Here is a 111,692-nt window from a genome sequence, read left to right on the forward strand (position 1 = left end):
GCGACGCCGGAGAGCATGTGCTCCTCGCGGAAGCGCAGCATGGCGAGCTGGTACTCCGAGTCGAGGAGACCGGCCTCCTGGTCCCACTCGTCGCCGCCGGGCAGCAGGTCCTTGACGCGTTCGAAGAGCTTGTGGGCCGACGTCCGCTCGATCACGGTCTCGACGGCGAGGTTGGTGACGAAGCGGACCATGCCGAGCTGGTCCATGTCCTCGAACTCGCTCGCGTAGTCGGTCAGCAGCCCCTTGGCGACGAGCTGGAGCAGCACGTGGTTGTCGCCCTCGAACGTCGTGAAGATGTCGCTGTCGGCCTTCAGCGCGGCGAACCGGTTGACCGCGAGGTAGCCGGCCCCGCCACAGGCCTCCCGGCACTCCTGGATCGTGCGGGTCGCGTGCCACGTGCCGAGCGCCTTGGTCCCGGCCGCCCGCCCCTCGAGCTCACGGCGGGCGATCTCGCTCTCGCCCTCGGTCGACTCGGACGAGAGGACGTCGTGCAGCTGCGTGCGTACGACGTCCTGCGCGAAGTGCAGCGCGTACGTGCGGGCGATCAGCGGCAGCAGCCGCCGCTGGTGCATGCCGTAGTCGAGGAGCAGCTGCTCCTCGGTGTCCGAGGCGGCCTCGAACTGACGACGGCGTACGGCGTACTTCGTGGCGATCGCGAGCGCCACCTTGCTCGCGTTGATGCCGGCGCCGCCGACGCAGACCCGGCCCTGGACGAGCGTGCCGAGCATCGTGAAGAAGCGGCGGTTGGGGTTGTCGATCGAGCTCGAGTAGACGCCCTCCGGCGAGACGTCGGCGAACCGGTTGAGCAGCGCCTCGCGCGGGACCCGCACGCCGTCGAACCAGAGCCGACCGTTGTCGACGCCGTTGAGGCCCATCTTGCGGCCGTCGTCCTCGACCCGGACGCCGTCCAGCACCGTGGTGCCCTTGCGGATCGGGACCACGAAGGCGTGCACGCCCTCGGACGTGCCGCCGACCTCGAGCTGGGCGAAGACGACCGCGAGCTCGGCGTGCTTGGCCGCGTTGCCGATGTAGTCCTTGCGCGCCTGGTCGCCGTGCGTCGTGATCACGAACTCCTGGGTCGCGACGTCGTACGTCGCCACCGTGCCGAGCGCCTGCACGTTGGACCCGTGGCCGGTCTCGGTCATCGCGAAGCAGCCCATCAGCTTGCCGGTGACGAGGTCCTGCAGGTACGCGTCGTGGTGCGCCTTCGTGCCGAGCTGGAGGATCGCGCCGCCGAACAGCCCGAACTGCACCCCGACCTTGACCAGCACCGACAGGTCGCCGAAGGCGAGCGTCTCGAAGGCCGCGATGGAGGCGCCGATGTCGCCGCCGCCGCCGTACTCCTGGGGGAAGCCCATCCCGGTCTGCCCGGTCGCCGCCATCTCCACGACGATGTCGCGGACGCGCTCGCGGAAGTCGTCGATGCCGAGCTCGTCGGCCTCGTCCAGGACGGAGGCGTACTCCGCGAGGTTGGTGCGCACCAGGTTGCGGACCTCGGCGTACGTGCCGTCGAGGAGCCCGGTCAGTGCCGGTACGTCGACCTCGGGCTGGACGTAGCCGGGCGCGCTCACGGGGACGGCGGTGTCGGTGGCCATGTCCCGAGGACTACCCATCGGGGATCGGCTTCAAGCGGTGATCTGGACCTCTCCGGCCCGTCGATCAGGGCCGGGCGTAGAAGTTCGGCGCGGTCCAGGAGTACATCGACTCCTCGCGCACCGGTACGCCGGTCCGCGGAGCCTCGATGATCCGGCCACCGCCGATGTAGAGCGCCACGTGGTAGATCGAGCCCGGGTTGCTGCTGGAGCCCCAGAAGACCAGGTCCCCGGGCTGCAGCTGGCCGGGCGAGATCGGCGTGGACTGCTCGTACTGCGCCACCGAGTAGTGCGGCAGGTAGGTGCCACCGGCCTGCCAGGCGCCGGCGGTCAGGCCGGAGCAGTCCCAGGCGTTCGGGCCCGCGGCTCCCCAGCGGTAGGGCTCCCCGATCTGGGCGCGGGCGAAGGCGATCGCCGCCTGCGCGCCCGACTTCGGGGACGGCGCCGTCGGGGGCGGCGCGGGCGTCTCCGGCTCGGGGTCGGTCGTGGGCTCGTCGCTCGGCTCCTGGGTCGGCTGGCTCGTCGGCTCGCTCGTCGGCTCGCTCGTCGGCTGACTCGTCGGCTGGGCGGGCGCCGCGGGCTCCTGCTCCTGCTCCTGCTCCTGCACCGCGGCAGCGGCCGCGGCACGCGCGGCCCGGGCCTCCAGCGTCGACTGGCGCCGCTGGGCGAGGTCGACGCTGATGTGCTGGAGCTCGGCGAGCCGCGTGATCAACGTGGCCTTCTCCGCGGCGATCGCCTGCGCGTCGGAGGCAGCGGCGTCGGCGGCCCGCTGGGCGGACCGCTTCGCCTCGAGCGCGTCCCGCTCCGCCTTCTCGGCGTCCGTGCGGGCCCGCTCGGCCCGGTCGCGGGCCACGTCGGCGACCACGGCGGCCGCGCGGAACTCGTCGTAGTTGCCGTCGAGCGCGTCCTCGGCGTTGCCCATCGTAACGGTCCGCTCCTGGACGGAGGTGATCCCGTGGGAGTGGACGATGGCCGACAGCGCGGTGAGGCTGGGCTGGAGCTCGTACGACGTCACCAGGGAGTCGGTGTAGGCCCGGCGCTGCCGCTCGACGTCGGCCTCGGCCGCGGTGACGCCCTGCTGGGCCTTCGCGGCGGCCTCCCGGGCCTGGTCGGCGTGCCAGCGCGCACCGTTGAACGCCTCGGCCGCCTGCGCCGCCACGACCGCGGACTGCTGGAGCCGCTGGTTGGCGACGACGAGCCGGGCGCGCACCGAGGCGACGTCGTCGGCCTGGGCGCGAACCGCCGTACGGGCGTCGCGCACGTCGCTCTTGCTGGGGACGGTGTCGTCGTCAGCGGCCGCGACCCCGCCGGCCAGACCGGCGACCAGGAGGGCCATCACGGTGGTCGTCGCCATGCGCGCTCGCACCGGTCTGCCCCCTCGTCCGACCACCCCGAGCGGGCGGCACGCGAGTCACGCTAGACAACTTTCGTCCCATTGGGAACAACTTTCACAAGTTTATCTTGCGTTACCGGCGTGTCGCCTTGACGAACTACAAGGTTGTAATTCATCGCGTCCGGTCATAGCCACGGACGAGATGGCGGTCGCGGGCGCGCCAGAGCGACCATCCCGCCCGTGGCTATCCGGACGGACTCAGCTGTCGACCGGCACCTTCGAGGTGGTGGTGGTCGGGTGCGAGGCGAGGCCGTGACGGTCGAACTTCTGGCCGCTGGCGATGCCGCCGACGTAGAACGACACCAGCGCGATCGCGACGCCCGCGATGTCGTCGGCGACGTAGTGCCAGCCGAAGTAGATGGTCGCGACCACGATCAGCCCGAAGTTGATCCAGAACGCGACGCGAACGATGCGGCTCTGCACGGTGAACTGGACCATGAGGGCCCACAGCAGCGCGATCCCCGTGTGCAGGCTGGCGAAGCCGGCCACGGTCTGCGCTCGGCCGTCTCCCCAGCGGACGTACTGACGCGCGTTGACGAGCGAGTCGATGAGGTCACTTGTCCCGGTGTGCGCCAGTGACTGGTAGAGCGACACGTACTCGAGCCCAGGCCCGATCGTCGGCAGCGCGTAGTAGGAGATGGTCCCCAGCGTCCAGGCGATGCCCTGCGACGTCACGAACCACCAGCCGTAGGACAGGTTGCGCGACCAGACCACCCAGACCGTCACCATGATCGCGACCATCGGGATGAAGAGCAGGTAGAACGTCGACAGGAAGTGGGCCGTCACGGAGGTGCCGAGGATGTCGTGGAGCAGCGAGCTCGGGTAGTGGCCGAAGAACAGCATCCGGTCGAGCGCGTGCAGCTCGCGGTCGTAGGTCCGGTCGCTCACCAGCGGCAGGAACGACTTGAGGTTGCGGTAGCAGACGTAGATCACGTAGAAGCAGGCGATGCCGAGCAGCACCAGCGTGACCCGCTCCCGGGTCCAGTGGGTGCGCCACCGGTCCCGCACGATCTCGGGCCACCGGGTCGGCCGACCACGCGAGATCCAGAGAGCGCGCGGCACCAGGTCGAGGACGAGGGCACCGACGCAGAGGATCGGCAGCCGGACCCACGCAGGGCCGAGGAAGCTGCCGTCGGGGTCGATCAGCGGTCGGCCGACGGACCACGCGGTGATCGCCGCCCAGACGCCCATGACGGCGGCGTTGACCACGAGCAGGGTCCAGGCACGGCGATACACGCCCGCCAGTGTAGGGAGTGCGACCCGTCAGTGACGGGCTGGTGTCACGGCAAGCCGTGAGGCGTCGACCACCATCGTCACCCGGTCGCCTGCGGCCGGATGGGTGTCCAGGCGGGCCACCGCGTCCAGCTCGCCGATGCCGGCGACGTCGACGACCAGCCGGATCTGCTCGGGCGTGACCCGGGCCGACACCACCGTGCCGGACAGCGGTCCGGCGGGAGCGACCACCAGCGCGGAGCGGCGTACGGCGACCGCCTCGTCCGACGGCGGCAGCTCCGCGGCGCGCAGCAGCGCGGCCGCCGAGGCGCCCTCCAGGACCCGGGCGTAGCCCAGGAAGAGCGCGGTCTCCGCGTCGGCCGGCGCCCGCCAGACCGCGGAGATCTCCCCCTGCTGGACGACCCGGCCGGCGCGCATGACGGCCAGCCGGTCGGCCACCGTGAAGGCCTCCTCCTGGTCGTGCGTCACCATCAGCGCGGTCGTCCCGGCCTCGCGCAGGATGTCGCGCAGGTCGTGGGCGAGGCGCTCCCGCAGCCCGGCGTCGAGCGCCGACAGGGGCTCGTCGAGCAGCAGCAGCCGGGGCTGCACGGCGAGCGAGCGCGCCAGCGCGGCCCGCTGCCGCTCGCCACCGGAGAGGGTCGCCGGCAGGCGGTCCGCGTAGCCCTCGAGCCCGACCAGCGCCAGCAGCTCGCGCACCCGCGCGGCGGCGTTCGGCGTACGACGCAGACGCAGGGCGTAGCCGACGTTGCGTGCCACCGTCAGGTGCCCGAAGAGCTGGCCGTCTTGGAACATCAGCGCGAAGCCCCGCTTGTGGGTGGGGGTGCCCGCGAGGTCGGTGCCGTCCCAGGAGATCCGGCCCGCCGACACCGGTTCGAGGCCGGCGACCGCACGCAGCAGCGTGGACTTGCCCGAGCCGCTCGGACCGAGCACCGCGAGCACCTGACCGTCCTCGACGCGCAGCGTGGCGTCGATGACCGCAGGCACGCCGTCGTACGCGACCGAGACGTCCTCGACGGTGAGCATCAGAAGGCTCCCAGCGACGGCACGCGCAGCCGCTCGACCGCGAGCATCACCGCGGCCGTGGTGGCGGCGAGGACGACGGACGCGGCGAGGGCCATGCCGTAGTTCATCGCACCGGGGTGACCGATGAGGTGGAAGATCACGATCGGCATGGTCGGGTGCTCGTCCCGGGCCAGGAACGACGTGGCGCCGAACTCCCCCAGCGACACCGCGAACGCGAACCCGGCAGCCGCGACGAGCGGCTTCCAGAGCACCGGCAGGTCGACGGTCGCGAAGGCCCGGAGCGGTCCGGCGCCGAGCGACGCCGCGGCCTGCCGCTGCCGGTCGTCGACGCCGGCGAGGGCGGGCGCGAGGGTGCGTACGACGAGCGGGAGGGCGACCAGGGCCTGGGCGATCGGCACCAGGAGCACCGAGTCGCGCAGGTCGAGCGGCGGCCGGTCGAGGGTGATCAGGAAGCCGAAGCCGAGGGTCACCGCGGAGACCCCGAGCGGCAGCATGAAGAGGCCGTCGACCAGTCCGCGGGTCCGTCGTTCCGCCCTCGTGTGCGAGCGCCGGGTGACGATCACCGCGACCGCCAGCCCGAGCGACAGCGACATCCAGGTCGCGTCGACGGCTGTCCGCAGCGAGGTGACGAGCGCGTCCGTGACGGGCACCAGCAACGCGTCCCGCGACCCGACCGTCGTCAGGGCGCGGTAGTTGCCGGTCCCCCAGCCGTCACCGACCTGCAGCGAGCCGACGACCAGGGCGGCGATCGGCAGCCCGACCAGCACCCCGACCAGCGCCGTCACGAGCAGGCTCGGCCAGTCTCGGCGCGAGACCCGGGGCGGCCGGGCCGTCGTCCGGGCGAGGCTCGGGTCGGCGACCGCCCGCAGCCGGCTGGTCACGAACAGCAGCGCGGTGATCGCCACCAGCTGCACGACCGAGAGCGCCGCCGCGGCCTGGAGGTCGAGGAGGTTGGTGGTGAGCAGGTAGATCTCGGTCTCGACCGACGAGTAGCGCAGCCCGCCGAGCGTGAGCACCACCCCGAACGCCGTCGCGCAGAAGAGGAACACGACGCTCGCCGCCGACACGATCGCCGGCCGCAGAGCGGGCAGGGTCACCGTGCGGAAGACGTACGCCGGTCCGGCGCCGAGCGCGGCCGCGGCCTCCGCCGGACGCGGGTCGAGCGACTCCCAGGCCGCACCGACGGCGCGGATCACGACCGCCACGTTGAAGAACGCCAGGCCGGCGACGATCGCCGCCGCCGACCCGTCGAGCCCCAGGAAGCCGAGCGGGCCGGCCTCACCGATCAGCTCGCGGAACGCGACCCCCACGACCACCGTGGGCAGCACGAACGGCACGAGCAGCACCGCCCGCAGGACGCCGCGGCCGGGGAAGCGCCGGCGGTGCAGCAGGTGCGCGGCGGGTACGCCGAGCAGCACCGCCACCGCCGTGCCCGCCGACGCCGACCAGACCGTGAACCAGATGACCCGCAGCGTCCGCGGCCGCGTCAGGACCTCGGCGACCGCTCCCGGGTCGAAGTGGCCGTCGACCCAGAACCCCTCCGAGAGCATCCCGCTGACCGGCAGCACGAAGAACACGCCGAGCACGGCCAGCGGCACCGCCGCCAGGCCGACCAGCGTGAGGATCCGTCTCATCGTGAGGTGAGGTCGCTCCACTCCCGCAGCCAGTCGTCGCGGTGCGCGGCGATGTCGGCGGGGTCCACCTGCCAGGGGTCGGTCGGCTGCTTCGCGTACGACGCCCAGTCGGCCGGCAGCTGCACCGATGGGTCGACCGGGAAGACGTACATGCTGTCGGGCAGCGCGGCCTGCACCTCCGGGCTGAGCAGGAAGTCGACGAGAGCCCGGGCGCCGTCAGGGTTGTCGGCACCCTTCAGCACCCCGGCGTACTCCACCTGGCGGAAGCAGGTGTCGAGCAGCGCGCTGGTCGTCGACGTCCCGTCGTCGCCGACCGTGAACGCCGGCGAGGAGTCGTAGGACAGCACGATCGGCCGGTCGCCCTTGCCGCCGCCCTGGGTGAAGTCGACCTCGTAGGCGTCCGACCACCCGGCGTCGAGCTTGGTGCCGTTGTCCATCAGCTTGGTCCAGTAGTCCGGCCAGTCGTCGCCGTACTTCGCGATCGTCGCGAGCAGGAAGGCCATCCCCGGCGAGCTGGTCGCGGCACCGGGGGCGACGAAGAGGTCGCGGTAGGCCGGCTTCACCAGGTCGTCGAGGCCGGTCGGCGGGGCGACGTCGTGCTCGGCGAACCAGGTGTCGTCGACGTTCACGCACACGCTCGCCTTGTCGACCGGCGTCAGCGCCTGGTCGTCGTCACCGGCGACCAGGAGCTGGTCGGCCCCCGCCGGCAGCTTCGCGGCGTACGGCGCGAACACCCCCTCGTCCAGGGCTCGCGACGCGAACGTGTTGTCGACGCCGAAGGCCACGTCGCCCAGCGGGTTGTCCTTGGTCAGCACCAGCTTGTTGGTCAGCGCGCCGGCGTCGCCCGACGCACGGGTCTCGAGCTGGTAGCCGGTGTCCTTCTCGAACTTCTTCTGCAGCTCCTCGGGCAGCACGAACGACTCGTGCGTGACCAGCACGACCCGCTTCGAGACGTGCCCGGAGGCCGTCCCCTCGCCGGGACCGTCGTCGTCACCGCCGATCGCCGAGCAGGCCGAGGCGGCCAGCACGATCGCCAGGACGGGCGCGAACACACGCAGAGATCTCACGGTGACTCCCTATCGCCGGTACTAACCGGATCAGGTTCGTAGGGTCTGCGGCTTCTCCGCACTCTCAGCACGCGTGGCGTGCTCCCCTGTCTTGTGGGTCGACCTTAGCCCCTCACGCTCGGCCTCACCGGGTCAGGGCGACCACGGCATCCAAGCGGGCGAGCTTGGCGGGGTTGCGGACGACGTACAGCCCGGTGACCAGCCCGCCCTCGACCACGAACGACACGATCGTGTCGAGCTCGCCGTCGATGACGATCCGCAGCGCCGGGGCGCCGTTGACGACCACGACGTCCGCCTCGGCCGGGCCGCCGGACACCCCGTCGAGGAAGCGCACGACCTTGTCGGCCCCGAGGATCGGCCGCAGGGCCGCCTTCTTGACCCCGCCGCCGTCGGTGATCAGCACGACGTCGGGGGCGAGCACGTCGAGGAGGCTCTGGATGTCACCGGTCGACGCGGCCACCATGAACAGCTGCAGCACCCGGTCGCGCTCCCGCGGTGTGGCCTCGGCGCGCGGCCGGCGTTCGGCGACGTGCGCCCGTGCCCTGCTGGCGATCTGGCGTACGGCGGCCGGCGTCTTGTCGACCGCCGCGGCGATCTCGTCGTACCCGAAGTCGAAGACGTCGCGCAGCACGAACACCGCCCTCTCGGTGGGCGCCAGGGTCTCGAGCACCGTCAGCATCGCGACCGACACGGAGTCGGCGAGCTCGACGTCCTCGGCCACGTCGGGGGTGGTCAGCAGCGGCTCGGGCAGCCACGGCCCGACGTACGACTCACGGCGCCGGGCGTTGGTGCGCATCCGGTTCAGGGCCAGCCGGGTGGTGATCCGGACCAGGTAGGCACGCTCGTCCCGCACCCCGGTCCGGTCCACGTCGACCCAGCGCAGCCAGGTCTCCTGCAGCACGTCCTCGGCGTCCGCGGCCGAGCCGAGCATCTCGTAGGCCACCGTGAAGAGCAGGTTGCGGTGGGCGACGAAGACCTCGGTGGCGTCCGGGGCGCTCATGCCTGCTCCATGACTCCGGACGGTACGGCGAGCGGCAGCCCGCAGACATCCGAATATCCCTGGCTCTGCAGACCCGCGGCCGAGTTGAAGCGCGACCGCATGTTCTCCAGGGCCACCATCTGCGTCAGCTCGACGACCGCGGGGGCGCCGAGCTGCTCGAGCAGGTGCGCCGTCATCTCGTCGGTGACCGTCAGCGGGGTGGTGCTCATCGCCTCGGCGTACGCGAGGACGTCGCGCTCGAGCGGCGTGAAGACGTCGGACTCGCGCCACCGCGGCACCTCGCGCACCTTGGCGAGGTCGAGGCCGTCGTGGTGGGCCATGAAGTAGCCGAAGTCCAGGCACCAGCTGCAGCCGATGACGCCGGCGCTGGCGAGCTGGGCGTAGGACTTGAGCGTCGGGTCGAGGGCGTCCCACTTGGCGACCTTGCCCTCGAAGCCGAAGATCGCCTTCAGCACCTTCGGCTGGTGGAAGTAGACGTAGGCGTTGTCGGGGATGGCGCCGAAGGTACGGCGGGCGTAGGCCGCCATCACCTTGCCGTAGAGGCCGGTGATCGGAGCCTTCGGGATGCGGAACGTGCTGGGCATGTCTCCTCCATGTCGTCCGATGTCGTGCTGCGGTCGTGCGTGTCGGCATGGAGACACCGCCCGGTCGGGGTCTGTGACATCTCTACGCTGTCTTCCATGCCGAGCCGACGCCACCAGCTGCTCGCCTGGGCGGTCCCACGCATCCGGAAGGCCAGCGAGCTCGAGTCACCGGAGATCGAGCGGGCCCGCCTCGCGGAGTGGCAGGCGGCGGCTCCGCGCACGCTCCCGACCCAGCTGGTCCGCGGCTTCGAGAAGCGGTTCGGCGTCGTCACCGAGATGCTCACCGGCCCCGCCGGCGACTTCGCGTCGTACGTCGTCACGCCGCGCGGCACCGACCCGCGCCGTACCGTCCTCTACCTGCACGGCGGCGGCTACGTCTCGGGCATCGACCCCAACCACGTCCGCTACGCGACCCGGCTGGCGGTCGCGCTCGGCGCCCGGGTCGTGCTGCCCGACTACCCGCTGGCCCCTGACCACAGCTGGCGCGACTCGCACGCGGTCGTCGCCGACCTCGCGACGCGCTGGGCACAAGACTCCGCCGACCTCGTCATCGCCGGGGACTCCGCAGGCGGCGGCTACGCCCTGGCGCTGGCGCTGACCCTCCGCGACCGAGGCGGCCCGCAGGCGTCGCGCCTGGTCCTGCACTCGCCGTGGGTCGACCTGACGACGAGCACACCCGAGACCGCCGACTTCTCCGCGCGCGACCCCTGGCTCAAGCTGAGCAAGCTCGAGGCGTACGCCGGGTGGTGGGCCGGGTCGCCCGACGACCTCGGCCGACCCGAGGTGAGCCCGGCGCTCGGCGACCTGCGCGGCCTCCCGCCGACGCTGATGTTCTGCGGCACCCGCGACACCCTGGCGCCCGGCTGCCGGATGCTCGAGCGCCGCGCGGCAGAGGCCGACTGGGACCTCACCTACATCGAGGTCGCCGACCTGATCCACGTCTACCCGTTGCTGCCGTTCGTCCCCGAGGCGCAGGACGCGTGGGCCCGCACGACGGAGTTCCTCCGATGATCGCCAGCGCCCTCGGCTTCGACGAGATCGACACCCGCACGCTCTACGAGATCTGCCGGCTCCGGCAGCAGGTGTTCGTGGTCGAGCAGGAGTGCCCCTACCCCGACCTCGACGGCCGCGACCTCGAGCAGGAGACCCGCCACATCCTCATGCACGACCAGGGTCGGCTGGTCGGCTACGCACGGGTGCTCGACGACCAGGTGGACGGAGAGCCCGTGTGGCGGATCGGCCGCGTCGTCGTCGCGCCGGACAAGCGCGGCGGCAAGGTCGGCGAGGGCGTGATGATCCGGGCCCGGATGACCTGCCCCGACCGCGACATCGTCCTTGACGCACAGTCGCAGCTCGTGCGCTGGTACGCCGGCATGAGCTTCGCCGTCGACGGACCGGAGTTCATCGAGGACGGGATCCCGCACACCCCGATGCGGTTCAGCCGCTGACGCCTCAGAGGCGGGCGAGGGAGGCCCGGAGCGGGTCGAGGCCCATCGAGCCGAGGTCCAGCGCGGCGCGGTGGAAGGCGCGGAGGTCGAAGTCGGCACCGTGCCGCGCCTGCGCGTCCGCCCGGGCCTCGAGCCAGATCCGCTCACCGACCTTGTACGACGGCGCCTGACCCGGCCAGCCGAGGTAGCGCAGCACCTCGAAGCGCAGCATCGCGTCGTCCATGCGTGAGTGGATCCGCATGAACTCGAAGACCAGGTCGGGCGTCCACCGCTCCCCCGGCCGCCAGCCGAACGGGTTGTCCTCCGGGACCCGGAGCTCGAGGTGCAGCCCGATGTCGACGATCACCCGGGCGGCCCGGAAGCCCTGCATGTCGAGCATCCCGATCCGGTTGCCGGGGTCCTCCAGGTAGCCGAGCTCGTCCATCAGCCGCTCGCTGTAGAGCGCCCAGCCCTCGCCGTGCCCGCTCACCCAGCAGAGCAGGCGCTGCCAGCGGTTGAGCGCCTCCGCGCGGTAGACCGTCTGGCCGACCTGGAGGTGATGGCCGGGCACGCCCTCGTGGTAGACCGTCGTGACCTCGCGCCAGGTGGTCAGCTGGGCGCTGTCGTCCGGCAGCGACCACCACATCCGGCCCGGCCGCGAGAAGTCCTCGCTCGGACCGGTGTAGTAGACGCCGCCGTCGTTGGTCGGGGCGAGGCAGCACTCGATCCGGCGGATCGGCTCGGGGATGTCGAAGTGCACGTCGGCCAGGTCGGCGATGGTCCGGTCGGCGAGCTGCTGCATCCAGTCGCGGAACTCCTCGCGGCTCCCGAGCCGGCGCGCCGGGTCGGCGTCGAGCGCGGCCACGGCGTCCTGGATGCTGCCGGCCGGGACGATCCGGTCGCTGGTCGCGACCATGTCGTCGGTGAGCCGCTTGAGCTCCTCCCAGCCCCACCGGTAGGTCTCCTCGAGGTCCACGCTCGCGCCGAGGAACTCCCGCGAGGCGAGCGCGTAGCGCTCCGGCCCGACCGCCTCCTTCTCGAGCCCGCGCGGGGCCAGGTCCGTCTCGAGCCAGCGCCCGAGGTCGGCGTACGCCGCGCTCGCGGCCCGCGCCTCGGCCGCCTCCGGGAGCAGACCCGTGAAGAAGTCGCCGCTCGCCCCCTCCTGGCCGGTCCAGCGCCGGATCTGGCCGGCCACCTCGGCGTACTGCCGCCGGGCGACGACCCGGCCCCGCGACGCCTCCTCGGCGAGCGTCGCGCGGTAGCCCTCCAGTGCGGCCGGGACGCCGGCCAGGCGGGCACGGACGTCCTCGCGGCCCTCGTCGGTCTCGACCGACATCAGGTCGAACGACTCCCGGATCGCGTGCGCCCAGCTGCTGATGACCGACAGCTCCGACCGGTCGTGGCCGGCGTCGGCGTTCTCGACCGTGAGCCCGACCCGCTCGAGGAACGCGTCACGCGCCACCGCCTGGCGCTCGTCGGCCGGAGCGGCCGCGGTCATCGAGGCGACCGCGCGGCGGGCCAGGTCGGCCCGGGCCTCGAAGCCGGCCGGCGACAGGTCGGGCAGCTCGTGGTCGTGGCCGGCGATGCCGGCGGCCGTGGCCGTGATCGGGTCGAGCGCCGCCACGTCCTCGACGTACTGGTCGGCGATGGCGTCCACGGTGCTCGGCGAGTTCACCCGGCTCAGCCTAGAGAGCGCGCGCCGGCGATGCCGAACTCATTCCACCGTCGGAAGGGACGGGTGCTCGGTGGGGTAGATGCCGACCGCGAACCCGTAGGTGGTCTCGCCGGACCTCGGCAGCCGTTCGAACTCGTCGACGAGGTGGGCGATCCGCTCCCAGAACTCACCCGCCTGGTCCTCCGAGATGCGGGCGTGCCGGATGAAGCCCCAGAGCCTGCCCTGCTCGAACGCCGCCGCCGACTCCTGGGCCGCGACCGCGAAGTCGTTGAAGTCGGTCGGCATCTCCTCGCCGGCCGAGGGCTCGGCGGCGACGTAGAACATGCGCGCAGTGCGTCCGTAGAACCGCTCCTCGATCGCCCGCACCTTCCGCGTGCGCACCACACGGAGCAGATCGGCCCTGGCGAGCACGTCCACGTGGTGCGCCACGGTGCTCTTGGGCCGCCCCACCGCGGTCGCGAGCTCGGTGACGGTCGCCGCCCGCTCGTGCAGGAGCTGCAGGATCGTGGTGCGCAGCGGGTGGCCGACGGCCCTGACCTGGGCGGGGCGCGTCAGCGCCATCCGATCGGCCAGCTCGTAGTCCGGGGGGTTGTCGACCATGGCACAACAGACTAGCGTCGCCGAACGTTCCACAAACTTGGATCAATGGACACGGAAAGGTGACTGACATGGCCGAGGTGCTGCTCTACCACCACATCCAGGGCCTGACCGACGGGGTCCGGGCCTTCGCCGACGACCTGCGCCGGGCGGGCCACACCGTGCACGCGCCCGACCTGTTCGACGGGCACACGTTCGACAGCATCGAGGAGGGCTTCGGCTACGCCCGCGAGGCCGGGCTCGACGCGATCCGGGAGCAGGGCGCCGCCGCGGCGGACGGGCTCGGCCCGGGGCTGGTGTACGCCGGGTTCTCCTTCGGCGTGACCATCGCCCAGCGGCTCGCCCAGACCCGGCCCGGCGCGCGCGGTGCGCTGCTCGTCTACTCCTGCCTCCCGATCTCGGAGTTCGGCGCCGCCTGGCCCGAGGGGGTGCCGGTCCAGATCCACGGCAAGGCCGACGACGAGTTCTTCGACGAGGACCTGCCGGCGGCCCGCGAGCTGGCCGGGTCGACGGTGGACGCCGAGCTGTTCCTCTACCCCGGGGACCAGCACCTCTTCGCCGACTCGTCGCTCGACGCGTACGACCCGGAGGCGGCCGCCCTCCTCATGGAGCGGGTGCACACCTTCCTGGCCTCCGTGTGACCGAGCGCGGCCCTACCTCGCGGCGAAGAGCACGCCGTCCGGGGTGTCCTCGCGGGTGGCGCGGCCCTGCGCGACGAGCAGTTCGAGGTGGGCCTTGGTCTCCATGGCGGCCATGCCCTGGCTGAACTCGTCGAGCTCGTCGTACGCCCGCTCGTGGCGGGTCCAGCCGAGGTGGTGCGCGACGGTGAAGCCGGTGGACGGCCCGTCGGCGAGGGCGGCCAGGCTGAGGTCCAGGCGCCGCTCGTGGAAGGCCAGCAGCTCGTCGACGCGCTGGTGCGAGGACGGCGCGACCGGGCCGTGGGCGGGCAGGACCGTGAGGTCGGGCAGGGAGCGGACCTTGGTCAGCGAGGCCATGAAGTCGCCGAGCGGGTCCGGCGTCGGCGGGACCGTGAAGCCGATCGACGGCGTGATCGTGGGCAGCACGTGGTCGCCGGCGAAGAGCAGCCCCGAGGCCTTCTCGGCGTAGACGTAGTGGCCCGGCGTGTGCCCCGGGGTGTGGACGGCATCGATGGTCCGGTCGCCGACCGAGATCTCGTGGTCGCCCTCGAGCCAGGTGTCCGGGAAGAGCCACATCGACATGTCGGGGCCCTCGCCGTCGCCCGCCGCCCAGAGCTCGGCGAGCTCGTGCGCCCCGGCCGTGCGGAGCACGTCGATGAACGGGTTGCGGTTGAGGTCGGGGTCGTTGAGCAGCTCGAGGGCCGGCTTCTCGCCGAGGCCGAGCGCGACGTCCGCGCCGTACTCGTGGCCGAGGACGGTGGCCAGGGTGAAGTGGTCGCGGTGCACGTGCGTGACCAGGAAGCGCTTGATGTCGCCGAAGCCGTAGCCGACGTCGCGCAGGCACCGTTCGAGGAGGTCGCGGGCGACCTCGATCGACCAGCCGCCGTCGATCAGCGTGAGCCCGTCGTCGGTCTCGATGACGTAGACGTTGATGGCCTTGAGGCCGTCCATCGGCAGCGGGAGCGGGATCCGGTGGATGCCCTCGGTCACCTTCCAGGCGCCCTCCTTGCTCCAGTGCTCGCCGGAGTCGGGCGACACGGCGTACGCCGTGGGCGTGTTCGAGGTCGTCACGTGGCGGACCCTACGGGGCCACGTCGGGGAACCCGAGGTCGAGGGTCGGCTGCTGGATCCCGCCGTCGATCTCGATCAGCTTGCCCGTGACGTACTGCCCGGCCTTCGACGACAGGTAGAGCACGCCGGCCGCGATGTCCTCCGGCTCGCCGACCCGTCCGAGCGGCGTCTTGCCCTCGAGCTGGCCCATCAGCTCGGGCTGGCCCGCGACGAACTCGAGTGCGCTGGTGAGGATCGAGCCGACGTAGATGCCGTTGACCCGGATCCGCGGCGAGAGGTCCTGGGCGGCCATCTTGGTCCAGTGCGCGAGCGCGGCCTTGGCGGTGCCGTAGGCGACGAACCCGCGGTCCGCCGTACGCCCCATCATCGAGCTGATCGTGACGACGCTCTTCTGCTTCCCGTCGTCGTCCTTGAGCATGAGGGGTACGGCGGCGCGGGTCAGCGCGTGCGCGGTCGCGACGTTGAAGCTGAACGCCTCGTTGAGGAAGCGCGGGCTGGTCTTGAGGAACTCCTTGGGGAACGTGCCGCCGACGTTGTTGACGACCGTGTCGAGGCGGCCGAACTCGTCGTACGCCGTCTGCGCGAGGCCGGCGACCGCGTCGAGGTCGCTGAGGTCGGCGGGGACGACGAGGCAGCGCCGGCCGATGGCCCGGACCTGCTCGGCAACCACCTCGAGCTGCTCCGGCGTACGGGCGGAGATGAGCACGTCGGCGCCGGCCTCGGCGAGCGCGACGGCGGTGGCGGCGCCGAGGCCGCGGCCCGCGCCGGTGACGATGGCGACCTGGCCGGTGATCTCGAACCTGTCGAGGATGCTCATGCCTTGCTCACCAGGCCTCGGCCGGTGATGAGCGGCAGGTCGAGGGCGGTCACCAGGCCGCCGGGCGACGCGACGACGGCGGGGACGGCGTTGACGATCCGCTGGGCGGTCGTGATCATCCCCGAGACGTTGTGGTCGCCGTGCTCGCCGTGGTGGGTGAAGTCGAGCTGCATGAACGGCTCGCCGGTGACGATCACCCGGTAGCCACCGCCACCCTCGGCCGGTTGCGGCCACTCGGGCATCTGGTCGGGGTGGGTGCGGGTGACGTGCTCGAGGACGACCCGGTCGACGCCGTCGACCTGTCCCCGCAGCTCGAACCGGACCGCGCCGCGGGTGCCGGCCTTGACGTCGCCGGAGACCGAGTCGGTGTCGAACGGCGCCGGCTGCTGGTCGACGTGCTCGGTCAGCGGCTCGTCGAGGACGATGTCGAGGCCGGCGGCGATCTGGCGCACGACGCTGCCCCACGCCATGGTCAGGATGCCGGGCTCCCAGAGGAACGGCCGGTAGTCCATCGGGCGCCCGAAGCCGAACATGTCGCCCATGACGACGGGCTGGTAGTACGTCGAGTAGTCGGCGATCTCCATGACCCGCACCTCGTCGATGCGCTGGCTCAGGCTGGTGAGCGCGAGCGGGAGCACGTCGTTGGCGAAGCCGGGGTCGATGCCGTTGACGTGCAGGCTCGCGCCCGTACGCCGTCCCGACTCGGCGAGCTGCTCGAGCATCTCCGGCGGCAGGATCTTCTCGGGCCACTGGAGCAGGACCGGACCGCTCGACGTGACGTTGATGCCGGCCTCGATGAACCCGAACAGGTCGCCGATGCACTCGAAGACCCGGTCGTCGGCCATCGCCGTGTGCACGATGCAGTCGGGCTTCAGCGCGATCAGCGCGTCCCGGTCGGTGGTGGCGAGGACCCCGAGCTCGCGGCCGAGCTCGGCCAGCTCTCCGGCGTCCTTGCCGTCCTTGGCGGGGTTGGACACCCAGACCCCGACCAGCTCCAGCGCCGGGTGCGCGTCGATCCCGGCGATCGCGTGGCGGCCGATGGTGCCCGTGGACCAGACGACGACCTTCAGTGGCTCTCCCATGCGCGCCAACCTAGAACACGTTCTAGTTGCTTGGGAAGGGTGCGGGTTTCACCGGTCAGCCGCCAGAACCCGCACGACACGCCGTTGCTGCCCGGCGTGTCGTGCGGGATTCGGCGGTCAGCCGGGGAAACCCGCAGGCGTGATCACCGGACACCGCGTGCCCGAGTAGATGGTCGGCATGCACCTGTTGCAGTGGATGCAGACGCCCTCGGTGGCGCGGCCGGCGGCGAGCTTGTTGACCAGGTCGGGCTCGCGGAGGAGTGCCCGGCCCATGGCGACGAAGTCGAAGCCGTCCTCCATCGCCTGCTCCATGGTGTCGGTCCGGTTGATGCCGCCGAGCAGCATCAGCGGCAGCGACAGGGCGGCCCGGAAGCGCAGCGCCTTCTCCCGGAAGTACGCCTCCTCGAAGGGGTAGGTCTTGAGGAAGCCCTTGCCGACCGGCGTCTTCATCCCGAGGCGGACGACGAGGGGCATCGTCGCGGCGAACTCGGTCAGCGGCGCCTCGCCGCGGAAGAGGTACATCGGGTTCATCAGCGACGAGCCACCGCTGAGCTGCAGCGCGTCGAGGGTGCCGTCGGACTCGAGCAGCTGGGCGTACTCGAGCCCGGCGTCGGTTGTCACGCCCCCCTTGAAGCCGTCCGAGAGGGAGATCTTGGCGGTCACCGCCACCTCGTCACCGACCTCGTCGCGTACGGCGCGCGCCACCTGGCGTCCGAGCTTGGCGCGGTTCTCCAGCGAGCCGCCATACCCGTCCTTGCGGCGGTTGAGGCCCGGCGCCAGGAACGACGAGATCAGGTAGCTGTGCGCCATGTGCAGCTCGAGGACGTCGAAGCCGGCGTCGACGAGCGTGCGCGCGGTCGCGACGTACGCCTTGGTGACGCGGGTCAGGTCGGCCTCGGTGGCCGAGCGGATCATCTGCATCGAGAGCGGGCTCGGCATCCGCGAGGCACTGATCGCCTTGACGCCGTTGGAACGACCGTTGGCCACCGGGCCGGCGTGTCCGACCTGCCCCGCGATCGCCGCGCCGGTGTCGTGGATCGCCGCGGCCAGCCGGGCCAGGCCGTCGCGGGTGTCCGGGCCGACCACGATCTGCTCGTGGTGGGTCCGCCCCTCCGGCGCGACGGCGAGGTAGGCGACGGTGGTCAGCCCGACGCCGCCGCGCGCCACGGCCAGGTGGTAGTCGATCAGGGCGTCGGTCACGTGGCCGTGCGGCGCCCGGCCCTCGAACGTCGCGGCCTTCACCGTCCGGTTGCGGAGCTTGACCGGGCCGAGCTGGGTCGGGGCGAACACGTCGGGAGCCACGACGGGCAATCTAGAACACGTTCCAGTCGAGGACCAGACTCAGGCGGCGGCGAGCTGGAACAGCTCTGGCTCGCTGAGCCCGGCGAGCAGCCGCGCCTCGGTCTCGTCGTACGCCCTCTCGTCGCGCAGGATCCGCAGCAGCCCGGCGTACCCGTGACCGGCGGCCAGGGTCACGACCAGCGACTCGGCGCCGAACCGGTCCAGCCACGCCCACAGCGTCCGGGCGTCGATCTGGTGCCGCGCGACCCGGGCGAGCACGAAGTCGACCCGACGGTCGGGCAGCTCCTCGTCGAGCCGGATCCGGACGTCGCCGAGGGTGGCGAGCGCCGGGTGGCGCGACACGCGGCGCGCCCGGCGGGCGGCCTCGCGGGCGGGGGATGCGGGGCGGGTGGCCAGGTAGGCCAGGAGCACGGCGAGCGGGACTCCGAGAGCGATCAGGGTGTTCACGACGGTTCCTCAGGTGGGGGCGGGACCTCGTTGTCCCGATGGCCCCACGGTGCCGCGACCCGCTTGGGGCCGGCTGGGACCGGACTGGGAGCCGTCAGGCGGCGTGGGCGCGGCGCTTCTGGTGGCGCAGCCAGATCAGGCCGGCGATCGGCAGGACGGCCGGCACGAAGCCGTAGCCGATGCCGTAGTCGGACCACACCGAGGCGTCCGGGAACCAGTCGCGCTCGACCAGGCTGAGCGTCCCGACCGTCAGCACACCGGCGAGCTCGACCCAGAGCATCACGCTGGCGAACCCGGTCCGCCCGACCGACGCCTGGCGGATCGCGACCCAGCCGAGGGCGTAGGTCACGGCGGCCGCGAGGGAGAGCCAGTACGCGACCGGCGCCTCGTCGTACTGGGTGGTCAGCTGCACCAGCGCGCGGGCGCCGGCGGCGAGGGCGAAGAGCGCGTAGAAGGCGAGCAGCACCTTGTGCGGCCCGCTGCGCGGGGTGTCGGTCATGCCGTCATCTCCAGTCGTACGGCGACCACAGCGATCGCGAGTGCGGCGACCGCCACGACGCCGGACGACCAGGGCGCGCGGTCGTCCTTGACCGACTGCATCGCGATCGGCAGCACGCACACGGATGCGAGCAGGTAGCCGACGTACGTCGAGGTCGAGTCGGGGCCGTCGCCACTGAAGGCGCCGAGCCCGGCCAGGGCGCGGATCACGAGCAGCACCTCCAGCATCCACGTCATCTGGTCCAGCCAGCCCGGCCGCTCGCCGCGCCGGAACGCCACGACGAGGGCGAGGACGACGACCAGCACCGCGTACCCGACCACGATGAAGGTGATCTGGGTGGACACGCTCGGCATGGGAGCATCATCGACCATGCCGTACGCCGAGCTGGTCGCCACCCTCCGCGCTGCCGGCTGCGTCTTCGCGGAGGACGAGGCCCGGGTGCTGACCGAGGCAGCTCGCGACGACGCCTCGCTGGCCTGGATGCTGGCGCGCCGGGTCGCCGGCGAGCCCCTGGAGCTGGTCGTCGGCTTCGCCGACTTCTGCGGGCTCCGGATCGCGGTCGCGCCGGGGGTCTTCGTGCCGCGGCAACGCTCGTCCGCGCTGGTCCGCGCCGCTGCAGCGGGGCTGGCCGCCGGGGACGTCGTCGTCGACCTGTGCTGCGGGACCGGCGCCCTCGGTGCGGCCCTGGCCGCCGGCGTACCCGGCCTGGAGGTGTACGCCGCCGACGTCGACCCGGACGCGGTCGCCTGTGCGCGGCGCAACCTGCCGCCGGACCGGGTGTTCGAGGGCGACCTCTACGAGGCCCTGCCCGGCGACCTCCGTGGCCGGGTGGCCGCGCTGGTCGTCAACGCGCCGTACGTCCCGACCGACGACATCGCCCTGATGCCACCGGAGGCCCGCGACCACGAGCACCGGGTCGCCCTCGACGGAGGCGCCGACGGGCTCGACGTGCAGCGCGGCGTCGTCGCCGGTGCGGGCGCGTGGCTGGCGCCCGGCGGGCGGCTGCTCATCGAGTCGAGCCGCGCCCAGGCGCCGGTTACCGCCGCACTGATGGCCGCCGCCGGCCTCGCCACCGCGATCACGCTCGATGACGAGGTCGACGGCACGGTCGTCATCGGGACCAGGAGCTGACCGTCTCCGCGAGCGGCACGGTCGGGCGGCCGAGGAGCCGGGCGAGGTCGCCGGTGGTGACGCCGAGGAGGCCCTCGGCGGCGTTGCCGTCGAGCGCGACCACGAAGCCGGCGGTGCCCTCGTCGAGCCCGGCGTCGAGCAGCGCGGCCCGGTGCTCGTCGGGCGTCAGTCGCTGGTAGGTGACCTCGCGGCCGAGGACCTCGCCGAAGACGAAGGCGAGCTCGTCGAACGACCACGCGACGTCGCCGGACAGCTCGTAGACGGCGCCGTCGTGGCCCTCGGTGCTCAGCGCGACGGCGGCCGCGTCGGCGTAGTCGGCGCGGGGAGCGCTCGCGATCCGGCCGTCACCGGCGCTGCCGGCCACCACACCGGTCGCCTTGGCCTGCTCGAAGGTCGGGAGGTAGTTCTCGGTGTACCAGCCGTTGCGCAGGAATGTGAACGGCAGCCCGCTGGCGCGGATGACCTGCTCGGTCGCCGCGTGCTCGGGCGCCACGACGAGCGTGGTGTCGTCGGCGGCCGGGGCGCTCGTGTAGACGATGCGGCTGACGCCGGCCCGCTGGGCGAGCTCGACGACGGCGGTGTGCTGCGGCACCCGCCGGCCGACCTCGCTGCCGGAGACGAGCAGGAGGACGTCGCCGGCAGCCAGCCACGGCACGGACGCGGGGACGTCGTCGAAGTCGAGCCGCTCGACCCGGACGCCGCGCTGCGCGAGGTCGGCGAGCTTCTCCACCGAGCGGCCGGTGGCCACGATCTCCGAGGGCTCGACCCCGCGCTCGAGCAACGACTCGACGGTACGACGGCCCAGCGGGCCGGTGGCTCCGGTGACGACGAACGACATGACAACCTCACAGATCAGGGGTGGTGCGGACACAGGCTGCAACCGCCCGGTCGGGCGGCACCTTCCCGATCGCAGGTACCCACTTCAAAGTGGGGTACCCACCCACGGGTGGGTACGATGGCCGCATGACCGCCGCACGCGAGCTCCAGGCCGACACCGCCTGCCCGGCCACCCGGACCCTGGTCGAGCACGTCACCAGCAAGTGGGGCGTCCTCGTCCTGCTGGCGCTCGACGACCGCACCATGCGCTGGAGCGAGCTCAAGCGGGAGATCGACGGGGTCAGCGAGAAGATGCTGATCCAGACGCTGCAGACGCTCGAGGCCGACGGGCTGGTGCTGCGCACCGCGCATCCCGTCGTACCCCCGCACGTCGAGTACACCCTCACCGGGCCCGGCCACGAGGCAGCGGAGCTGCTCGCGCCGCTCGTCACCTGGGCCTTCCACCGCGCGCAGTCATGACCGGCGGCCTGTCCCTCACCTGGTGGGGACACGCCTCCGCCACCATTGCCCTGGACGACGTCCGCGTGGCCGTCGACCCGCTGCTCAGCGACCAGCTCTTCCACCTGCACCGCTACACCGCGCACCCCACCGCCGAGGCGACCGACGCCGACGTCGTGCTGGTCTCGCACCTGCACCACGACCACCTGCACCTGCCGTCGCTGCGCCGCTTCGGCCGCGACGTCCCGATCCTGGTGCCCCGGGGCGGGGAGTCCCTGCTCCGCGACCTCGGCCCCGACCGGGTGCTGCCGGTCGCACCCGGGGACGTGCTCGAGGTCGGCGGGGCGACGGTCCGCGTGCTCGCCGCGACGCACGACGGGGGCCGCGGGCCGCACACGCGGATCGCCGGCCCGCCGCTCGGCTTCCGCGTCGACGCGGCCGACCGGTCCGCCTGGTTCCCCGGCGACACCGAGCTGCGCGAGGACATGTACGACGTCGGCCGGGTCGACCTCGCCCTGGTCCCCGTCGGCGGCTGGGGGCCCACGCTGGAGGACGGGCACCTGGACCCCGTCGACGGCGCCGAGGCCGTACGCCGCGTCGGGGCCGGCCTCGCCGTACCCGTCCACTGGGGCACGTTCTGGCCGCTCGGCCTGCGCCGGCTGGCCCGCGCCAACCACCAGCGGCTCTTCGTCACGCCGGGCGAGCGGTTCCTGGCCGCCGTCGCTGACCTCACCCCCGAGATCCGCGCGCTGCTCGCCGTACCCGGGGAGCGCCTGCTCGTCAGTTGAGCTGCAGGCGGGCGGCGAGCGGCCGGTGGTCGCTGTGGAAGCCGGTCAGCACCTGCTGCCCGAGCGCGTCGATCCGCCCGACGGACAGGGCGTGACGGTCCACCCAGACGTAGTCGATGCTGCGCTTCTGGGAGGGGTACGTCGACCGCGGGGCGGCGCCGAGGAGCTGGTACGTCGAGCGGGCGACCCGACCCACGGTGCGGGCCGGTCCCCCCGCCGGGTGGTGCTTCAGGTCGGCTCTGGCGTCGAAGTTGAAGTCACCGGTGCCGACGACCCACCGGGTGCCGGCCGAGCGCCAGGCGTCCACGAGGTCGCCGAGCTGGGTCCGGGCCTGCTCGGCGTTGACCGTCGCCGTCCACCGGCCGGGCCGGTCCGGGTCCTCGATCATCGGCGGCAGGTGGGCGTCGAGGACGGTGAGGCGACCGCCGCTCGCGCGGTGCTCGAGGGTGACGACGGCGATCTGGCGGCTGCCGAACGGGTAGTCACCCGTGTCCACGCCGGAGATCGCGTCGACGAGCTCGGCCCGCACGAACTTGAACGTCGAGGTCCGCCACGAGACGGCGAGCTCGGAGAACCCACCCTTCTCGGGGAAGGTCGCGGTCGTCCAGCCGGGGAGCTCGTGCAGCATGCCGCCGACGTGCTGCGCCTCCTGCCAGCCGACGACGTCGAGGCCGGGCCGTCCGACCAGCCGGAGCACGTCGGCCGAGGCCCCGCTGGCCGACTGGGAGTGGAGCACGTTCATGCTCGCGACGCCGACCACGTCGATCGCCCGCTCCACCGGGGCCACGGTCCCGGCGGCCTGCCCGCCACGGGCCAGCTTGACCGGGCGCACGATCCGGGGCTCGACCGACCGGGGGGTCGTGGTGACGCCGGCGACCGGCGCCGCGGCGTGCGGCACCGCGGTCGACCGGGGAGCGTCGTCGGCGACCGCGGGGGCGACGAGGACCCCGAGCACGGTGGCGAGGAGGAGCAGCGGCGGCGGGCCCGACCACGTGAACCGTCGCCGAAGGTCGTGACGGCGCGCCGTACGAACCCGGATGACCACGCGGCTTCCCCTCCGGCTCGGTCCAACGAGAACACCACGCTAGCCCCATGAGCCCCTCGGGTCCCGGAGGCCACGCCCGTGTCGTGGGCCGCCGTCGAGGCCGGCACCGCGGGCCAGTACCGTCCCGGGTGTGACCACCGCGCATCCGTCGTACGACGAGCTCGCCGCCCTTCCCTCCTACGCGACCCGGGCCGTCCCGACGGCGTTCGAGGACATCAACGGCCACCTCAACATCCGGCACTACGTGGGCATCGCGAGCGAGGGCCTCGACGAGTCGCTCGCCGACGTGGGGATCCCGCAGAACTGGCCCACCGTCGCCGGCCAGGCGGTCTTCAGCGCCGAGCACCACATGACCTACCTGTCCGAGCTGCGCACGGGCGACAAGATCTCCGTGCGGGTCCGCCTGGTCGGCCGCTCCTCGCGCGCCGCCCACGTCGTCGTCTACCTGCTCGACGACTCGCACCAGAAGCTCAGCTACGTGATGGAAGAGATCTTCCTGCACATCGACATGGAGAGCCGCCGCACGGCCGACTGGCCCGACGACGTGGCCGGGGCGATCGACCGTCAGATCGCCGCCGACGCGAACCTCGCCTGGCAGCCCGTGCTCTCGGGCTCGATGGCCCTGCGCTAGGACCGTGGACCCGACCGACCTGCTCGGCACCTGGTCGCTGACGCGGACGGTCGCCGACCACCTCGCCGGCGAGCGCCGTGACGTGGTCGGCACCGCGGAGCTGACCCGGGAGGCCGGCGACCGCGTCCGGTGGACCGAGTCCGGCACGATGACCTGGCCGGGACACGCCGTGCCCGTGAGCCGCACGCTGTACGTCGTGCTCGAGGCCGACGGCTGGTTCGTGCGGTTCGAGGACGGGCGCCCCTTCCACCCGTGGGCCGTCGGCCGCCAGGTCGACCACCCGTGCGCGCCGGACCACTACCGCGGGCTGGTGGAGACGGTGGGCGAGCCGGTCACGTCGTGGACGGTCACCTGGGACGCGTCCGGGCCCGAGAAGGACTACCGGATGGTCACCCGGCACACGGACCGGGGCTGAGCCGGCACTCTCGGCTGTAACGCCGTGTTACTGGCTCTGCCCAGGGGGTTGCAGCACCCGGGGAACAGTCAGTAACCGGGCGTTACAACCCGCACGACGAGACGGCTAGTCGCGGCGGACGATCCCGTGCTGCATCGCCCAGATCGCGGCCTGGCTGCGGCTGTTGACGCCGACCTTGCGGTAGGCCGCGCGGATGTAGGTCTTCACGGAGTTGATGCTGATGTAGACCCGGTCGGCGATCTCCTGGTTGGTGAGCCCCTCGGCGATCAGGGCGAGCACCTGCACCTCGCGACCGGTGAGCCCGACGGCCTCGGCACCTGCGGCCGAGGGGTGCGCGGCCGCCTCCACCATCATCACGATCTGCTCGACGCCCACCTGGAGTGGCACCCAGGCCGCGCCCGTGCGCCGCAGCTGCGAGTCGGGCGTCTCGTCGGCCGGTCCGTCGTGCAGCACGACGTCGACCAGGCGGGAGGTCTCCTCGACCACGACCACGCGGTGCGCCTGCTGGGCGAGCATCCGGCGGAGCCCCTGCTCCACGAGCCGATCGGGGCTGGCGATGGCCACCCTCACGGGTCGTCCGGACATGGATCTGATCCTCCCGACGACCGGGCTCCCGGGGCCACCTGAACTCACCACCCGAAAGGGTGAAAGTTCACTCAGTGGTCACGCAGGGCGTGGATCAGCTCGTCCTTCGTCATCGTCGAGCGGCCCGAGATCTCGAGCTCGGCGGCGCGCTCGCGCAGGTCGCGGACCGTCCACTCGTCGTACGCCGGGGACCTGCCGCCCCGGCGTCCGACTGCGGAGCGTGAGGTGTTGGCAGCGGCGTTGGCGATCGCCGCGGACTTCTGCTTGCTGTTGCCCTCGTCGCGCAGCTTCTCGTAGAGCTCGTCGTCCTTGACGCTCGGTCCGGGCTTCTTCGATGCGGGCATCGGTCACCTCCGTGGGTCGTCGGTACGGCGTCGCCGGTACCCGACACTCGTCCGGACATGCGAGAACCCCTCCCCGCCGCTGGCGGGAGAGGGGCTCTCAGGGGAGGGACGACCGGGCGGGGGTGGCCCGGACGGCAGCGATCACGCGGCCCGGCTGAAGGTGCGGTCGGACGGTCCGGCGACGGACAGGACGACCGGGGTGCCGGTGCCGCGGAGGTCACGCACCGCCACGACGATGGCGGCGACCGCGACGGCGGAGGCGAGGGCGGCGATGGTGAGGACGGCGTACGCGAAGGCGACGTAGGTGGTGTCGATCATGGGGGTTCTCCTGACTGGTCGGGCCCGGGGGGTGGTGGGCCCGGATCGGTGTGCCGGAGTGCTCCCCGGCAGACCTACCGTGCCGCCGCCCTCTTGAGGCCGACTGGGACCTGACTGGGAACGCCGGACCAGGCAGCGGGCCGGGCGCCGACCGGTGCGCTCATCGGTCGATGGTGAAGCGGCCCGCGAAGGCGCGCAGCGGGAGGTCGGCACTGGTGACGATGCCGGGCGGGGCGTCGACGACCGCGCGGATCGAGTTCAGCGCCGGCATGCCGGTGACGGTCATCCCGATCGCCGCGAACGCCTCGACCGACGAGAAGTCGGTGCCGGGCTTCGGCAGGATCAGGTGCTTGCTGTAGATCACCGGGTCGCCCTGGATCTTGGTGATGTAGCAGCCCTGGATGTCCCAGTGCGGCTCGGTCTTGGGCGTCATCTGCCACTCGAGGTGCAGCTCGACGCGAGGGACGCCGGCCACCTTCCCGACGTACCGGAAGGCGCTGCCGCCCAGGGAGCCCTGCGGCAGCTGGAACCAGCCGAGGTCGACGTCCTCGGTGCAGGCGCCGAGCTCGTACTCGAAGTCGACGCTGTCGAGCTCGATGCCGAAGCAGTCGGCCATCAGGTGCACGCCGTCGCCGAAGACGCGGGTGCCGAGCTCGAGCAGCCGCGGGACCTCCGGGTCGTCGACCGGCATCCCGTAGCCGCAGTTGCGCCAGGTGTCGGCGGAGTGGTGGCACGAGACGTCGACGGACTCGATGCAGGTGACGTTCTCGATGTCGGTGACGTCGGCGGAGTGGACGACGGTGAGGATCTGGGCGAGACCGGGGTTCATGCCGGTGCCGTAGAAGGTCGAGCCACCACGCTCGCACGCGGCCGCGATCACCTCGGACTCCGTGCGCCCGGACGGCGTCGGGTGGTGGGCGTCGCGATGGTGGCCGGTGATGAAGTCGGCCGTCGTGACGATGTCGATGCCCGCCTCGAGCACCCGCTCGTAGAGGTCGACGTCGGGCCAGACGCCGTGGAAGGTCAGGCAGTCCGGCCGCGCCGCGAGGATCTCCTCGACGGTGCCGGTGGCGATCACGCCGATCCGGCCGATGCCGACGATCTCGCCGGCGTCCCGGCCGACCTTGTCCGCGGTGTAGCAGTGGAGGCCGACCAGCTCGAGGTCCGGATGGCGCTGCAGGCGCCGGACCATCTCGGTCCCGACGTTGCCGGTGGCCACCTGGAAGACGCGGATCCTGTCCATGTTCGCTCCTGCCGCTTTTCAACGAGGGTTCGGTGAAACTAGCATCACCGGCATGCGCTTCGCGGTGGTCTCTGCCTTCCTGCCCACGGAGGAGATCACCCCCGTCGCCATCGCGGCCGACGAGCTCGGGTACGCCGGCCTGACGATCGCCGACCACGTGGTCGACCTCGAGACCCTGGCGACGCCGTACCCCTACACCGACAGCGGCCAGCGGCGCTGGGACGAGACCTGCGCGTGGCCGGACCCGTGGGTGCTGGTCGGCGCGCTCGGCGCCGTGACCACCCGGATCCGGTTCTTCACCTCGATCTACGTCGCCGCCATGCGCAGCCCCTACCTGGTGGCGAAGTCCGTCGGCACCGCCTCCGTGCTGTCCGGCGGCCGCGTGGCGCTCGGCGTCGGCGTCGGCTGGTGCCGCGAGGAGTTCGACCTGCTGGAGCAGGACTTCACGACCCGCGGCGCCCGCACCGACGAGGCGCTGGAGCTGATGCGCGAGCTCTGGTCACCCGGCTGGACGTCGTACGACGGCACGCACTACCCGACCCCGCGGCTGGTGATGCGGCCCGAGCCCGCGGCGCCGGTGCCGATCCTGGTCGGCGGCCTGTCCGACGCGGCGCTGCGACGGGCGGCCAGGTTCGACGGCTGGGTCGGCGACATCTGCACCACCGACGAGGCGATCGCGACCGCCGGCCGGCTGCGGGCGCTGCGCGCGGAGGCCGGGCTGGACGGGCCGTTCGAGATCATCCCGGCGCTCAGCGACGCGATCCTGCCCGAGGACTTCGCGCGCGCCGGCGAGGCCGGCGTCACCGAGGTGATGACCGCACCCTGGATGTACTACTTCGGCCGGCGGGCGACCCTGGAGCAGAAGCTCGAAGGTCTGCAGCGCTTCCACGACGACGTGGTCGTGCACCTCCGATGAGTGCCGGGGCCGACCAGCACCGCCGCAACCGGCGCGGCGACGCCACCCGCGCGCGGATGCTCACCGCCGCCCTCGACTGCCTGTCGTCCGGCGACCCCGACGCCGTCTCCGCCAACCAGGTGGCCAAGCAGGCGGGGGCGACGTGGGGTGCGGTGAAGTACCAGTTCGGCGACGTCGACGGGCTCTGGGCCGCGGTCCTCGACCACCTCGAGGAGCGTCGCGGCGGGCCGCTCTCCTTCCCCGGCGGCGCCGAGGTCGCGGTCGAGGCCCGCGTCGGCCAGATCATCGCGACGCTGTGGCGCGGCCTCGACAGCCCCGACGCGCGGGCGATCGACACCCTGCGGATGACGCTCCCCCGGGAGCGCGGCGAGCTCGAGCAGAAGTTCCCGCGGACGGCGCAGGCGCTCGCCTCGTGGCAGGTCAGCTGGGTCGCCACCTGCCAGGCGGCGTTCGCCGACCTCGACCTCGACCCGGAGCGCGTGCGCGAGGTCGCGGCGCTGCTCCCCGGAGCGATGCGCGGCCTCAACTCCGAGGCACACCTCTCGACGTACTCCGACCTCGACCTGGCCCGGCACGGCCTGACCCGCTCGATCGCGGCCTACCTCGGGGAGGCCGGATGACGGCGTACGAGCACCTGCTGCGGCCCGGGCGGATCGGCTCGATGGAGCTGCGCAACCGGATCGTGATGTCGCCGATGGAGACGATGTACGGCACGCCCGAGGGGCTGCCGTCGGACCGGACCGTCGCCTACTTCGCGGCGCGCGCCGCCGGCGGCGTCGGCCTGGTCACGGTCGGCGCGACCGGGATCGACCCGCGCCATCCCGAGACGCCCGGCGGCCTGCACCTCGGCACCGACGCGTCGGTCGCCGCGCACCGCGGGCTCGTCGACGCGGTGCACGAGCACGGGGCGAAGATCCAGCCGCAGATCGTGCACGCAGGACCCGACGGCCTCGGCCCCGAGATGCACGGCGTCACCTCGCTCGGCCCGTCGGTGATCCCGTCGTACCTGACCGGACGCCCGTCGGCCGAGGTCACCCAGGAGCAGATCCGCGAGATCCTCGACCTCTACCGGGCGGCGGTGGTCCGCGCCCGGGAGGCGGGGTACGACGGCATCGAGCTGCACGCCGCGCACGGCTACATGTTCCTCGGCTCGTTCCTCGCGCCGCAGCGCAACCGGCGGCACGACCGCTACCGCGGCAGCTCGGTCGAGGGGCGGATCCGCGTGGTGCTCGAGGCACTCGCGGCGATCCGCGCCGAGGTCGGGCCGGACTTCCCGGTCACGCTGCGGATCTCCGGCTACGAGCGCGTCGCCGGCGGGCGGCCGTCGTACGAGACCGCGCTAGTGGCGCCCCTGCTGGTCGAGGCCGGCGTCGACGCCTTCCACGTCAGCGGCGGGGTGATCGATCGACTCGTGACCCAGATGGTCAACGGGGCGGCGTACGGCGACGGCCCCAACGTCGCTGCGGCCGCGGCCGTCAAGGAGGTCGTCGACGTCCCGGTCATCGCGGTCGGCCGGCTGCACGACCCGGCGCTGGCCGAGCAGGTCCTCGCCGACGGGCGCGCGGACTTCGTCGCGCTGGGCCGGCCACTGCTGGCCGACCCCGACCTGCCGCGCAAGCTCGCGACCGGCGCGCGCGTCCGCCGCTGCATCTCCTGCGAGAACTGCATCGACTCCCTCGAGGAGCGGCTCGCGACCGACTGCGCCGTCAACCCGCTCACCGGCCGCGAGCACGAGCTGCTCCCCCTGCCGGTCGCCCGGCGACGCCACGTCGTCGTGGTCGGCGGTGGACCCGGCGGGCTCGAGGCCGCTCGGCGGGCCGCGGGCCAGGGGCACCGGGTGACGCTGCTGGAGAACAGCGACCGGCTCGGCGGCCGGTTCCGGCACGCCGCCAGGGTGCATCCCGCCAACGCGCTCTTCCTCGACTGGCTGCTCGCCGAGGTGGCCGACGCCGCCATCGACGTGCGGCTGCTGACCACCGGCAAGCCCGAGGCCGTCGCCGCGCTCGAACCCGACGTGGTCGTGGTCGCCAACGGCGGGATGCTGACGATGCCGGAGGACGGCCAGGACCGGCCGCACGTCATCACGGCCCTCGACGCCCTCCAGGACTTCCCGATCGGCCGCAAGGTCTGCGTGGTCGGCGGGACCCTGCCCGGCGTCGCGATCGCGGGCCACCTGGCCGCGGCCGGGCACTTGGTGTCGCTGCTCGAGCCGGGCCCGGAGCTGGCCCCGGAGGTCGGGCCCAAGCGACGCACCGAGGAGCTCGACGAGCTCGACCGGCTCGGCGTCGCCGTCCACATCGGCACGGCGGTCGAGCGCTACACCGACGACGGGCTCGAGTTCACGCCCCAGGGTGGTCGGACCCGCGGGCTGCGTGCCGACACCGTCGTCGTGACCGGATGGTTGGCACCGAACCTGCGGTTGCACGACGCGATCGCCGCGCGGCTGCCGGACATCGACGTGCACGCCGTCGGCGACTGCCGTGGCTACGGTCTGGCGCGCCAGGCGACGGAGGACGCCGCCCGCGCGGCGTACCTGTGGGGACGGACGAGCGACAGGAGCAGGGCGTGAGCGACATCGGCGGGTTCATCCACGACGAGATCCCGAACGACGAGGTTGACCGGATCGAGGCGGTCTACGGACCCCTCACGGCGGCGGTGCGCGAGCTGGTCGACGCGACCATCCGGTCCACGGTGTCACCGGAGGAGGCCGCGCTCGCCCTGGCCGAGGTCGAGGCGGTCGTGGCGCGGCTGCGCAAGCAGCAGGTCCCCGGGGCCGCCGGCGTGCGCTTCAACTCCGAGGGGCGGGCGTGGAACTGGGGCAACGCCGCCGTCGGCCTGCGCAACGCGATCGCACCGCCGCTGGAGATCACCCACGTGCGCTCCGGTCTGGCGTTCGCCGAGGTCGGCCTCGGCGCGGCGTACGAGGGACCGCCCGGGCTGGTCCACGGCGGCGTCACCGCGCTGCTGCTCGACCACATCATGGGCGAGACCGCGGCCGCCGGCTTCACCCGGATCACGTTCACCGGCACCCTGACGATGGTCTACCGCCGCGGCACGCCGCTGGGCCCGCTGCGCCTGGACGCGCGGATCGACCGCGAGGAGGGCCGCAAGGTCTGGGTGGTCGCCTCGATCGGCGACGCGGACGGACCCACGGTCGAGGCGGAGGGGGTCTTCATCATCCCGAAGTGGGCGGCCGACCCAGCCACGTCGTGAGGTGGTCGACGACCTCGCGGGCGTCGTCCTCGATGCCGTGGATGAAGGTCGACTTGCGGCGCCGCAGCACCGGCAGGCCCAGCGCGTAGAGACCCGGGCTGTCGACGACGCCGCCGTCGTGGCGCAGCTGGCCCTTCTCGTCCACGACGGGGACGTCCAGCCAGCTGTAGTCGGGCCGGTAGCCGGTGGCCCAGACGACCGAGGCGATCTCCCCGCTGGCGAGGTCGAGCTTGAGCCGGCTGGTGGCCGGCGCCCGGGTCGGCTCCGGGCGCTCCGCGAGGTCGCCCGCCTCCGTGCCGCTCTCCACCGCCCACGCGTCGAAGCCGTCGAGCAGGCGCTGCTGCTTGAGGTCGGCCAGCGCGAAGACGTTGCGCAGGCCGCCGGAGAAGAGCGCGGTGCCGTCCCGCAGGGCCGACCAGCGACCGACCAGGTCGACGCCGAGGTCGGTGAGCGCGTTGAGGTCGAGCGTCGCGCGCTCGGGCGTGCCGACGAGCTGCGGCGACGGCAGGCGGCGCGCGCGGGTGAGGTCGTCGAGCTCGTCGTACCTCTGGTCCCAGACGCCGGAGGCGTCCATCCACCAGAGCACGTCGCGGCCGCGGTGGGTGCGCGGCAGGCGGGTGTGCTCCCCCACCGAGAGCGTGACCGGGCGGCCGGCGCGCTGGATCTCGGCCGCGAGCTGCACCCCGGTCGCGGAGGCGCCGACGACGAGCACGCCGCCGTCGGGGAGGTCGTCGGGGCTGCGGTAGTCGAACGGCGTCACCTGCTGCACCGTCCCGGGCACGCCGTCGGCGAGGGTCGGGACCGACGGCCGGTTGCAGGCACCGGTCGCGAGCACGACCGAGCGGGCCGCGATGGTCCCGCTGTCCGTGACGACGTCGTACCCGTCGGCGGTACGGCGCACCGACGTGACCATGACACCGGTGCGGACCGGCGCCTCGGTCGCGGTGGCGAAGTCCCGGATGAGCTCGACGACCTCGGTCGCCGACAGGTAGCCGTCCGGGTCGGTGCCGGCGTACGGGTGGCCCGGCAGGCGGCTCAGCCAGTTGGGCGTGAGCAGCCGGAGCGAGTCCCAGCGCTCGTGCTGCCAGGAGTTCGCCACCTCCCCGCGCTCGAGCACGACGTGGTCGATCGCGCTCTCGGCGAGGAAGTGGCTGGCCGCCAGCCCCGCATGGCCGGCGCCGATGACGACGGCGGTGTGACGCTCAGACAACCTCGACGGTCACATCGGTCGGGTTGGTCAGGGCGTCGAAGACGGCGGAGCGCTTCTGCGACTGCGCGACCAGCGCCTCGATCTCCTCCGGCGTCGCGTCGGCGTCGATCTTGAAGCTCACCCTGATGTCGTTGAAGCCGTTGCGCACGTCGCTGTCGGCGCCGAGGATGCCGCGGATGTCGTGGTTGCCCTCGACGGAGGCCTCGACCGAGCGCAGCTGGATGCCCCTGTTCTGGGCGACCGACGCGACGCCGGCGCTCAGGCAGCTGGAGAGGCCGACGAGCAGGTACTCGATCGGCGTGATGCCGTTGTCCTCGGCGGCGAACACCGCCGGGTGGTCGGCGTCGAAGACGTGCTCGGCCTCGTGGCTCTGCTCCTCGCCCAGCCCGAAGAAGGGCTGGACCCTCACCTGGGTGTGCACGCCGTTCTGCCACTGCGAGGTGGCGCGCCAGGTGAACTGGGCGGCCTCGGGTGCACCCTTGAGCACCTCGCGCGCATCGAGCAGTGCTTGGACGTTGACGCCGTTGTCGGCGACCGGGCTCTCGGTGGTGGTCATGACCCCACACCTCTCTCTGGTCGATCTTGTCTAGCGGGCTAGTGGACAATGAAAGCAGGCCCACGACTAGCATCGCCAGCATGTCAACGGTCGAGACGCAGCCCGGATCGGTCGGTGTGGTCGAGACGCGGTACGTCGACCTCCCCGACCCCGTGCCGCTGGACTGCGGCCGGTCGCTGAGCGGGGTCGTCGTCGCCTACGAGACGTACGGCGAGCTCTCGCCCGCGCGCGACAACGTGATCCTGGTCTGCCACGCGCTCAGCGGCGACGCGCACGCCGCTGGGACCAGCGCTGCTCCGGTCGCCGCGAGCACTCGCGACGGGTTCGCCGCCGAGGAGCGCGACGGGTCGGCCCCCACCGGTCTGGGCTGGTGGGACGGGATGATCGGGCCCGGCAAGGCCTTCGACACCGACGCCTACTACGTGGTCTCGACCAACCTGCTCGGCGGCTGCAGCGGGACCACCGGGCCGTCGTCGACCGACCCGGCCACCGGCACGGCGTACGGCGCGGACTTCCCGGTCGTCACCGTCGCCGACATGGTGCGCGTGGAGCGCGCCTTCCTCGACGTGCTCGGCATCGACCGGCTCGCGGCCGTGGCCGGCGGGTCACTCGGCGGGATGCAGGCGCTCGAGTGGGCCGTCAGCTATCCCGACCAGGTCGACTCGATCGTCGTCATCGCCAGCACGCACGCCCTCCAGCCCCAGGGCGTCGCCTGGAACGCGATCGCGCGCGAGGCGATCCGCGCCGACCCCGACTGGCAGGACGGCCACTACTACGGCACCGGCCGCAGGCCCGACGCCGGCATGGGCGTCGCGCGGATGGTCGGCCACATCACCTACCTCTCGGCTCCCGCGCTGGACGAGAAGTTCCACCGGCGCCTGCAGTTCGCCGACGACCTCCGCTACACGATCACCGAGCCGGAGTTCGAGGTCGAGAACTACCTGCGCCACCAGGCCGACTCGTTCGTCCGCCGCTTCGACGCCAACACCTACCTCTACATCTCGCGGGCGCTGTCGTACTTCGACCTCGCCCGCCAGTACGGCGAGGGCTCGCTCGAGCAGGCGCTGTCCGGCGTGTCCGCGCGGACCCTGCTGATCGCGTTCAGCTCCGACTGGCTCTACCCGCCCGCCGGGTCGCTGGAGATCCAGGAAGCCCTGCAGGCACTGGGCAAACAGGTCGAGCTGCACGTCATCGACGCGCCGTACGGCCACGACTGCTTCCTGCTCGAAGAAGCCCGGCAGACGCCCCTGATCCGCACCTTCCTGACAGGATCGAACCCGTGACAGAGCCACGCGTCGAGGACGACCACGACTTCGGCTTCGAGACCCGGCAGCTCCACGCCGGGCAGCGACCCGACCCCAACACCGGCGCCCGCGCGGTGCCGATCTTCCAGACGACCAGCTACGTGTTCGAGGACCCGGAGTCCGCGGCGGCGTACTTCAACCTGCAGGAGTACGGCAACACCTACTCGCGGATCATGAACCCCACGGTCGCGGTCTTCGAGGAGCGGGTGGCCAACCTCGAGGGCGGGGCCGGTGCGGTCGCCTTCGCGAGCGGCATCGGCGCCCAGGCCGCCGCGCTCTTCACGCTGCTGGAGCCCGGCGACCACCTGGTCTCGTCGCAGGCGCTCTACGGCGGCACGGTCAACCAGCTCAAGCACCTGCTGCGCAAGATGAACGTGGAGCTCACCTGGGTCGACCCCGACGACCACGACGCGTGGCGGGCCGCCGTGCAGCCGAACACCAAGGCGTTCTTCGCCGAGACGATCGGCAACCCGGCCGGCAACGTGCTCGACATCGAGGTCGTCGCCGGCATCGCCCACGAGCACGAGCTGCCGCTCATCGTGGACAGCACCTTCGCCACGCCGTACCTCTGCCGTCCGATCGAGTGGGGCGCCGACATCGTCATCCACTCGGCGACCAAGTTCATCGGCGGTCACGGCACCAGCATCGGCGGCGTGGTCGTCGAGGCCGGCACGTTCGACTGGTCCAACGGGCGCTTCCCGGTCGTGGCCGAGCCGTCGCCGGCGTACCACGGGCTGAAGTTCCACGAGACGTTCGGCACCTACGGCTACCTGATGAAGCTGCGGGCCGAGACGCTGCGCGACCTCGGTGCGGCGCTGTCGCCGTTCAACGCGTTCCTGCTGCTGCAGGGGCTCGAGACGCTGTCGCTGCGGATGGAGCGGCACGTCACCAACGCGCAGGCGGTGGCGGCGTTCCTCGAGTCGCACGAGCTCGCGTCGAAGGTGACCTATCCCGGTCTGCCGAGCAGCAGGTACGCGCCGCTCGTCGAGAAGTACCTGCCGCTCGGCGCCGGCGCGGTCTTCTCCTTCGACTGCGCCGGCGGCCGCGCCGGCGGCACAGGGCTGATCAGCGGGCTGACGCTCTGGTCCCACCTGGCCAACGTCGGCGACGCGAAGAGCCTGGTGATCCACCCCGCCAGCACCACCCACCGCCAGCTCAGCGACGAGGAGCTCGCCGCGGCCGGGGTGGGGCCGGGGACGGTGCGGCTCTCCGTCGGCACCGAGTCGGTCGACGACCTGATCTGGGACCTCGAGACGGCCCTGACCCGCGTCGGGAAGGTGGTCGCGCCATGACCGACCTCGGTCGCTTCCAGGACCCGCTGGTGATCCAGCGGGTGCTGCACAGCGCGAAGACCATCGCCGTCGTCGGCCTGTCCGCCAACGAGCTGCGGGCCAGCTACTTCGTCGGCTACTACCTGAAGCGGCACGGCTACCGGGTGATCCCGGTCAACCCCCGCGAGACCGAGATCCTCGGCGAGACGTCGTACGCCTCGCTGCGCGACGTCCCCGTGCCCGTCGACATCGTCAACGTCTTCCGTGCCCCCGACGCCCTGCCGGAGATCGCGGCCGACACGGTCGCGATCGGTGCCGGGGCGATGTGGTGCCAGTTCGGCGTGGTCAACGACGAGGGCAACCGGATCGCCGAGGACGGCGGTGTCGACCTGGTCGTGGACCGCTGCATCAAGGTCGAGCACGCGCGGTACGTCGGCCGGATGCACTGGCTCGGCTTCAACACGAAGCGGATCACGTCCGTGCGGACCGGCCTGCAGTAGCCCGCTCCGCCTCGGACCTCGGGTCAGGCCTCCTCGGCAGCCCTCGCGGCCTTGGCCTTCGCCCGGGCGGCCTTCGCGATGGTGTCCTCGACGATCGAGTTGATCCGCGCGCCGTTGGGCCAGCCGGCGTAGTGGCACAGGAAGATCACGATCTCGCGCAGCTGCTCGTCGTCGAGCTCGCCGGCGGCGTACGCCGCGGGGATCTGGATCGTGAGCACGTCGTGGCCGCCGCTGCCGGCGAGGAGGCCGATCAGCAGCAGGCGCCGGTCACGGTCGGAGAGGCCGGGCCGGGTCCAGATCTCGGCGAAGAGGTGGTCGGCGGTGATGGCGAAGAAGTCGCCGGCGCCGTCGGTCATGTCGAAGCCGTAGACCTGCTCCATCTTCTCGAGGCCGGTGCGGCGGGTCTCGGGGAGGTCGTCGAACTTGCCCATGTCACTTCTCCTTGCTCGGGAGCCCGAGCCCGGGACCGAGGCGGTCCAGGGCGAGGCGGGCGAGAGGCACGTCGACGTCGAGCTCGTCGGCGAGATCGATCGCGAAGGTCAGGTCCTTCTCGCCCAGCGCGAGGACGTGGCCGAACACGCCGTACCAGAAGTCGTCCTGGGCGATCGGTGCGGTCGTCGCGCGGTGCATGATCGCGCCCGGCCCGCCGGTGATCGCGTCGGTGTGGCGCACCACCTTGCCGAGCTCGACCAGGTCGAGGCCGGCCGCCTCGGCGAGGCGCTGGGCCTCGGTCGCGGCGGTGAACGCCACGAAGTGCATCAGGTTGCGCGCCAGCTTGAGCTTGGTGCCGGCCCCGATCGGCCCGGCGTGCGTGACCAGCGACCCCATCACCTCGAGCGCGGGCCGAGCGGCCGCGAACGCCTCGTCCGACCCGCCGACCATGATCGCGAGCGTGCCGTCGGCGGCCCCCATCGCGCCACCGCTGACGGGGGCGTCGACCACCTTGACGCCGTGCCGGCCCGCCGTGTCGGCGAGCTGGCCCGGGGTGTCGGGCCCGACGGTCGAGTGGATGACGACGGTCTGCCCGTCGCCGCTCACGCCGAGGATCTCCCCCAGCACGTCGCGCACCTGGTCGTCGTCGCGCACCATCACGCAGATGACGTCGGCCTTCGCGGCGAGGGCGGCCACGCTGGTCGCCGCCCGCGCGCCGGCCCGCTCCAGCTCGGCGACCGGGTCGGGCGCGACGTCGTACACGGTGAGCTGGACCTCGGACGACGACGCGAGCCGCAGCGCCATCGGCTTGCCGATGTTGCCGAGCCCGATGAACCCGACGCGGGTGCTCATGCCCGGAACGTCTGTCCGCCGTCGACGGCGATGATCTGGCCGGTCACCCACGACGACTCGTCGGAGAGCAGGAAGAGGCACGCGCCGACCATGTCCTCGGGCTGGCCCATCCGCTTGAGCGCGAGTCCCTTGACCAGGTCCTTGGCGGCGTCGCCGGCCTGCGTGCGCGTCGCCGCGGTGTCCGTCGGGCCGGGGGCGATCGCGTTGACCCGGATCTTCAGGCCGCCGAGCTCGTGGGCGAGCTGGTGGGTGAGCCCGTTGACGCCGACCTTGGCCAGGCCGTAGAAGCCGGAGTAGAGGTACGCCGCGGTGGAGCTCTGGTTGACGATCGAGCCACCGCCCCGCTTCTGGATCTCCGGGTAGACCGCGCGGGTCATCACCAGCGCGCCGTCCATGTTCACCGACATGAACTTCTTGTAGTAGTCCCAGTCGACGCTGATCAGCAGGTCGAACGCCATCTCGCCGTAGATCGCGGCGTTGTTGACCAGGCCGTCGATCCCGCCGTACGCCTCGACCGTCGCCGCCACGAGCGCCGCAGCGTCCTCGTGAGACGACACGTCGCAGCGGACGAAGAGCCCACCGATGTCGGCCGCGACCTTCTGACCCGCCTCGGCGTTGAGGTCGGCCACGACGACCGAGGCGCCCTCCGCCGCCAGGGCGCGTGCGTACGCCTCGCCGATGCCCTGGGCCGCGCCGGTCACGACGACGACCTTGTTCTCGAAACGCTTGCTCACGTGCTGTCTCCTACGTTGGTGGGGTTAGGCGGGCTCCGCGACGGTCTTGGTCTCGAGGTACTCCTCGAAGCCGGCGACGCCCATCTCCCGGCCGATGCCGGACTGCTTGTAGCCACCGAACGGCGCGTCGGGGCTGAACCACACCCCGCCGTTGACGGCGATGGTGCCGGTGCGGATCCGGGCGGCGACGGCCTTCGCGCGCTCGACGTCACCCGAGTCGACCGAGCCGGAGAGGCCGTACGCCGAGTCGTTGGCGATGCGCACCGCGTCGTCGTCGCCGTCGTGCGGGATGACGACCAGCACGGGTCCGAAGATCTCCTCCTGCGCCAGGCGCGAGGAGTTGTCGAGGCCGGCGATGACGGTCGGCTCGATCCAGAAGCCGGCCTGGTCGATGACGTGGCCACCGGTGGCGAAGCTGCCGCCCTCCTCCTCGGCCAGGCGCAGGTAGGCCTCGACCCGGTCGCGCTGGACCTGCGAGATGACCGGCCCGCAGATCGCGCCGGGGTCGGCCGGGTCCTTGGCCCCGATGGACTCCATCGTGGCCGCGGCGACCTGCACCGCCTCGTCGTACTTCTCCCGCGGCACGATCAGCCGCGTGGTGATCGCACAGCCCTGGCCGGCGTGGATGCAGGCGGTGAAAGCCGTCGCGCCGGCGACCGAGGCGACGTCGGCGTCGTCGAGGGCGATCGCGGCGGACTTGCCGCCGAGTTCGAGGAAGACCTTCTTCAGCGTCGGCGCGGCGGCCGCCATGATTGCGCGACCGACCTGTGTCGACCCGGTGAAGGACACCATGTCGACGCGCGGGTCGGTCGAGAGCACGGCCGCGACCTCGTTGGACCGCGGCGTGACGACGTTGAAGACGCCCGCCGGGATATCGGTGTGCTCGGCGACCAGTCGACCGAGCTCGCAGGCCACCCACGGGGTGTCCGGCGCGGGCTTCAGCACCACGGTGCAACCGGCGGCGAGCGCCGGGCCGACCTTGGCCAGGTTGATCTGGGTGGGAACGTTCCACGGCGTGATCGCCGCGACGACGCCGACCGCCTCGCGGCGTACGGTCCGACGGCTCTTGATCCCCATCGGCTTCGCCACGCCGAGGTCGGTCTCGAACTCGTAGGACTCCAGCAGGTCGGTGACCCACTTCAGGCCCTCGACGGGCACGTCGAACCCGGCCGCGCCCATCATGAAGCCCGGCATGCCGACCTCGGCGGTCGTCAGGTCCCGGAAGGCGTCGGCGTGGTCGAGCAGCGCCTGGTGGAGCTGGCGCAGGCATCGGACCCGGAGCTCGGTGTTCGTCGACCAGTCGGTCTCGTCGAAGGCCCGGCGGGCTGCAGCGATCGCCCCCTCGACGTCCGCTGGGGTGCCGTCCGGTGCCTGGCCGATCTCCAGACCCGTTGCGGGGTTGAGGATCGGGTACGTCGTGCCGTCCGACGCCGCGACGAGCTTGCCGTCGACGAGCTGCTGAGCGGCGGGGGTCGAGATCGTCATGCCGAGACCTCCGGGGCCTTCTGCTGGGTGATGTGCTCCCCCGCCTCGACGGGCGGCGGCCACACGGTCGAGGGCAGGTCCTCGAGGTGGTAGTGGCCGGGCACGCCGTGCCCGGACACCTTGATCCGCTCCAGCAGGGTGTCGGGCGCCTTGCCGGACTTGAGGATCTCCATGAACGTGTGCGCGGTCGACGGCATGTCGAACCAGTCGCGCTGCCACGCGAACTTGATCAGTCCGTCGTCGGCGCCGCCGACCTGGCGCTCCACGCCGAACCACGAGCCGCCGATGCCGAGGATCTCGTACTCCCCGCCGGTCGCGTCGTCGATGATCCCGGACCGCTGCTTCCAGAAGCCGAGCACCATCGACTTCTGCTCGTCGATCATCGTGCAGACGTAGTCGTAGTGCCAGCCGTCGAAGCCGTCCATCTCGATGCCGATGGCCCAGTCCCGGATCTGGTCGCGCCCGACCGCCATGAAGTGCTCGTCGACCGAGTACATCCAGCCGTACGTCGCGTCCTCGGCGTACCACTCGGCCATCGGTCGCCAGTCGCCCGCGGCCTCGGCGCGACGGTTGACGTCGAGCCAGGTCTCCCAGAACTCCTCGATCTCGGCACGGGTCAGACTCACTGTTCCTCCTGGATGGCGAGCGCCATGGCTGGGCAGTACTTCACGGCCGACTCGACCTGCGGGCGCAGCGAGTCGTCGGGGTGCTCCTGGAGCACGACGACCTGGTCGGTGCCGTCGTCGAAGGCGAAGACGTCCGGCGCCTCGCCGGTGCACATCTGGTGCCCCTGGCAGAGCCCGAGGTCGGCGACGACCCGCCAGCTCACCTCTGCCTCCGGCGGTACCTCACGCGGCACGGCTGCTGGAGCTGGATCACCATCTTCGAGACGTCGTCGCGGTAGGTCTCCGACGGCTGGGTCATCTCGAACTCGTAGTCACGCAGGATCACCGAGAAGATCGCCTTCATCTGCATCATCGCGAACGCGTTGCCCACGCAGCGGTGCTTGCCGGCACCGAACGGGATCCAGGTCCAGCGGTTCTGCAGGTCCTCCTGGCGCTCGTCGAGGTAGCGGGACGGGTCGAAGCGCTCGGGCTCCGGGAAGTCCTCGGCGATCCGGTTCGACACCCGCGGGGACGCGGCGACGACGGTGCCGGGCTGGATGGTGTGCCCCGCCAGCTCGATCTCCTCGGCGACCACGCGCATCAGGATGATCAGCGGCGGGTGCAGCCGCAGGGTCTCCTTGAGCGCGGCCTCCAGCTGCGGGATCGAGCGCAGCGCCTGGAAGGACACCTCGGAGCCGTCGGCGTACAGGTCGTCGAGCTCGGCGACGACGTCCTTCATCACCCCAGGGTTGCGCATCAGCTCGATCAGCGCCCAGGACGCCGTGCCCGACGAGGTGTGGTGGCCCGCGAACATCATCGAGATGAAGATTCCGGTGATGTAGTCGGCGGTCATGTCGATCGAGATCAGCACGTCGAGCAGGTCGCGGTCCTCGCGGGCGACCTTGCCGCGCACCTTGCGCCGGTCGATGATCCCCTGCACCAGCTCGACGAGCTTCTCGCGCGCGGCGTCGCGCCGGCGGAAGGACTCGATGTCGGCGTAGGGATCGACGTACGCGATGGCGTCCGTGCCCTGCTCGAGCTCGTGGTAGTAGTGCGCGAACGACGAGTCGAGCTCCTGCCGGAAGGGCTTGCCGATCAGGCACGACGAGGTCGTGTAGATCGTCAGCTCCGCGAACCAGTCGAGCAGGTCGATCTCGCCCTCGTCGCCCCAGTCGGCGACCATTCGGTTGATCTCGGCCTCGATCGTCGCGGCGTGGCCGCGCATCATGTCGCCGCGCAGTGCCTGGTTCTTGAGCATCTGCTGGCGCTCCTCGGGCGAGGCGTCGAAGACGACGCCCTTGCCGAAGATCGGGGTCATGAAGGGGTACGCCGCGGCCTGGTCGAGCGTGGAGTCCGGCGCCCGGAAGAACTGCTCGTTGGCCTCCGCACCCGACACGAGGACGACGTCCTTGTCGGCCAGCCTGAAGCGGCCGATCTCGCCGCACTCCGCGCGCACCCGCTCGAAGAGACCGATCGGGTCGACCCGCATCTCGGCCAGGTGGCCGTAGCCGTCGTCCTCGACGGCGTACGAGACTTCCGGGATCTGCGTGACGGTCAATTGTCCTCCAGGGGTGCCTCGGGCGAGACCTCGATCAGGTTCAGGTGCACGCCGCGTGGCGCGCTGACGACGGTGGTGATCGCATCGGCGATCGCCGTCGGCTTGAGGAAGTGCGGGTGCCGCGCGTGCCCGAACCTCACCCACTGGTTGAGCACGAAGGCGGCGTCGTCGACGTCCCAGTCGGTGCCCATCTCGCTCCAGGTCGGGCCGGGCCGCACGATCGACGCGCGCACGCCGGTGCCCTCGAGCTCCATCTGCAGCGCGTGCACCATGCCTTCGAGACCCCACTTGCCGGCGGCGTACGACGACATGAAAGGCCGGGCGCGGACCGCGACGTCGGAGGAGACGAAGACGATGTCGCCCCGGCGGCGCTCGACCATGCCCGGGACGAAGGCGCGGACCAACCGGTGCGCTCCCCCGATCGCGAGGTCCACCTCGCGCTGGAAGCGCTCGGTCTCGACCTCGTGGATCGTGCCCGGGTTGACGGAGCCCGCGTTGGAGATCACCACCTCGACGTCGCCGAGCTCGGCGGTGACCTTGTCGGCGAAGGCGGCGACCGAGTCGCCGTCGGTGACGTCGAGGGCGCCGACGTACGCCTCGCCCCCGCCCGCGCGGATCTGGGAGGCGAGCTCCTCGCACTTGTCCGTACGTCGCGCGCCGAGCGCGACCGGGTGTCCCGCCGCCGCTAGTGACAGCGCGGTCGCGGCCCCGATCCCGGAGGACGCGCCGGCGACGACGGCCGGGCGGCGCTCCGGCTGCGCGTACTTGCTCATCGGGGAACCAGCTTCATCGGCTCGACGGCGAAGCCGCGGACGTTGACCGAGTGGACCCGGCGGCACGCGTCGTGGTCGACCTCGATGGAACGAGCGCGCTCGACGAGGGCGGTCAGCGCCACCCGCGCCTCGAGGCGGGCCAGGTTGGCGCCGAGGCAGAAGTGCCGTCCACCGCCGAAGGACAGGATCTTGGCCAGCTCGTCGGCGTCCCGGGTGATGTCGTACTCGTCGGGGCGGCTGAAGACGGACTCGTCACGGTTGGCGGAGCCCAGGCACAGCAGCAGCTTGGAGCCCTGCGGTGCGACCCGGCCGTGCAGCTCGACGTCGCTCAGCAGGTAGCGGGCCAGCAGCTGGCTGGAGGTGTCGAACCGGAGCGTCTCCTCGACCCACGGCGCCACCAGGTCGGTGTTGCCGGAGCCGCCGAAGACGAGGTCGTGCTGGTCCGGGTGACGGGTGAGGTGGAAGGCCGCGTGGCCGAGCAGCTTCGTCGTGGTCTCGTTGCCGGCGACCACCATCAGGAAGAGGAAGGCGATGACGTCCTCGTCGTCCAGTCGTTCCCCGTCGACCTCGGCCTCGATCAGCGCGCTGGTCAGGTCGTCGGTGGGCTGCCGCCGCCGCTGGGTCACCATCTCCATGTAGTAGACGACCAGCCACAACGACGCCTCGGCGCCGGCCTGCGGCACGTCGTACACGCCGTCCTCGCGGTGGACGACGATGTCGGCCTGGCGGCGGACCTCGGCGCGGTCCTCCTCCGGGACGCCCATCATCTCGGAGATGACGTCCATCGGGAGCTTGCCGGCGAAGTCGGAGATCCAGTCGAAGCTGCCCATCTCGAGGCACTCGCCGAGATAGCGGTCGGTCAGCTCCTGGATGCGCGGCAGCAGGTCGTGCACGCGACGCGGCGTGAAGCCGCGGGACACCAGCGACCGCAGCCGCTTCTGCCTCGGCGGGTCCATGCCGAGGATCGACATCACCTTGTAGGCCGACGGACCCCAGGCCGACTTCTCGATCGCGACGCCGTACGAGTTGGAGTAGGTGCCCTCCGTCCGCAGTGCCTCGGCGATGTCCGCGTGCTGGGTCAGCGCCCAGAGGTCGAGCTCCGGGTTGTGGTGCAGCGGCTCGTGCTCGCGCAGCCAGGCGTAGACGGGATAGGGGTCGTTCTGGAACCCGTAGTCGTACGGGTCGAGGACCGGACTGCTCTGCACGATGCTCATGCATTCCCCTTCAGGATCACGGCGACCACGGCGTCGAGCCGATCGCCGAGCTCGGTGTACGTCATCAGTCCCATGCCGCCCTGGAGCAGGGCGCCGGAGAAGGCCAGCGCGAGCGTCTCGAGGACGGCCGGGTCGGCGTCGGGACCGAGCGCCTCCCGAAATCGGTCGACGAACTCGGCGCCGATCCGCAGCCGCAGCCGCTCGACGTCGGGGTCCGTGCCGAGGAGGGCGGGCGTGACCGCGGCCGCCAGCTCGGGGGCCGCCGCGAGCCGCTCGGCGAGGTGGCGGGTCACCGACTGGACGCGCTCCAGCGAGGAGTCCCCCACGGGCGTCCGACCGGCGTCCTCGGCCAGGAAGCGCCAGAACAGCTCGGCGAAGAGGTGGTTCTTCGAGGCCAGGTAGGTGTACGCCGTCGCCGGCGAGACGCCTGCGCGCTGGGCGACCGTGCGCACCGTGAGCGCCTCGTGCCCGACGGCGCGCAGCTCGTCGAGGCCGGCGGACAGGAGCTTCTCCGCGGTCTCGGCCTGGCGGGCGTTGAGACCCTGGCGCGGCGAGGCGGACACCTGACTGGACACGTGTCCAATCTAGGACGCGACGCGCGGCGGCGCAAGCCCCTCCGTCAGACGATCTCGACCACCATCGCCGCGCCCATGCCGCCGGCCGCGCACATCGAGATGCAGCCGACCGCCGCCCCGCGACGACGCAGCTCGTGGACCATCGTGATCAGCATCCGCGCACCGGTCGCGGCGATCGGGTGACCGAGGCTGGCACCGCTGCCGTTGACGTTGACGATCGTCGGGTCGATGCCCAGGCTGCGCACGGTGGCGACCGGGACCGAGCAGAAGGCCTCGTTGATCTCGAAGAGGTCGATGTCGGCGAGCGACAGCCCCGCCCGCTCGAGCGCCTTCGGGATCGCGCCGGTCGGACCCATGCCGGTCAGGGCGGGCGGCACGCCGACGGCGGACCAGGACCGGATCCGGGCCAGGGGCGCCAGCCCGTGCGCCGCCGCGAAGTCGCTGCTCGCCACGCCGACCACCGCCGCGGCGTCGTTGAGGCCGGCCGCGTTGCCGGCCGTGACGGTCGCACCCTCGAGGTCGGGTCGCAGGACCGGCAGCCCCGCGAGCGACTCCACGGTCGTCCCCCGGCGCGGGTGCTCGTCGACGGAGAACGACCCTGTCGCCAGCTCCACCGGGACGATCTGGTCGACGAACCAGCCGTTGTCGATCGACTCGATCGCGCGCGCCTGGCTGTACGCCGCCCACTCGTCCACGTCGCGGCGGGTCAGGCCCAGGTGACGGGCGGTGTTCTCGCCGACCGTGATCGGCATGTCGAAGGCCGGCGCGTCGGGGGTGCTCGGGTTGGGCTCCGACATCCACCAGGACTGCGTGCCGTCGGGGCCGGGCTTCGTGGTCATCGGCTGGGTGCTCATGCTCTCCGTGCCGCCGGCCAGCACCATGCGGTCCATGCCGGCCCGGACCGAGGCGGCGGCGTTCGCGACCGCGGTGAGCCCGCTGGCGCAGTGCCGGTTGACGGCGACGGCCGGGACCGAGTCGAGACCGAGCCGTACGGCGACGTTGCGGCCGATCACCCCGCCGCCCTGGAAGCTCTCCGCCAGGACCAGGTCGTCGACGTCGGCAGCGTCGACGCCGGACCGCTCGAGCACGGCCCCGACCGCCACCTCGGCCAGCTGGAAGGCGTCCACGTCGACCAGCGAGCCCTTGCGGGCGCGGCCGATCGGCGTACGGGCGGTGGCGACGATGACGGCGTCGGTCATGGGGGTCCTGCTCTCGCTCGATGGGTCAGCTGGATGGCGGTACGACGAGCCCGACCTTGCCGAGGTGGCCCGCGGCGGCGACCAGGGCGATGGCGGCCTCGGCCTCGCGCCAGTCGAAGGTGTGGCTCAGGTGCGGGTGGATCCCGGCCACCGCGACGGCGGCGGCCATGGCGCGGTGGTCGGCGACGCTGCCGACGGTGACGCCGGCGACGCGGATGTTGCGGAGCATGACGTGGGTGATCGGGAGCTCCGCCGAGCCCATGCCGCTGACCACGCCGACGACCGCGACGGTCCCGCCGTACCGGACGGCCCGGATCGAGCTCGGCAGGGTCTGCTCGCCGGCGACGTCGACCACCAGGTCCGCACCGGTGCCCTCGGTGAGCTCGTGGACCTGCAGGTGCCAGTCGGGGTGGGTCGTGTAGTTGACCAGGTGGTCCGCGCCGAGCGTCGCTGCGACCGCGAGCTTGTCGTCGGACGAGCTGAGCAGGATCACCCGGGCGCCGCGCGCCTTGGCCAGCTGCAGCACGAAGAGCGAGACGCCACCGGTGCCCATCGCGACGACCACGCTGCCGGGCCCGATGCCGCCGAGCTCGAGCGAGCTCCACGCGGTGGTCGCCGCGCACGGCAGGCTCGCGGCCTCCACGTCGTCCAGGTGCGGCGGGGTGGCCACGAGCTCGTCCGCCCGGCAGGTCCGTCGCTCCTGGAGCCAGCCGTCATGGGTGTCACCCGGGACCTCGCTGACGAGCTCCGGTGTGATCGGACCGCCCTGCCACTGCGGGTAGAAGGTGCTGATCACCCGGTCCCCGACCGCCCAGTCCGTGACACCCGGTCCGACCTCGGCGACGACGCCGGCCCCGTCGGTCATCGGCACCCGCGGAAGCGGACCGGGGATGAAGCCGAGCGCGTTGGCGTAGTCGTGGTAGTTGACCCCGACTCCGCGGACCTCGACCCGGACCTCGCCGGGCCGCAGGTCCGCACTCTCCCGTGCGACCTCGACCCACGGCTCGCCGGGCTGCACCATCGTCAGCGCGCGATAGCCGTCGTTCATCCCGGTCCTCCGATACAGATGGTCCCGGTATTAGAACAGGTTCCACTTTTCGCGCAAGACCCCTACAGTCCCCATGCATGAGTACGTACTCCCGCGAGGAGCTCGAGCAGGCCTTCCAGGACTACCAGGACGAGGTCGACCGGATCGCCGGCTCCGGGGACTGGTCCCGGTTCGCCGACCTCTTCACCGAGGACGCGACGTACGTCGAGCACGCCTACGGCAGCTTCAGCGGCCGCGAGGAGATCCGGACCTGGATCACCAGCACCATGACGGCCTTCCCCGGCAGCGAGATGCCGCACTTCCCGATCACGTGGTACCTCGTGGACGAGGAGCGCGGCCGCATCGTCTGCGACGTCTACAACGAGCTGCACGACCCCGGCGACGGCCAGCCGCACGGCGCCAGCAACATCACGATCCTCACGTACGCCGGCAACGGCCTCTGGTCGTGCGAGGAGGACATCTACAACCCGACGACCTTCCTGCGCGCGGTGAAGAAGTGGTGCCGGGTCGCCGCGCAGCACGACCGGATGACGCCCGAGGCCGAGGCCTGGATGGGGATGTTCGGAGGCTAGTCGCCGGACGGGGCGAGGGGCGGCACCGGGATGTCGAACGACGGCGCCGTCGTGCCCCCGTCGACCCGGAGCACCACACCGGTGACCCACGACGACGCGGGCGAGGCGAGGTAGAGCGCCGCGGCGGCGATGTCGCGCGGCTGCCCGATCCGGCCCATCGGCGTGCCCTGCTCGTACGTCGCGCGCAGGGCGTCGTCCGACATCACGAAGTCCATCGCCTGGGTCGCCACGCCGCCGACGCCGATCGCGTTGACCCGCACCGTCGGCGCGAGGTCGGCAGCGAGGTCGCGGGTGATCATGTTGAGGGCCGCCTTGCCCGCGCCGTACGCGAGCATCGACGTCATCACGAGGTCGCCGGAGCGCGACGAGATGTTGACGATCGAGCCCCCTCCCTGGGTGTCGACCATCGCCTGGGCGGCGAGCTTGCTGAGCAGGAAGGGCGCGACCGCGTTGAAGTGCAGCGCCGTGGTCAGGTAGCGCGCCGAGGTCTGCATCGCCGGGCGGGGCCCGCTGCCGCCGGCGTTGTTGACCAGGATCGAGAGCTTGCCGAAGTGCGCGACGGCGCTCGTCACCAGGCGCTCCAGGTCGTCCTCGATCATGACGTCGGTGACCACGGCGAGCCCGGAGCGGCCGGTCGCCTCGATCTGCCGCACGGTCTCCTCCAGGTCGCCGAGGGTGCGCGCCGCGACCACCACGTCGGCACCCGCCTCCGCGAACGCGACGGCGATGGCCCGGCCGATGCCGGCGCCCGCGCCCGTCACGACGGCGACCTGGTCGGTGAGGCGGAAGTCGTCGAGGATCACGGCTGACAACCTAGGACCTCCACCCGGAGTTAGACAGGTGTGACCAGACGGAGCCAGCCATGATTCACCCCACGAAGTTCTTCTCCCCCGCTTCGCTCCTCCGAACAACTTCGCGGGGACCCCGATGATCCCGAGCCGGGACCGACGCGCGTTCGACGAGTTCGTCGCGACCTCGGCCGACCGGCTCGTCCGTACGGCGTACCTGCTGTGCGGCGACCGGGGCCACGCCGAGGACCTCGTGCAGACCGCCCTCCTGCGCACCGCGCGCCGGTGGCGGACCGCACGGCGACAACCCGAGGCGTACGCGCGCCGGGTCGTCGTCAACCTCAGCAAGGACCGGTGGCGCGACCTCGCCCGCCGGCCCGCGGAGGCGCCCCTGGAGGGCGCCGAGGCGACGGCCTCCATCGGCGTCGTGGACGGCCTGCTGGACCGGGACGAGCTGCTGCGGGCCACCGCTCAGCTGCCGTCCGGGCAGCGGGCGGTCCTCGTGCTGCGCTACTTCGACGACCTGTCGGTCGAGGAGACCGCGGCGACGCTCGGGTGCTCGACCGGCACCGTCAAGTCACAGACCTCGCGCGCCCTGGACCGTCTCCGGGTCGCGCTCACCCCGCAGAAGGAGAACGCCGATGTTGACCGATGACGACCTGAGCCGCCAGCTGGGCGGCGCCTTCCGAGACGCCTCCGGCGACCTGCAGTACGCCGGCCGGGTGCCCGCCCCGCGCAGCGCGATCACCACCGTCGGCGTACCGCTCGCCTCGAGCGCCGCCGTCGTCGCCGCGCTGGCGGTCGTCTGGGCGTCGGCGTCCGGGACCGACGACGCCGTACCCCCGACCGCGGGCGGTCCGACCGCGTCCGTCGCCCCGACGACGCCGACGGCTCCGAGGCTGGTGACCGAGAAGGTCGAGGTCGCGGGCTTCACGTTCAGCTACCGCCACGCCGCCGGGGACGGCCTCGCCGACGACCTCTACGGCGACATGCACGTGACCGTGCCCGCGGACGCGAAGCCGGTCGATGCGCCCGAGGGCGTGAAGGCATGGGTCGGCGTCGACCCGGACTCCGGCGACCACGCCATCTACGTCGACGCACCGACCCGCAACGGTGGCGAGGTCTTCGCCCTGCTGTCCCCCACCTGGACCGAGGACCAGCTGGTCGACCTCTTCCACAACGGCCGGCCGCGACCGGCGCCGGCCGTCAGCTGACCCGGCGGGTCACTTCACCTTCAGGACCAGCACTGCCGGGCCGTACGCGTTGCGCGTGGCGCGGACGGTGACCTTCCCCTTCTTGGTCGCCTTCGGGAACGTGATCGTGCACTTCCCGTTGCCCTTGGTCGTGCAGGTGCGGGAGCCGGCCTTGACCTTGGCGCCGGCGACCGCGTCGCCGGCGTCGGTCACGGCGAAGGTCACCTTCCGCTTCTTCCCGTGCTTCCAGGCGCCGGGCTTGCCCGTGAGGGTGAGCCCGGCGAAGGCCTGGGTGTGCCAGAAGCCGTTGCCCACCTGGATGACGACGTCGCCGCGCCCGGTGGTGCCGTCGATCGCGACGTCGTAGACCGAGTCCGTGCCGTGCGGCATCCCCAGCCGCTGCCCGGCACCCATGCCGGAGCCGTTCCGACCGGTGCGGATGGTCTGGATCTTGGGGATGTTGTCGGACCACGCGATCCACAGACGTCCACTGGGGCCGGGGCTGATCGCGAGGTGGTCGACGTACTTGCTGTGCGGCACCTTGGTGACCTTGCTGGTGCCGACCTTCCAGAGCCCGATGTGGTCGCAGGTCGGGTAGCCGACGCAGTACGCCGCGTACACGCCGCCGCCGGTCCGTGCCGCGAGGGCCACCTGGCCGAGCCGCGGTGAGTTGGCGCCGACGCTCGACTGCGGCGCCTTGATGATCGCGCCGGCGGTCGGGTAGATCTTCCGGACGAAGATGCCGTTGGTGGCGGCGGTGCTGCCGTTGCCGTACCAGCCGAGCCACACGTCGTCGCCGTCGCGGACCACCGACACGTCGTAGGCGCAGCAGTAGGGCAGGTCGAAGGACTGGTCGGGGTCCGAGCCCGTCCCGACGTGCCAGGTGATCCTGGAGTTGAGCGGCCAGGCCGCGACCGGGGTGCCGTCGGCGAGGGTGGTCGCCCCGGTGCCGTAGCTGTCGACCGCCGAGGTGGTCGTGCCCACCGCCTCCGCCGGCAGTGTCCACGAGGCGCCGCTCGCCGGCGCGGTCGCGGTGTACATGCGCCCGTCGGACCAGAAGCCGGGGTCGACGCTCTGGATCCCGCCGAAGACCGCCCGCAGTCCGCCGTCCGCCGTCCCGACCAGGGCGGGCGTCAGGTCCATCGCGGCCCATGCGGACGGCAGCGCGTCGTTCTGCTGGATGACAGCCCCGCTCGGGCTGATCGAGACGTGGCCGAGCTGGTCGGCGGCGCCGCTGCCCTTGGGGTAGATCACGTGCAGGACGCCGTCCGCGGTCCGGTGGAGGCTCGACGTGTAGGTGATGCCGCTGCCGCCGACGGAGATCTTCGTCCAGCTGCCCGGTCCCCCACGCTCGCGGTCGGGTGGTGCCGCGCTGCCCGCCGGGGCGTTCAGGCCCGTCGTGAGCACGAGCGACGCGAGCGCCACCCCGCACAACGCAATCCGGTGCAACGGCATGTCGAGACCTCCGCGGGGTGAGAACGGGCGTTCTCACCCTCCGCCCGGTCCCGGTCGCGCGCCATGACCCACCCGGGTCACGTCGAGCGGCACCTACGGGTCGCTCAGAGGGTGGCCCGGTTCACCTTCGGGATGGTCAGCGCGAGCAGCCCGCCGGCCACCGCGGCGATCGTGGCCACGAGGAAGCAGGCCTTGAACGCGCCCTCGGTCGGGATCCCGGTCGACGAGCTGGTGAGGATCGCCGCCATCACGGCCGCCGCGACCGTCGTACCCACGGAGCGCATCAGCGCGTTGATGCCGACGGCCGAGCCGGCCTCGTTCATCGGGACGGCGTCCATGATCAGCGTCGGCATCGCGGCGTACCCGATGCCCACGCCGGCGGAGCAGATCAGCGACGCGACGAGGACCTGCCAGGGCGCGCTCATCAGGAAGAAGGAGAGCAGGTAGCCGCAGCCGAGGACGGCGGCGCCGAGCGCGAGGGCGTACTTGGCGCCGAAGGTGCGCATCAGGTAGCTGGCGACGGGCGCGAAGGCCAGCATCATCAGGCCACCGGGCGCCATCCAGAGTCCAGCGGCGAGCAGCGTCTGGTCGAGGCCGCCGATCTCCTCCGGCAGCTGCAGCAGCTGCGGGAAGACGATCGCCTGGGCCATCATCCCGAAGCCGACCGCGACGGCGGCGATGTTGGTGAGCAGCACCGGCCGACGGGCGGTCACGCGGAGGTCGCAGAGCGGCTGGCTCTGGCGCAGCTCGAACCAGCCCCACGCGAGCAGGACGACCAGGCCGAGCGCCATGCTCCCGAGCGTGCGGCCCGAGGTCCAGCCCCACGTGTTGCCCTTGGTGATGCCGACGAGCAGGGAGACGAGACCGATCGCCAGACCGACGGCGCCACCGAAGTCGAAGGTGCCCTCGTGGCCGTCGTGGACGTGCGGCACGACGAAGACCGAGCCGAGGCCGACCAGGACGGCGAGTCCCGTGGCGACCCAGAAGAGCGCGTGCCAGTCGCCGGTCTGCACGATCCAGGCCGACAGCGGCAGGCCGATCGCACCGCCGACACCGAGGGTCGCGCTCATCGCGGCGACCGCGGTGGTGGCCATCGCGGGCGGGACGACCTCGCGCATCAGGCTGATGCCGACCGGGATGAAGCCCATCGCCAGGCCCTGCAGGCCGCGGCCCGCGACCACGGGGACGAGCGAGTCGGAGAGCGCGCAGAGCAGCGAGCCCATGAGCAGCAGCACCGAGCTGCCGACCAGCACCCGCTGCTTGCCGAAGAGGTCGCCGAGGCGGCCGGCGATCGGCATCGCAACCGCGGCACCGAGGAGCGTGATCGTGACGACCCACGACGCGTTGGCGGCCGAGGTGTTCAGGATCTGGGGCAGCTCGGACTGGATCGGGATGACCAGGGTCTGCATCAGCGCGACGCTCATGCCGCTGAAGCACAGGAAGATGACGGTGAGCAACGCCGACGAGCGCTCCTGCACGACGAGGGGCTCCGCGTCGCTGGCGGTCTTCACGGTGTCGGTCACAGGTTCTTCCTCCAAGCTCTGCGGCTCGGGGTGCCGAGCCATGTGCATCTTACATATGTATCGTGCACACGTCCGGGTAGCATGGGTCACATCCACGGATCACCACGAGGAGGGTCATGGCCGGGAAGGCTGGATCGACACGGTCCGAGCAGTCGCTCCTGACCGACCTCGCCGACGAGCTGATGCGGGTGGGCCGCCGTCGGCACACCAACGTCGAGGGCACCGAGCTCGACATGTCGGCGTTCAAGGTGCTGTGGATCCTCTCCGACGACGAGCCCCGCACGCTGCGCGAGCTCGCCGACGAGCTCGACCTGGAGCTGTCGACCATCAACCGACAGGTGAACGCCGCCGTACGCGCCGGGCTGCTGGAGCGCTTCTCCGTGCCCGACAGCCCCAGCAAGCCGGTGCGGCCGACGGCCGAGGGCCGGCGGCTCTACGAGCACGACTCGGCGATCCATGCCGACCTCTACCGGTCCGTGCTGGCCGAGATGGGCGCCGACGGTGCGCGCGACCTGACCCGCGGGCTCCGGGCGTTCAACGACGCCTACGAGCGTCGGGCCCCGCGGCGGACTCGGGACTGAAACACGCGTGCCTTAGGCTCGTGGGGCCATGAACGACACTTCCTCGCCGGTCAGCGCACCGGACATCGCCAGCCTCGACCAGGATCTCGGCGCCGACGGCGCCACGGTCATCCGCTCCCTCGCCGCCCTGCTCCACGACGCCGGCCGCATCAGTGACGTCGACGTCTTCGTCGACGCGGCCCTCGCGCGCGAGGCGCTCGGCTCGACGGTGCTGCCCGGCGGCCTCGCGATGCCGCACGCGCGCAGCCACACCGTGACCACCCCGTCGGTCGCTGTCGCCCGCCTGCCCGAGCCGGTCACCTTCTCGTCCGGGTCCGAGCCGGTCCGCCTGGTGCTGCTCATCGCCGCACCCGGCGACGACTCCGTCGGCTACCTCGCGCTGCTGCAGAAGATCGCGACCGCGTGCGTGAAGTACGCCTTCGTCTCCGACCTGCTCGACGCGCGTACGCCGGAGGCCCTCGCCGACCACGTCGCCGCGGCCGTCGCCGGTCGCTGACCTACGGCGTACCTGGGCCGCGATCGGGTACCGACCACCCATGGTCGATCCGAACGCAGCACCTGAACCCGACGTCGAGCCCGACCAGCCGCGTCCCCAGGACCCGCTGCGCCGGTCCCGCACGAGCGGCGCGTTCGGCGCACTCGTCCTGCTCGGCCTGCTGCTGGTGCTCCTCATCGTCTTCATCGCCCAGAACACCCAGAGGGTCGAGGTGTCGTTCCTCGCATGGGACGGCACCACCCCGCTCGCCGTCGCTCTCCTGATCGCACTCGTCGGCGGCATCCTCCTGACCGCCGTCGCCGGGCTGCTCCGGATCTGGCAGCTGCGCCGGCGGGTACGCCGCTCCTAGCGCGCACGTCGTCGTCGGGCTGATCGTCATCGGGCGGATCGGTCTCGTCCTGGGCTTCGGCGCATGGCTGAGCACGTTGCCCGAGAGCTACTTCTGATCACCCCGGCTAGCCCGTCGTCTCGTCGCCGCTCCGCGGCAGAAGAGTGCGTTCGGCTGTCGCCGGGTGTCCAGGATGAGACGATCTCGCCCATGGACTGCCGACTGCGCAGACCTCCGCCGTCAGCTCGCCGGTCAGTGGCAATGGGAGCTCGATGAACTCTGGATCGTTGGCAACACGTGTGGTTGCGACGATCGTGACGACGATTGCGTTGCTGGCCATCTTGGTCGCGCTCGGCAACGCCGGTCACGGCACCGGGAGCGTCATCGCTGGAGTCCTCATCACGACCGGAATCCTTGGGTTCTGGCTGCGGAGTCGGGAGGGTTCGTCGAAGGACGTCGGCGTCGGGGTCTTGGCTGGGGGCACCGTCGTGATCGTGGTCCTGATCGTCGAGTTCGTGGCGTTTCTCTTCTGGTTGGGTCCGCAGCTCTCCTAGCGTCCGCTGCTCGGCAGATGCAGTCGCTGGCAAGCGCGGACTTCGAGATCGCTCGCTACGCCATCCCGGTGTCTGAGATCGGCCTGCAGGACGACGCCGACGAAGCCGTTCGTCAGACCCTCAAGACACAAGCACGTGCCAAAGCGTGTGCTGCACTGGGGTGACCGATCATCGGCTTGACCTCGCGATATCAGCGGCAGGTCAGTGCGGTCTGATCAGGCGTTGATGACCCACCGCTGCAACGCTTCGACGACCTCCGGGTGACCGTTTCCGTCACCACTCGCCCACGGATCCGAGGCATTCCCCTGTAGCCAAGTAAGCAAGTCGAATGGATCGGCGTGACCACCTGCCTCGAGCGGTGCACGCACCATCTCCTCGTCGGGGAGATCGTCGGGCCAGCGCCGCCACCCGATGCCGTCGACCGTGTCGAAGATGATCCAGTCGGGCGACTGATTGAGCGTGACGCAGGCACAGATGGTCAGGGCATGCTGAGCGCGTCCCTGCCAAGTGCCCGCAGGGTGGCGCGACGCCGCATCGCCCAGCAGGACCTCGATGCTCTCGGCAGTTGGATCCCGCGCTGGTCGGCTTTGCGACCGCTTTCCGAACATCGACGAGACGGTAGTCCCCGTGCGAACCGTCGCCCGCACATCTGCGTGAGAGTGCGTCGGGGCAATCGGCCTAGCACCTGCGGTGCAAGCTGACTTTGCCGGTGGGTTGATGGGTGGTCTCGTAGGTCGGGTCGTGGGCTCTTGCATGGTGTCGGGGGCAGAGCAAGCCGCCGTTGTCGAGGTCGGTGTCGCCGTCGTCGGCCCATCTCTGCCAGTGGTGCCCGTGGCACATCCAGGGTGGCCAGTCGCACCCGTCGGCGACGCAGCCGCCGTCACGGATGGCCATGGCGGTGAGCTGGGCTTTGGTGAAGAACCGCTTGGCGCGGCCGACGTCGAGGATCTCCGACTTGCCGTTGAGGACGACGGGGAGGATCCGGGCCGTGCACGCGAGCCGGCGGACCTGGCTGGGGCTGATGCGCTCGCCGGTGTCGAGCACCCCGGCCTTCTGCAGCTTGCCGGTCAACACGTCGACGTCGATGTGGATCACGATCGTGGCGTCGGTGCCGCCGACCCTCGGGAGATCCTTCGCGGAGATCCGTTCGATGAGCTCGGCGAACGCGCGGCCCATCCGCTCAGGACCCGGGCGTCGTACGACGCCGGCGCCGTGGGTCGCGGCCTGATGCTTCGGTGCCGCAATCGCCAGCAGCATCTTCTTGAGCATCGCGGCCTGGACCGTCGGGAGGGTGAACCGGGCGTGGGTCTTGCCGTGGCCGTCGTCGGTCATCGTGAGCCGCATCGCCTGCGCGGCCTTGGCCTCCTCCTTCTCGAGGAGGTCGGCCTCGTGTTGGTCCGCCAGGTCCGGCGCCACCACTTCCAACAGGCGACGGCCGAGGATCCGCAAGGTCTTCGCGTCATGCTCGGCAGCCGCCTCGACGAGATGACGCTCCGCCCGGATCACCAGGTCGGTGTCCAGATCGTCGGGCAGCTCCTTGACCGCCCGGACGATGACCTGCGCCTGCTCCGGGCGGAGGTCACCTGCAGCGAGGGCGTCTCGGACCACGTCGTGGGTGTCCAGGTCGTAGCCGAGGCTCACGGTCCGGTGGGCCTCCGACCGGGTGAGCCGGGTCTGATGAGCGAGCCAGGTCGCGGTGGAGGTCGCGCCGGTCTCGGTGCCGACCTGCAGCTCGTCGGCGTGCCGGGCGACCCGGGCGCGGAGCTCGACGACCTGGGCCTCGAGCTTCGTCAGCTCCACCAGCGTCGACGCCGCTTCGCCAGAGGACATGGACCACACCGACGCGTCCACCAGGGCGTCGACGATCCCGCGCATCCGCGCGGTCGCCGAGGCCACCTGGTGGTGGGGCGTGGTCATCGCTGTCATGTGACAAGCCAAGCACTGGCCACCGACAGTCAGAGGCCTCAGAAGGCCTTATCCACAGGGTTGCGGGTAACGAAAAGATCACGATCATCGGCGTTCATCCACACCCGACGGGTGCGCCTGTGGAGCTCCTCGTACGAGCGTTCAAGCAACCGGAGAGCCGGGCGCCGACCGCAACCCACCACCCGCCGTACCCGCGTAGCTGCCTATCGGCGGCCAACCCGAGCGGACCCGCAGGCCGCCGGGATTCGGCCCTCAGTCCCGCACGCACCCCAGCAACGACGACAGCACGAAGTCAGTAGCGGCACGCTCGAAGCGAGAGCCGTGCCGGAGCATGGCGTGCTTGCCTCCCTCGACCGGGAGGAAGGTGGCAGAGGGGATCGCGGACGCGACGACCCGCGCGCGCTCGGGAGAGGCGACCCGGTCGTCGGTGCCGTGCACGACCAGCACGTCTCGTCCGGTGAGGTCGGCGCGGTCGGTCGGGTAGACCCACGGGTTGAGCGCGACGACGGTGCGGACACCCGGCAGCGCGCCGGCCAGCAGCGCCGCCCGGCCGCCGAGCGAGTGACCGACCAGTCCGACGGGGACGTCGCCGTACCGCTCCCGCACCTGGGCGAGCGCCCAGGCGACGTCGTCGACGGGAGTGTGCGAGGCGTCCCAGCCACGGTGGGTGTTGAGCAGGCGCAGCACGGCGACCCGCCCGCGACCGGCCCGCGCGATCCGACGCGCGACCGGGACCATCCGCAGCACGGACAGCTGGGCCGGGCTGACGGCGGGACTGCCTGGTCGTGACGCGCCGCCGTGCAGCACGAGCACGACCGCATCCGGACGAGCCGGGGCGTACGTCGTGACCAGACGGGCGGTGGACATGGGACCAGTCTGCCGACCGACCCCAGCGCGCGCGGTCGCTACCCGACGCTCTCGAGGCGGGGCGCGGCGGAGTCGTCCGGGAGCAGGTGCAGGTCGAACGCGTGACCGAGGCCCGCGATGCGGGCGACCTTGCGGAACCGTCCGCTGGCCGCGACCACCGAGACCGCACCGCCGTGCGGCATGACGCTGTTCCTGAGCCGCACCAGCAGGCTCAGGCCGCCGGCGTCGACGAAGGACACCGCGTCGAGGTCGACGTCGAACGAGAAGCAACCGGAAGAGACCGCCTCGTCGAGGCGGTCCTGCAGCCGGATCGCGCTGAAGGCATCGAGCTCGCCCTTCAGGACGAGGTGCGCATGGGGCGAATGGAGAGCGAGTGCTGAGAAGAGGTTCATCTGGGTCCCACAATGTGTGAAGCGACCCGGGACCATGGCACTTGTTTGGGACCCGTCCCGGCTGCTCTCGACGCTACGGGTGGCCCACCACCCCCGCTACACCCCTAGAGGGGGCTGCCGGCCGGGTCGCGCGCCATCGCCAGGAGGCACGAGGTAGACCTGGGACATGAGCAACCTGGCCGACGCCGTCTTCGAGCACGCGACCGACGACCCGGCGCGGGTCGCCGTCCGCGCCGGCGACGAGACCATGACGTACGGCGAGCTGCGGGGCCTGGTCGCGTCGTACGCCGGCCGCGTCGTCGACGCCGGCATCCGGCCGGGCGACCGGGTGGTGCTGATCGCGCCGACGGTGCCCGAGTTCGTCGCCGCCTACTACGGGCTGCACGCGGCGGGAGCCGTGCTGATCACGATGAACGTGATGGCCACCGCGCCGGAGATCGGCTACGTGCTCGAGGACGCCGACGCCTCGCTGGTGGTGGCGTGGCACGAGTCGACTGCTGCGGCGACCGGGGCGGCAGCCGAGCGCGGCGTACCTCTGTGGACACTGGGCGATCTCGCGGACTGGCCGCAGGGGCGGCCGCTGCCGGAGCCCGTCGACCGCGCCGGCGACGAGACCGCGATCATCATCTACACGTCGGGCACGACCGGGCGCCCCAAGGGTGCCGAGCTCGGCGTCAGCGGGATCTTCGCGCTGGTCGAGGCGGCCCGTCAGCGGCTCGCCTTCGACCCGGCGAACGACCGCGTGGGGACGGCGCTGCCGCTCTTCCACGTGTACGGACAGCTGATCGTCCTGCACATCGCGATCTCCCTCGGCGCCCCGGTCTCGCTGCTGCACCCGTTCGACGCGGGCCGGCTGCTCGCGATGATCCGCGACCACCGCCTGACCATCGTCTCGGGCGTGCCGGCCATGTGGAACGCCATGCTCCACGACCCCGGCGACTGGAGCCCTGACGACTTCACGCAGCTCCGGATGGCCTCGTCGGGCGGGGCGTCCCTGCCGGCGGAGGCGATCCGGGCCTTCCAGGAGCGCTTCGGCGTCCGGATCCGCGAGGGCTACGGCCTCAGCGAGACGTCCGGGTGGGCGACCTCCACGCCCCACGACCAGGAGCCGAAGGTCGGCGCCGTCGGCCGCGCCGTACCCGGCATGCGGCTGGAGGTGCGCGACCCCGACGGCCGCCCTGTGCCGACGGGCGAGGTCGGCGAGGTGTGGGTCAGCGGGCCGATCGTGATGAAGGGCTACTGGCGCAACCCGGAGGCCTCCGCCGAGGCGATCCAGGACGGGTGGCTGCGCACCGGCGACCTCGGCACCCTCGACGAGGACGGCGACCTGCGGATCGTCGACCGGCTCAAGGAGCTGATCATCCGTGGCGGCTACAACGTCTACCCGCGCGAGGTCGAGGAGGTCCTCTACCAGCACCCCGACATCGTCGAGGCCGCCGTCGTCGGCGTCGCGGACCCGACGTACGGCGAGGAGGTGGCCGCCGCGATCGTGCTCCGCGACGGCGCCACCCTCCCGACCGACGAGCTCCGCACCTGGGCCAAGGAGCGGCTCAGCGCCTACAAGGTGCCCCATCTCGTGCAGGTGCTTCCCGCGCTGCCCAAGGGCCCGTCCGGCAAGATCCTGAAACGCGCCATCGACCGCGCCGACTTCCGCACGCCGTCGGAGTAGAGGGCTGCGAGGATGACCCGGTGCGTCGCGCCGTAGGCCCTCTCCTCGCGGTGACCGTGGCGATGGTCCTCGCGGACTCCGCGGTCGTGACGCTCGCCCTGCCCGACATCCTCCGGCACCTCGACACGACCGTCGCGCAGGTCGCCTGGGTGCTGATCTCGTTCAACCTGGTGCTCGGGCTCGTCGCCGTCCCGGCGGCCCTGCTCTTCCACCGCGGGCAGCCGCGCATCCTCACCGCCGCCGGCATCGCGGTCTTCGCCGCCGCCTCCGCGTGGTGTGCGGTGGCGCCGACGATCGAGGTGCTGATCGCCGCCCGGTGCGTGCAGGCGCTCGGCGGGGCCCTGGCGCTGGTCGGGTGCCTCGAGCTCCTGGTCGGGCTGTACGGCGAGCGCCGGGCGATCGCCACCTGGGTCACGGCCGGCGTCATCGGCACCGCCGCCGGGCCGGTCGTCGGCGGGCTGCTCACCCAGGCGATCTCGTGGCAGTCGATCTTCGTCGTGCAGGTCCCGGTCGCGGTGCTGGCGGTTCCGGCCGCCCTCACCGTCCGCGCCGTCCTCGTGCCCGCCTCGGACCGGCACCGACCGGCGATCCGTCCCAACCTGACCCTCGCCCTGCTGTCAGCGGCGCTGACGGCGGCGCTGTTCCTGCTGGTGCTGCTCCTCGTCGACGGCTGGCAGCACTCGCCGGCGGCCGCGGCGCTGACCGTCTCCGTCGTCCCCGTCGCTGCGGTCGCCGCCCGCCCGCTGGCCCGGCTGCTGCCGGGTCCGCGGGAGGTCGAGGTCGCGACGGGATGCTTCCTCGTCGCCGGTGGGCTGGTCGGCCTGGCGCTGCTGCCCTCCGCGGCGCTCGGCTGGACGGTCGCGCCCCAGGCCCTGGTCGGCCTCGGCCTCGGCCTGACCGTCGACCGGCTCACCGCGCAGGCGTTGCACCTGCGCTTCCCCCGGGTCGAGCACGCCGGCTGGACGATCAGCGCCCGCCACCTCGGCGTGGTCGTCGGGCTGGCGATCCTGACGCCGGTCTTCACCGGAGACCTCCAGGACGCCCAGGTCCCGGCGCAGGAGGCGATCACGTCGCTCGTGCTCGACGCCCCGTTGCCCGCAGACGACAAGGTCGCCCTGGCCCAGGCGCTCGGCGGGGAGCTCGCGGACCAGCAGGGCCAGGTGCCCGACCTGCACCACGCCTTCGTCGCCGCGGACTTCGCCCCCGGGTCCCGGGCCGCGGCCGCGCAGCTCGAGCGCGACCTCGACGTACAGCTGGAGAGCGCAGCGACCCGCGCCTTCCGCGACTCGTTCCTGGTCGGCGCCGGCCTCGCTCTGCTCGCCCTGCTGGCCGTGGTCGTCCCCGGCGGGCGGCGGCGGTCGTGAACGCCCGTCTCCGCGCCGCCGGCCTGCCCGCTCTCGCGCTGGTCCTGGTCGGCGGCGTGCTCTCGGTCCAGGTCGCGTACGGCGGCGGGGAGTTCGAGCCGCTCCGACCGTCCGACCCGTGCGCGGCCCGGACGGTGACGTCGCAGTCCGAGGGCATCGACGCCCTGACCGAGCGGCTGGTCCTGATCGGCCTCGACAACGCGGCCTGCCAGCTCGGGGTCAGCCGCGAGGCGCTCACGCTCGAGCTCGCGCAGGGCGGCACCCGGACGGACGCCGAGATCGACGCCCTGCGCTCCGGTCTGCTCGCTGCCGTCGACCAGATGGACGAGGAGGGGTCCCTGCCGCCGGCGTCCGAGCTGGCCGACGAGGCTCTCGACAACGCCGGCCTCAACCGCTTCCTCGAGGCCCTGGTCCGCGCGATCCCCGACTCCGTGATCGACGCCGCACTGAAGACCGACGACGTCCTGACCCGCGCGATCGACGAGCTCGACCTGCGGGCCCTGCTCGCGAACCTCGACGACCAGGGCGACCTCAACCGCCAGCTCGAGGCGGCCATCACCCAGGCCGTCAAGGACTCCCTCGTCGCCCGGCTGCGCGGCCTGGTCTGACCACCGCTCAGGCCAGACGGGCCTGCTGGCTGTGGACCCGATGCGCGTGCCGCGGCGCGGCGAGCAGCACGGGACAGGACGCCTCGCGGAGCACGGAGCGCGCCACCGGACCCAGCCGCGAGCCCACGGGGAGCAGGGGGTCGTGCCGGCCGAGCACGCACAGCGCGGCACCCGCGGACGTCTCGATCAGGGCCTCCCCGGGCCGGGCGTTGCGGACCTGCACCTCGACCGGGACGTCGTCGTACGCCGGCCGCAGGTCGGCCAGCGCCCGCTCGATCGCGTCGCTGAGGTGCTCCGATCGGGCGCGGTCCTCGACCTGGGACAGGGCTCGATCGCCCGTCCCCGGCGCCCGCCACCACGTGCTCACGACGGTCAGCCGTGCGCCGAGGGCGCAGGCGGCGGCGAAGGCCTCGAGCAGGACCTCGGCGCTGTCCTCGGGGTCGTCGACACCGACGACGACGCGCGGGGTGCCGCCGGGCCAGTCGTCCGGGACCGAGACGACCGGCGACGGGACGCGGGCGGCCACCCCACCGGTCACCGACCGGACGTACGGGTGGGTCCACCGGGACTCCGGACAGCGCCCGACGACCACGAGAGGTGCCTCCGTCGCGGCGGCCACCACGGCCGGGACGGCCGCCGACAGCGCCAGCGTCGAGGTCACCGGCACCCGAGCAGGGAGCAGGTCCGCGACCCCGTCGAGCGCCGCAGCGACGACCGCGGCGCCGTCGCGCATACGTTCCTCGTCCCCCTCGCCCGGTCCGGCCGCGTGCACGACGTGCAGGCCGACGCCCCGGCGCAGGCACTCGAGCGCGGCGTACTCGAGGGCGGCGCCGGAGCCACGTCGGCCTACGGCGACGACGACCGGTCGGGGTGTGTCCATGGTGGGTCTCCATTCCAGTTGACTCCACCGTCCGCCACGACGACGCACCTCTCCCAGGGACCAAGGACCCGGGACCGGGGGCCGCCGGTCCCCCTGGTCGATGAGCGCCGTCGATGGGTGCACCGACGACAACAGCCCCCGCCCGCGGCTGCGCGGATCAGGGGCTGTGGTGGAGCCGCCTGTCAGAATCGAACTGACGACCTTCTCATTACGAGTGAGATGCTCTACCGACTGAGCTAAGGCGGCGTGCTGCCCGAGGGCAACCCGGGAAAGTATAGGGAGGGCCGAGCCCGGTTGCGAAACCGGCATCGACCTCGACGTCGGGCCTCGAAATGCACGATGCCCGGATCGCACAGATCCGGGCACGGGCCCCGACCGGGCGACGAACGCGACTACGTCGTACGGCGGGTGGTGCGGGTGAGCCGAGGGGCTCAGGCGGCGAGCGCGACCTTCGAGGTCGACACGGTCTTCTTGCCGGTGACCAGGGCCTGCTCGGCGCCGCACCAGCAGGTGAAGGCGACGACGATCCCGGCGTCGGTGTTGACCATGGAGGTCACCTGGCTCGGGAAGATGAGCTGACGCTTCTCGCACGCGGTGCACTGGTGGTCGAACATGGTGGACCTCACTCTCGATCTCCGGGACGGGGCTCATGCCGCCGTCGATGCCTCCATCCTGCAACGGATGTAGACATAGGGGTAGCCTTAGTTTCCTTCGACAAGCCAAGGTTCTACCTAGAGGTGTGATCGTGCTCTCCCTGCATCAGCTGACCTGCTTCTTGACGACGTACGAGCACGGGTCGCTGACCGCCGCGGCCGAGGAGCTCGGCTACGCGCAGCCGTCGGTGTCGGAGCAGATCCGCTCGCTGGAGAAGTCGCTCGGCGTGCAGCTCTTCCGCCGGGTCGGCCGCGGCGTGGTGCCGACGACGGTCGCCGACACCCTGCGCCCGCACGCGGAGAAGGTGCTGGCCGCCGTCGAGGACGCCCAGCAGTCGGTCCGGCGGGTGAAGAGCTTTGAGACCGGGACGATCCGGTTCGGGATGTTCGGCACCGCCCGGTTGTACGCCGGCGCGGGGCTGGTCGCCGACGTGCTGTCGCGCTACCCCGGCGTGCGGGTGGAGCTGATCGGCCAGAACTCGACGGACGTCCAGGAGGACCTCCGCCGCGGCCGCATCGAGGCGGCGATGATCGCCGTACCGTCCGTCAGCAGCGAGGGCTTCGAGGTCACCCCGGTGGCGCGTGACGAGCTCGTCTACATCAGCGCCGACCCGTCGCACCTCGAGACGCCGGTGACCGCCCACCGGCTCTCGCTCGCGTCGCTGGTGATGCCGGAGACGACCTGGCGCGCCGACGACTCCACCCGCCGGGTGCTGCGGCAGATGATGCACGAGACCGGTCGCAACCCGCAGACCCGGATCGAGGTCGAGGACGTCGAGACCGCGGTCGAGCTGGTCGGGATGGGGTACGCCGACTCCGTCATCCCCAAGGGCGCCGCCGTCCAGCTGATCCCCCGGCTCGCGCCGAAGGCGGGCTGGGTGTCGCTGCGGCCGCGCCAGTACGACATGTTCGCCATCGTGCACCGCGCGGGCGCGACCCTCTCCCCCGCCGCCCAGCTGATGATCCAGCTGGCGACCACCCGGATCCAGGCCATCGCCGATCCCTTGTGAGCGGCCTAGGCTCGTGACATGACCGCTGAGACCGTCGTACGGGAGCTGCTCGACCACCTCGCCGCCGGGGAGGTGGACGAGGCCGTCGACCTGCTGGACGTCGAGGTCGTCTGGCGCAACACGATGGTGCCCGACCTCCGCGGGCCCCAGGTGGCGAAGGCCCTGCGCGACATGGTCGCGCGCGGCATCGGCTTCGAGGTCGTCCACCACCACGTGGCGACCGACGGCGACGTCGTGCTCACCGACCGGACCGACGTGCTGTCCTACGGCCGGTGGCGCAGTGAGTTCAAGGTGCGCGGCACCTTCGAGGTCCGCGACGGCAAGGTCGTCGTCTGGGACGACGCGTTCAGCTGGGCCGAGGGGATCGGCTCCGGCGTCGTCGGACTGGTCAAGAGCATCCTGCCGCGCTGACGCGGCGCTCTAGCAGGAGAGCCCGTCCTCCGGCACCACGCCGGCGAGGAAGTAGTCGTCGACCGCGTCGTCCACGCAGTCGTTGCCCTCGGTGTAGCCGGTGTGCCCGTCGCCGTCACGACTGACCAGGACACCGGAGTCGAGCTGCCTGGCCAGGCTCTGGGCCCAGGCGTACGGCGTGGCCGGGTCGCGGGTCGTGCCGATCACGACGATCGGAGCCGCACCCGCGGCCGTGACGTGGCGGGCCGGCTCGGTCGACCTCACCTGCATCCCGCCGCAGCCGGTGAGTCCCCACGCGAACACGGAGCCGAAGGTCGGCGACGCCTTCTCGAAGTCCGCCAGGTTGGCCGGCACCTTCGAGGCAGGGATCGACCACGGGTCGTCGAGGCAGCTGATCGCGTAGAACGCCTCGGAGCTGTTGTCCGTGTAGCCGTTGGTGCCGCGCGACGAGTAGAGGTCGGAGAACCGGAGCAGCAGCGAGCCGTCGCCACCGATCGCCTGGGTCAGTCCCTGGGTGAGGGCCGGCCAGGAGTCCCGGCGGTAGAGCGGGAGCACCACGCCGTAGAAGGCGTTGCCCACGTCGAGCTCGCGGTCGCCGTCGGTCGGGAGCGGCTGGGCGTCGACGTCGTCGAGCAGCTGTCGGATCCGGTCCAGCCCGGCGTCGAGGCTGTCGCCGAGCACGCAGTCGCCCTCGTCGACGCAGTCCTGGACGTAGGCGCGCAACGCGGTCTCGAACCCGGCCGCCTGCTGGAGGCTGAGCGCGCGCGAGCTCAGCGCGAGGTCGACCGCACCGTCGAGGACCAGCCTCCCGACCCGGTCGGGGAAGAGGTCGGCGTACGTCGCGCCGAGCTTGGTGCCGTAGGACGCGCCGTAGTAGGTCAGCCGGGACTCGCCGAGCGCCGCGCGGAGCACGTCCATGTCGCGCGCCGCCTCGGTCGTGGTGACGTGCGCGGCGAGGGCACCCGACCGGTCCGCGCACCCGCGGCCGATCTCGTCGACGAAGCCCGTGTAGGTCTTCACCTCGGCGGGGGTGTCCGGGTCGGGGTCCTGCGCGACGTAGGCGTCCAGATCGTCGTCGGAGAGGCAGTCCACGGGAGTGCTCGCCCCGGTGCCGCGAGGGTCCATGCCGACGATGTCGTAGGCGTCGAGGACGGGCGCGCGGAAGACGGCGCCCGGGCTCGCGGCGCCGTCGGCGTAGTCCGTCGCCGGCGCGCCGGGGCCGCCGGGGTCGACGACGAGCGAGCCGAGCCGGCCGCGCGGGTCGGCGGCCGGCACCTTGAGCACGGCGAGCTCGATCGTCTCGCCGGCGGGCTTCGCGTAGTCGAGCGGGACCTCGAGGGTCGCGCAGAGCCGGTGGTCGCGGCACTGTTCCCAGGAGAGCTGCTGCGAGTAGAAGCGGGCCAGGCCGGGGGCGGGAGGCCGGGTCGCGTCCGGTTGCGGTGTCGTGGTCGGGACCGAGAGCGGGTCGGCGGGGTCGTCGCTCCCGCCGAGCAGGCTCAGGGCGGCGATGCCGACGCCGGTGAGGACGAGCGCGAGGATGAGGAGGAGCGCGACGGCGCGCTTCACCCGGCGCGCACCTCGGGCGCGACCAGGGCCAGCATCATCGCCTCCAGGGCGAGCGCCGGCTGGACGTTGAACTCGAGCATCTGCTCGCGGGCCTCGAAGATCGCCGCGATCCGGCGCAGCTGCACCTCGGGCGTGCCGGTGCGGGCCAGCAGCTCGACGTCACCGCGGATCTCCTCGTTGACCAGGGTGCCGGGCGCGCCTGCGGCGACCGCGATCGCGTCGCGGTAGACCGAGACCAGGTCCATCAGGCCACGGTCGACGACGTCGAGGTGGCGGCGCTTGGCACGGGTCTTCTGGTCCTTCTCCATGTCCCGGAGCGCGGGGGCGTACTCGCGCGGACGCCGCCCGCGCTCGACCACGCCGTACGCCGCGTCGAGGTCGGCCTTGTCGCGGGCGTCGAGCTCGGTGGTGATCGCCTCGGCCTCCTGCTTCGCGACGTCGTTGAGGGTCGAGGCGCGGCTCATGCAGGCGCCGAGCGAGGTGAGCTGGGCGGGGATCGCGACCACCTCGCGACGGCGGTTGCGGGTGTCCTCGTCGCGCGCGAGCGCGCGGGCCCGGCCGATGTGGCCCTGGCTGGCGCGCGCGGCGTACGACGCCAGCGCCTCGTTGACGCCGGTGGTACGGCGCAGGAAGTCGGCGACGGCGTCGGTGGTCGGGGTGGTGAGGGTGATCAGCCGGCAGCGCGAGCGGATCGTCGGCAGCACGTCGTCGACGGTGGGCGTGCAGAGCATCCACACGGTGTGCTCGGCGGGCTCCTCGATGGCCTTGAGCAGGGCGTTGCACGCGCCCTCGGTGAGCCGGTCGGCGTCCTCGATGATCACGATCTGCCAGCGCGGGCCGACCGGCCTGAGCGCCGAGCGGCGGACCAGGTCGCGCACCTCGTTGATGCCGATGGAGAGGCGTTCGGTGCGGACCACGGACACGTCCGCGTGCGAGCCGGCGAGCACCGTGTGGCAGGCGTGGCAGGTGCCGCAGCCGGGCGGGTCCTCCGCACACTGCAGGGCCGCGGCGAACGCGACCGCCGCGTTGGACCGTCCCGATCCCGGCGGGCCGGTGAAGAGGAAGGCGTGGCTCATGCCGTGCCCGGAGGCAGCGGCCTGCAGCGCCTCGACGGCCTTGCGCTGGCCGACCAGGTTGTCCCAGACCGTCATTCGGGGTCCCCGCGGCGTTGTTCGACGGAGGAGCGAAGCGGGGGAGACGAAGAACGTCGTGGGGTGATCATCGTTGCTTGGCCTGGGTCAGGAGGGGAGCCACCGCTGCCTGGATCTGCGCCGCGATCTCGTCGACGTCGGCGCGGGCGTCGAGCACGAGGTAGTGGTCGGGGTCGGACTTCGCCATCGCGACGAACGACTCGCGGACCCGCTCGTGGAACTCCACGGACTCGCCCTCGATCCGGTCGCGCCCGGCGAACCGGCTCAGCCCGTGGCGCGGGTCCAGGTCGAGCACCACGGTCAGGTGCGGACGCAGGTCGTGGGTGGCCCAGCGGGCGACGTGCTCGACCTCCTCGACCAGCAACGAGCGGCCGGCCCCCTGGTAGGCGAGGGTGGAGTCGACGTAGCGGTCGGTGATCACGACGTCGCCCCGCGCCAGCGCGGGCACCACGACCGTGTCGACGTGCTCGGCCTTGTCGGCGGCGTAGAGCAGCGTCTCGGTGCGGTCGGAGAGCTGACCGGTGGAGGGGCTGAGCACGATCCGGCGCAGCTCACGCCCGACGATCGTGTCGCCGGGCTCGAAGGTCAGGAGCACGGCGTACCCCTGCTCCTGCAGCCACTCCCGCAGCAGCCCGGACTGCGTCGACTTGCCCGACCCCTCGCCACCCTCGAAGCACACGAAGACCCCGGTGTCGGCGTACGTCCCCGGCCATCTGGTCACGCAGAGAACCTACGGGGCGGCGCCGACGGTTTCCACCGCGGCCCACGCGGCGCCCACCGCCCCGACTTCCCGACAGCAGGTAGACGCGACTACCGCTGACCGCGCAGACCGGCACCTCCGGTCCCGACCATCCTCGACGTAGACATCGACCGGCCACCCGGGCCGACCTGGAAGGACTGATCACCATGGGCGCTTTCGTCCGCACCGCTCTCGTCGTCCTGCTGGCCGCGTGCCTGGGCGTCGGCGGCTACCTCATCGGCAGTGACCGAGGCACGGACCCGGCCGCGGGGTCTCCCGCCGGAGCGGGCGCGGGCGCCGGCACGGCAGCCGGCCGGACCACCCCAGCAGGGAGCGAGCCGTCCGACGCACCCGCGCGGCGCGCCCTGCCCCAGCAGACGACGACCTCGGCGGGCCGCTGCAACGGAGCCCTGGTCCACGAGAAGGTCGGAGAGGTCACGGTCCCCGACGGCGCGCACTGCGTGCTGGTCGCGACCAGGGTCGGCAGCAACATCTCCGTCGGCCACGACGCCTCGCTCGAGCTGGTCAAATCCACCGCGGGCGGCGATGTCGAGGCCGAGGACGCCCGATCGGTCGCGGTGACGCGCAGCGGCGTGAGCGGCAACCTGCAGCTCGAGGGCGGCGGGTCGGCGTACCTCGTCGGCAGCCACGTCGACGGTGACGTCGAGTGGCAGGACCAGCACGGCCACCTGGTCGTCCGGCACAGCTCGGTCGGCGGCAACCTCGAGGCGACCGAGAACGCCGGGGACGTCACGATCCAGGGCACCAAGGTCGACGGCGACCTGGAGTGCGAGGGCAACCGGCCGGCGCCGGTCGGCGGCGACAACGTCGTTCGCGGCGACCGCAACGGCCAGTGCCACAGCCTGTGAGACCCGCCCCTGGACGGGCCGCGGTCAGGACTTCTTGGCCGCGGCCTTCTTGGTGGTCTTCTTGGCGGCGGTCTTCTTCGCGGCCGCCTTCTTGGCCGGGGCCTTCTTCGCGCCCTTCTTGGCCGCCTTCTTCGTGGCGGGGCCCTTGGCGCGGCGCTCGGCGAGCAGCTCGGCGGCGCGCTCGAGGGTGACGGCCTCGACGCTGTCGTCCTTGCGGAGGGTGGCGTTGTACTCGCCGTCGGTGACGTACTCGCCGAAGCGGCCCGCCTTCACGACGACCGGCTGGCCGGACACGGGGTCGTTGCCGAGCTCCTTGAGCGGCGGGGCCGCGGCGGCGCGGCCGCGCTGCTTGGGCTGGGCGTAGATGCGCAGCGCCTCGTCGAGCGTGATCGACAGCAGCTGGTCCTCCGAGGTCAGCGACCGCGAGTCGGTGCCCTTCTTGAGGTACGGGCCGTAGCGGCCGTTCTGTGCGGTGATCTCGTCGCCCGACTCGGGGTCGGCGCCGACGACGCGCGGCAGCGAGAGCAGCTTGAGGGCGTCGTCGAGGGTGATCGTGTCGAGCGACATCGACTTGAAGAGCGAGCCGGTGCGAGGCCGGTCGTTCTTCTTCGCGTCCTCGGGCAGCACCTCGGTGACGTAGGGGCCGAAGCGGCCGTTCTTCGCCACGACCTGCAGGCCCGAGTCCGGGTGCACGCCGAGCTCGATCTCCTCGCCGGCGGGGTTGGCGAGGAGCTCCTTGGCCTTCTCGAGGGTCAGCTCGTCGGGCGGGAGGTCGTCGGGCACGTTGGCGCGGGTGGCGAGCGGCGTGCCGTCCTCGTCCGGGCCCTCCAGGTAGGGGCCGTAGCGGCCGACCCGGAGGTTGATCCCGTTCTCCGGCTCACCGATCGGGAAGGTGGCCAGCTCGCGGGCGTCGATGTCGCCGAGCCCGTCGACCAGCGGCTTGAGCCCGGTCACGGTGTCGGAGCCGTAGTAGAACTCGCCGAGCTCGGTGCTGCGGTCCTTGCGACCGCCGGCGATCTCGTCGAGCACGTCCTCCATGCCGGCCGTGAACTCGTAGGAGATCTGGCGCGGGAAGTGCTCCTCCAGCAGGCGCGTCACCGAGAACGCCAGCCAGGCGGGCACCAGGGCGGTGCCCTTCTTGTAGACGTAGCCGCGGTCGATGATCGTCTTGATGATCGAGGCGTACGTCGAGGGGCGGCCGATCTCGCGGTCCTCGAGCTCCTTGATGAGCGTGGCCTCGGTGTAGCGGGCGGGCGGCTTGGTCTCGTGCCCGTTGGCGCTGAGCGAGGCGGCCGCGACGGCGTCGCCCTCGTGCAGGTCGGGCAGCGGCACCTGGTCGTCGTCGCTGCGCTTGCCGCCGTCGGTGCCCTCGACGTACGCCTTGAGGAAGCCGTGGAACGTGATGACCCGGCCGGACGCGGCGAAGACCACGTCGCGCCCGTCGGCGGCGGCGCCGCCGATCCGCACGGACACCGACTGGCCGACGGCGTCCTTCATCTGGGAGGCGACGGTGCGCATCCAGATCAGCTCGTAGAGCCGGAACTGCTCGCCGGTCAGGCCGGTCTGCGCCGGAGTCTGGAAGCTCTCGCCCGCCGGGCGGATCGCCTCGTGCGCCTCCTGGGCGTTCTTGACCTTGCTGGCGTAGGTGCGAGGAGCGTCCGGCAGGTACTCCGCGCCGTACAGCTCGCGCACCTGCGTCCGCGCCGCGCTGACCGCACCACCGGAGAGGGTGGTGGAGTCCGTGCGCATGTAGGTGATGAAGCCGTTCTCGTAGAGCCGCTGCGCGACCGACATGGTCACCGAGGCGGTCATCCCGAGCTTGCGGCCGGCCTCCTGCTGGAGGGTGGTCGTGCGGAAGGGGGCGTACGGCGAGCGCCGGTAGGGCTTGGCCTCCACCGAACGGACGTCGAACGTGGTGTCGCCGAGCGCCTCGACGAGCGCCTCTGCCGAGGTCCGGTCGAGGTGGACCCGCTCCTCCTTCTTGGACTTCAGCAGGCCGTCGGAGCCGAAGTCGGAGCCACCGGCGACGCGGCCGCCGTCGATCGAGTGGAGCTTGGCCGGGAACATCCGGGGCTCCTTGGACGCGCCGGCGTCGAAGGTGCCCTCGAGGTCCCAGTACGACGCGAGCCGGAACGCCATCCGGTCGCGCTCCTTGGCGACCACGAGCCGGGTGGCCACCGACTGCACGCGGCCGGCCGACAGGCCGGACATGACCTTCTTCCACAGCACGGGGCTGACCTCGTAGCCGTAGAGGCGGTCGAGGATGCGGCGCGCCTCCTGGGCCTCCACGAGGTCCATGTCGAGCTCGCGGGGGTTGTCGGCCGCGTCGAGGATCGCCTGCTTGGTGATCTCGTGGAAGACCATCCGCTTGACCGGGATGCCCTGCTTGGGCTTCAGCTCGTCGAGGAGGTGCCAGGCGATGGCCTCACCCTCGCGGTCCTCATCGGTGGCGAGGTAGAGCTCGTCGGCGTCCTTGAGGAGGCCCTTGAGCTTGGTGATGTGGGCCTTCTTGTCCCGCGGCACCACGTAGTAGGGCTCGAACCCGTTGTCGACGTCGACCGCCAGACGGCCCCACGGCTTGTCCTTGATCTTGGCCGGAGTGTCCGCAGCGCTCTGCGGGAGGTCGCGGATGTGGCCGATGGAGGACTCGACGACATAGCCCTGGCCGAGGTACTCGCCGATCTTGCGAGCCTTCGCCGGGGACTCGACGATCACCAACTTGTGGGCCACGGGTCTCTTTACTCCTGCTGCGTGATGGGGTGCTCCGGCTGGACACGGTAGCGCGAACACCTCGGAAGGCATTCCCGGCGGCCCTCAACGTTCCGGGCACTGCCGTCGTCAAGGGACAGTAGGTGAGAGCACGACGACCCGCTCGGGAGGCCGAGGCATGGATGAGGACTTCGCGGACTTCGCGGCGGTGCAGACCCGGCCGCTGCTCGGCTTCGCGCACGCCCTGACGGCAGATCCGCACGACGCCTGGGACCTGACCCAGGAGACGCTCGCCCGGATGGGAGAGCGGTGGGGACGGTCCAGCTTCGACGAGCCGGCGGCGTACGCCCGCACCGTGATGGTGCGGCTCAACATCGACCGGATCCGTCGGCTGCGCCGTGAGCTCCCGCTCCTCGGCGGCCCCCGGGAGGAGGCACCCGTCGACCTGGTCGGCGAGGCCGACGCCTGGCTGGTCGAGGCGCTCGTGACGCTCTCACCCCGGCAGCGCACCGCGCTGGCCCTGCGGTACGTCGAGGACCTCGACGTCCGCGGGATCGCCGAGCGGATGGGCTGCTCGGAAGGCACCGTCAAGAGCCAGCTGTCCCGCGGGACCGAACGGCTCCGAGAGCACGCACGCGAGCACGGCCCGCTGCGCACCGGCACGACCACAGGAGACTGAGATGAGCGAGCAGCAGATCAAGGACGGGTACGACCGGCTGGAGGGTGCGCTCGCACCCCCGCTGGACTCCCTGCAACGGGTGGACCGACGCGTCGCGGCCCGGCGCCGGCAGCGTCGTACGGCGGTCGCGGGGGTGGCCACGCTCGGCGTGCTCGCCGTCGGTGGGACCGTCGTGGTGCTGGCGAGCGGTGACGACGGCACCGGACCCGCGGTGGCCAACGACACCGCCGGCGACCCGGTCAGCACGCTGGTGCTGAGGCGACCCGACGGCTCGACGTACGCCTTCGACGACGTGAAGGTCTCGTGCACGCGGCCGAGGACCGCCGCCGGCGACCCCATCTCGGAGGCGAAGGGCCGGATCTGGATGTACAGCCCGATCGAGTTCACCGGCTCGGAGAAGGGCGGCGACGCCCAGGTCACCCAGCCGTTCGTGTACTTCGAGGGCGTCGTCGCCAAGCTGCACCCTGACCAGACCTTCTCGTTGCCGGTCGACGGGCCCGGCGACTCGGACACCTTCCCCATGACGTTCTTCGTGGCCGACACCGAGGGCGCCCCCGACGGCAACGAGGTGTCGAGCGCCGTGAGCGATGCCACCGGCACCGTCCGGGTGCTCCGCGCCTCGTGCGACCCGGTCCCCGTGCTCCAGCTGGACGTCACCAGCACCCTCGGCAGCGAGGAGGAGAAGACCAGCCTGGACGTCGCGGGGACGCTGCGCTGACGGGCATTCCTGGTCTAGACAATCTGGACTACTGTGCGAGGACGAACGCGCGGCCGCGTCTCCCCAGCGAGGATCATCGCTGACGCCCACGCCCATGGAGGCACCGCATGTCCTCGTCCTCGCCGTCCGCCGCTCATCTGCGCCGCCTCGTCGCGCTCCTGAGTGCTCTCGTGCTGCTGCCACTGTCCATCGTGCTCAGCGCTGGCTCCGCCCAAGCAGCGGCGGCGTTCCATGCCGAAGGGTCCGTCTATGACGCCCTCTCGGACCCGCTGTCCGGCGTGACGGTCGACGCGTTGGCCGCACCCGGCTACTCGACGGTGGCGGCAACGGCGACGACGAACGCCGAGGGCGGCTACACGCTCGTCCTGCCCAACACGGCCGGCACCTACCACCTGCGCTACAGCAAGGCCAACTACACGACAGCGTTCCTGGGCGGCGGGACGGGCGCCAACGTGACGGTCAACGCAAGCGGCGACATCAGCGTCGACGGAGAGCCGGCCGAGGACAACGTGCTGGAGGACATGGCGCTCGCCGCCACCGCAAAGCACCCCGTCCCGGGCACGGTCCAGGCGTCCGGTGGGGCCAACCTGTCGGGGATCACCGTCAACGCCTACTTCAACGGCGACGAGGACGGTGACGTCCAGGCGACCGCGACCACGACCAACGGCGCGTACACCCTGCAGCTCCCCGCTGGCGAGTACGTCGTCCAGGCCGTCGACAACGACACCGTCGTCGACCCCCAGACGTACGATGCCGCCTGGCTCACCCCCGACGCCAGCCCCACGCACTCGGTGGTCCGCGTCGCCGCCGACGGCACGTTCAAGGTCGACGACACGACCAAGACCAGCCTCCCGACGATCACCATGACTCCGTCGTCGGTGAACACCCCGCACCCCGTCAGCGGCACGGTCGAGGACGCCAACGGCGACCCGGTCGCCGGCGTCACCGTCACCCCCAGCGTCGGTCCGAGCACCGGAACCGCTACCACGACGTCCGCGGGCGTCTACACGCTCCAGCTCAAGCCCGGGACCTATCAGCTCGACTACCACAAGACCGGGTTCACCGACGCCACCTACCCGGCCAGCATCACCGTCGCCCTCAACGGGACCGTCACCCCGAGCAGTCCCCTGGACGCGGTCACCCTCGCGGACGCGGTCGGCGACGCGACCATCTCCGGGCGGGTCGTGAGCTCCGCTACGGGCAACCCCGGACTCGGCGGCATCACCGTCGACGTCTTCCCCACCGGCGACTTCACCCCGGCCTCGCGGATCGCCACGACGACCACCGCCACCACCGGCACCGTCGGTGCGTGGTCGGTCAACACCCTGAAGATCGGCACCTACGACATCAGATTCTCCGGCACTTCCGGCGGGTCCACCTACGACGCCACCTACTACGGCGGCACCACTGTCGAGACCACCACACCCGTGAAGGTCGGCCAGGGGAACGTCATCACCGTCGCCGAGACCACCAAGTCCAGCGGCGCGCTCGGCACCACGTCCATGACCCAGTCGTCGGCCGACACCCCGCACCCCGTGAGCGGAACCGTGGTCGACGCCAACAGCGACCCGATCGACGGTGTCACCGTCACCGCCACCGCCACCGCCACCGTCGGCCCGAGCACCGGGACCGCGACGTCCGCATCGGACGGCGTCTACACGCTGCAGCTCAAGCCCGGCACCTACACGTTGGGCTACCACAAGACCGGGTTCACCGACGCCACCTACTCGACCACCGTCACGGTGGCCATCGACGGGACCGTCACCCCGAGCAATCCCCTGGACGCGGTCACCCTCGACGACGCGACGGGTGATGCGACCATCTCCGGGCGGGTCGTGAGCTCCGCTACGGGCAACCCCGGACTCGGCGGCATCACCGTCGACGTCTTCCCCGCAGGCGACTTCACCCCGGCCTCGCGGGTCGCCACGACGACCACTGCCACCACCGGCACCGTCGGTGCGTGGTCGGTCAGCACCCTGAAGATCGGCACCTACGACATCCGCTTCTCCGGCACCTCCGGCGGGTCCACCTACGACGCCACCTACTACGGCGGCACCACCCCGGACGCGACCACCCCGGTGCAGGTCAACCAGGGCAACGTCATCACCGTCAACGAGATCACCAAGCCCAGCGGCGCGCTCGGCACCACGTCCATGACCCAGTCGTCTGCCGACACCCCGCACCCGGTCAGCGGCACGGTCGAGGACGCCAACGGCGACCCGATCGACGGTGTCACCGTCACCGCCACCAGCAGCGCGGCCCCCGTGACCGCCACCACCACGTCCGCGGGCCTCTACACGCTCCAGCTCAAGCCCGGCACCTACCAGCTCGGCTACCACAAGACCGGGTTCAACGACACCACCTACTCGACCACCGTCACGGTGGCCATCGACGGGACCGTCACCCCGAGCAGCACTCTCGACTCCGTCACCCTCGACGACGCGACGGGTGATGCGACCATCTCCGGGCGGGTCGTGAGCTCCGCTACGGGCAACCCCGGACTCGGCGGCATCACCGTCGACGTCTTCCCCACCGGCGACTTCACCCCGGCCTCGCGGATCGCCACGACGACCACTGCCACCACCGGCACCGTCGGTGCGTGGTCGGTCAACACCCTGAAGATCGGCACCTACGACATCAGATTCTCCGGCACCTCTGGCGGGTCCACCTACGACGCCACCTACTACGGCGGCACCACCCCGGACGCGACCACCCCGGTGCAGGTCAACCAGGGCAACGTCATCACCGTCAGCGAGGCGACCAAGCTCAACGGCGCGCTCGGCACCACGTCCATGACCCAGTCGTCTGCCGACACCCCACACCCGGTCAGCGGTGAGGTCGACGACGCCAACGGCGACCCCATCGACGGTGTCACTGTCACCGCCACCAGCAGCGCGGCCCCCGTGACCGCCACCACCGCGTCCGGCGGTCTGTACACGCTGCAGCTCAAGCCCGGCACCTACACGTTGGGCTACCACAAGAGCGGGTTCACCGACGCCACCTACTCGACCACCGTCACGGTGGCCATCGACGGGACCGTCACCCCGAGCAGTCCCCTGGATGCGGTCACCCTCGCGGACGCGGTCGGCGACGCCACCATCTCCGGGCGGGTCGTGAGCTCCGCTGCGGGCAACCCCGGCCTGAACGGCATCACCGTGGATGTCTTCCCCGCGGGCGACTTCACCGGCACGCCGATCGCGACGGCCACGACCAGCACCGTCGGCGGCATCGCCGGGTCCTGGTCGGTCGCCACCTTGAAGATCGACACGTACGACATCCGCTTCTCCGGCACGTCGGGCGGCACCAGCTACGACACCACCTACTACGGCGGCACCACCCCGACGTCGACCACCCCCGTCCAGGTCGGCCAGGGCAACGTCGTCACGGTCGGCGGGTTCACCAAGGTCAGCGGCGCGCTCGGCACCACGTCCATGACGCAGTCGTCGAACGACACCGCGCACCCGGTGAGTGGTGAGGCCGACGACGCCAACGGTGACCCGATCGCCGGCGTCACCGTCACCCCGAGCGGTGGCCAGGCCGCCACCGCGGCGACCACGGCGTCGGACGGCACGTACACGCTGATGCTCAAGCCCGGCACTTACACGCTCACGTTCGCGAAGTCCGGGTTCACCAGCACCACGTTCCCGGGCTCGGGCGAGCCGACGCAGACCGTCACGGTCGCCCTCAACGGCACCGTCACTCCTGCCAGCCCGCTCGACGCGGTCACCCTCGACGATGCGAACGGCGACGCGACCATCTCCGGGCGGGTCGTGAGCTCCGCCGCGGGCAACCCCGGACTCGGCGGCATCACCGTCGACGTCTTCCCCGCCGGCGACTTCACGCCGGCCTCGCGGGTCGCCACGACGACCACCGCCACCACCGGCACCGTCGGATCCTGGTCGGTCAGCACCCTGAAGATCGGCACCTACGACATCCGCTTCTCCGGCACCTCCGGCGGCACCACCTACGACACCACCTACTACGGCGGCACCACGACCACCACCCCGGTCCAGGTCGGACAGGGCAACGTCATCACCGTCAACGAGACCACCAAGCTCGACGGCGCGCTCGGCAACACCGCGATGGCAGCCGCTTCGGCGAGCTCGACGTACGTCGTCGTCGGCGACGTCACCGACGCCAACGGCGACCCCATCAACAACGTGACGGTGACGGCCACCAAGCAGGCCTCCGGGACCAACGCCACTGCGACGCCGGACGCCGAGGGCCACTACGCGCTCACGCTGGCGGTCGGGACCTACAAGGTCAAGTTCACGGCCGCCGGGTTCCAGCCGACCGACTACTCCGTCGATGGGGACACCGCCGCCACGATCGAGGTCAAGGTGGGTGGCGCCGTGCTGATCGACACCGAGCCCGCCGATGGCGCCGACCTCGGGTCGGCGTCGATGCTCGGCACTACGCCCTACAGCCTCTCCGGCACCGTCGTGAGCAGCGCGGGCGGCGCCGGGCTGACGGGCATCAAGGTCGAGGCGAGGGTCTCGGGCGACACGGTCGTCGTCGGGAGCACCACCACCGGCGCGGGCGGTGCCTTCACGCTGAGCCTCCCGATCAACACGTACCAGATCTCGTTCAGCGGCACCGCGACGGACGGCCAGACCTACCCGATCACGTACTTCGGCGGGAGCTCGGCGGCCGAGGTGAAGGTCGCGTTCGACGGCAAGTACTACTTCAACGACGAGGTGCTCGCGTCGTTCGGCTCGGTCTCGCTGACCCCCAACACCAGCGACACCCGGTTCGACCTGGCCGGCACCGTGTCCGGGCTCCCGCCGGACTTCGAGCCGCTTGACGGCGTCACGGTCACGGCCGTCCCCGTCTCCGGCACGGCCGCCGGCAGCGGCGACTCCACCGTCACCGGCGCCGACCCCAAGGACGGCGAGCTCGGCGACGCCGGCGTCTACCGGCTCCACGTCAAGGCGGGTCGCTACACGCTGCAGTTCTCCAAGAGCGGCTACCAGTCGACGTTCCTCCCCGACGCCAATGACGCCAACAAGCCCGCCATCGTCACGGTGAGCAACCTCGGCGCGCTCTCGGCGACGGACTACGACTTCAGCCAGGGCTACATCGACGACGTGTCGATGAAGTCGCCGGCCGCGGTCTTCAGCACCAAGCCCAAGCTCACCGGCAAGGTGGTCCCCGGCCAGACCGTGACCGCCTCGTTCGGCAAGCTGCAGGGCGTCTCGTTCAGCAACGACGCCGTCACCGTCGAGTGGTTCGTCGACGGCAAGCTCGACGAGGACCACACCGCCGGCGGGCTCGGCCAGAAGTTCGCCGTCCCCGCCTCCGCGGCGACGAAGAAGCTCAGCTACCGGATCACCATCGACCCCAGCTTCGACGACGAGGACTACACCGGCGCACCGTCGGTGTTCACGAGCACCCCGGTCACGGTGGCGAAGGCACCCGCCAAGGTGAAGGGCGTGTTCAAGAAGGGCAAGCTCACGGTGACCCTGTCGGTCCCGACCCTCTCCAAGCCCCTGGGCACGATCATCGTGAAGGACGGGAAGAAGAAGGTCGCGACGATCAAGCTGAAGGCCAAGAACAAGGGCAAGGTGGTCCTCAAGCTGAAGCTCAAGCCCGGCAAGCACAAGCTGACGCTGTCGTACGCCGGGTCCAAGACCGTCAGCGCCGCGAAGGCGACGGTCAAGGTGACGATCAAGAAATAGGGCCTGTGGATGAGCCACGCGCCGGTACGCCGGCGCGTGGCACTGTCCCGGGCATGTTCTCTGACACCTGGCACACCCCTCAGGTCACCCACCTGGTCTTCGTGGACGGCCTCCTCGCCGACTCGTGGCAGGAGCCCGTGGCCGGCACCCCGTGGGAGTCGTACGTCCGAACCCCGGCACCGCCACCTGCTCCACCACCGGCACCCGTCCACGAGCAGGTGCACACCTGGTTGACGGTGGTGTGCGGTGGCCGCGATGCCGTCGACGCCCTGACCGCTCGGCCGCTCGACGACGGCGCGATCGACCTGCCCGTCGAGTACCCGCAGCCCGCCGACCGCCAGCGGATGGAGGCGACGGCAGAGCTGCTCGACTCGGTGGCCGCGCGGTTCTTCGACCCGGAGATGTCGTACGCCTTCCGGCACGCCCTGCTGTCGCTGTGGGCCGACGACCCCGAGGCGGTGACCCGCGCAACGACAGCAGCGCATCTGGCGGCCGGCGTGTGCTGGGCGGTCGGCAAGGCCAACGGGGTCTTCCACCCTGTAGGCACCCACCGCGTCGGGACGATCCAGGACGCGTTCGCCCTCCGTTCGCCGGCATCGGCGTACGGCAACGTCGTGGCCGGGACGTTGCGCGGGTTCCTGCCCCGGGCTGACCGCTGGGCCCGCCCACCGGGTGTCCCCGACCTCGAGCCGCTCGGTCGACCCGACCTGCTGCTCGGCGCTACCCGGGCGCGGCTCGTTCGGATCCGCGACCGGGCCCGCGCCGCTGGGGCCGTTTGACGCTCAGGCCTCGAGGAAGCCCTCGGCGACCAGCTCCCGGACCGCCGGGAGGTAGGTCGCCCGGGTCTGCTCGGGGTCGAGGTCGAGGAGCTGGGCGACGGCGTCGAGGATCTGGCCGACGCTGAGGTCGCCGTCGCACGCGCCGACCAGTGCAGCCTCGACGGTGTCGGCCTGGCGGGCCCGCCGCAGCCCGCGCTGCTGCCGGAGCACGACCACCTCGGGGTCGGCCGCCCCCGGCGCACCGAGGGTCTCCTGCTGGACGTCGGTGCGGACCACGAGCCGGGAGCCGAGGTCGACGACCGCGTCGCCGGCGGTGGCCCAGGCGTGCAGCGCGGGTGCGATCGGCTGCTCCACGTCGTACGGCCACTCGAGGAAGTCGCGCACCGGTGCCGCCGCGCCCGATCGCCGCAGGTTGATCCAGCCGAAGCCGATCGCCTCGATCCCCTGCTGCTCGAACCAGGACAGCCAGGTGTCGTAGCGGGTCGCGTAGTCGGGCCCGCCGTGCTGGCCCGCGTCCTTGAGCCAGAGCTCGACGTACGACGCCGGGTCGATGACCTCCCGCTGCACGACGTACGCGTCGCACTCGCCGTCGACCCAGGAGGCCAGGCGGTCCTGCCAGGCCGCGCCGGTGGGGATGACCCAGTTGGCGAGCACCTGGCAACACCCGCCCTCGGTGAGGTGGTCCGGAGCCGCCCGGACGATGTCCTCGACCACGCGGTCCCCGGGCAGGCCGGAGTCGCGGTAGACCAGCCGCTCGCCGGTGGCCGGAGAGATCACGAACGGTGGGTTGGTGGCGATCAGGTCGAACCGCTCGCCGGCGACCGGCTCGAAGAACGAGCCGGAGCGGACGTCGACGGGGGTGCGGATGCCGTTGAGGGCGACGTTGAAGCGCGTCAGCCGCAGGGCGCGCTCGTTGACGTCGGTGGCCACCACCGACGTGCTGTGGCCGGCCAGGTGCAGGGCCTGGACGCCGCAACCGGTGCCGAGGTCGAGCGAGCGGCCGACCGACTCGCGGATGGTGAGCTGGGCGAGCGAGGTCGACGCGGAGCTGATCCCGAGGACGTGGTCGGGCCCGACCCGGTTGGGGCTGCCGTCCAGGCCGGGGGTCAGGTCGCTGACCACCCAGAGGTTGTCGCCGTCGGCGGCGTACGGGCGGACGTCGAGCCGGGCCGCCACCTCGCCGACCGACCGCTCGACGAAGCCCTCGGCCGCGAGCCGGTCGACCAGCCCGGGCAGCGCCTGCTCGGCCGCGTCGAGGTCGACGACGGCCTGCAGGAGGAAGAGGCGCGTCAGCGTCTCGAGCGCGCTGCCGCCCGTCGTACGCCGGAGTGCGGGCGTGGTCTCGTTGCGCGCGAGCGCGCCGTGCGCGGCGGTCCCGAGCAGCTCGGCCACCCGGTCGTAGGTGAAGTCCGCGGCCACCAGGGCGTCGCGCAGGCGGTGCGGGAGCGGCGCGGCCACGTCGTCAGTCACGCCCCGAGCCTAGAGGTCCGAAATGCAGCACGGCCCGCCCGCTCGTGATCGAGCGGACGGGCCGACGTGGTGCTACTGCGTCGGTGCCTGGAACTGCTGGGTCGGCGCCGGCTCGCTGGGCGGCGCGAAGGGCGGCGCCTCGGCAGCGGGAGGCGGGGGCGGCGGCGGTGCCGTCGTGCCCGACTCGTCGTCGCCGAGCGTGACCTCACGCTGCTTGGACACGTAGATCGCTCCGGCGATGATCGCCACCGCGACCAGGGCGATCAGGATCCGGATCCCGTCGTGCTGGTCGTCGCCGACGCTCATCGAGACCACGGCGCTGGCGATCAGCAGCGAGACCAGGTTCATCACCTTGATCAGCGGGTTGATCGCCGGGCCAGCGGTGTCCTTGAACGGGTCGCCGACGGTGTCACCGATGATCGTGGCCTCGTGAGCGGACGATCCCTTGCCGCCGTGGTTGCCGTCCTCGACGAGCTTCTTGGCGTTGTCCCACGCGCCACCCGAGTTGGCCAGGAAGACGGCCATCAGGGTGCCCGTGCCGATCGCTCCCGCGAGGAAGCCGGCGAGGGCGGTGACGCCGAGGCCAAAGCCGACCGCGACCGGCGCCAGCACCGCCAGGATGCCCGGCGTGATCAGCTCGCGCAGGGAGTCCTTGGTGACGATGTCGACGACCTTGCCGTACTCCGGACGTCCGGTGCCCTCCATGATCCCGGGGATCTCCCGGAACTGGCGGCGCACCTCGTAGACGACCGCGCCCGCCGCCCGGGCGACCGCGTTGATCGCCAGGCCGGAGAAGAGGAACACGACGGCCGCACCCAGGAGCACGCCGACGATGACGGCCGGGTTGAAGACCCGGAAGTCGAGGAGGTACTGCTCGTTCGGGCTCACGTTCGCGTCCTTGAGCGCCTCGAAGACCGAGGTCGCGTAGGAGCCGAAGAGCGCGGTCGCCGCGAGGACGGCCGTCGCGATCGCGATGCCCTTGGTGATCGCCTTGGTGGTGTTGCCCACCGCGTCGAGCTCGGTGAGGATCTGCGCGCCCGCCGGGCTGACGTCGCCGGACATCTCCGCGATGCCCTGCGCGTTGTCCGAGACCGGGCCGAAGGTGTCCATCGCGACGATCACGCCGACGGTGGTGAGCAGGCCGGTGCCGGCGAGGGCGACGGCGAAGAGCGACACGGTCAGCGCCGCACCGCCCAGGAGGTACGCCCCGAACACGGCGGCGCCGATGACCAGCGTCGTGTAGACCGCGGACTCGAAGCCGACCGAGAGGCCCGAGAGGATGACGGTCGCCGCGCCGGTGAGCGACGTCTTGCCGACGTCCTTGACCGGCTTGTACTCGGTGCCGGTGTAGTAGCCGGTCAGCGCCAGGATCCCGGCCGACATCACGATGCCGATGACGACGGCGGCCGCCGCGATGAACCGCGGGTCGCCGTCGGCGGTGGCGAGGTCGCCGGCGATGTTGTCGAAGTCGCTGAAGCTCCCCGGCAGGTAGACGTACGCCAGGACCACGCTGGCCAGCGCGGCGATGCCCGAGGACAGGTAGAACGACCGGTTGATGGTCGTCAGGCCGTTGACCCCGGCCTGCGGGCGGGTGAGGTAGACACCCGCGACCGCGGTCAGCGCGCCGATGGCGGGGATCAGCAGCGGGAAGACGAGGCCTTTGTCGCCGAAGGCCTGCGAGCCGAGGATCAGCGCCGCGACCAGCGTCACGGCGTACGACTCGAAGAGGTCGGCGGCCATGCCGGCGCAGTCGCCGACGTTGTCGCCGACGTTGTCGGCGATCGTGGCCGCGTTGCGCGGGTCGTCCTCGGGGATGTTCTGCTCGACCTTGCCGACCAGGTCCGCGCCGACGTCGGCGGCCTTGGTGAAGATGCCGCCGCCGACCCGCATGAACATGGCGAGCAGCGCGGCACCGAAGCCGAAGCCCTCGAGCACCTTGGGCGCCTCGTCCTGGAAGCAGATCACCACGAGGCTCGCGCCCAAGAGGCCGAGACCGACGGTGAGCATGCCGACCATCGCGCCGGTCCGCAGACCGATCCGCATGGCGGGCTCGCGGCCCTGCTCGTTGGCGGCCGCGGCCACGCGCAGGTTGGCGCGGACCGCGAGGTTCATGCCGAGGTACCCCACCGAGGCGGAGAAGCCGGCGCCGACGAGGAAGAAGACGGACCGGAAGATCCGCACGGTGGCGTCGTCGGCGGGTAGGGCGAGCAACGCGAAGAACGCGATCGCCGCGAAGATGGCGAGCGTCCGGAACTGCCGCGTCAGGTAGGCGTTCGCGCCCTCCTGGACCGCCTGGGCGATGTTCTTCATGTTGTCGGTGCCTTCACCGGCGGCAAGGACCTCCTGGCGGAACATCGCCGCCATCGCAAGCGCGCCCAGCGCGATCAATGCGACGACGATGACCAGGACGAGGTTGCCTCCGGTGAGCTCCACGACAGCGGGACTGATCCCCGTCATGCGGTTCCTCCTGAGTGTGCTGCTGGAGTGATGCAGGTCTCACACGGACGGGCCGGAGTCTACGCATGGTTACGCCCGGGAACGCACGGTCATGTGATGTGGAACACATGGCGAGTCGCGTCCGGGGCCAAATGACAGCCGCCCCGCAGTCCGAGGACGGCGGGGCGGGACGTCGTACGACGCGAGCGGTCAGCTGGTGGGCTCGGCTCCGGAGAGGGCCGCGTCGGCGGAGTCGTGGATGACGAAGACCTTCGCCAGGCCGGTGATCCGGAAGATCTTGAGCAGGCGGTCCTGGTTGCAGACCAGCTCCAGCGAGCCGTCGTGCGCGCGGACCTTCTTCAGGCCGCCGACCAGGACGCCGAGGCCGGTGGAGTCGAGGAACTCGACCTCCTCCATGTCCACGACGATGTCGTACGAGCCCGCCGCGACGAGCTCGGTGATCTTGTCGCGCAGCTTCGGAGCGGTGTAGACGTCGATCTCGCCGCCGACCGCAACGATGGTCTTCCCACCGGCGTCACGCGTCGTCAGGGTCAGGTCCACCACTAGTCTCCCGGTGCAGTTCGTTCGGTCGACCGGTCCGCTTCGGCATAAGCCCCGGCGCCCGGCCTGGTCAATGAAACCACGCACAAGCCGTCCCGCGCACAAAGTAGGCCACAAGCGCGAGACATCCTCGCCGGGCAGGGTACGACGCACAGGGCCATCTGTGCGCTTCCGGGGGCACCTGTGTCGGTGCTCTCGGGGAGAATGCACGCGTGCCGACCCCTCCCCGAGCCCCGTCGACCGACCTGGGGGACCTGGTCGACCGGCTGGCCTCGGTGCCGGGACGGGAGGACCGTCTGCGGCACCTGGAGGTGCTGCCTCCCCGCGTCGCGCGGGCGACGGACTGGCCGGCCTGGGTGGCCCCCGACGTCATCGCGGCACTGGGGTCCCGCGGGGTCGACCGGCTCTGGGAGCACCAGGCCGTGGCCGCGGACGCCGCCTGGGAGGGCCAGCACGTCGTGCTCGCGACCGGCACCGCGTCCGGCAAGAGCCTCGGCTACCAGCTCCCCGCGCTCACGGCGATCCGCGGGTCCCGCGGCGCCAAGGGACAACGCGGCGCGACGGTGCTCTACCTGGCGCCCACCAAGGCCCTCGCCCAGGACCAGCTGTCCAGCATCACCTCCCTCGGCCTCGACGTCCGCGCCACCACGCACGACGGCGACAGCTCCCGGGAACAGCGCGACTGGGCGCGGGACCACGGGGAGTACGTCCTCACCAACCCCGACATGCTGCACCGCTCGCTGCTGCCCGGGCACCAGCGCTGGGCGTCCTTCCTCGGCTCGGTGCAGTACGTCGTGGTCGACGAGTGCCACCACTACCGCGGGGTCTTCGGCGCGCACGTGTCGCACGTGCTGCGCCGCCTGCGACGGGTGTGCGCGTCGTACGGCGCCGCCCCGACGTTCGTCCTCGCCTCCGCCACCGTCGCTGAGCCCGATGTCGCCGCGCGCCGGCTCACCGGGCTCGACGTCATGGCGGTCACCGGCGACGCCTCCCCCCGAGGCCGGGTCTCCCTGGCGCTGTGGGAGCCGCCGTTCACCAGCCACGCCGGCGAGAACGGCGCCCCGGTGCGTCGAGCCGCGTCCTCCGAGACGGCGGACCTGCTGGCCGACCTCGTCTCCTCCGACGTCCGCACCCTCGCCTTCGTCCGCTCGCGTCGCGGGGCCGAGCAGGTCGCGATGACGGCCGCCGAGCTGCTCGCCGACGTCGACCCGTCGTTGCCGGGCCGGGTGGCGGCCTACCGGGGCGGCTACCTCCCCGAGGAGCGGCGCGCGCTCGAGGAGGACCTGCGCTCCGGTCGACTCATCGGCCTCGCCGCCACCAACGCGCTCGAGCTGGGCATCGACATCAGCGGGCTCGACGCGGTGCTGATGGCCGGCTTCCCGGGCACCCGGGCCGCGATGTGGCAGCAGATCGGGCGCGCCGGCCGCGGCGCACGGGACGCGCTGGCGATCCTGGTCGCCCGCGACGACCCGCTGGACACCTACCTCGTCACCCACCCGGAGGCGCTGCTCGGCCGGCCGGTCGAGGCCACCGTCTTCGACCCGGGCAACCCGCACGTCCTCGGACCCCAGCTGTGCGCCGCGGCGCAGGAGCTGCCCCTGACCGAGGCGGACCTGCCGCTCTTCGGCCCGACCGCCCGCGAGGTCGTCGACGCGCTCACCGAGGGCGGCCTGCTGCGGCGCCGGCCGCGGGGCTGGTTCTGGACCGACCGGGGGCGGGCCAGCGACCTCGCCGACATCCGCTCCGCCGGCGGCGCCCCGGTGCAGCTGGTCGAGGCCGAGACCGGACGCGTCATCGGCACGGTCGACGCCTCGAGCGCGCACGGCACCGCCCATGCCGGCGCGGTCTACGTCCACCGCGGCGAGACCTGGCTGGTGCGGTCCCTCGACCTCGAGGAGCACGTCGCCGTCATCGAGCGCAGCGAGCCCACCTACTCGACGACGGCCCGCGAGATCACCGAGATCACCATCGCCGAGGAGCGCGAGCACGCCCGCTGGGGGGCGTGCCGCCTCTCCTTCGGCACCGTCGACGTGACCCACCAGGTGGTCGCGTTCCTGCGCAGGCGCCAGCCGGGTGGCGAGGTGCTCGGCGAGGAGCCCCTCGACCTGCCCGAGCGGACCCTGCGCACCGCCGCCGTGTGGTGGACCGTGCCGCAGCACGCCCTGGCCGAGTCGGGGCTCGCGGAGGCCGACCTGCCCGGGGCGGCCCATGCCGCCGAGCACTGCTCGATCGGCCTGCTGCCACTCTTCGCGACCTGCGACCGATGGGACATCGGCGGCGTCTCGACCGCGCTCCACCCCGATACCGGACAGCTGACCGTCTTCGTCTACGACGGCCACCCCGGTGGCGCGGGCTTCTCCGAACGCGGGTTCCGTACGGCGCGCGCCTGGCTCACCGCCACCCGCGACACGATCACCTCGTGCACCTGCGAGGAGGGCTGCCCGTCCTGCATCCAGTCGCCCAAGTGCGGCAACCAGAACAACCCGCTCGACAAGACCGGTGCTGCCGCCCTGCTCGACCTGCTGCTCCAGGGGGGCTAGCGTGCGCGCATGGTCCTAGGTCTCCTGCTCATGCTGGTCGGCGCTCTCGCAGTGGTGGCGGCCGTCTTCACGGCCGACGGCAGCAACGTCGAGCTGCTCGGGCTCGACATCTCTGCGCTCGGCCTGTACCTCATCGGCCTCGGCAGCGGCCTCGCGATCCTGTGGGGCTTCACGATCAGCAAGTGGGGCACCAAGCGGAGCCTGCGTCAGCGTCGCGAGTCCAAGCAGCTCGAGGACCTCTCCGAGAAGCTGGACAAGCGCGACGCCGAGCGTCGGTCCGACGACGACAACGACCGCAACGAGCGCAGCTACTGAGACGCGTCCGAGGGTCCCGCTCGCGCCTCCGCCGTGAGGTTGCCGGTCTGACCCAGCCACCGCGGCCCCGCCACCTCGACCTGTAGCCGCACCTCGCGCCCCGACACCCGGCACGAGGTGACGCTGGCCCCGTTGGCCGCGGACACCCGGACCCCGGCTGCGCACGCGTCCGCTCCGCGGGCCACTGCCTGGGCGGCGGCCAGGGCTCCGAGGTCGGCGGCCGACTGGGCCCGGCGCTCGGCACGGACCATCGCCGCTACGACGCCCAGCGCAGCGGCCAGGAGGACCAGCAGTCCGAGGCAGGCGATGGCGAACGGGATCACCGAGCCGCGCTCGTCGCGCCTCACGGGGGCGTCTCCTCCTCCGCCGCCACGGCCTCTGCCGAGACCCGCGCGAACGGCAGGTCGAAGAGCCCACCCGGGCCCCCCACCCGGCCGGCGACGACGGCGGTGACCTCGGTGCCGTCGTCGCGCACGCTGACGTCGCTGCCGGGCGGGGCGACCCGCTCCCCTCGGGCGACCGCTGTGTCGACCGCGTCGCCCCGAGCCACGGCGCGGGCCGTCTCCCGGGCCGCGTCCACCGCGCGGACCTGCGCCGCGCCGACGGCCAGCAGCCACACGAGCCCGATGGTCACGGCGATCAGCAGCGGCAGCGTCATGGCCAGCTCGGCCGTCGCGGCACCTCGCTGGTCGCCGCGGGAGGCGGGTCGCCGACGCACTACCCGATCCCCAGCAGCCCGAGCACGTGGTCGAACAGGGTCTTGAGCAGCTGGTCACCGAAGCCACCGGTGAGCAGCTTGTAGAGCAGCCCGGCGAGGCCGGCGCCGGCGGCGGTGCCGACGGCGTACTCCGCCGTGGTGATGCCGCGCTGGTCACCGGCGGCACGTGCGCCAGCCAGGGAGCGGGCTCGGGAACGAGGGTGCAGCGACATGTCTTCTCCTTGTTTCCAGAAGGTGCGGGCCGCCCGATGCGGCCCGACGGGACCGACGATCCGGGATGCCGGTGCCGCGCGCAGCCGGCCCGGCCGCGCCTGTGGACGGGGCCGTTGCGGGCGGCCCGGTGGACGGTTCGTGGCCCGGTCTCAGAGCTCGAGGCTGGCGAGCAGCGCGACGACGAGCGGCACGATGCCGATCAGCACGAAGGCCGGCAGCAGGCACAGCCCGAGCGGCACCGCCGCCTGGACGCCGACGGCCCGGGCGCGCTCCTCGCTCTCCGCACGGCCGGCGCGAGCGAGCTCGTCGGCGAGCCGCTCGACGGCGGCCACCACGGGCGCTCCCGTCGTGTGCGCCCGGGCGAGGGTGCGCCCGAGCCCGACCAGGGCGGGGTCGTCGGCCAGGCCCGACCACACCTGGGCAGGGTCGAGCCCGAGCGCCAACCGCGCCGCGACCCCGGCGAGCCGGTCGGCCGCCGGACCGGGGAGGGCCTGGCAGACCTGGTCGATCGCGTCGGCGGGCGCGGCGCCGGACCGCAGCCCGGCCGCGAAGAGCGCCACCACGTGCGGCAGGTCCCGGGCGACCGCGCGACGGCGGGCGCGGACGGAGGCGGGCTCGGCCCGGCCGACCACCACCCAGGTAGCACTCGCCGTGGCGACGCCGGCAGCCACGCCGAGCGGACCGGAGACGAAGAGCAGGGCCGCCATGCCCGCGAGGCCGGACCAGAGCAGGCGATGGCGGTGCAGCCAGCCGGTCTCGGCCACGGGCGAGGGCGTGAGCAGGGCCGGGGGTGGTGCGGGCACAGCCAGGCGCGGCCGTACGAGCAGGGCCGCGGCGGCGGCCGCCGCGGTCGCCGCCACCCACACCGTCATGCGGACTCCTCGGCGCCTCGGGCGATGGTCTCGATCCACCACAGGCCGGCGAGCCCGAAGGTCAGGCCGAGGGCCAGGCAGGCGAGCCCGGCCGGGGTGCCGAGCAGGAAGCCCCACGGGTCGCCGCCCGCACCCGACCCCATGACCAGCGCGAGCACGGGCAGGCCCGCCACCAACCGGGCCGTGGCCCGCGCCGAGGCCAGCTCCCCCGCGACCAGGCGCCGGGTGCCGGCGGCGGCGCGCAGCGACTCCGCCACCCGGTCGATCGTCGCCGCCAGGCCTTGCCCGGTGCGGTGCGCCACCTGCCAGGCCGCGGCCACGATCCGCAGGTCCGCGGCCCCGTCGAGGTCGGCGGCCAGGCCGCGCATCGCGGCGGGCACGTCGGCACCGACGCGGAACGCCGCGGCGACCGGGGCGAGTGCCGTCCAGGCCACCGCCGCCCGGTCGAGGCACTCCCCGGGCGCCTGGCCCGCGGCCAGCTCGCTCGCCATCAGCTCGCAGGTCTCCAGGACCCGCGCCGAGACCAGCTCCGCCGCCTTCCGGGCCCGCTGACGACGCACCAGCGCCGCACCCGCCGACCCGGCAGCAGCGAGCACCAGGAGCAGGGCGCCGGCCCGCGGAGCGACGACCGCCGCCGCCACCGCCGCACCGAGGACGACCGGGACCGTCCACCGCCGGAGCGAGGCGACGCCCGCGCCGGGCAACGACGACCGCGGCGCCCGGACGAGGAGGACGACGGCGAGCGCGGCTGCCCCGGCGGCGAGCGCGACGGCGCTCATCCTGCGCCCCGGAGCCGGTCCGCGAGCCGGCCCGCCGCCGGGCCAGGGGTGGCTCTGCCGTCGGCCCCGACGTCGAGCGCGGACGACATCGCCACCAGTCCGTCGCCTCCCCGGGTCGGGACGGCGACCTGCCGGAGCCGGCGGACGCCGTCGGGGCCGCGCGCCAGGTGCAGCACCACGTCGACGGCGGATGCGAGCTGGCTGTGCGCCGCCTCGCGACCCAGGCCCGCGGCGAGGGCGAGCGCCTCGACCCGCGCCGGGACGTCGAGCGCCGAGTTGGCGTGCAGGGTGCCGCAGCCACCCTCGTGCCCCGTGTTGAGCGCCGCGAGCAGGTCGACCACCTCGGCACCCCTGACCTCGCCGACGACCAGCCGGTCGGGGCGCATCCGCAGGGCCTGGCGCACGAGGGTCCGGACCTCGACGGCGCCGGCCCCCTCCAGGTTGGCGGGTCTGCCCTCGAGCGCGACGACGTGCGGATGATCGGGCCGCAGCTCGCTGGCGTCCTCGACCACGACGAGCCGCTCGCCGGGGTCGACCCGGGCGAGCAGGGCCGCCAGCAGGGTCGTCTTGCCCGACCCGGTGCCGCCGCTGACCAGGAAGGCCAGCCGGGCGGTCACGACCGCGTGGAGCAGGTCGGCGGTCGGCCGGTCGCAGGTGTCGCGCTCGACCAGCTCGTCGAGCGTGAAGCCCTGACGCCGCGGCACCCGCAGCGAGACCACCGTGCCGGGTCGCGCCAGCGGGGCCAGGACGGCGTGGAACCGGGTGCCGTCGGGCAGCCGGAGGTCGACGTACGGCGTCGCGTCGTCGAGCCGGCGGCCGCCGAGGGCGGCCAGTCGCTGCGCGAGCCGGCGCACCGACTCCTCGTCGGGGAAGCGGACGTCGGTGAGCTCGAGACCGCGGCCCCGGTCGAGGTAGACGTGCTCCGCTCCGTTGACGAGGACGTCGGTCACGCCCGGGGTGCGGAGGAGCGGCTCGAGCGGCCCGGCTCCGATGACGTCGCGGCGCAGGGTCTCGTAGACGGCGAGCACCTCGGCGTCGCCGACCGGCCGACCGGTGACCCGCAGCGCCTCGGCGACCCGGTGCGGGGTCAGCTCTCCTGGCGTGCGGGCGAGCCGGTCGCGGACTGCCTCCAGGTCGTGCCCGACGGCGATGCTCATGCGGCGGCCGCGTGCAGGAGCGCCAGCTGGTCGAGCACCTGGCCGGCGGCCCGGCCCAGGGCGCCACGGCGGGAGCGCACCGGCCCCAGGCCGAGGTCGATGGACTCGGCCAGCCCGCGTTGGTCGGCCATGGCGGCGAGCACGGGGACTCGGGTGGCCCGGGCGATCGCCTGCGGGTCGATGCCGCTGCCGCGCACCACCAGCCGCACCCGACCGGGGTCGGGGTGCCGGGCGCAGATCCGCACGGCCGAGGCGACGCCGGCAACCGTCGGGACCACGACCACCAGCAGCCGGTCGCACCGGGCCGCGAGCTCGTCGACCAGGGAGTCGCCGGACCGGGGCAGGTCGACGACCACGAAGTCGTGGCCGCGCTGCGCCGCCGACAGCACCTCGCGCACGGCGAAGGCCTGCAGGCTCCCGGGTGCGCCGGCGTGCCAGGTCAGGGCAGCGAGGTCCTCACGCCGCGGCAGCGCCTCCCGCAGCGAGCGGGCGCTGAGCCGCCCGGTGGTGTGGCACAGCCCGTCCCACCGGACGCCGTCGCGGTCCTCGAGCCCGAGCACCCGGTCGATGCCGGGACCGTGCGGGTCGGCGTCGACGACGACCGCCCGGCCTCGCCGGGCCGCCAGCTGCCCGAGCGCGCAGGCGAACGTCGTCGCTCCGGCCCCGCCGCTGCCGCCGGTCACGCCCACGACGGTCCCTGCCGGTCGCTGCGGGTCGCCCAGGTCCGTCAGCGCCTCGACGAGCCACGCCTCCGACGCAGGGAGCTGGGCGACGCTCTCCCCGCCGAGCGCGACGGTGACGCGGAACAGCTCGTCGGGCACCGCGCCCCAGGCCACGACGTGCACTCCCGGTCGTCGTGCGGGCGAGATCGCGGCCAGGTCGGCCGCGGCGTCGGCACCCACCAGGACCAGCGACGCCACCGGCCACCGGCGCAGCGCCGCACCGGTGTCGGCGGCGACATCCGGAGTGATGCCGGCCGCCGCGGCCAGCCGGAGCAGCTGGTCCAGGAGGGACTGGTCGCGCGTGACGAAGAGCGGAGAGGTCATGCCGTCGATGGTTCCGGCGTGGGCGCGCGCCTGCCACCGCGCCGATTTCCATTGTGGACAAGGGTGTTCGACACACGGCTGTGGACGGAAGGCGGCCCGCGTCCACCTACGATGGGGCCATGGCGCCCACCGCGGCCTTCTTCGACCTCGACAAGACGATCATCGCCAAGTCGAGCACGCTTGCCTTCAGCAAGCCCTTCCAGGCCGGCGGCCTGATCACTCGGCGCGCCGTCCTGCGCTCGGCGTACGCCCAGTTCGTCTACCTCGTCGGCGGCGCGGACCACGACCAGATGGAGAAGATGCGGCAGTTCATGTCGCAGCTCTGCACCGGCTGGGACGTCGCGACCGTGCGCGAGATCGTCGCGGACACGCTCTACAACGTCGTCGAGCCGCTCGTGTACGACGAGGCCGTGTCGCTGATCGAGGAGCACCGGCTCGCCGGGCGCGACGTCGTCATCGTCTCGGCCTCCGGCTCCGAGGTCGTCGAGCCGATCGCCGCCATGCTCGGCGCCGACCGGGTGATCGCGACCCGGATGGAGATCGTCGACGGCCGCTACAGCGGCGAGATCGAGTACTACGCGTACGCCGAGGAGAAGGCGCGCGCGATCCGCGAGCTCGCCGACCAGGTCGGCTACGACCTCGAGAACAGCTACGCCTACAGCGACTCCGTCACCGACGTCCCGATGCTGGAGGCCGTCGGCCACTCGTACGCGGTCAACCCGGACAAGGAGCTGCGCAAGGCGGCCGCCGCCCACGACTGGCCCGTGCTGGTGTTCGTCAAGCCGGTCGCGCTCCGCGCCCGGGTGCCGCTACCGCCCGCCAAGCAGACGCTGGCCGCCCTGGCCGTCGGCGGCGCGGTCGCGGTCGGCGGGGTCCTCTGGGCCAACGCCCGACGCCGCCGGCTCGGGGCCTGAGACTCCCCTCCTCCGCGCGGCCAAAGTCAAGCCTTGCGGACTGCTCGGGACCGGCGTACACATGAAGCAGAACTCCATATCCTGCACGTGATCCGGGTACCCACGCGGCGATCTACCCTTCCTGAGGGCGCTGGTTATCGGAATACATCCGAGACCGCAGTTAGAGCAAGCACGCCTGGTAGCCATCGGTTTCACGTGTCAGCGACGGCACCCGGCCCACCACTCGAGAACCGGGTGCCGTTCGCATGATCAGTCGGACGCCCGACGCAGCGGGCTCGCCTCGGCACCGGCGGCGTACGCCTCGGCCGCGTACAGCAGCCAGGCGTGCACGCCCGCGCCGCCGCCGTCGCGGTAGCCCCGCAGGTTGGACTCGTACGCCGCGCGCAGGGCGAGGTGCCCGGCCTCGGGGACGACCAGCGACTTCTCGTCGACGCCGCGGGCGACCAGCACGAGGCGCTCGGCCGCCCGCGCGACCAGTCCGTTGTGGGACGCGAACGGCATCGCCGTCGCCAGCGTCGCGTGCACCAGCGCCGCGACCAGCAGCGCCGGCGCGTCGGTCGGCGCGGTGAGCAGCTGGCCGACCCCTCGGAGCGTCTCGGCCGCCTCACCGTCCCGCGGTCGGCCCCGGCTCTCCGCGGGCAGCCCGGCAGCGGCCAGCGCGTGGATCCGGGCCAGCGCCTGCAGCGGCGCGCGCCCGAGCGCCGGGGCCAGCCCCAGCAGCTCGGTGGAGACCCGCACCGCGTCGGCGGAGATCTCGTCCCCGGTGCCCTCGCGCACCTCGGCCAGCGTCGCCGCCGACCCCTCCAGCACTGCGCTGGCGTGGGCGCCGCGGAGCAGGCTCTCCCCGGTGGTCTCCGGGGACGTACGCCGCAGGCCGCGGTCGCGCAGCATCACGTCGATGCCGTCGCGCGCGGCGGCGTACGCCGACGGGACCCCCTCGAGGGACACCAGGTGCGACAGCGGATCGGAGCTCACCGGCGGAAGGCTACCCAGCAGGTAGCGTGGCCCCGATGAGTGACCAGCCCTCCCCCGCCCGTTCCTTCGGCTCCGTCGCCGATGCCTACGACCGTGGCCGGCCGGGTTATCCCGCCGAGGCCGCCGCCTGGCTCGTCGGCCAGGAGCCGGTCACCGTGCTCGAGATCGGCGCCGGCACCGGCAAGCTGACCGAGGCCCTGGTCGCCCTCGGCCACGACGTCCACGCCACCGACCCCGACGACGCCATGCTCGCGGTGCTCCGCACCCGACTGCCCGACGTCCCCACCTCCGTCGCCTCCGCCGAGGAGCTCCCCGCCGCGGACGCGTCGTACGACGTCGTGGTGTCCGGGCAGGCGTTCCACTGGTTCGACCACGACCGGGCGCTCCCGGAGATCGCGCGCGTGCTGCGGCCCGGCGGCCAGCTCGCGCTGGTCTGGAACAAGCGCGACGAGCAGATCCCGTGGGTCCGCAAGCTCGGCCGGATCATCGGCTCCCAGGACCAGCTGCGCAGCGCCGGGCCGCTGGAGGCGTCGCCGTACTTCGCCGACGTCGAGGACGCCACGTTCCGGCACTGGCAGACGATCGACCGGACCTCGGTCCAGGACCTCGCCCTGTCGCGCTCCAACCTCGCGACGATGGACGAGGCGGCGCGGCAGACCAAGCTCGCCGAGGTCGTGGCGCTGTACGACGACTACGGCCGCGGCATGGACGGCATGCAGCTGCCCTACCTCGCGTCGTGCTTCCGCGCGACGGTCGCGCGGCGTCCGGAGTCGACCCCGTCCGACGCGTCCACGCCGTCGGCCGGGACCAAGCCGGCCGAGAGCGACGACGTCCTGCTCATCGACTTCAGCTGAGCGGGGCGGCGACCATGCCCCGGCCCTGGCGCCGCCGACACCTGGGGACCGAGGCCGACCGCGCCACCTTCCGCACCCTGCACAACGCCTCCCTGGCGGCCCCTCCGCTGCGCGCCGGGCTGACCGGCGAGAGCGCCGAGCGCAGCATCCGGCACCTGCACGACCTGCTCGGCAGCCCGGCCCTGGCGATCACGGACACCGCCGGGTCCCTGGCCTGGCACGGATCCGGGCAGCACCACGAGGAGCAGTGCGCCCGGCTCGCGGCGACGACCGTGGAGGCGGGACGCACCCGGGTCTTCGACCGCGGCGACCTGCCCTGCGACGTCGCGGGCTGCGAGATCCGGGCCGCGGTCGTCAGTCCCCTCGTCACCGAGGAGCGCGTCGTCGGGACCTTGCAGGTCTTCGCCGCCCAGCCGACCGCCGGCCTGGCCCGGGCCGCCGACGAGGTCGCGCTGTGGGTCGGGGCGCAGCTCGAGCTCGCCGAGCTGGACGCGTCCCGCACCCGGCTGATGGAGGCGGAGGTCCGCGCGATGCGGGCCCAGATCAGCCCGCACTTCATCTACAACTCGCTGGGGGCGATCGCCAGCTTCGTGCGCACGGACCCCGACCGGGCCCGCGACCTGCTGACGGAGTTCGCCGACTTCACCCGTTACTCCTTCCGGCGCCACGGCGAGTACACGACGCTCGCCGAGGAGCTCCGCTCGGTCGAGCGCTACCTGCTGCTCGAGCAGGCCCGCTTCGGCGACCGGCTCCGGGTGACGCTGCGCATCGCTCCCGAGGTGCTGCCGGTGGCCGTGCCCTTCCTCTGCATCCAGCCGCTGGTCGAGAACGCCGTACGCCACGGCCTGGAGTCCGCCGAGGGCGGCGGCTCGATCAGCATCGTGGCCCGCGACCAGGACCACGAGTGCGTGATCGAGGTGGAGGACGACGGCGTGGGCGAGGACCCCGACGTCGTACGCCGTGCGCTCGCCGGCGACGCCTCGCTGGACTCCGTCGGACTGGGCAACGTGGACGGCCGGCTGCGGTCGACGTTCGGCGACGACTACGGCCTGGTCGTGGAGACGGCTCCCGGTGCCGGGACCAAGGTGACCGTGCGGGTGCCGAAGTTCGCTCCGGGCGTCGAGGTGGGAGTTCTCTCCTGACTTTCAGGAGGGTCGCGACGGATCCGGTCGGCTTCCCCCTACGATCGTCGGATGTACTACCTCGATTTCCTCCGTCAGCTCCACCAGCGTCTCGAGCCGCGTCGCTACCTCGAGATCGGCGTCCGCCTCGGTCACAGCATGGGGGTCTCCCGCTGTCAGTCCGTCGGCATCGACCCCGCGTTCGCGATCGACAGCGAGCTGCACGCGGAGGTCCACATCTTCCGCACGACCAGCGACGAGTACTTCTCGCGCCCCGACCCGCTCGCACCCGTGGGCGGTGAGCCGTTCGACTTCGCCTTCATCGACGGCATGCACCTCTTCGAGTTCGCGCTGCGCGACTTCATCTACACCGAGCGCCACTCGAGCCCGAGCACGCTGGCCCTCTTCGACGACATGCTGCCCCGCACGGCGGACGAGGCGGCCCGGGACCGGCACACCAAGGCATGGACGGGCGACATCTACCCGATCATCCCGGTGCTCGAGAAGTACCGCCCCGAGGTGCTGACGATCGCCGTGGGCACCCAGCCCACCGGCCTGCTGATGGTGCTCGGCCTCGACCCGACCAACACGGTCCTCAGCGACAACTACGACGCGATCATGGCCGAGTTCCGTCACCCCGACCCGCAGCCGGTGCCCCAGGTGATCCTGGACCGCACCTTCGTGCAGTCGCCGGAGCGCGTGCTCGCCACGCCGCTGCTCGACATCCTCGTCGAGGCGCGGACCAACCCCGCCGGCGTGACGACCCGGCTCCGGGACGCTGCCGCGCAGCACCTCGGCCCGGCGTACGCCGGCTGAGCCCTCGGGCTAGCTCGACCGGCCGGGTCGCAGCCGGCGGCCCACGCCGCGCGCGACCCGGCTGACGCCCGACGGGTGGTCGGCGGCCTTCGCCGCCGGCGCCTCGGCTCCGGCACGGCTACGGGCCTGGATCGTCATGCCGCCGACGTTGTCGATGACCAGCTCGGCGGGGACGGTGCGCCACGCACTGCCACCGACGCGGACGGCGAGGCGCCGCACCGCCGGCAGCCCGGACAGCCAGGAACGCAGGAGTACCTCGCCGTCGGTGCTCACGACCTCGGCGATGAACGGCAGCGAGCCGATGCGCAGGCCGGCCTTCACGCTCGCCCCGGTGGTGAAGTCGTCGACCGGCAGCGGCCACTCCAGCAGGGTCCCGCGAGCGGACTCGGTGATCCGGGCCGCGGCCGGCTGGAAGAGGCGGCTGGGCAGCCAGCGGCCGGCGCCGACGTCGATGACCAGCTGACCGCGGCGCTTCGCCACGACGACCAGGCTGGCGGTCCCGGGCGTCACCTCGAGCAGCGCCGAGCGCGGCGCCGAGCGCGGCAGGGCGCCCACGGTGTGGTCCCCGGCGAGCTGCAGATCGACCAGCCAGCCACCGGTCGGGAGGGGTCTGCCGAGTGCCGCGGTGCGCAGGTCGATGCGGACCAGGGTGCCCGACTCGTCGGCGGCCGGCACCGGCCACTGGTGGCCGCCGGTCAGCGAGCCGACCAGCGCGCGCACGATCCCGCCCTCTGCTGAGCGCAGCTCGAGCACGCCGTCTCGCCACTCGACGTCGACGACCCGGTGCTCCGTCGCGTCGGTGTGCCCGGTCCGGCCCGCGGCGAGGAGCACGACGCTGCTGGCGACGACCGCTACCTGGCTCGCCGCGTCCACGGCGGCGCGGCGTACGTCGGCCACACCGGCACCCGCGGGCAGGTCACCGGTGACCAGCACCGGCAGCCCCGACACGTCGACGTCGGCGAGCTCCGCGCCGGGAGCGACGTGGTCGGCGGCGAAGAGGTCCCAGGCCGTCGTCGTGGCGACCGCCTTGCCGACCACGACGCCGGCGCCGGTGTCGCGGGCGGCCGCGAGCAGCAGCTCGAGCGCGTCGGCGGCGAGCCGCTCGGACTCGCGGAGCGGCAGCGTCGCGGTCGCCTGGGTCGCACCCTGCGGAGCGGTGTCGGCCACGACGACGTTGGGCCGGTGGCCGGCGAGCCGGTCCAGCAGGTCGCGGGACCCGGCGTCCAGACCGTCGGCGACGGCGACGACCCGGTAGGCGTCAGCAGGGAGCGTCTGGACGTCCAAGGTGGCGAGGAGCCCCCTGAACTCCTTGACATCCTGAACCGTCACGAGCACGTCGACCGCAGTATCCATGCGGGGCATCCTTCCAGAGCGTGCCCGCGGCGTCCGGCAGGTGGGGCGGCGAAACGACGCGGACATTGCCTCGACCCGTTCCACAGGCGAGGATCCGATGGTGCTCCCGCCGACAATCGCCCGCCGAGGACCGTGGTGACGCCTCGTCCGCCGCTCCGGGTGCTGGTCGTCGACGACGAGCGGCCGGCGCTCGACGAGCTCGCCTACCTGCTCGCCGCCGAGCCGCGGGTCACCGAGGTCGTCACCAGCTCGTCCGCCACCGACGCCCTGCGGATCCTGCAGGAGGGCGCGATCGACGCGGTCTTCCTCGACATCCAGATGCCGGGCCTCACGGGGCTGGAGCTGGCCCAGGTGCTCAGCCGCTTCCGCCTGCCGCCCCCGGTCGTCTTCGTGACGGCGCACGAGCAGCACGCGGTCGAGGCGTTCGACCTGCGCGCCGTCGACTACGTCCTCAAGCCGGTGGGCGCGGACCGGCTGGCGGAGGCGGTACGCCGCGTCGTGAGCGCGGTCAGCGGCCCCGCCGAGTCCGAGCCGGCCCGCGACGACGCGCAGGTGGCCGTGGAGCGGGGCGGCGTGACCCGGTTCATCAACCGGTGCGACATCACCCACGTCGAGGCCCAGGGCGACTACGCGCGGCTGCACACGGCCACCGAGTCGCACCTGCTCCGGAGCCCGCTGACGACCCTCGAGGAGGAGTGGGCCGCGGCCGGGTTCGTCCGGATCCACCGCTCGCTGCTGGTCTCCCTCCCCCACGTGGCCGAGGTGCGGATGGACGGCGGCCGCTGCGCGGTCGTGGTCGGTTCCCCGGGCGTCGAGCTCGGCGTCAGTCGGCGGCACACCCGCGAGCTGCGCGAGCTCCTGCTGGCCTCGCGGACCGTCGGGCCGTGACCGGTCCGACCCAGCAGCCGGGCGGCCCGCCGCCCGAGCGGGTCAGGGTCACCGGCCCACCGCGCCGGCGCCCGCCGGTGGGGCGCACCTCCGACATCGACGCCGGCACCCGGCTGGGCGACGTCTACATGCGCTCGCTGCTGCGCGAGCAGCTGCGGCTCGCCCTCGGCGTCCTGGGCGTGATGGCGGTGACGATCGGCCTGCTGCCCCTCGCCTTCCACCTGGCGCCGGGCCTCTCCGACGTACGGCTGCTCGGCGTGCCGCTCGGGTGGCTGCTGCTCGGCGTGGCGGTCTACCCCGCGCTCGTGGCGCTCGGCTGGGTCTACGTACGCCGGGCCGAGCGCAACGAGCGCGACTTCGCCGACCTGGTCTCGGAGACGGAGTCGTGACGCTCGACGCCGCGCCCGGCATCGTCGCGATCACCTTCGTCACGGTCGCGACCCTGATGATCGGCACCTGGGGGCTGCGGTTCTCGCGCACGACCAGCGACTTCTTCGTCGCGTCCCGGACGGTGCACCCGCGGCTCAACGCGAGCGCGATCGGCGGCGAGTACCTCTCGGCCGCGTCCTTCCTCGGCGTCGCCGGGCTGGTGCTGCTCAACGGCGCCGACATGCTCTGGTACCCGGTCGGCTGGACCGCCGGCTACCTCGTCCTGCTGGTCCTGGTCGCGGCGCCGCTGCGGCGCTCCGGCGCCTACACGCTGCCGGACTTCGCCGAGGCGCGGCTCGGCTCGCGCGGGGTCCGGGCCGCCTGCTCGGTGCTGGTCGTCGCGGTCGGCTGGCTCTACCTGCTGCCGCAGTTCCAGGGCGCCGGGCTGACGCTGCGGTCCGCGGTCGGCGCCCCGACCTGGGTCGGGCCGGTGATCGTCGGGGCCGTCGTGCTGGCCAACGTCACGTCGGGCGGGATGCGCAGCATCACCTTCGTGCAGGCCTTCCAGTACTGGCTCAAGCTCACCGCGCTGCTCGTCCCGGCCGCGGTGCTGCTGGTGGTGTGGGCGGGTGACTCGTCCCCGCGGCCGTCCGGGGCCGGCGCCTGGTCGGTGCCGCTGGCCTCGGGCGGAGGGTCCGGCCTGTACGTCACCTACTCGCTGATCATCGCGACGTTCCTGGGCACCATGGGGCTGCCGCACGTGGTCGTGCGCTTCTACACCAACCCCGACGGACGGGCGGCCCGGCGTACGACGCTCGTGGTGCTGGCCCTGCTCGGCCTCTTCTACCTGCTGCCGCCCGTGTACGGCGCGCTCGGGCGGATCTACGCGCCCGAGCTCGCGGTGGCCGGGCGGTCGGACGCGCTGGTGCTCGAGCTGCCGCGGATCATGGTCGACGGGCTGCTCGGGGAGGTGCTGACCGGCATGGTGACGGCCGGCGCGTTCGCAGCCTTCCTGTCCACGTCGTCGGGGCTCTCGATCGCCGTCGCGGGGGTGCTCAGCCAGGACGTCACCGCGCGCGTACGCCGGCTCGGCGGCGTGACCGCTTTCCGGCTGTCCGCGGTCGTGGCCGTGACCGTGCCGTGCGTGGTCGCGCTGCTCGTGCCCAACCTCGGCGTCGCCCGCGCGGTCGGGCTCGCCTTCGCGATGGCGGCCGCGACGTTCTGCCCGCTGCTGCTGCTCGGCATCTGGTGGCGCGGCCTCACGTCGTACGGCGCGATCGCGGGGCTGGCCGTCGGCGGCGTCAGCTCGTCGATCGCCATCGCCTGGACGGTCGGCGTCTCGACCCCGTCGGGCTGGGTGGACGCGCTGATGGGTCAGCCGGCCGCGTGGACGGTGCCGCTCGCGCTCGCCACGATGGTCGTCGTCTCGCTGGCCACCCGGTCGCGGGTGCCCGAGCACGCCGACCGGTTCCTGGTGCGGCTGCACACGCCGGAGACGCTGGAGCTGGACCGGGGCTGAGCCGTCGAGACGCGGGCTCCGTAGGCTCACCGACGTGCGCCTCATCCTCATCCGCCACGGCGAGACCCCGTCCAACGTGGCGGGCGCCCTCGACACGGCCGTGCCCGGCGCGCCCCTGACGCCCCTCGGCCACCGGCAGGCGTCCGCGATCCCACCCGTGCTGACCACCGAGCGGATCAGCGCGATCCACGCCTCGCCCCTGGTCCGCACCCAGCTCACGGCGGCCCCGCTGGCCACGGCGCGCGGGCTCGAGGTAGTCGTCAGCGAGGGGCTCGAGGAGATCGCCGCCGGGGAGCTCGAGATGAAGACCGACGACGCCTCGGTCGCGGCGTACTCCGACACCGTCGCCGCCTGGATCGCCGGAGACCTGGGCGCGACGATACCGGGCGGTGCGGACGGACACGCCTTCTTCGAGCGGTACGCCGGCGCCGTCGGCGCCATCACGGCCGAGCACGCCGACGACGCCACCGTGGTCGCGTTCAGCCACGGCGCCGCGATCCGCACCTTCGCCGCCCGCCACGGCGGCCCGGCCGACGCCCGGCTGCTCAACACCGGCGCGGTGGTGCTCGAGGGCTCGCCGTACCGCGGCTGGGTCGTCACCCGCTGGTCCCGCGACCCCCTCGGCGGCGCGCACCTCGCCGACCCGGCCGCCCACGACGTCACCGGGGACCCGGACCCGGTCTGAGGGCGGCCGGTCGCGGCTGTAACGCCGTGTTACCGGCACTACCCCACCCGCTGCAACACCCCGGGTACAGCCAGTAACACGGCGTTACATGCGCCGGGTCAGGCCGACCGCACTCCCGCCAGCCCCACCACGGCCCGCTCGACGACCAGGTCGACCACGGCGGAGTGCGCACCGATCACGTCCGCGACCACGGCCGCGGCGGACGACTCGGCCCGGCAGCGGTCGGCGAAGTGCCCCGGAGCGAGCAGGTACGGCGAGACGGCGTCGTCCGGCGTCACCACGTCCGCGGGCCGGAGACCGACGCCGGAGAGCGTCGCGAGCCGGACCGGGCCACCCCACTGCTCGGAGAGGTACGCCGCTGCGAGCATCTGGTCGCGGGTGGCGAGCGGGTCGGTGGAGCCCGCGGCGACCATCACGACCGGCGCTCCCGGAGAGGCGCCCGCGGCGACGAGCCGCGCGACCTGAGCCGCCGCCAGCAGCGGGTCCGGTCCCAGGGCCCGCCCGGCGTCGAGGTCGTGCCGGACGTGGTGCCCGGTCGACAGCAACAGGGGCACGACCACCGACGGCTCACCGGACGCCATCACCGAGGAGTACGACGGGGCGCAGAGCTCGACGTACGACGCCACCCACGGCATGCCCAGCCGGGTGCCGGCCGCGCCCGTGACCGAGCGCGCCACCGCGTTGCCGGCGACGTGGCGGGTGCCGTGGGCGACGGTCACCAGCCGGATCACGGCGCCACCGCCAGCCGGTAGCCGCGCTTCACCACGGTCTGCACGGCCCGCGTGCCGAGCGCGGCGCGCAGCCGCGCCACCGCCATCTCGACCGCGTGCTCCGAGCCGGCCGTGCCCGACGGCAGCATCGCCAGCAGCGCCGCCCGGGCGACCACGTTGCCCGGGTTGGCCACCAGCGCGTGCAGCACCGCGGCGGGGGCGGGCGAGAGCCGGACCTCGTGCCCGTCGAGGAGCACGCCGTCGCCGTGCAGCAGCAGCTGGTGGCCGCCGACCAGCTCGAGGGTCAGCCCGAGGCGGCGCGACGGCAGCTCCAGCTCGAGCTGCTTGACCATCGCGGTCAGGCGGGAGCGGTCGGGATACATCGTCGGCACGCCCCACATCTCGAACGCGGCGGCGGTCACCGGTCCCACGCAGGACGCGACCACGTCCGCCTGGAAGGCGCCGATCAGCTCGTCGCGGCGCCCGGTCGGGCCGGCGGCGTCCATCAGCGCGGCCACCGCCGGCGCGGACGTGAACGTCACGGCGTCGAGGGCGCGGTCGGCCACCAGGTCGATCAGCTTGAACATCGGCTCGAGGTCGGCCGCCGCCTCCACCCGGTAGACCGTCACGGTCGTGACGTCGGCGCCCTGGCGCCGCAGCGCGTGCGCGACCATCGACAGCGACTGGCCGTGCTCCTGCACCACGATCCGCAGGCCGTCGAGGCGTCGCCCGCGCAGGTGCTCGAGCACGTCCTCGAAGCACTCCGACTCCGGAGCCCAGAGCTCCCGCAGACCCCGGCGGCGCAGGGCGCCGACGCTCTTCGGCCCGCGGGCGAGGATCTCGGCGGAGCCCAGCGCCGTCAGCAGGTCGGGCAGCAGCCCCCACCGCTCCGCCGCCGCGAACCACGACTTCATGCCGATGCCGGTCGTCGCCAGGAACATGTCGACCGGCCGGCCCAGCACCTCCTCCGTCGAGGCCCGCAGCTGCTCGTCGTCGATCTGGTTGGGGTCCAGCGACAGGGCCGGCGCCCACTCGACCGCGGCGCCGCGTCGCTCGAGCAGACCGATCTGCTCGTCGACCTTCCGGGCAGCGGTGACGCCGACACGAAAGCCGCTCAACGGAAGGGGTTCTGACATCAGCTCTCCTGCGGGGGACCGACGAGCACGAGCCCGTCGTCGACCCGTACGTCGTACGTCGTGACCCGGACCTCCGCGTCGTCGAGGCACTGCCCGGTCCGCAGGTCGAAGGCCTGCTTGTGCATCGGTGAGGCGACGAACGGGACCTCGCCGCGCGTGCCGACGATCCCCCGAGCCAGCACCGATGCCTGGGAACAAGGGTCGTAGTTGGACATCGCGTAGACGTTGCCGTCGTGTGTCCGGAAGATTGCGACCGCGGCGCCCTCGACGAGCGCGGCGACGCCGCCCTCCACCTCGATCTGGTCGAGCCGGCACACCGGGACCCAGCCGGTCACTGCGGCGCACCGACCGGGATCGTCGCGCCGAGCGACACCGGGCCCGCCGAGTCGGCCGGCGCGATCTGGTCCCGCTCGGCCCGGAAGGTGATGTGGGGGTCCGGGGTGTCGGGTGCGTTCACGAACGACACGAAGCGCGCCAGCTTCTCCGGGTCGTCGAGCGTCGCCTGCCACTCGTCGAAGTAGGTGTCGACGTGCCGCTCCATCGCCGCCTCCAGCTCTGACCCGAGCCCGAGCGCGTCGTCGACCACGACCTCCCGCACCCGGTCGAGCCCGCCGTCCAGCGAGTCGATCCACGGCGCCGTCCGCTGCAGCCGGTCGGCGGTGCGGATGTAGTACATGAGGTAGCGGTCGAGGTAGCGGAGCAGCGTCCCCCGGTCGAGGTCGCCCGCCAGCAGCTGGGCGTGGGCGGGGGTGGCGCCGCCGTTGCCTCCGACGTAGAGGTTCCAGCCGTTCTCGGTCGCGATGACTCCGAAGTCCTTGCCGCGCGCCTCCGCGCACTCGCGCGCACAGCCGCTGACCCCGCCCTTGAGCTTGTGCGGCGACCGCAGGCCCCGGTAGCGCTGCTCGAGGTCGATCGCGAGCTGGGTCGAGTCCTGGACGCCGTACCGGCACCACGTCGAGCCGACGCACGACTTCACCGTGCGCAGCGACTTGCCGTAGGCGTGCCCCGACTCGAACCCGGCGTCGACGAGTCGCCGCCAGATCGCCGGCAGCTGCTCCATCCGGGCGCCGAAGAGGTCGATCCGCTGGCCGCCCGTGATCTTCGTGTAGAGGTCGAAGTCGCGGGCGACCTCGCCGATCACGATCAGCTTGTCGGGCGTGATCTCGCCGCCGGGGATGCGCGGCACGACGGAGTAGGTGCCGTTGCGCTGGATGTTGGCGAGGTAGGCGTCGTTGGTGTCCTGGAGGGTCCGGTTGCCCCCGTCGAGGACGTGCCCGTTGAGCTGGCTGGCCAGGATCGACGCGATCGCGGGCTTGCAGATGTCGCAGCCGCGGCCGGTCCCGTGCGCCTCGACGATCTGGTCGAAGCTGCGGTGCCCGTGCACGGCCACCACGTCGAAGAGCTCCTGCCGGGTCAGCGGGAAGTGCTCGCAGATGCTGCGGTCGACGACCTTCCCCTGGCTGGCGTAGTAGTCCTCGATGATCTTCTTGGTCTGCACCTTGCAGGAGCCGCAGGTCGTGCCCGCCCGCGTCGTCCCGCCCTCGGCGGCCGCCGCGACGATGTCGGCCTTGCTCACGTCGTTGCACGAGCAGACCTGCGCCTCGTCGGGCAGCTCGATCTCGGGGACGCCGCGACCGGCGGGCAGGATCAGGTCCTCCGGGTTGTCGGGCAGCTCGATGCCCGAGGCGACCATCGGCCGGAGGACGCCGTACGCCGACGCGTCGCCGACCAGCACCCCACCGAGCAGCTGCCGGCCGTCGGCGCTGACGACGAGCTTCTTGTAGATCCCGGCGACCGCGTCGGAGAAGACGAGCTCGAGCGCGCCCTCCGTCGCCGCGTGGGCGTCACCGAAGGAGGCGACGTCGACACCCATCAGCTTGAGCTTGGTGGACATGTCGGCGCCGGTGAAGCTGCCCGGGCCGCCGAGCAGCGCGTCCACGACGACCTCGGCCATGGCGTAGCCGGGAGCGACCAGGCCGTACATCCGGCCGCTCGGTGCGGCGCACTCGCCGATCGCCCAGACGTGCTCGGCCGAGGTGTGGCAGCGCTCGTCGACGAGCACCCCGCCGCGCTCAGCGAGGTCGAGGCCGGCGTCGCAGGCGAGCCGGTCGCGGGGGCGGATGCCGGCGGAGAAGACCACGATCCCGGCGTCGATCGGGTCCGTGCCTCGCAGCGCCAGCCCGGTGACCCGGTCGTCGCCCAGCACCCGCTCGGTGGCGGCGCCGGTGTGCACGGTCAGCCCCAGCTGCTCGATGTGCCGGGTCAGGGTCGCACCACCGGCGTCGTCGACCTGCACCGCCATCAGCCGCGGCGCCATCTCGACGACGTGCGTCTCGAGGCCGAGCTGGGCCAGGGCGTTGGCCGCCTCGAGCCCGAGGAGACCGCCGCCGATGACCGCGCCGACGGTGGCGGTCGCCGCGGCCTCGCGGATCGCCTCCAGGTCCTCGATGGTGCGATAGACGAAGCAGCCCGGCAGGTCGTGACCGGGGATCGGCGGCACGAACGGCGCCGCGCCGGTGGCGAGCACGAGCTCGTCGTACCCGATCACGTCGCCGCCCGAGAGCAGCACGGTCCGGGTCTCGGGGTCGAAGCCCTCGACCTCGGTGCCGGTCAGCAGCCGCACGCGCGGGTCGTCGTACGCCCCGGTCGGCAGGAAGGACAGCTCGTCGGCGCCGACCTGGAAGAAGGAGGTGAGCGCGACCCGGTCGTACGCCGCGCGCGGCTCGTCGCCGACGACCACGAGATCGTGGGTCTCGGTGAGGCCGCGCTCGATCGCGGCCTGGACGAACCGGTGGCCGACCATGCCGTGGCCGGCGACGACGAGGGTCCTGCGGTGGTGCGGGCTCATGTGGTGGTTCCCTCCAGGGTGCGGGTGGCGAGGAGCTGACGGACCGCGGGGGCGCAGCCGCCGCAGCCGGTGGTGGCACGAGTGGTCGTCCTCGCGTCCTCGAAGGACGCGCAGGCGCGGATGCGGCCGGCACTGACGCCGGCGCAGGCGCAGACCTCGGCCTCGTCGGGGAGCACCATCGGGGTCGCGACGCGCTCCCCCATCAGCAGGTCGCCCGGCTCGCGCGGGCCGAGGACGGTGCCGCGGTCGTAGTGCTGGGTGATCAGGCCGATCCGCGACAGGTCGCCGACGAGGGTGGCGGCGACGATGACGCCGTCGCGGACGACGAGCTTGCGGTGGCTCCCGACGACCGGGTTGGACACCTCGACGACCTGGCCCTCGGCCCTCTCGGGGTCGCCGAGGACGGCGACGTCGAGGTCGGTGGCCCGCAACCGGGCGACGGTGCGGGCGCCGTCGTACGAGACGTCCTCGCCGGCGAGGTGGCGGGCGAGGAGCCCCGCCTGCTCCCAGGCCGGCGGCACGAACCCGGTGACCTGGGAGCCGTGCTGGGCGCAGTCGCCGATGGCGTGGATGCGGTCGTCGCTGGTGCGCAGGTGGTGGTCGACCACGATGCCGCGGCGTACGTCGAGGCCGGCGCGGCGGGCCAGCGCGGTCGAGGGCCGGCCGCCGGCGGTCAGCACGACCAGGTCGGTCTCGAGGGTGTACCCGTTGTCGAGGGTGAGGCCGGCGTCGTCGAGGCGAACGGCGCGCGCGCCGGTGTAAACGGTCGTCCCGAGGCGCTCGAGGTCGCGGGCGAGGATCGCGCCGGCGCGGCCGCCGACCTGGCTGCGCAGCAGGTGCTCGCCGCCCTCGACGACCTCGGTCGCGAGGCCGCGGATGCTGAGAGCGCGAGCGACCTGGAGGCCGAGCAGTCCGCCGCCGACGACCACGGCGTTGCGCGCGTGGGCCGCGGCCGTGTCGAGCCGGCGGCAGTCCTCGAGCGTGCGGAAGGCGTGGACCCTCTCGTGGAGGCGGCCGTCCATCCGGACCAGTCCGCGGATCGGCGGCAGGGTCGGGATGCTGCCGGTGGCCAGGACCAGCCGGTCGTAGGCCACCCGGCCGCGGTCGGCCAGCTCGACCTCGCGGTCCTCGCGGTGGATCTCCACGACCCGGGTGCCGAGGCGCAGGTCGAGGTGCGCGGGCATCCGCATCGCGATCGCGTCGGCGCTGTGCGTGCCCTCGAGCACCGCGGAGAGCAGGATCCGGTTGTACGGCGGGTGCGGCTCGTCGCCGAGCAGCGTCACGTCGAGCCCGGCGAGTCCCTCGGCGAGCCGGGTCGCGGCCATGCCGGCTCCGACGATGACGATGCGCTCGGCGCCGGTCACGCGGTCACCGCGCAGGCGCAGACCTTGAACTCCGGCATCCGGCTGACCGGGTCGAGCGCGTCGTTGGTGAGCCGGTTGGCTCCGACCCAGTGGAACGGCACGAAGACCGTGTCCGGCCGGATCGTGTCGACCACGCGCGCCGGCGCCTTCAGCTCGCCGCGCCGCGTGGTGACGACGACCGGCTCGCCGTCGTGCGCCCCGATCCGGTCCGCCAGCATCGGGTGCAGCTCGACGAACGGCCCGTCGTCGGGCAGCTCGCGGACGCGGCGGGTCTGCGCGCCGGACTGGTACTGCGCGAGCACCCGGCCCGTCGTCAGGTGGAGGGGGTACGCCGCGTCGACCGGCTCGGCCGGGCCACGGTGCTCGACCGCGACGAACCGCGCGCGCCCGTCCTCGTGCGCGAAGGAGGAGGCGAAGAGCCGCGGCGTACCCGGGTGGTCGTCGGTCGGGCACGGCCAGAAGACACCGTTCTCCTCCCGGATGCGGTCGTAGGTGATGCCGGCATAGTCGGCGCGCCCACCCGACGAGGCGCGCCCGAGCTCGGCGAAGACCGCCTCGGGGTCGGTCTCGAAGACGACCGGCGCTCCGACGCGGGACGCGATGCCGGCGATCACGTCCAGGTCCGACCGCACACCCTCCGGTGGCGCCACGGCCCGCTGGCGCAGGATCACCCGGCCCTCGAGGTTGGTCATCGTGCCGGTCTCCTCGGCCCACTGCGTCACCGGCAGCACGACATCCGCCAGGGCCGCGGTCTCGCTCATCACGATGTCGGCGACGACGAGCAGGTCGAGGTCGGCCAGCCGCGAGGCGACGTGCGTGGCGTTGGGCGCCGACACCACGATGTTGCTGCCGAAGACCAGCAGCGCCTTCGGGCCGCCGTCGGTGCCGAGCGCGCCGAGCAGCTCGTACGCCGAGCGCCCCTTGCCCGGCAGGGTCGCGGCGGGGACTCCCCACACCCGCGCCACGTGCTCACGCGCTGCCGGGTCGTCGATCATCCGGTAGCCCGGCAGCTGGTCGGCCTTCTGCCCGTGCTCGCGGCCGCCCTGGCCGTTGCCCTGCCCGGTCAGGCAGCCGTAGCCCGCGAACGGTCGACCCGGCATCCCGAGCGCCAGCGCGACGTCGATCCAGGCCAGCACCGTGTCCGTGCCCTGCGCGTGCTGCTCGGCGCCGCGCGCGGTCAGCACCATCGCCCGGTCGGCTCCGGCGAGCAGCGTGGCGAGCGCCCGCAACGACGACGCCGGCACCCCCGTCACCCGCTCGACCCGCTCGGGCCACCACGCGGCGACCGCGCGCCGTACGTCGTCCCAGCCGGTCGTGCGCGCGGCGACGTAGGGCTCGTCGACGGCCCCCATCGCGTCGAGCAGGTGCAGGACCCCGAGCGCGAGCGGCAGGTCGGTGCCCGGCACCGGCTGCAGGAACGTGTCGGCGCGGTCGGCGGTCGGCGTGCGTCGCGGGTCGATGACGACCACGTGCCCGCCGTTGGCGCGCAGCCGATCGAGGTGGCGCGCGGCCGGCGGCATCGTCTCGGCCAGGTTGGACCCGACCAGGACGAGCACGTCCGTCTGCTCGACGTCGGCGAGGGGGAAGGGCAGGCCGCGGTCGATCCCGAACGCCCGGTTGGCGGCCGACGCCGCCGACGACATGCACCAGCGGCCGTTGTAGTCGATCTGGCTGGTGCCGAGGGCGACGCGCGCGAGCTTGCCGAGCTGGTAGGCCTTCTCGTTCGTCAGCCCGCCGCCCCCGAAGACGCCGACCGCGTCCGCGCCGTACGACGTCCGCAGCTCGCGCAGCCGGCCGGCGACCAGGTCGAGCGCCTCGTCCCAGCCGGTGGCCCGGACCTCACCGGTCTCGCGGTCGCGCACGAGCGGTGTCGTCAGCCGCTCGCGATGACCGCGCAGCCCGGTGGCCGTCCAGCCCTTGCGGCACAGCGCCCCCTCGTTGACGGGGAACTCCGGCCACGCCTGGACCTCGAGCGTGCGACCCGCCCGCTCGAGCGTCATGCCGCACTGCAGGGAGCAGTAGGGACAGTGGGTCTGGGTCATCTCGGGTTCGACTCAGACCCCGGCGACGGCAAGGCGGGTGACCTTGGTCGACGTACGCAGGTAGACGGCGTACGTGACCGCGGCGCACAGCAGGTAGTAGGCGGTGAAGACCACGAACGCGCCCTTGGTCGCCGACAGCGGGTCGTAGACCCAGGGCGAGCTGAAGGCGATCGGGATCAGGAAGCCGCCCATGGCGCCGATCGCTCCGATGACACCGAGCGCGGCGCTGGCCTGCTTGGTCGCCGCCGTGATGGCGGCCGTCCGCTCGGGCGTCCCGGCCGTCGTCGCGGTCTCGGCCTCGCGCCGCCAGATCGCCGGGATCATCTTGTACGTCGAGCCGTTGCCGATGCCGGTGGAGGCGAAGATCAGCAGGAAGAAACCGAGGAACCAAGGGAAGAGCGACTGGTTGTCGCTGGCGACCGCCGGGTCGGCGGTCGGGTTCGGGGTCAGCTGCATCAGCGTCACCAGCACCGCCAGCGTGAAGACCACCATGCCGGTGAAGGCCCCGAGGGTGACCCGGGCGCCGCCGTACTTGTCGGCGAGCCAGCCGCCGAGCGGCCGGGTGACCGAGCCGATGCCGGCGCCGAGGAACGCGAAGTAGGCGAAGTAGATGCCGGTGCCGAGCGGCGCGGGCTCGGGCACCCAGAAGTTCAGCTTGATCAGCAGCGGCATCGCGGCCGAGTAGCCGATGAACGAGCCGAAGGTGCCGATGTAGAGGAGCGCCATGATCCAGGTGTGCGGCTTGCGCACCACCTGCAGCTGCTCACGCGGCTTGGACGTGGCGCCGGTGAGGTTGTCCATCCAGAGGTACGCCGCGATCGTGGCGAGGACGGCCAGCCCGGCGTACACGAACCCGGCGGTCTGCAGGTGGAGACCGCCCTCGCTGGCCTTGACCAGCCCGAAGATCCCGGCACCGCCGATGATCACCGGCAGCAACAGCTGGATGACCGCGACCCCGGCGTTGCCGCCTGCGGCGTTGAGCCCCAGCGCGGTGCCCTTCTTCGACGCCGGGTAGTAGAAGTTGATGTTCGCCATCGAGCTGGCGAAGTTGCCGCCGCCGAAGCCGGCGGTCGCGGCGATCAGGCAGAAGACCCAGTACGGCGTGCCCTGGTCCTGGACCGCGACCGCGAAGAGGAGCGTCGGGACCAGCAGCAGGGCGGCGCTGATCATCGTCCAGTTGCGGCCGCCGAACCGCGGCACCGCGAACGTGTACGGCAGCCGCAGCAGCGACCCCACCAGGTTGGGCAGCGCGACCAGGACGAAGAGCTGCTGCGGGGTGAACGAGAAGCCCATCTGCAGCAGGAACGCCGAGCTGACGCTCCAGATCAGCCAGACCGAGAAGCCGAGGTGCTCGGCGAAGATCGACCAGATCAGGTTGCGCCGGGCGACCTGCCGGCCGCCGTTCTCCCAGAACTCGGGATCCTCCGGGCGCCAGTCGTCGATCCAGTGGCCGGCTCGTCGGGTCGGTGCCGCGGCCGCCGTCGCGGGGGTGTCGGTGAGGGTCATGCGAGCCACGCTCGGCCGCCGACGTTTCGCCCGCCTCAGGACGCCGTACCGGAAACGTCAACTTGTCCTCACGACCTCACGCCCCGCACGACCTCACAGCCCCGGGTGGTCTCGAGCCGGGCGACCGCTCGTCGCGCGAGACGGACCACTCGTCGTTTCGACCGCGCCACTGGTCGCGGATCTCGCTCGCACCCCTGCCCGACTCCCGAGCGGATCGGCAGGGTGACGGCCATCACATCCGGCCAGCGGAAGGCGCGACACCGTGACCGATCTCAACCCCACGCCGCACGAGCGCGCGGCCCGCCACGACCCGATCTACGACACGCTCCACCAGGAGCCGGACTTCGTCGAGCTCCGCCGGGCCTACCGGGCCTTCGTCTTCCCGGCGACGATCGCGTTCCTGTCCTGGTACCTGCTCTACGTCGTGATGAGCAACTGGGCCCATGACTTCATGAGCCACCAGCTCTGGGGCAACATCAACGTCGCCCTGGTCTTCGGGCTCCTGCAGTTCGTCACGACGTTCGTGCTCGCCTGGATCTACAGCCGCTACTCCACCAGCAGGCTCGACCCGCTGGCCCGTCGCCTCGACGAGCAGTACATCGCCGAGCTCGAGGGGAGGAGCTGACATGGACGGCGACCAGGTCCTCACCACGTCCCTCTTCCTGCTGGTCGTGGCGATCACGGTCGGCATCACCTTCTGGGCCAGCCGGCAGACGTCCGGCGCGGCCGACTTCTACGCGGGCGGACGCGGCTTCTCCGGCGTCCAGAACGGTCTCGCGATCGGCGGCGACTACATGTCGGCGGCGTCGTTCCTCGGCATCTCCGGCGCCATCGCGCTGAGCGGGTACGACGGCTTCCTCTACTCGATCGGCTTCCTCGTCGCCTGGCTGGTGGCGCTGCTGCTCGTCGCCGAGATGCTGCGCAACGCCGGTCGCTACACGATGGCCGACCAGCTGGCGTTCCGGATGCGCCAGCGCCCCGTCCGTACGGCGGCCGCCACGTCGACCGTCGTGGTGTCGATCTTCTACCTGCTGGCCCAGATGGTCGGCGCCGGTGCTCTCGTCGCGCTGCTGCTCGACGTCAGCAGCGACACGGCGAAGAACATCACGATCTTCGCGGTCGGCGCCCTGATGATCTTCTACGTCACCGTCGGCGGCATGAAGGGCACCACCTGGGTGCAGATCGTGAAGGCCGTGCTGCTGATGGCGGGCTCCGCGCTGATCGTCGTGCTGGTGCTCGCCAAGTTCGACTTCAACCTCTCCGACCTGCTCGGCACCGCGGCCTCCAACAGCGGCAAGGGCCAGGCGTTCCTCGAGCCCGGGCTCAAGTACGGCGTGAGCGACACCAGCAAGATCGACTTCCTCTCGCTCGGCATCGCGCTGGTCCTCGGTACGGCGGGCCTGCCGCACATCCTGATCCGCTTCTACACCGTGCCGACGTCACGCGACGCCCGGAAGTCGGTGCTGTGGGCGATCGGCCTCATCGGCGTCTTCTACCTCTTCACCCTGGTGCTCGGCTTCGGTGCCGCGGCCCTGCTCAACAAGGGGGACTACGCCAAGGTCGCGGCCTCGGGCGGCAACCTCGCCTCGCCACTCCTCGCCCAAGCCGTCGGTGGCGGCGACGGCTCGACCGGAGGCGCCGTCCTGCTGGCGCTGATCTCCGCGGTCGCGTTCGCCACGATCCTCGCGGTCGTGGCCGGACTGACCCTGACCTCGTCGGTCAGCGTCGCCCACGACATCTACAACGGCGTCATCCGGCGGGGCCAGGCCTCGGAGAAGGACGAGCTGAGGGTCACCCGTTGGTCGGCGCTCGCCATCGGCCTGGTGGCGATCCTCCTCGCGATCCCGGCGCAGCGGCTCAACGTCGCGTTCCTGGTCGCGCTGGCCTTCGCAGTGGCGGCGTCGGCCAACCTGCCGGCGATCCTCTACAACATGTTCTGGAAGGGGTTCAACACCCGCGGCGCCCTCTGGAGCATCTACGGCGGCCTGATCTCCTCGGTCGGGCTCGTCATCTTCTCGCCGATCAT

General features: G+C 72.3%; 113 protein-coding genes, 1 tRNA gene and 1 riboswitch (2 of these 115 running past the window's edge). Of the genes, 44 read left to right on the forward strand and 70 right to left on the reverse strand.

The annotated features are described in order from the left end of the window. The 8 genes from ABEA34_RS09105 to ABEA34_RS09140 form a co-directional block, all read right to left on the reverse strand. On the reverse strand, positions 1-1,595 hold the 5' portion of the coding sequence (locus ABEA34_RS09105) for an acyl-CoA dehydrogenase family protein (RefSeq protein WP_345520931.1). It extends 388 nt beyond the left edge of the window; only the first 1,595 of its 1,983 coding nucleotides appear in the window; its start codon is at positions 1,593-1,595; the stop codon falls past the left edge of the window. Positions 1,596-1,659: 64 nt separating this feature from the next. Further along, the gene (locus ABEA34_RS09110) at positions 1,660-2,946 is read right to left on the reverse strand and encodes an NlpC/P60 family protein (RefSeq protein WP_345520932.1); all 1,287 of its coding nucleotides are present in this window, start codon (positions 2,944-2,946) and stop codon (positions 1,660-1,662) included. Positions 2,947-3,183: 237 nt separating this feature from the next. Next, entirely contained in the window at positions 3,184-4,221 is a 1,038-nt protein-coding gene (locus ABEA34_RS09115) for a phosphatase PAP2 family protein (protein WP_345520933.1), read from the reverse strand. A 27-nt stretch (positions 4,222-4,248) separates the two neighbouring features. Further along, positions 4,249-5,241: an ABC transporter ATP-binding protein gene (locus tag ABEA34_RS09120; RefSeq protein ID WP_345520934.1), complete on the reverse strand. Its 993-nt coding sequence runs from the start codon at positions 5,239-5,241 to the stop codon at positions 4,249-4,251. Then, positions 5,241-6,875, reverse strand: a complete 1,635-nt coding sequence (locus ABEA34_RS09125; protein ID WP_345520935.1) for an ABC transporter permease — start codon at positions 6,873-6,875, stop codon at positions 5,241-5,243. Before ABEA34_RS09125 ends, ABEA34_RS09120 begins: the two co-directional genes overlap by 1 nt. Next, a complete protein-coding gene (locus tag ABEA34_RS09130) occupies positions 6,872-7,942 on the reverse strand; it encodes a thiamine ABC transporter substrate-binding protein (RefSeq protein WP_345520936.1) in 1,071 nt (356 codons plus the stop codon). Before ABEA34_RS09130 ends, ABEA34_RS09125 begins: the two co-directional genes overlap by 4 nt. Continuing rightward, positions 7,932-8,040: riboswitch (TPP riboswitch) on the reverse strand. Its footprint overlaps the gene before it by 11 nt. Positions 8,041-8,066: 26 nt before the next feature. After that, positions 8,067-8,942 (reverse strand): RNA polymerase sigma-70 factor, encoded by an 876-nt coding sequence (locus tag ABEA34_RS09135; protein WP_345520937.1) that lies wholly within the window; start codon positions 8,940-8,942, stop codon positions 8,067-8,069. Next, a complete protein-coding gene (locus ABEA34_RS09140; RefSeq protein WP_345520938.1) occupies positions 8,939-9,526 on the reverse strand; it encodes a carboxymuconolactone decarboxylase family protein in 588 nt (195 codons plus the stop codon). Before ABEA34_RS09140 ends, ABEA34_RS09135 begins: the two co-directional genes overlap by 4 nt. A gap of 96 nt (positions 9,527-9,622) precedes the next feature. On the opposite strand from ABEA34_RS09140, the gene ABEA34_RS09145 reads away from it, so the two are divergent. Both ABEA34_RS09145 and ABEA34_RS09150 read left to right on the forward strand, forming a co-directional pair. Then, on the forward strand, positions 9,623-10,537 hold the full coding sequence (locus tag ABEA34_RS09145) for an alpha/beta hydrolase (RefSeq protein ID WP_345520939.1): 915 nt from the start codon (positions 9,623-9,625) through the stop codon (positions 10,535-10,537). Then, on the forward strand, positions 10,534-10,974 hold the full coding sequence (locus tag ABEA34_RS09150; protein WP_345520940.1) for a GNAT family N-acetyltransferase: 441 nt from the start codon (positions 10,534-10,536) through the stop codon (positions 10,972-10,974). Before ABEA34_RS09145 ends, ABEA34_RS09150 begins: the two co-directional genes overlap by 4 nt. A gap of 4 nt (positions 10,975-10,978) precedes the next feature. Here the strand turns inward: ABEA34_RS09150 and ABEA34_RS09155 are convergent, their stop codons facing one another. Further along, positions 10,979-12,628: a DUF885 domain-containing protein gene (locus ABEA34_RS09155; protein WP_345520941.1), complete on the reverse strand. Its 1,650-nt coding sequence runs from the start codon at positions 12,626-12,628 to the stop codon at positions 10,979-10,981. A gap of 39 nt (positions 12,629-12,667) precedes the next feature. Then, complete coding sequence (locus ABEA34_RS09160) at positions 12,668-13,228, reverse strand: ArsR/SmtB family transcription factor (RefSeq protein WP_345520942.1); 561 nt, start codon at positions 13,226-13,228, stop codon at positions 12,668-12,670. 68 nt (positions 13,229-13,296) lie between these two features. On the opposite strand from ABEA34_RS09160, the gene ABEA34_RS09165 reads away from it, so the two are divergent. Continuing rightward, the gene (locus ABEA34_RS09165) at positions 13,297-13,866 is read left to right on the forward strand and encodes a dienelactone hydrolase family protein (protein WP_345520943.1); all 570 of its coding nucleotides are present in this window, start codon (positions 13,297-13,299) and stop codon (positions 13,864-13,866) included. Between the two features lie 12 nt (positions 13,867-13,878). On the opposite strand, the gene ABEA34_RS09170 is transcribed toward ABEA34_RS09165, so the two are convergent. The 7 genes from ABEA34_RS09170 to ABEA34_RS09200 form a co-directional block, all read right to left on the reverse strand. Further along, positions 13,879-14,934 carry an MBL fold metallo-hydrolase gene (locus tag ABEA34_RS09170; RefSeq protein WP_345520944.1) on the reverse strand — a complete coding sequence of 352 codons (1,056 nt, stop codon included), beginning with the start codon at positions 14,932-14,934 and terminating at the stop codon, positions 13,879-13,881. Between the two features lie 10 nt (positions 14,935-14,944). Then, positions 14,945-15,751, reverse strand: coding sequence for an SDR family oxidoreductase (locus ABEA34_RS09175; RefSeq protein ID WP_345520945.1), 807 nt, complete (start codon positions 15,749-15,751; stop codon positions 14,945-14,947). Beyond that, entirely contained in the window at positions 15,748-16,833 is a 1,086-nt protein-coding gene (locus ABEA34_RS09180) for an NAD(P)H-dependent amine dehydrogenase family protein (protein WP_345520946.1), read from the reverse strand. Before ABEA34_RS09180 ends, ABEA34_RS09175 begins: the two co-directional genes overlap by 4 nt. A 117-nt stretch (positions 16,834-16,950) precedes the next feature. Then, a complete protein-coding gene (locus tag ABEA34_RS09185) occupies positions 16,951-18,135 on the reverse strand; it encodes an oxidoreductase (RefSeq protein WP_345520947.1) in 1,185 nt (394 codons plus the stop codon). A gap of 39 nt (positions 18,136-18,174) precedes the next feature. After that, on the reverse strand, positions 18,175-18,582 hold the full coding sequence (locus ABEA34_RS09190) for a hypothetical protein (protein ID WP_345520948.1): 408 nt from the start codon (positions 18,580-18,582) through the stop codon (positions 18,175-18,177). A gap of 94 nt (positions 18,583-18,676) precedes the next feature. Then, a complete protein-coding gene (locus ABEA34_RS09195) occupies positions 18,677-19,081 on the reverse strand; it encodes a hypothetical protein (protein WP_345520949.1) in 405 nt (134 codons plus the stop codon). Next, a complete protein-coding gene (locus ABEA34_RS09200; protein WP_345520950.1) occupies positions 19,078-19,425 on the reverse strand; it encodes a hypothetical protein in 348 nt (115 codons plus the stop codon). Before ABEA34_RS09200 ends, ABEA34_RS09195 begins: the two co-directional genes overlap by 4 nt. Between ABEA34_RS09200 and ABEA34_RS09205 the strand changes: the two genes are divergently transcribed. Then, the gene (locus tag ABEA34_RS09205; RefSeq protein ID WP_345520951.1) at positions 19,403-20,212 is read left to right on the forward strand and encodes a putative protein N(5)-glutamine methyltransferase; all 810 of its coding nucleotides are present in this window, start codon (positions 19,403-19,405) and stop codon (positions 20,210-20,212) included. The two genes, ABEA34_RS09200 and ABEA34_RS09205, sit on opposite strands and share 23 nt — an antisense overlap. Here ABEA34_RS09205 and ABEA34_RS09210 read toward each other — a convergent pair. Then, entirely contained in the window at positions 20,193-21,050 is an 858-nt protein-coding gene (locus ABEA34_RS09210) for an SDR family oxidoreductase (protein WP_345520952.1), read from the reverse strand. The genes ABEA34_RS09205 and ABEA34_RS09210 overlap by 20 nt on opposite strands. A gap of 125 nt (positions 21,051-21,175) precedes the next feature. On the opposite strand from ABEA34_RS09210, the gene ABEA34_RS09215 reads away from it, so the two are divergent. Both ABEA34_RS09215 and ABEA34_RS09220 read left to right on the forward strand, forming a co-directional pair. Further along, the gene (locus ABEA34_RS09215; RefSeq protein ID WP_345520953.1) at positions 21,176-21,508 is read left to right on the forward strand and encodes a winged helix-turn-helix transcriptional regulator; all 333 of its coding nucleotides are present in this window, start codon (positions 21,176-21,178) and stop codon (positions 21,506-21,508) included. Next, complete coding sequence (locus ABEA34_RS09220) at positions 21,505-22,275, forward strand: MBL fold metallo-hydrolase (RefSeq protein WP_345520954.1); 771 nt, start codon at positions 21,505-21,507, stop codon at positions 22,273-22,275. Before ABEA34_RS09215 ends, ABEA34_RS09220 begins: the two co-directional genes overlap by 4 nt. Here the strand turns inward: ABEA34_RS09220 and ABEA34_RS09225 are convergent. After that, positions 22,268-23,320 carry an exonuclease/endonuclease/phosphatase family protein gene (locus ABEA34_RS09225; protein WP_345520955.1) on the reverse strand — a complete coding sequence of 351 codons (1,053 nt, stop codon included), beginning with the start codon at positions 23,318-23,320 and terminating at the stop codon, positions 22,268-22,270. The two genes, ABEA34_RS09220 and ABEA34_RS09225, sit on opposite strands and share 8 nt — an antisense overlap. 130 nt (positions 23,321-23,450) lie before the next feature. Between ABEA34_RS09225 and ABEA34_RS09230 the strand changes: the two genes are divergently transcribed. Both ABEA34_RS09230 and ABEA34_RS09235 read left to right on the forward strand, forming a co-directional pair. Next, positions 23,451-23,951: a thioesterase family protein gene (locus tag ABEA34_RS09230; RefSeq protein ID WP_345520956.1), complete on the forward strand. Its 501-nt coding sequence runs from the start codon at positions 23,451-23,453 to the stop codon at positions 23,949-23,951. 4 nt (positions 23,952-23,955) lie between these two features. Then, complete coding sequence (locus ABEA34_RS09235) at positions 23,956-24,366, forward strand: DUF6314 family protein (protein ID WP_345520957.1); 411 nt, start codon at positions 23,956-23,958, stop codon at positions 24,364-24,366. 105 nt (positions 24,367-24,471) lie between these two features. Here ABEA34_RS09235 and ABEA34_RS09240 read toward each other — a convergent pair whose 3' ends face one another. From ABEA34_RS09240 to ABEA34_RS09255, 4 genes are all read right to left on the reverse strand, one after another. Then, a complete protein-coding gene (locus tag ABEA34_RS09240; RefSeq protein ID WP_345520958.1) occupies positions 24,472-24,951 on the reverse strand; it encodes a response regulator transcription factor in 480 nt (159 codons plus the stop codon). A gap of 71 nt (positions 24,952-25,022) precedes the next feature. Continuing rightward, on the reverse strand, positions 25,023-25,295 hold the full coding sequence (locus tag ABEA34_RS09245; RefSeq protein WP_345520959.1) for a DUF7218 family protein: 273 nt from the start codon (positions 25,293-25,295) through the stop codon (positions 25,023-25,025). A 141-nt stretch (positions 25,296-25,436) separates the two neighbouring features. Next, positions 25,437-25,613, reverse strand: a complete 177-nt coding sequence (locus ABEA34_RS09250) for a hypothetical protein (RefSeq protein WP_345520960.1) — start codon at positions 25,611-25,613, stop codon at positions 25,437-25,439. A 160-nt stretch (positions 25,614-25,773) separates the two neighbouring features. Beyond that, complete coding sequence (locus tag ABEA34_RS09255; protein WP_345520961.1) at positions 25,774-26,856, reverse strand: NAD(P)H-dependent amine dehydrogenase family protein; 1,083 nt, start codon at positions 26,854-26,856, stop codon at positions 25,774-25,776. Between the two features lie 52 nt (positions 26,857-26,908). On the opposite strand from ABEA34_RS09255, the gene ABEA34_RS09260 reads away from it, so the two are divergent. Genes ABEA34_RS09260 through ABEA34_RS09275 form a run of 4 tightly spaced genes read left to right on the forward strand, consistent with a single transcriptional unit; the run spans position 26,909 to position 30,985 of the window. Then, positions 26,909-27,772: a TIGR03619 family F420-dependent LLM class oxidoreductase gene (locus tag ABEA34_RS09260; protein WP_345520962.1), complete on the forward strand. Its 864-nt coding sequence runs from the start codon at positions 26,909-26,911 to the stop codon at positions 27,770-27,772. After that, on the forward strand, positions 27,769-28,392 hold the full coding sequence (locus ABEA34_RS09265; RefSeq protein ID WP_345520963.1) for a TetR/AcrR family transcriptional regulator: 624 nt from the start codon (positions 27,769-27,771) through the stop codon (positions 28,390-28,392). Before ABEA34_RS09260 ends, ABEA34_RS09265 begins: the two co-directional genes overlap by 4 nt. Then, positions 28,389-30,341 (forward strand): oxidoreductase, encoded by a 1,953-nt coding sequence (locus tag ABEA34_RS09270; RefSeq protein WP_345520964.1) that lies wholly within the window; start codon positions 28,389-28,391, stop codon positions 30,339-30,341. Before ABEA34_RS09265 ends, ABEA34_RS09270 begins: the two co-directional genes overlap by 4 nt. Then, positions 30,338-30,985, forward strand: a complete 648-nt coding sequence (locus ABEA34_RS09275) for a PaaI family thioesterase (protein ID WP_345520965.1) — start codon at positions 30,338-30,340, stop codon at positions 30,983-30,985. Before ABEA34_RS09270 ends, ABEA34_RS09275 begins: the two co-directional genes overlap by 4 nt. Here ABEA34_RS09275 and ABEA34_RS09280 read toward each other — a convergent pair. Together ABEA34_RS09280 and ABEA34_RS09285 are read right to left on the reverse strand one after the other, a co-directional pair. Beyond that, entirely contained in the window at positions 30,948-32,195 is a 1,248-nt protein-coding gene (locus tag ABEA34_RS09280) for an NAD(P)-binding domain-containing protein (protein WP_345520966.1), read from the reverse strand. The genes ABEA34_RS09275 and ABEA34_RS09280 overlap by 38 nt on opposite strands. Beyond that, positions 32,188-32,751, reverse strand: a complete 564-nt coding sequence (locus ABEA34_RS09285) for an OsmC family protein (protein ID WP_345520967.1) — start codon at positions 32,749-32,751, stop codon at positions 32,188-32,190. The genes ABEA34_RS09280 and ABEA34_RS09285 overlap by 8 nt, the downstream gene beginning before the upstream one ends. Before the next feature lie 80 nt (positions 32,752-32,831). Between ABEA34_RS09285 and metX the strand changes: the two genes are divergently transcribed. Genes metX through ABEA34_RS09300 form a run of 3 tightly spaced genes read left to right on the forward strand, consistent with a single transcriptional unit; the run spans position 32,832 to position 35,826 of the window. After that, complete coding sequence (gene metX, locus ABEA34_RS09290) at positions 32,832-34,034, forward strand: homoserine O-acetyltransferase MetX (RefSeq protein WP_345520968.1); 1,203 nt, start codon at positions 32,832-32,834, stop codon at positions 34,032-34,034. Beyond that, the gene (locus ABEA34_RS09295) at positions 34,031-35,347 is read left to right on the forward strand and encodes an O-acetylhomoserine aminocarboxypropyltransferase/cysteine synthase family protein (protein ID WP_345520969.1); all 1,317 of its coding nucleotides are present in this window, start codon (positions 34,031-34,033) and stop codon (positions 35,345-35,347) included. The genes metX and ABEA34_RS09295 overlap by 4 nt, the downstream gene beginning before the upstream one ends. Continuing rightward, positions 35,344-35,826 carry a CoA-binding protein gene (locus ABEA34_RS09300; protein WP_345520970.1) on the forward strand — a complete coding sequence of 161 codons (483 nt, stop codon included), beginning with the start codon at positions 35,344-35,346 and terminating at the stop codon, positions 35,824-35,826. Before ABEA34_RS09295 ends, ABEA34_RS09300 begins: the two co-directional genes overlap by 4 nt. 23 nt (positions 35,827-35,849) lie before the next feature. Here ABEA34_RS09300 and ABEA34_RS09305 read toward each other — a convergent pair whose 3' ends face one another. From ABEA34_RS09305 to ABEA34_RS09360, 12 genes are read right to left on the reverse strand one after another with little or no spacing between them, the layout of a single operon-like run. Further along, positions 35,850-36,257, reverse strand: coding sequence for a carboxymuconolactone decarboxylase family protein (locus ABEA34_RS09305; RefSeq protein ID WP_345520971.1), 408 nt, complete (start codon positions 36,255-36,257; stop codon positions 35,850-35,852). Position 36,258: 1 nt separating this feature from the next. Next, entirely contained in the window at positions 36,259-37,110 is an 852-nt protein-coding gene (locus tag ABEA34_RS09310; protein ID WP_345520972.1) for an NAD(P)-dependent oxidoreductase, read from the reverse strand. Further along, positions 37,107-37,844, reverse strand: a complete 738-nt coding sequence (locus tag ABEA34_RS09315) for an SDR family oxidoreductase (RefSeq protein ID WP_345520973.1) — start codon at positions 37,842-37,844, stop codon at positions 37,107-37,109. The genes ABEA34_RS09310 and ABEA34_RS09315 overlap by 4 nt, the downstream gene beginning before the upstream one ends. 24 nt (positions 37,845-37,868) lie before the next feature. After that, positions 37,869-39,329, reverse strand: a complete 1,461-nt coding sequence (locus tag ABEA34_RS09320; protein ID WP_345520974.1) for an aldehyde dehydrogenase — start codon at positions 39,327-39,329, stop codon at positions 37,869-37,871. After that, the gene (locus ABEA34_RS09325; protein WP_345520975.1) at positions 39,326-39,955 is read right to left on the reverse strand and encodes a nuclear transport factor 2-like protein; all 630 of its coding nucleotides are present in this window, start codon (positions 39,953-39,955) and stop codon (positions 39,326-39,328) included. Before ABEA34_RS09325 ends, ABEA34_RS09320 begins: the two co-directional genes overlap by 4 nt. Continuing rightward, complete coding sequence (locus ABEA34_RS09330; RefSeq protein WP_345520976.1) at positions 39,952-40,158, reverse strand: ferredoxin; 207 nt, start codon at positions 40,156-40,158, stop codon at positions 39,952-39,954. Before ABEA34_RS09330 ends, ABEA34_RS09325 begins: the two co-directional genes overlap by 4 nt. Then, complete coding sequence (locus ABEA34_RS09335) at positions 40,155-41,492, reverse strand: cytochrome P450 (RefSeq protein WP_345520977.1); 1,338 nt, start codon at positions 41,490-41,492, stop codon at positions 40,155-40,157. The genes ABEA34_RS09330 and ABEA34_RS09335 overlap by 4 nt, the downstream gene beginning before the upstream one ends. Next, a complete protein-coding gene (locus ABEA34_RS09340) occupies positions 41,489-42,265 on the reverse strand; it encodes an SDR family oxidoreductase (protein ID WP_345520978.1) in 777 nt (258 codons plus the stop codon). Before ABEA34_RS09340 ends, ABEA34_RS09335 begins: the two co-directional genes overlap by 4 nt. Next, positions 42,262-43,479, reverse strand: coding sequence for a cytochrome P450 (locus ABEA34_RS09345; RefSeq protein ID WP_345520979.1), 1,218 nt, complete (start codon positions 43,477-43,479; stop codon positions 42,262-42,264). Before ABEA34_RS09345 ends, ABEA34_RS09340 begins: the two co-directional genes overlap by 4 nt. After that, positions 43,476-44,054, reverse strand: coding sequence for a TetR/AcrR family transcriptional regulator (locus ABEA34_RS09350; RefSeq protein WP_345520980.1), 579 nt, complete (start codon positions 44,052-44,054; stop codon positions 43,476-43,478). The genes ABEA34_RS09345 and ABEA34_RS09350 overlap by 4 nt, the downstream gene beginning before the upstream one ends. A gap of 44 nt (positions 44,055-44,098) precedes the next feature. Continuing rightward, positions 44,099-45,253 (reverse strand): thiolase family protein, encoded by a 1,155-nt coding sequence (locus ABEA34_RS09355; RefSeq protein WP_345520981.1) that lies wholly within the window; start codon positions 45,251-45,253, stop codon positions 44,099-44,101. Positions 45,254-45,278: 25 nt separating this feature from the next. Then, entirely contained in the window at positions 45,279-46,301 is a 1,023-nt protein-coding gene (locus ABEA34_RS09360; RefSeq protein ID WP_345520982.1) for a zinc-dependent alcohol dehydrogenase family protein, read from the reverse strand. A gap of 77 nt (positions 46,302-46,378) precedes the next feature. Here ABEA34_RS09360 and ABEA34_RS09365 point away from each other — a divergent pair, with 77 nt between their 5' ends. Further along, entirely contained in the window at positions 46,379-46,873 is a 495-nt protein-coding gene (locus ABEA34_RS09365; protein WP_345520983.1) for a nuclear transport factor 2 family protein, read from the forward strand. Here ABEA34_RS09365 and ABEA34_RS09370 read toward each other — a convergent pair. Beyond that, a complete protein-coding gene (locus ABEA34_RS09370) occupies positions 46,870-47,676 on the reverse strand; it encodes a glucose 1-dehydrogenase (RefSeq protein ID WP_345520984.1) in 807 nt (268 codons plus the stop codon). The two genes, ABEA34_RS09365 and ABEA34_RS09370, sit on opposite strands and share 4 nt — an antisense overlap. Before the next feature lie 124 nt (positions 47,677-47,800). Here ABEA34_RS09370 and ABEA34_RS09375 point away from each other — a divergent pair, with 124 nt between their 5' ends. Then, positions 47,801-48,316 (forward strand): SigE family RNA polymerase sigma factor, encoded by a 516-nt coding sequence (locus ABEA34_RS09375; RefSeq protein ID WP_345520985.1) that lies wholly within the window; start codon positions 47,801-47,803, stop codon positions 48,314-48,316. Further along, the gene (locus ABEA34_RS09380) at positions 48,303-48,875 is read left to right on the forward strand and encodes a hypothetical protein (RefSeq protein WP_345520986.1); all 573 of its coding nucleotides are present in this window, start codon (positions 48,303-48,305) and stop codon (positions 48,873-48,875) included. The genes ABEA34_RS09375 and ABEA34_RS09380 overlap by 14 nt, the downstream gene beginning before the upstream one ends. 9 nt (positions 48,876-48,884) lie before the next feature. Here ABEA34_RS09380 and ABEA34_RS09385 read toward each other — a convergent pair whose 3' ends face one another. Together ABEA34_RS09385 and ABEA34_RS09390 are read right to left on the reverse strand one after the other, a co-directional pair. After that, entirely contained in the window at positions 48,885-50,309 is a 1,425-nt protein-coding gene (locus tag ABEA34_RS09385) for a hypothetical protein (protein WP_345520987.1), read from the reverse strand. A 104-nt stretch (positions 50,310-50,413) separates the two neighbouring features. Continuing rightward, a complete protein-coding gene (locus ABEA34_RS09390) occupies positions 50,414-51,832 on the reverse strand; it encodes an MFS transporter (RefSeq protein WP_345520988.1) in 1,419 nt (472 codons plus the stop codon). A 116-nt stretch (positions 51,833-51,948) separates the two neighbouring features. On the opposite strand from ABEA34_RS09390, the gene ABEA34_RS09395 reads away from it, so the two are divergent. The 4 genes from ABEA34_RS09395 to ABEA34_RS09410 all read left to right on the forward strand — a co-directional run bounded on the left by ABEA34_RS09395 (position 51,949) and on the right by ABEA34_RS09410 (position 53,791). Next, positions 51,949-52,413, forward strand: a complete 465-nt coding sequence (locus tag ABEA34_RS09395; protein ID WP_345520989.1) for a MarR family winged helix-turn-helix transcriptional regulator — start codon at positions 51,949-51,951, stop codon at positions 52,411-52,413. Between the two features lie 28 nt (positions 52,414-52,441). Next, positions 52,442-52,909 (forward strand): PTS sugar transporter subunit IIA, encoded by a 468-nt coding sequence (locus tag ABEA34_RS09400; RefSeq protein WP_345520990.1) that lies wholly within the window; start codon positions 52,442-52,444, stop codon positions 52,907-52,909. A gap of 40 nt (positions 52,910-52,949) precedes the next feature. Then, positions 52,950-53,258: a LapA family protein gene (locus ABEA34_RS09405; RefSeq protein ID WP_345520991.1), complete on the forward strand. Its 309-nt coding sequence runs from the start codon at positions 52,950-52,952 to the stop codon at positions 53,256-53,258. 251 nt (positions 53,259-53,509) lie between these two features. After that, complete coding sequence (locus ABEA34_RS09410) at positions 53,510-53,791, forward strand: hypothetical protein (RefSeq protein WP_345520992.1); 282 nt, start codon at positions 53,510-53,512, stop codon at positions 53,789-53,791. A gap of 215 nt (positions 53,792-54,006) precedes the next feature. Here ABEA34_RS09410 and ABEA34_RS09415 read toward each other — a convergent pair whose 3' ends face one another. The 4 genes from ABEA34_RS09415 to ABEA34_RS09430 all read right to left on the reverse strand — a co-directional run bounded on the left by ABEA34_RS09415 (position 54,007) and on the right by ABEA34_RS09430 (position 56,976). Next, the gene (locus ABEA34_RS09415) at positions 54,007-54,399 is read right to left on the reverse strand and encodes a hypothetical protein (RefSeq protein ID WP_345520993.1); all 393 of its coding nucleotides are present in this window, start codon (positions 54,397-54,399) and stop codon (positions 54,007-54,009) included. A gap of 70 nt (positions 54,400-54,469) precedes the next feature. Further along, the gene (locus ABEA34_RS09420) at positions 54,470-55,717 is read right to left on the reverse strand and encodes an HNH endonuclease signature motif containing protein (RefSeq protein ID WP_345520994.1); all 1,248 of its coding nucleotides are present in this window, start codon (positions 55,715-55,717) and stop codon (positions 54,470-54,472) included. A gap of 252 nt (positions 55,718-55,969) precedes the next feature. Then, on the reverse strand, positions 55,970-56,584 hold the full coding sequence (locus ABEA34_RS09425) for an alpha/beta hydrolase (protein WP_345520995.1): 615 nt from the start codon (positions 56,582-56,584) through the stop codon (positions 55,970-55,972). 38 nt (positions 56,585-56,622) lie between these two features. Further along, positions 56,623-56,976, reverse strand: coding sequence for an STAS domain-containing protein (locus ABEA34_RS09430; RefSeq protein ID WP_345520996.1), 354 nt, complete (start codon positions 56,974-56,976; stop codon positions 56,623-56,625). 166 nt (positions 56,977-57,142) lie between these two features. Here ABEA34_RS09430 and ABEA34_RS09435 point away from each other — a divergent pair, with 166 nt between their 5' ends. The 3 genes from ABEA34_RS09435 to ABEA34_RS09445 are packed head-to-tail and all read left to right on the forward strand — an operon-like array spanning position 57,143 to position 60,617. Then, on the forward strand, positions 57,143-58,645 hold the full coding sequence (locus ABEA34_RS09435; protein ID WP_345520997.1) for a class I adenylate-forming enzyme family protein: 1,503 nt from the start codon (positions 57,143-57,145) through the stop codon (positions 58,643-58,645). Positions 58,646-58,665: 20 nt separating this feature from the next. Beyond that, on the forward strand, positions 58,666-60,009 hold the full coding sequence (locus tag ABEA34_RS09440; RefSeq protein ID WP_345520998.1) for an MFS transporter: 1,344 nt from the start codon (positions 58,666-58,668) through the stop codon (positions 60,007-60,009). Further along, positions 60,006-60,617: a hypothetical protein gene (locus tag ABEA34_RS09445; protein ID WP_345520999.1), complete on the forward strand. Its 612-nt coding sequence runs from the start codon at positions 60,006-60,008 to the stop codon at positions 60,615-60,617. The genes ABEA34_RS09440 and ABEA34_RS09445 overlap by 4 nt, the downstream gene beginning before the upstream one ends. A 7-nt stretch (positions 60,618-60,624) precedes the next feature. Here the strand turns inward: ABEA34_RS09445 and ABEA34_RS09450 are convergent, their stop codons facing one another. The 3 genes from ABEA34_RS09450 to ABEA34_RS09460 form a co-directional block, all read right to left on the reverse strand. Next, the gene (locus ABEA34_RS09450; RefSeq protein WP_345521000.1) at positions 60,625-61,497 is read right to left on the reverse strand and encodes a universal stress protein; all 873 of its coding nucleotides are present in this window, start codon (positions 61,495-61,497) and stop codon (positions 60,625-60,627) included. 170 nt (positions 61,498-61,667) lie between these two features. Continuing rightward, positions 61,668-61,743 (reverse strand) — tRNA-Thr (locus tag ABEA34_RS09455). 185 nt (positions 61,744-61,928) lie between these two features. Next, on the reverse strand, positions 61,929-62,111 hold the full coding sequence (locus ABEA34_RS09460) for a hypothetical protein (protein ID WP_345521001.1): 183 nt from the start codon (positions 62,109-62,111) through the stop codon (positions 61,929-61,931). A 131-nt stretch (positions 62,112-62,242) separates the two neighbouring features. Between ABEA34_RS09460 and ABEA34_RS09465 the strand changes: the two genes are divergently transcribed. Both ABEA34_RS09465 and ABEA34_RS09470 read left to right on the forward strand, forming a co-directional pair. Continuing rightward, the gene (locus ABEA34_RS09465) at positions 62,243-63,160 is read left to right on the forward strand and encodes a LysR family transcriptional regulator (protein WP_345521002.1); all 918 of its coding nucleotides are present in this window, start codon (positions 62,243-62,245) and stop codon (positions 63,158-63,160) included. A gap of 18 nt (positions 63,161-63,178) precedes the next feature. After that, on the forward strand, positions 63,179-63,571 hold the full coding sequence (locus tag ABEA34_RS09470; RefSeq protein WP_345521003.1) for a limonene-1,2-epoxide hydrolase family protein: 393 nt from the start codon (positions 63,179-63,181) through the stop codon (positions 63,569-63,571). A gap of 9 nt (positions 63,572-63,580) precedes the next feature. Here ABEA34_RS09470 and ABEA34_RS09475 read toward each other — a convergent pair whose 3' ends face one another. From ABEA34_RS09475 to tmk, 3 genes are all read right to left on the reverse strand, one after another. After that, positions 63,581-65,137: an alpha/beta hydrolase gene (locus tag ABEA34_RS09475; RefSeq protein ID WP_345521004.1), complete on the reverse strand. Its 1,557-nt coding sequence runs from the start codon at positions 65,135-65,137 to the stop codon at positions 63,581-63,583. Next, complete coding sequence (locus ABEA34_RS09480; protein ID WP_345521005.1) at positions 65,134-66,288, reverse strand: DNA polymerase III subunit delta'; 1,155 nt, start codon at positions 66,286-66,288, stop codon at positions 65,134-65,136. The genes ABEA34_RS09475 and ABEA34_RS09480 overlap by 4 nt, the downstream gene beginning before the upstream one ends. 67 nt (positions 66,289-66,355) lie before the next feature. After that, complete coding sequence (tmk, locus tag ABEA34_RS09485) at positions 66,356-67,009, reverse strand: dTMP kinase (protein ID WP_345521006.1); 654 nt, start codon at positions 67,007-67,009, stop codon at positions 66,356-66,358. 185 nt (positions 67,010-67,194) lie between these two features. On the opposite strand from tmk, the gene ABEA34_RS09490 reads away from it, so the two are divergent. Then, a complete protein-coding gene (locus ABEA34_RS09490; protein ID WP_345521007.1) occupies positions 67,195-67,896 on the forward strand; it encodes a DUF4097 family beta strand repeat-containing protein in 702 nt (233 codons plus the stop codon). 24 nt (positions 67,897-67,920) lie between these two features. Here ABEA34_RS09490 and topA read toward each other — a convergent pair whose 3' ends face one another. Then, positions 67,921-70,626, reverse strand: coding sequence for a type I DNA topoisomerase (gene topA, locus ABEA34_RS09495; RefSeq protein WP_345521008.1), 2,706 nt, complete (start codon positions 70,624-70,626; stop codon positions 67,921-67,923). A gap of 157 nt (positions 70,627-70,783) precedes the next feature. Between topA and ABEA34_RS09500 the strand changes: the two genes are divergently transcribed. From ABEA34_RS09500 to ABEA34_RS09515, 4 genes are all read left to right on the forward strand, one after another. Next, positions 70,784-71,284: a sigma-70 family RNA polymerase sigma factor gene (locus ABEA34_RS09500; RefSeq protein ID WP_345521009.1), complete on the forward strand. Its 501-nt coding sequence runs from the start codon at positions 70,784-70,786 to the stop codon at positions 71,282-71,284. Position 71,285: 1 nt separating this feature from the next. Then, positions 71,286-72,002, forward strand: a complete 717-nt coding sequence (locus tag ABEA34_RS09505; protein WP_345521010.1) for a hypothetical protein — start codon at positions 71,286-71,288, stop codon at positions 72,000-72,002. Between the two features lie 107 nt (positions 72,003-72,109). After that, positions 72,110-77,680, forward strand: coding sequence for a beta strand repeat-containing protein (locus tag ABEA34_RS09510; protein WP_345521011.1), 5,571 nt, complete (start codon positions 72,110-72,112; stop codon positions 77,678-77,680). A 53-nt stretch (positions 77,681-77,733) separates the two neighbouring features. Beyond that, on the forward strand, positions 77,734-78,459 hold the full coding sequence (locus tag ABEA34_RS09515; protein ID WP_345521012.1) for a hypothetical protein: 726 nt from the start codon (positions 77,734-77,736) through the stop codon (positions 78,457-78,459). A 3-nt stretch (positions 78,460-78,462) separates the two neighbouring features. Here ABEA34_RS09515 and ABEA34_RS09520 read toward each other — a convergent pair whose 3' ends face one another. The 3 genes from ABEA34_RS09520 to ABEA34_RS09530 form a co-directional block, all read right to left on the reverse strand. Further along, positions 78,463-79,929, reverse strand: coding sequence for a DUF7059 domain-containing protein (locus ABEA34_RS09520; RefSeq protein WP_345521013.1), 1,467 nt, complete (start codon positions 79,927-79,929; stop codon positions 78,463-78,465). Between the two features lie 72 nt (positions 79,930-80,001). After that, positions 80,002-82,386: a sodium-translocating pyrophosphatase gene (locus ABEA34_RS09525; RefSeq protein WP_345521014.1), complete on the reverse strand. Its 2,385-nt coding sequence runs from the start codon at positions 82,384-82,386 to the stop codon at positions 80,002-80,004. A 189-nt stretch (positions 82,387-82,575) separates the two neighbouring features. Next, the gene (locus tag ABEA34_RS09530; protein WP_345521015.1) at positions 82,576-82,926 is read right to left on the reverse strand and encodes an STAS domain-containing protein; all 351 of its coding nucleotides are present in this window, start codon (positions 82,924-82,926) and stop codon (positions 82,576-82,578) included. Positions 82,927-83,138: 212 nt separating this feature from the next. Between ABEA34_RS09530 and ABEA34_RS09535 the strand changes: the two genes are divergently transcribed. Both ABEA34_RS09535 and ABEA34_RS09540 read left to right on the forward strand, forming a co-directional pair. Then, positions 83,139-85,466, forward strand: coding sequence for a DEAD/DEAH box helicase (locus tag ABEA34_RS09535; protein ID WP_345521016.1), 2,328 nt, complete (start codon positions 83,139-83,141; stop codon positions 85,464-85,466). Positions 85,467-85,475: 9 nt separating this feature from the next. Then, positions 85,476-85,781: a hypothetical protein gene (locus tag ABEA34_RS09540; protein ID WP_345521017.1), complete on the forward strand. Its 306-nt coding sequence runs from the start codon at positions 85,476-85,478 to the stop codon at positions 85,779-85,781. Here ABEA34_RS09540 and ABEA34_RS09545 read toward each other — a convergent pair. From ABEA34_RS09545 to ssd, 7 genes are all read right to left on the reverse strand, one after another. Next, positions 85,775-86,128 (reverse strand): Rv3654c family TadE-like protein, encoded by a 354-nt coding sequence (locus tag ABEA34_RS09545; protein WP_345521018.1) that lies wholly within the window; start codon positions 86,126-86,128, stop codon positions 85,775-85,777. The two genes, ABEA34_RS09540 and ABEA34_RS09545, sit on opposite strands and share 7 nt — an antisense overlap. Continuing rightward, positions 86,125-86,499: a TadE family type IV pilus minor pilin gene (locus tag ABEA34_RS09550; protein WP_345521019.1), complete on the reverse strand. Its 375-nt coding sequence runs from the start codon at positions 86,497-86,499 to the stop codon at positions 86,125-86,127. Before ABEA34_RS09550 ends, ABEA34_RS09545 begins: the two co-directional genes overlap by 4 nt. Continuing rightward, complete coding sequence (locus ABEA34_RS09555; protein WP_345521020.1) at positions 86,499-86,711, reverse strand: DUF4244 domain-containing protein; 213 nt, start codon at positions 86,709-86,711, stop codon at positions 86,499-86,501. Before ABEA34_RS09555 ends, ABEA34_RS09550 begins: the two co-directional genes overlap by 1 nt. A 150-nt stretch (positions 86,712-86,861) precedes the next feature. Beyond that, positions 86,862-87,584 carry a type II secretion system F family protein gene (locus tag ABEA34_RS09560; RefSeq protein ID WP_345521021.1) on the reverse strand — a complete coding sequence of 241 codons (723 nt, stop codon included), beginning with the start codon at positions 87,582-87,584 and terminating at the stop codon, positions 86,862-86,864. Then, entirely contained in the window at positions 87,581-88,363 is a 783-nt protein-coding gene (locus ABEA34_RS09565) for a type II secretion system F family protein (protein ID WP_345521022.1), read from the reverse strand. Before ABEA34_RS09565 ends, ABEA34_RS09560 begins: the two co-directional genes overlap by 4 nt. After that, positions 88,360-89,520, reverse strand: coding sequence for a TadA family conjugal transfer-associated ATPase (locus ABEA34_RS09570; protein WP_345521023.1), 1,161 nt, complete (start codon positions 89,518-89,520; stop codon positions 88,360-88,362). Before ABEA34_RS09570 ends, ABEA34_RS09565 begins: the two co-directional genes overlap by 4 nt. Continuing rightward, positions 89,517-90,566, reverse strand: a complete 1,050-nt coding sequence (gene ssd, locus ABEA34_RS09575; RefSeq protein ID WP_345521024.1) for a septum site-determining protein Ssd — start codon at positions 90,564-90,566, stop codon at positions 89,517-89,519. Before ssd ends, ABEA34_RS09570 begins: the two co-directional genes overlap by 4 nt. 119 nt (positions 90,567-90,685) lie before the next feature. On the opposite strand from ssd, the gene ABEA34_RS09580 reads away from it, so the two are divergent. Continuing rightward, positions 90,686-91,480 carry an HAD family hydrolase gene (locus tag ABEA34_RS09580; RefSeq protein WP_345521025.1) on the forward strand — a complete coding sequence of 265 codons (795 nt, stop codon included), beginning with the start codon at positions 90,686-90,688 and terminating at the stop codon, positions 91,478-91,480. A 249-nt stretch (positions 91,481-91,729) separates the two neighbouring features. On the opposite strand, the gene ABEA34_RS09585 is transcribed toward ABEA34_RS09580, so the two are convergent. After that, complete coding sequence (locus ABEA34_RS09585) at positions 91,730-92,455, reverse strand: Fic family protein (RefSeq protein ID WP_345521026.1); 726 nt, start codon at positions 92,453-92,455, stop codon at positions 91,730-91,732. 35 nt (positions 92,456-92,490) lie between these two features. Here ABEA34_RS09585 and ABEA34_RS09590 point away from each other — a divergent pair, with 35 nt between their 5' ends. The 3 genes from ABEA34_RS09590 to ABEA34_RS09600 are packed head-to-tail and all read left to right on the forward strand — an operon-like array spanning position 92,491 to position 95,246. Next, entirely contained in the window at positions 92,491-93,309 is an 819-nt protein-coding gene (locus ABEA34_RS09590) for a class I SAM-dependent methyltransferase (protein ID WP_345521027.1), read from the forward strand. A gap of 14 nt (positions 93,310-93,323) precedes the next feature. Beyond that, complete coding sequence (locus ABEA34_RS09595; RefSeq protein ID WP_345521028.1) at positions 93,324-94,451, forward strand: sensor histidine kinase; 1,128 nt, start codon at positions 93,324-93,326, stop codon at positions 94,449-94,451. A gap of 51 nt (positions 94,452-94,502) precedes the next feature. Beyond that, positions 94,503-95,246 carry a class I SAM-dependent methyltransferase gene (locus tag ABEA34_RS09600; protein ID WP_345521029.1) on the forward strand — a complete coding sequence of 248 codons (744 nt, stop codon included), beginning with the start codon at positions 94,503-94,505 and terminating at the stop codon, positions 95,244-95,246. Positions 95,247-95,255: 9 nt separating this feature from the next. Here ABEA34_RS09600 and ABEA34_RS09605 read toward each other — a convergent pair whose 3' ends face one another. Further along, positions 95,256-96,599 carry a glycosyltransferase family protein gene (locus ABEA34_RS09605; RefSeq protein WP_345521030.1) on the reverse strand — a complete coding sequence of 448 codons (1,344 nt, stop codon included), beginning with the start codon at positions 96,597-96,599 and terminating at the stop codon, positions 95,256-95,258. A 135-nt stretch (positions 96,600-96,734) separates the two neighbouring features. On the opposite strand from ABEA34_RS09605, the gene ABEA34_RS09610 reads away from it, so the two are divergent. Genes ABEA34_RS09610 through ABEA34_RS09625 form a run of 4 tightly spaced genes read left to right on the forward strand, consistent with a single transcriptional unit; the run spans position 96,735 to position 100,060 of the window. Beyond that, complete coding sequence (locus ABEA34_RS09610; RefSeq protein ID WP_345521031.1) at positions 96,735-97,487, forward strand: LytR/AlgR family response regulator transcription factor; 753 nt, start codon at positions 96,735-96,737, stop codon at positions 97,485-97,487. After that, positions 97,484-97,876: a DUF485 domain-containing protein gene (locus ABEA34_RS09615; RefSeq protein WP_345521032.1), complete on the forward strand. Its 393-nt coding sequence runs from the start codon at positions 97,484-97,486 to the stop codon at positions 97,874-97,876. Before ABEA34_RS09610 ends, ABEA34_RS09615 begins: the two co-directional genes overlap by 4 nt. Beyond that, on the forward strand, positions 97,873-99,375 hold the full coding sequence (locus ABEA34_RS09620) for a sodium/solute symporter (RefSeq protein WP_345521033.1): 1,503 nt from the start codon (positions 97,873-97,875) through the stop codon (positions 99,373-99,375). Before ABEA34_RS09615 ends, ABEA34_RS09620 begins: the two co-directional genes overlap by 4 nt. 34 nt (positions 99,376-99,409) lie before the next feature. Further along, positions 99,410-100,060: a histidine phosphatase family protein gene (locus tag ABEA34_RS09625; protein ID WP_345521034.1), complete on the forward strand. Its 651-nt coding sequence runs from the start codon at positions 99,410-99,412 to the stop codon at positions 100,058-100,060. Positions 100,061-100,158: 98 nt separating this feature from the next. Here ABEA34_RS09625 and ABEA34_RS09630 read toward each other — a convergent pair whose 3' ends face one another. The 7 genes from ABEA34_RS09630 to ABEA34_RS09660 are packed head-to-tail and all read right to left on the reverse strand — an operon-like array spanning position 100,159 to position 109,666. Continuing rightward, complete coding sequence (locus ABEA34_RS09630) at positions 100,159-100,791, reverse strand: sirohydrochlorin chelatase (protein ID WP_345521035.1); 633 nt, start codon at positions 100,789-100,791, stop codon at positions 100,159-100,161. Continuing rightward, positions 100,788-101,906, reverse strand: a complete 1,119-nt coding sequence (locus ABEA34_RS09635) for a uroporphyrinogen-III synthase (protein ID WP_345521036.1) — start codon at positions 101,904-101,906, stop codon at positions 100,788-100,790. The genes ABEA34_RS09630 and ABEA34_RS09635 overlap by 4 nt, the downstream gene beginning before the upstream one ends. Next, complete coding sequence (nirD, locus tag ABEA34_RS09640) at positions 101,906-102,241, reverse strand: nitrite reductase small subunit NirD (protein ID WP_345521037.1); 336 nt, start codon at positions 102,239-102,241, stop codon at positions 101,906-101,908. Before nirD ends, ABEA34_RS09635 begins: the two co-directional genes overlap by 1 nt. Next, a complete protein-coding gene (gene nirB, locus ABEA34_RS09645; RefSeq protein WP_345521038.1) occupies positions 102,238-104,754 on the reverse strand; it encodes a nitrite reductase large subunit NirB in 2,517 nt (838 codons plus the stop codon). Before nirB ends, nirD begins: the two co-directional genes overlap by 4 nt. After that, positions 104,751-106,118: an FAD-dependent oxidoreductase gene (locus ABEA34_RS09650; RefSeq protein ID WP_345521039.1), complete on the reverse strand. Its 1,368-nt coding sequence runs from the start codon at positions 106,116-106,118 to the stop codon at positions 104,751-104,753. Before ABEA34_RS09650 ends, nirB begins: the two co-directional genes overlap by 4 nt. Continuing rightward, positions 106,115-108,160, reverse strand: a complete 2,046-nt coding sequence (locus tag ABEA34_RS09655) for a molybdopterin oxidoreductase family protein (protein WP_345521040.1) — start codon at positions 108,158-108,160, stop codon at positions 106,115-106,117. The genes ABEA34_RS09650 and ABEA34_RS09655 overlap by 4 nt, the downstream gene beginning before the upstream one ends. Before the next feature lie 12 nt (positions 108,161-108,172). Further along, positions 108,173-109,666, reverse strand: a complete 1,494-nt coding sequence (locus ABEA34_RS09660) for an MFS transporter (protein WP_345521041.1) — start codon at positions 109,664-109,666, stop codon at positions 108,173-108,175. Between the two features lie 262 nt (positions 109,667-109,928). Between ABEA34_RS09660 and ABEA34_RS09665 the strand changes: the two genes are divergently transcribed. Continuing rightward, positions 109,929-110,291, forward strand: a complete 363-nt coding sequence (locus tag ABEA34_RS09665) for a DUF485 domain-containing protein (protein ID WP_345521042.1) — start codon at positions 109,929-109,931, stop codon at positions 110,289-110,291. Between the two features lies 1 nt (position 110,292). Further along, a protein-coding gene (locus ABEA34_RS09670; protein ID WP_345521043.1) for a solute symporter family protein crosses the window boundary here: on the forward strand, positions 110,293-111,692 show its 5' portion. Its footprint extends 235 nt past the window's final position; only the first 1,400 of its 1,635 coding nucleotides appear in the window; it begins with the start codon at positions 110,293-110,295; its stop codon lies beyond the right edge, outside the window.

Source organism: Nocardioides conyzicola, assembly GCF_039543825.1.
GTDB classification, from domain to species: Bacteria; Actinomycetota; Actinomycetes; order Propionibacteriales; family Nocardioidaceae; genus Nocardioides; species Nocardioides conyzicola.

Bases quoted from the DNA above. Each gene is read 5' to 3' on its own strand.
- ABEA34_RS09110 (WP_345520932.1), bottom strand. From the start codon at position 2,946: ATGGCGACGACCACCGTGATGGCCCTCCTGGTCGCCGGTCTGGCCGGC.
- ABEA34_RS09120 (WP_345520934.1), bottom strand. From the start codon at position 5,241: ATGCTCACCGTCGAGGACGTCTCGGTCGCGTACGACGGCGTGCCTGCG.
- ABEA34_RS09125 (WP_345520935.1), bottom strand. From the start codon at position 6,875: ATGAGACGGATCCTCACGCTGGTCGGCCTGGCGGCGGTGCCGCTGGCC.
- ABEA34_RS09135 (WP_345520937.1), bottom strand. From the start codon at position 8,942: ATGAGCGCCCCGGACGCCACCGAGGTCTTCGTCGCCCACCGCAACCTG.
- ABEA34_RS09140 (WP_345520938.1), bottom strand. From the start codon at position 9,526: ATGCCCAGCACGTTCCGCATCCCGAAGGCTCCGATCACCGGCCTCTAC.
- ABEA34_RS09145 (WP_345520939.1), top strand. From the start codon at position 9,623: ATGCCGAGCCGACGCCACCAGCTGCTCGCCTGGGCGGTCCCACGCATC.
- ABEA34_RS09150 (WP_345520940.1), top strand. From the start codon at position 10,534: ATGATCGCCAGCGCCCTCGGCTTCGACGAGATCGACACCCGCACGCTC.
- ABEA34_RS09160 (WP_345520942.1), bottom strand. From the start codon at position 13,228: ATGGTCGACAACCCCCCGGACTACGAGCTGGCCGATCGGATGGCGCTG.
- ABEA34_RS09165 (WP_345520943.1), top strand. From the start codon at position 13,297: ATGGCCGAGGTGCTGCTCTACCACCACATCCAGGGCCTGACCGACGGG.
- ABEA34_RS09175 (WP_345520945.1), bottom strand. From the start codon at position 15,751: ATGAGCATCCTCGACAGGTTCGAGATCACCGGCCAGGTCGCCATCGTC.
- ABEA34_RS09180 (WP_345520946.1), bottom strand. From the start codon at position 16,833: ATGGGAGAGCCACTGAAGGTCGTCGTCTGGTCCACGGGCACCATCGGC.
- ABEA34_RS09195 (WP_345520949.1), bottom strand. From the start codon at position 19,081: ATGACCGACACCCCGCGCAGCGGGCCGCACAAGGTGCTGCTCGCCTTC.
- ABEA34_RS09205 (WP_345520951.1), top strand. From the start codon at position 19,403: ATGAAGGTGATCTGGGTGGACACGCTCGGCATGGGAGCATCATCGACC.
- ABEA34_RS09210 (WP_345520952.1), bottom strand. From the start codon at position 21,050: ATGTCGTTCGTCGTCACCGGAGCCACCGGCCCGCTGGGCCGTCGTACC.
- ABEA34_RS09215 (WP_345520953.1), top strand. From the start codon at position 21,176: ATGACCGCCGCACGCGAGCTCCAGGCCGACACCGCCTGCCCGGCCACC.
- ABEA34_RS09220 (WP_345520954.1), top strand. From the start codon at position 21,505: ATGACCGGCGGCCTGTCCCTCACCTGGTGGGGACACGCCTCCGCCACC.
- ABEA34_RS09240 (WP_345520958.1), bottom strand. From the start codon at position 24,951: ATGTCCGGACGACCCGTGAGGGTGGCCATCGCCAGCCCCGATCGGCTC.
- ABEA34_RS09245 (WP_345520959.1), bottom strand. From the start codon at position 25,295: ATGCCCGCATCGAAGAAGCCCGGACCGAGCGTCAAGGACGACGAGCTC.
- ABEA34_RS09250 (WP_345520960.1), bottom strand. From the start codon at position 25,613: ATGATCGACACCACCTACGTCGCCTTCGCGTACGCCGTCCTCACCATC.
- ABEA34_RS09255 (WP_345520961.1), bottom strand. From the start codon at position 26,856: ATGGACAGGATCCGCGTCTTCCAGGTGGCCACCGGCAACGTCGGGACC.
- ABEA34_RS09260 (WP_345520962.1), top strand. From the start codon at position 26,909: ATGCGCTTCGCGGTGGTCTCTGCCTTCCTGCCCACGGAGGAGATCACC.
- ABEA34_RS09265 (WP_345520963.1), top strand. From the start codon at position 27,769: ATGAGTGCCGGGGCCGACCAGCACCGCCGCAACCGGCGCGGCGACGCC.
- ABEA34_RS09270 (WP_345520964.1), top strand. From the start codon at position 28,389: ATGACGGCGTACGAGCACCTGCTGCGGCCCGGGCGGATCGGCTCGATG.
- ABEA34_RS09285 (WP_345520967.1), bottom strand. From the start codon at position 32,751: ATGACCACCACCGAGAGCCCGGTCGCCGACAACGGCGTCAACGTCCAA.
- metX (WP_345520968.1), top strand. From the start codon at position 32,832: ATGTCAACGGTCGAGACGCAGCCCGGATCGGTCGGTGTGGTCGAGACG.
- ABEA34_RS09300 (WP_345520970.1), top strand. From the start codon at position 35,344: ATGACCGACCTCGGTCGCTTCCAGGACCCGCTGGTGATCCAGCGGGTG.
- ABEA34_RS09305 (WP_345520971.1), bottom strand. From the start codon at position 36,257: ATGGGCAAGTTCGACGACCTCCCCGAGACCCGCCGCACCGGCCTCGAG.
- ABEA34_RS09310 (WP_345520972.1), bottom strand. From the start codon at position 37,110: ATGAGCACCCGCGTCGGGTTCATCGGGCTCGGCAACATCGGCAAGCCG.
- ABEA34_RS09320 (WP_345520974.1), bottom strand. From the start codon at position 39,329: ATGACGATCTCGACCCCCGCCGCTCAGCAGCTCGTCGACGGCAAGCTC.
- ABEA34_RS09340 (WP_345520978.1), bottom strand. From the start codon at position 42,265: ATGAGCAAGTACGCGCAGCCGGAGCGCCGCCCGGCCGTCGTCGCCGGC.
- ABEA34_RS09345 (WP_345520979.1), bottom strand. From the start codon at position 43,479: ATGAGCATCGTGCAGAGCAGTCCGGTCCTCGACCCGTACGACTACGGG.
- ABEA34_RS09355 (WP_345520981.1), bottom strand. From the start codon at position 45,253: ATGACCGACGCCGTCATCGTCGCCACCGCCCGTACGCCGATCGGCCGC.
- ABEA34_RS09360 (WP_345520982.1), bottom strand. From the start codon at position 46,301: ATGAACGACGGCTATCGCGCGCTGACGATGGTGCAGCCCGGCGAGCCG.
- ABEA34_RS09365 (WP_345520983.1), top strand. From the start codon at position 46,379: ATGAGTACGTACTCCCGCGAGGAGCTCGAGCAGGCCTTCCAGGACTAC.
- ABEA34_RS09375 (WP_345520985.1), top strand. From the start codon at position 47,801: ATGATCCCGAGCCGGGACCGACGCGCGTTCGACGAGTTCGTCGCGACC.
- ABEA34_RS09380 (WP_345520986.1), top strand. From the start codon at position 48,303: ATGTTGACCGATGACGACCTGAGCCGCCAGCTGGGCGGCGCCTTCCGA.
- ABEA34_RS09385 (WP_345520987.1), bottom strand. From the start codon at position 50,309: ATGCCGTTGCACCGGATTGCGTTGTGCGGGGTGGCGCTCGCGTCGCTC.
- ABEA34_RS09395 (WP_345520989.1), top strand. From the start codon at position 51,949: ATGGCCGGGAAGGCTGGATCGACACGGTCCGAGCAGTCGCTCCTGACC.
- ABEA34_RS09400 (WP_345520990.1), top strand. From the start codon at position 52,442: ATGAACGACACTTCCTCGCCGGTCAGCGCACCGGACATCGCCAGCCTC.
- ABEA34_RS09405 (WP_345520991.1), top strand. From the start codon at position 52,950: ATGGTCGATCCGAACGCAGCACCTGAACCCGACGTCGAGCCCGACCAG.
- ABEA34_RS09410 (WP_345520992.1), top strand. From the start codon at position 53,510: ATGAACTCTGGATCGTTGGCAACACGTGTGGTTGCGACGATCGTGACG.
- ABEA34_RS09415 (WP_345520993.1), bottom strand. From the start codon at position 54,399: ATGTTCGGAAAGCGGTCGCAAAGCCGACCAGCGCGGGATCCAACTGCC.
- ABEA34_RS09420 (WP_345520994.1), bottom strand. From the start codon at position 55,717: ATGACAGCGATGACCACGCCCCACCACCAGGTGGCCTCGGCGACCGCG.
- ABEA34_RS09425 (WP_345520995.1), bottom strand. From the start codon at position 56,584: ATGTCCACCGCCCGTCTGGTCACGACGTACGCCCCGGCTCGTCCGGAT.
- ABEA34_RS09430 (WP_345520996.1), bottom strand. From the start codon at position 56,976: ATGAACCTCTTCTCAGCACTCGCTCTCCATTCGCCCCATGCGCACCTC.
- ABEA34_RS09435 (WP_345520997.1), top strand. From the start codon at position 57,143: ATGAGCAACCTGGCCGACGCCGTCTTCGAGCACGCGACCGACGACCCG.
- ABEA34_RS09450 (WP_345521000.1), bottom strand. From the start codon at position 61,497: ATGGACACACCCCGACCGGTCGTCGTCGCCGTAGGCCGACGTGGCTCC.
- ABEA34_RS09460 (WP_345521001.1), bottom strand. From the start codon at position 62,111: ATGTTCGACCACCAGTGCACCGCGTGCGAGAAGCGTCAGCTCATCTTC.
- ABEA34_RS09470 (WP_345521003.1), top strand. From the start codon at position 63,179: ATGACCGCTGAGACCGTCGTACGGGAGCTGCTCGACCACCTCGCCGCC.
- ABEA34_RS09480 (WP_345521005.1), bottom strand. From the start codon at position 66,288: ATGACGGTCTGGGACAACCTGGTCGGCCAGCGCAAGGCCGTCGAGGCG.
- ABEA34_RS09490 (WP_345521007.1), top strand. From the start codon at position 67,195: ATGGGCGCTTTCGTCCGCACCGCTCTCGTCGTCCTGCTGGCCGCGTGC.
- ABEA34_RS09500 (WP_345521009.1), top strand. From the start codon at position 70,784: ATGGATGAGGACTTCGCGGACTTCGCGGCGGTGCAGACCCGGCCGCTG.
- ABEA34_RS09505 (WP_345521010.1), top strand. From the start codon at position 71,286: ATGAGCGAGCAGCAGATCAAGGACGGGTACGACCGGCTGGAGGGTGCG.
- ABEA34_RS09510 (WP_345521011.1), top strand. From the start codon at position 72,110: ATGTCCTCGTCCTCGCCGTCCGCCGCTCATCTGCGCCGCCTCGTCGCG.
- ABEA34_RS09515 (WP_345521012.1), top strand. From the start codon at position 77,734: ATGTTCTCTGACACCTGGCACACCCCTCAGGTCACCCACCTGGTCTTC.
- ABEA34_RS09525 (WP_345521014.1), bottom strand. From the start codon at position 82,386: ATGACGGGGATCAGTCCCGCTGTCGTGGAGCTCACCGGAGGCAACCTC.
- ABEA34_RS09540 (WP_345521017.1), top strand. From the start codon at position 85,476: ATGGTCCTAGGTCTCCTGCTCATGCTGGTCGGCGCTCTCGCAGTGGTG.
- ABEA34_RS09555 (WP_345521020.1), bottom strand. From the start codon at position 86,711: ATGTCGCTGCACCCTCGTTCCCGAGCCCGCTCCCTGGCTGGCGCACGT.
- ABEA34_RS09560 (WP_345521021.1), bottom strand. From the start codon at position 87,584: ATGACGGTGTGGGTGGCGGCGACCGCGGCGGCCGCCGCCGCGGCCCTG.
- ABEA34_RS09565 (WP_345521022.1), bottom strand. From the start codon at position 88,363: ATGAGCGCCGTCGCGCTCGCCGCCGGGGCAGCCGCGCTCGCCGTCGTC.
- ABEA34_RS09570 (WP_345521023.1), bottom strand. From the start codon at position 89,520: ATGAGCATCGCCGTCGGGCACGACCTGGAGGCAGTCCGCGACCGGCTC.
- ssd (WP_345521024.1), bottom strand. From the start codon at position 90,566: ATGACCTCTCCGCTCTTCGTCACGCGCGACCAGTCCCTCCTGGACCAG.
- ABEA34_RS09580 (WP_345521025.1), top strand. From the start codon at position 90,686: ATGGCGCCCACCGCGGCCTTCTTCGACCTCGACAAGACGATCATCGCC.
- ABEA34_RS09590 (WP_345521027.1), top strand. From the start codon at position 92,491: ATGAGTGACCAGCCCTCCCCCGCCCGTTCCTTCGGCTCCGTCGCCGAT.
- ABEA34_RS09595 (WP_345521028.1), top strand. From the start codon at position 93,324: ATGCCCCGGCCCTGGCGCCGCCGACACCTGGGGACCGAGGCCGACCGC.
- ABEA34_RS09600 (WP_345521029.1), top strand. From the start codon at position 94,503: ATGTACTACCTCGATTTCCTCCGTCAGCTCCACCAGCGTCTCGAGCCG.
- ABEA34_RS09605 (WP_345521030.1), bottom strand. From the start codon at position 96,599: ATGGATACTGCGGTCGACGTGCTCGTGACGGTTCAGGATGTCAAGGAG.
- ABEA34_RS09635 (WP_345521036.1), bottom strand. From the start codon at position 101,906: ATGTCAGAACCCCTTCCGTTGAGCGGCTTTCGTGTCGGCGTCACCGCT.
- nirB (WP_345521038.1), bottom strand. From the start codon at position 104,754: ATGAGCCCGCACCACCGCAGGACCCTCGTCGTCGCCGGCCACGGCATG.
- ABEA34_RS09655 (WP_345521040.1), bottom strand. From the start codon at position 108,160: ATGACCCAGACCCACTGTCCCTACTGCTCCCTGCAGTGCGGCATGACG.
- ABEA34_RS09660 (WP_345521041.1), bottom strand. From the start codon at position 109,666: ATGACCCTCACCGACACCCCCGCGACGGCGGCCGCGGCACCGACCCGA.